The organism is Paraburkholderia sp. (assembly GCF_004298475.1).
Lineage (GTDB): Bacteria > Pseudomonadota > Gammaproteobacteria > Burkholderiales > Burkholderiaceae > Paraburkholderia > Paraburkholderia denitrificans.
The window spans coordinates 1-115,343 of record NZ_SCRP01000012.1 but is presented as its reverse complement, the minus strand read 5'-3'; the positions used below and the strand labels follow the sequence as shown (position 1 = coordinate 115,343).

Annotated in this window: 101 protein-coding genes, 2 pseudogenes and 1 riboswitch (1 of these 104 running past the window's edge); of the genes and pseudogenes, 54 read left to right on the top strand and 49 right to left on the bottom strand. The window is 63.1% G+C overall.

Features of this window, described 5'->3' with window-relative positions; all coding sequences use genetic code 11:
- Positions 1–1,283, bottom strand: partial view of a hypothetical protein gene (locus EPN59_RS07540; RefSeq protein WP_293034502.1) — the 5' portion only. The gene continues 904 nt to the left of window position 1, outside the view; 1,283 of the gene's 2,187 nt are visible here — the first part of the coding sequence; the start codon lies at positions 1,281–1,283; its stop codon lies off the left edge, out of view.
- A 415-nt stretch (positions 1,284–1,698) separates the two neighbouring features.
- Between EPN59_RS07540 and EPN59_RS07535 the strand changes: the two genes are divergently transcribed.
- Together EPN59_RS07535 and gmd are read left to right on the top strand one after the other, a co-directional pair.
- Complete coding sequence (locus EPN59_RS07535; protein ID WP_293034503.1) at positions 1,699–2,781, top strand: acyltransferase; 1,083 nt, start codon at positions 1,699–1,701, stop codon at positions 2,779–2,781.
- Positions 2,782–2,851: 70 nt separating this feature from the next.
- Positions 2,852–3,895, top strand: a complete 1,044-nt coding sequence (gene gmd / locus EPN59_RS07530; protein WP_293034504.1) for a GDP-mannose 4,6-dehydratase — start codon at positions 2,852–2,854, stop codon at positions 3,893–3,895.
- Positions 3,896–3,963: 68 nt separating this feature from the next.
- On the opposite strand, the gene EPN59_RS07525 is transcribed toward gmd, so the two are convergent.
- The 10 genes from EPN59_RS07525 to EPN59_RS07480 all read right to left on the bottom strand — a co-directional run bounded on the left by EPN59_RS07525 (position 3,964) and on the right by EPN59_RS07480 (position 16,946).
- Positions 3,964–5,136: a glycosyltransferase family 4 protein gene (locus EPN59_RS07525; RefSeq protein WP_293045805.1), complete on the bottom strand. Its 1,173-nt coding sequence runs from the start codon at positions 5,134–5,136 to the stop codon at positions 3,964–3,966.
- A gap of 46 nt (positions 5,137–5,182) precedes the next feature.
- Positions 5,183–6,403 (bottom strand): glycosyltransferase family 4 protein, encoded by a 1,221-nt coding sequence (locus EPN59_RS07520; protein ID WP_293034223.1) that lies wholly within the window; start codon positions 6,401–6,403, stop codon positions 5,183–5,185.
- A complete protein-coding gene (locus tag EPN59_RS07515; protein WP_293034225.1) occupies positions 6,400–7,806 on the bottom strand; it encodes a glucose-6-phosphate isomerase in 1,407 nt (468 codons plus the stop codon). The genes EPN59_RS07520 and EPN59_RS07515 overlap by 4 nt, the downstream gene beginning before the upstream one ends.
- Before the next feature lie 146 nt (positions 7,807–7,952).
- Entirely contained in the window at positions 7,953–9,098 is a 1,146-nt protein-coding gene (locus tag EPN59_RS07510) for a glycosyltransferase (protein WP_293034222.1), read from the bottom strand.
- A 32-nt stretch (positions 9,099–9,130) separates the two neighbouring features.
- Positions 9,131–10,090, bottom strand: coding sequence for a glycosyltransferase family 2 protein (locus EPN59_RS07505; protein ID WP_293045802.1), 960 nt, complete (start codon positions 10,088–10,090; stop codon positions 9,131–9,133).
- 3 nt (positions 10,091–10,093) lie between these two features.
- Positions 10,094–12,316 (bottom strand): polysaccharide biosynthesis tyrosine autokinase, encoded by a 2,223-nt coding sequence (locus tag EPN59_RS07500; RefSeq protein ID WP_293036590.1) that lies wholly within the window; start codon positions 12,314–12,316, stop codon positions 10,094–10,096.
- A gap of 73 nt (positions 12,317–12,389) precedes the next feature.
- Positions 12,390–13,559: a polysaccharide biosynthesis/export family protein gene (locus tag EPN59_RS07495; protein WP_293036588.1), complete on the bottom strand. Its 1,170-nt coding sequence runs from the start codon at positions 13,557–13,559 to the stop codon at positions 12,390–12,392.
- A complete protein-coding gene (locus EPN59_RS07490; protein WP_293036587.1) occupies positions 13,553–13,999 on the bottom strand; it encodes a low molecular weight phosphotyrosine protein phosphatase in 447 nt (148 codons plus the stop codon). Before EPN59_RS07490 ends, EPN59_RS07495 begins: the two co-directional genes overlap by 7 nt.
- A gap of 61 nt (positions 14,000–14,060) precedes the next feature.
- Complete coding sequence (locus EPN59_RS07485; RefSeq protein WP_293045800.1) at positions 14,061–15,476, bottom strand: UDP-glucose/GDP-mannose dehydrogenase family protein; 1,416 nt, start codon at positions 15,474–15,476, stop codon at positions 14,061–14,063.
- 90 nt (positions 15,477–15,566) lie between these two features.
- Positions 15,567–16,946, bottom strand: a complete 1,380-nt coding sequence (locus EPN59_RS07480) for an undecaprenyl-phosphate glucose phosphotransferase (RefSeq protein WP_293038085.1) — start codon at positions 16,944–16,946, stop codon at positions 15,567–15,569.
- A gap of 495 nt (positions 16,947–17,441) precedes the next feature.
- Between EPN59_RS07480 and EPN59_RS07475 the strand changes: the two genes are divergently transcribed.
- The gene (locus EPN59_RS07475) at positions 17,442–18,959 is read left to right on the top strand and encodes a mannose-1-phosphate guanylyltransferase/mannose-6-phosphate isomerase (RefSeq protein ID WP_293045797.1); all 1,518 of its coding nucleotides are present in this window, start codon (positions 17,442–17,444) and stop codon (positions 18,957–18,959) included.
- 64 nt (positions 18,960–19,023) lie between these two features.
- Here EPN59_RS07475 and EPN59_RS07470 read toward each other — a convergent pair whose 3' ends face one another.
- Entirely contained in the window at positions 19,024–20,283 is a 1,260-nt protein-coding gene (locus EPN59_RS07470; protein WP_293045795.1) for a transposase, read from the bottom strand.
- A gap of 600 nt (positions 20,284–20,883) precedes the next feature.
- On the opposite strand from EPN59_RS07470, the gene EPN59_RS07465 reads away from it, so the two are divergent.
- Both EPN59_RS07465 and EPN59_RS07460 read left to right on the top strand, forming a co-directional pair.
- Positions 20,884–21,345, top strand: a complete 462-nt coding sequence (locus EPN59_RS07465; RefSeq protein ID WP_293045793.1) for a DUF2501 domain-containing protein — start codon at positions 20,884–20,886, stop codon at positions 21,343–21,345.
- A gap of 161 nt (positions 21,346–21,506) precedes the next feature.
- Complete coding sequence (locus EPN59_RS07460; RefSeq protein ID WP_293035568.1) at positions 21,507–21,950, top strand: hypothetical protein; 444 nt, start codon at positions 21,507–21,509, stop codon at positions 21,948–21,950.
- Positions 21,951–21,976: 26 nt separating this feature from the next.
- Here the strand turns inward: EPN59_RS07460 and EPN59_RS07455 are convergent, their stop codons facing one another.
- The 6 genes from EPN59_RS07455 to EPN59_RS07430 all read right to left on the bottom strand — a co-directional run bounded on the left by EPN59_RS07455 (position 21,977) and on the right by EPN59_RS07430 (position 27,822).
- Entirely contained in the window at positions 21,977–22,570 is a 594-nt protein-coding gene (locus EPN59_RS07455) for a DUF4337 domain-containing protein (RefSeq protein WP_293035569.1), read from the bottom strand.
- Between the two features lie 348 nt (positions 22,571–22,918).
- Entirely contained in the window at positions 22,919–23,620 is a 702-nt protein-coding gene (locus EPN59_RS07450; RefSeq protein WP_293035570.1) for an ABC transporter ATP-binding protein, read from the bottom strand.
- Positions 23,620–24,390: a high-affinity branched-chain amino acid ABC transporter ATP-binding protein LivG gene (livG, locus tag EPN59_RS07445; protein WP_293035571.1), complete on the bottom strand. Its 771-nt coding sequence runs from the start codon at positions 24,388–24,390 to the stop codon at positions 23,620–23,622. The genes EPN59_RS07450 and livG overlap by 1 nt, the downstream gene beginning before the upstream one ends.
- Positions 24,387–25,667 carry a high-affinity branched-chain amino acid ABC transporter permease LivM gene (locus tag EPN59_RS07440; protein ID WP_293035572.1) on the bottom strand — a complete coding sequence of 427 codons (1,281 nt, stop codon included), beginning with the start codon at positions 25,665–25,667 and terminating at the stop codon, positions 24,387–24,389. Before EPN59_RS07440 ends, livG begins: the two co-directional genes overlap by 4 nt.
- 7 nt (positions 25,668–25,674) lie before the next feature.
- Entirely contained in the window at positions 25,675–26,601 is a 927-nt protein-coding gene (gene livH, locus EPN59_RS07435) for a high-affinity branched-chain amino acid ABC transporter permease LivH (protein WP_293045791.1), read from the bottom strand.
- A gap of 105 nt (positions 26,602–26,706) precedes the next feature.
- Complete coding sequence (locus EPN59_RS07430) at positions 26,707–27,822, bottom strand: branched-chain amino acid ABC transporter substrate-binding protein (protein WP_293036062.1); 1,116 nt, start codon at positions 27,820–27,822, stop codon at positions 26,707–26,709.
- A gap of 430 nt (positions 27,823–28,252) precedes the next feature.
- Here EPN59_RS07430 and EPN59_RS07425 point away from each other — a divergent pair, with 430 nt between their 5' ends.
- The 7 genes from EPN59_RS07425 (at position 28,253) to EPN59_RS07395 (ending at position 34,736) form a co-directional block, all read left to right on the top strand.
- Complete coding sequence (locus EPN59_RS07425; RefSeq protein WP_293036065.1) at positions 28,253–28,549, top strand: hypothetical protein; 297 nt, start codon at positions 28,253–28,255, stop codon at positions 28,547–28,549.
- A gap of 18 nt (positions 28,550–28,567) precedes the next feature.
- Positions 28,568–29,263, top strand: a complete 696-nt coding sequence (locus EPN59_RS07420; protein WP_293045789.1) for an HAD family phosphatase — start codon at positions 28,568–28,570, stop codon at positions 29,261–29,263.
- Between the two features lie 142 nt (positions 29,264–29,405).
- Positions 29,406–29,852: a MarR family transcriptional regulator gene (locus EPN59_RS07415; RefSeq protein ID WP_293042991.1), complete on the top strand. Its 447-nt coding sequence runs from the start codon at positions 29,406–29,408 to the stop codon at positions 29,850–29,852.
- Positions 29,853–29,860: 8 nt separating this feature from the next.
- On the top strand, positions 29,861–32,008 hold the full coding sequence (locus tag EPN59_RS07410) for an FUSC family protein (RefSeq protein ID WP_293042994.1): 2,148 nt from the start codon (positions 29,861–29,863) through the stop codon (positions 32,006–32,008).
- Positions 32,009–32,045: 37 nt separating this feature from the next.
- Positions 32,046–32,258 carry a DUF1656 domain-containing protein gene (locus EPN59_RS07405; RefSeq protein WP_293042997.1) on the top strand — a complete coding sequence of 71 codons (213 nt, stop codon included), beginning with the start codon at positions 32,046–32,048 and terminating at the stop codon, positions 32,256–32,258.
- A 1-nt stretch (position 32,259) separates the two neighbouring features.
- A complete protein-coding gene (locus tag EPN59_RS07400) occupies positions 32,260–33,300 on the top strand; it encodes an HlyD family secretion protein (protein ID WP_293043000.1) in 1,041 nt (346 codons plus the stop codon).
- Positions 33,297–34,736, top strand: coding sequence for an efflux transporter outer membrane subunit (locus EPN59_RS07395; RefSeq protein ID WP_293043003.1), 1,440 nt, complete (start codon positions 33,297–33,299; stop codon positions 34,734–34,736). The genes EPN59_RS07400 and EPN59_RS07395 overlap by 4 nt, the downstream gene beginning before the upstream one ends.
- A gap of 20 nt (positions 34,737–34,756) precedes the next feature.
- Here EPN59_RS07395 and EPN59_RS07390 read toward each other — a convergent pair whose 3' ends face one another.
- Both EPN59_RS07390 and EPN59_RS07385 read right to left on the bottom strand, forming a co-directional pair.
- Complete coding sequence (locus EPN59_RS07390; RefSeq protein ID WP_293043006.1) at positions 34,757–36,589, bottom strand: sensor histidine kinase; 1,833 nt, start codon at positions 36,587–36,589, stop codon at positions 34,757–34,759.
- Between the two features lie 17 nt (positions 36,590–36,606).
- Positions 36,607–37,308 (bottom strand): response regulator transcription factor, encoded by a 702-nt coding sequence (locus EPN59_RS07385; RefSeq protein ID WP_293043068.1) that lies wholly within the window; start codon positions 37,306–37,308, stop codon positions 36,607–36,609.
- Positions 37,309–37,675: 367 nt separating this feature from the next.
- Here EPN59_RS07385 and EPN59_RS07380 point away from each other — a divergent pair, with 367 nt between their 5' ends.
- Positions 37,676–37,960: a hypothetical protein gene (locus EPN59_RS07380; protein ID WP_293043009.1), complete on the top strand. Its 285-nt coding sequence runs from the start codon at positions 37,676–37,678 to the stop codon at positions 37,958–37,960.
- Positions 37,961–38,031: 71 nt separating this feature from the next.
- Here EPN59_RS07380 and EPN59_RS07375 read toward each other — a convergent pair whose 3' ends face one another.
- Complete coding sequence (locus tag EPN59_RS07375) at positions 38,032–38,361, bottom strand: DUF4148 domain-containing protein (protein WP_293043012.1); 330 nt, start codon at positions 38,359–38,361, stop codon at positions 38,032–38,034.
- 302 nt (positions 38,362–38,663) lie between these two features.
- Here EPN59_RS07375 and EPN59_RS07370 point away from each other — a divergent pair, with 302 nt between their 5' ends.
- Both EPN59_RS07370 and EPN59_RS07365 read left to right on the top strand, forming a co-directional pair.
- Positions 38,664–39,575 (top strand): 2-dehydropantoate 2-reductase, encoded by a 912-nt coding sequence (locus tag EPN59_RS07370; protein WP_293043015.1) that lies wholly within the window; start codon positions 38,664–38,666, stop codon positions 39,573–39,575.
- Between the two features lie 97 nt (positions 39,576–39,672).
- Positions 39,673–39,981 (top strand): EthD family reductase, encoded by a 309-nt coding sequence (locus EPN59_RS07365; protein ID WP_293043018.1) that lies wholly within the window; start codon positions 39,673–39,675, stop codon positions 39,979–39,981.
- A gap of 13 nt (positions 39,982–39,994) precedes the next feature.
- On the opposite strand, the gene EPN59_RS07360 is transcribed toward EPN59_RS07365, so the two are convergent.
- Positions 39,995–40,444, bottom strand: coding sequence for a PaaI family thioesterase (locus EPN59_RS07360; protein WP_293043021.1), 450 nt, complete (start codon positions 40,442–40,444; stop codon positions 39,995–39,997).
- A 351-nt stretch (positions 40,445–40,795) separates the two neighbouring features.
- Between EPN59_RS07360 and EPN59_RS07355 the strand changes: the two genes are divergently transcribed.
- The 3 genes from EPN59_RS07355 (at position 40,796) to EPN59_RS07345 (ending at position 44,166) form a co-directional block, all read left to right on the top strand.
- Positions 40,796–41,635, top strand: a complete 840-nt coding sequence (locus tag EPN59_RS07355; RefSeq protein WP_293043024.1) for an alpha/beta fold hydrolase — start codon at positions 40,796–40,798, stop codon at positions 41,633–41,635.
- Positions 41,636–41,788: 153 nt separating this feature from the next.
- The gene (locus EPN59_RS07350; RefSeq protein WP_293043027.1) at positions 41,789–43,156 is read left to right on the top strand and encodes a HAMP domain-containing sensor histidine kinase; all 1,368 of its coding nucleotides are present in this window, start codon (positions 41,789–41,791) and stop codon (positions 43,154–43,156) included.
- Positions 43,153–44,166 (top strand): response regulator, encoded by a 1,014-nt coding sequence (locus EPN59_RS07345; protein WP_293043030.1) that lies wholly within the window; start codon positions 43,153–43,155, stop codon positions 44,164–44,166. The genes EPN59_RS07350 and EPN59_RS07345 overlap by 4 nt, the downstream gene beginning before the upstream one ends.
- A 34-nt stretch (positions 44,167–44,200) precedes the next feature.
- On the opposite strand, the gene cqsA is transcribed toward EPN59_RS07345, so the two are convergent.
- The 5 genes from cqsA to EPN59_RS07320 all read right to left on the bottom strand — a co-directional run bounded on the left by cqsA (position 44,201) and on the right by EPN59_RS07320 (position 48,682).
- Positions 44,201–45,493: an alpha-hydroxyketone-type quorum-sensing autoinducer synthase gene (cqsA, locus tag EPN59_RS07340; protein ID WP_293043032.1), complete on the bottom strand. Its 1,293-nt coding sequence runs from the start codon at positions 45,491–45,493 to the stop codon at positions 44,201–44,203.
- Positions 45,494–46,254: 761 nt separating this feature from the next.
- Positions 46,255–46,728 carry a DoxX family protein gene (locus EPN59_RS07335; protein ID WP_293043035.1) on the bottom strand — a complete coding sequence of 158 codons (474 nt, stop codon included), beginning with the start codon at positions 46,726–46,728 and terminating at the stop codon, positions 46,255–46,257.
- 1 nt (position 46,729) lies between these two features.
- A complete protein-coding gene (locus EPN59_RS07330) occupies positions 46,730–47,548 on the bottom strand; it encodes a DNA-binding domain-containing protein (RefSeq protein WP_293043037.1) in 819 nt (272 codons plus the stop codon).
- Entirely contained in the window at positions 47,545–48,387 is an 843-nt protein-coding gene (locus EPN59_RS07325) for a DUF692 domain-containing protein (RefSeq protein ID WP_293043040.1), read from the bottom strand. Before EPN59_RS07325 ends, EPN59_RS07330 begins: the two co-directional genes overlap by 4 nt.
- A gap of 22 nt (positions 48,388–48,409) precedes the next feature.
- Positions 48,410–48,682, bottom strand: coding sequence for a DUF2282 domain-containing protein (locus tag EPN59_RS07320; protein ID WP_293043042.1), 273 nt, complete (start codon positions 48,680–48,682; stop codon positions 48,410–48,412).
- Positions 48,683–49,006: 324 nt separating this feature from the next.
- Here EPN59_RS07320 and EPN59_RS07315 point away from each other — a divergent pair, with 324 nt between their 5' ends.
- The 4 genes from EPN59_RS07315 (at position 49,007) to EPN59_RS07300 (ending at position 51,148) form a co-directional block, all read left to right on the top strand.
- Entirely contained in the window at positions 49,007–49,309 is a 303-nt protein-coding gene (locus EPN59_RS07315; RefSeq protein WP_293043044.1) for an antibiotic biosynthesis monooxygenase, read from the top strand.
- A gap of 62 nt (positions 49,310–49,371) precedes the next feature.
- Complete coding sequence (locus tag EPN59_RS07310) at positions 49,372–49,944, top strand: sigma-70 family RNA polymerase sigma factor (RefSeq protein ID WP_293043047.1); 573 nt, start codon at positions 49,372–49,374, stop codon at positions 49,942–49,944.
- A complete protein-coding gene (locus EPN59_RS07305; protein WP_293043049.1) occupies positions 49,941–50,582 on the top strand; it encodes a DUF1109 domain-containing protein in 642 nt (213 codons plus the stop codon). The genes EPN59_RS07310 and EPN59_RS07305 overlap by 4 nt, the downstream gene beginning before the upstream one ends.
- A gap of 215 nt (positions 50,583–50,797) precedes the next feature.
- Positions 50,798–51,148, top strand: coding sequence for a response regulator (locus tag EPN59_RS07300; RefSeq protein WP_293043052.1), 351 nt, complete (start codon positions 50,798–50,800; stop codon positions 51,146–51,148).
- Between the two features lie 87 nt (positions 51,149–51,235).
- Here the strand turns inward: EPN59_RS07300 and EPN59_RS07295 are convergent, their stop codons facing one another.
- Positions 51,236–52,087: an alpha/beta hydrolase family protein gene (locus tag EPN59_RS07295; protein WP_293045786.1), complete on the bottom strand. Its 852-nt coding sequence runs from the start codon at positions 52,085–52,087 to the stop codon at positions 51,236–51,238.
- A 587-nt stretch (positions 52,088–52,674) separates the two neighbouring features.
- On the opposite strand from EPN59_RS07295, the gene EPN59_RS07290 reads away from it, so the two are divergent.
- Entirely contained in the window at positions 52,675–53,724 is a 1,050-nt protein-coding gene (locus tag EPN59_RS07290) for an NAD(P)/FAD-dependent oxidoreductase (protein WP_293043057.1), read from the top strand.
- A 65-nt stretch (positions 53,725–53,789) separates the two neighbouring features.
- Here the strand turns inward: EPN59_RS07290 and EPN59_RS07285 are convergent, their stop codons facing one another.
- Positions 53,790–53,987, bottom strand: coding sequence for a hypothetical protein (locus EPN59_RS07285; RefSeq protein WP_293043060.1), 198 nt, complete (start codon positions 53,985–53,987; stop codon positions 53,790–53,792).
- Between the two features lie 399 nt (positions 53,988–54,386).
- On the opposite strand from EPN59_RS07285, the gene EPN59_RS07280 reads away from it, so the two are divergent.
- Complete coding sequence (locus tag EPN59_RS07280) at positions 54,387–55,544, top strand: DUF2827 domain-containing protein (protein WP_293043063.1); 1,158 nt, start codon at positions 54,387–54,389, stop codon at positions 55,542–55,544.
- Between the two features lie 101 nt (positions 55,545–55,645).
- Here EPN59_RS07280 and EPN59_RS07275 read toward each other — a convergent pair whose 3' ends face one another.
- Complete coding sequence (locus tag EPN59_RS07275) at positions 55,646–56,446, bottom strand: hypothetical protein (protein ID WP_293043065.1); 801 nt, start codon at positions 56,444–56,446, stop codon at positions 55,646–55,648.
- Positions 56,447–56,864: 418 nt separating this feature from the next.
- A riboswitch (cobalamin riboswitch) is annotated at positions 56,865–57,063 on the top strand.
- A gap of 388 nt (positions 57,064–57,451) precedes the next feature.
- Here EPN59_RS07275 and EPN59_RS07270 point away from each other — a divergent pair.
- Complete coding sequence (locus tag EPN59_RS07270; protein WP_293033934.1) at positions 57,452–59,392, top strand: TonB-dependent receptor; 1,941 nt, start codon at positions 57,452–57,454, stop codon at positions 59,390–59,392.
- A 148-nt stretch (positions 59,393–59,540) separates the two neighbouring features.
- On the opposite strand, the gene EPN59_RS07265 is transcribed toward EPN59_RS07270, so the two are convergent.
- Positions 59,541–59,831: a cupin domain-containing protein gene (locus EPN59_RS07265; protein WP_293033935.1), complete on the bottom strand. Its 291-nt coding sequence runs from the start codon at positions 59,829–59,831 to the stop codon at positions 59,541–59,543.
- A 416-nt stretch (positions 59,832–60,247) separates the two neighbouring features.
- Here EPN59_RS07265 and EPN59_RS07260 point away from each other — a divergent pair, with 416 nt between their 5' ends.
- The 7 genes from EPN59_RS07260 (at position 60,248) to EPN59_RS07230 (ending at position 67,782) form a co-directional block, all read left to right on the top strand.
- Positions 60,248–60,622, top strand: a complete 375-nt coding sequence (locus tag EPN59_RS07260; protein ID WP_293033936.1) for a hypothetical protein — start codon at positions 60,248–60,250, stop codon at positions 60,620–60,622.
- Positions 60,623–60,626: 4 nt separating this feature from the next.
- Complete coding sequence (locus tag EPN59_RS07255) at positions 60,627–60,956, top strand: hypothetical protein (protein WP_293033937.1); 330 nt, start codon at positions 60,627–60,629, stop codon at positions 60,954–60,956.
- Between the two features lie 23 nt (positions 60,957–60,979).
- A complete protein-coding gene (locus EPN59_RS07250; RefSeq protein WP_293033938.1) occupies positions 60,980–61,480 on the top strand; it encodes a lytic transglycosylase domain-containing protein in 501 nt (166 codons plus the stop codon).
- Between the two features lie 363 nt (positions 61,481–61,843).
- Entirely contained in the window at positions 61,844–63,235 is a 1,392-nt protein-coding gene (locus EPN59_RS07245; RefSeq protein ID WP_293033939.1) for a TolC family protein, read from the top strand.
- An 8-nt stretch (positions 63,236–63,243) separates the two neighbouring features.
- Positions 63,244–64,365: an efflux RND transporter periplasmic adaptor subunit gene (locus tag EPN59_RS07240; RefSeq protein ID WP_293033940.1), complete on the top strand. Its 1,122-nt coding sequence runs from the start codon at positions 63,244–63,246 to the stop codon at positions 64,363–64,365.
- Entirely contained in the window at positions 64,362–67,439 is a 3,078-nt protein-coding gene (locus EPN59_RS07235; RefSeq protein ID WP_293033941.1) for an efflux RND transporter permease subunit, read from the top strand. Before EPN59_RS07240 ends, EPN59_RS07235 begins: the two co-directional genes overlap by 4 nt.
- A 127-nt stretch (positions 67,440–67,566) precedes the next feature.
- Entirely contained in the window at positions 67,567–67,782 is a 216-nt protein-coding gene (locus EPN59_RS07230) for a DUF3820 family protein (protein ID WP_293033954.1), read from the top strand.
- Positions 67,783–67,881: 99 nt separating this feature from the next.
- On the opposite strand, the gene EPN59_RS07225 is transcribed toward EPN59_RS07230, so the two are convergent.
- Together EPN59_RS07225 and EPN59_RS07220 are read right to left on the bottom strand one after the other, a co-directional pair.
- Positions 67,882–69,030, bottom strand: a complete 1,149-nt coding sequence (locus EPN59_RS07225; protein WP_293033942.1) for a porin — start codon at positions 69,028–69,030, stop codon at positions 67,882–67,884.
- A 266-nt stretch (positions 69,031–69,296) separates the two neighbouring features.
- Complete coding sequence (locus tag EPN59_RS07220) at positions 69,297–69,557, bottom strand: hypothetical protein (RefSeq protein WP_293033943.1); 261 nt, start codon at positions 69,555–69,557, stop codon at positions 69,297–69,299.
- A 244-nt stretch (positions 69,558–69,801) separates the two neighbouring features.
- Between EPN59_RS07220 and EPN59_RS07215 the strand changes: the two genes are divergently transcribed.
- From EPN59_RS07215 to EPN59_RS07205, 3 genes are all read left to right on the top strand, one after another.
- A complete protein-coding gene (locus tag EPN59_RS07215; RefSeq protein ID WP_293033944.1) occupies positions 69,802–70,152 on the top strand; it encodes a hypothetical protein in 351 nt (116 codons plus the stop codon).
- A gap of 80 nt (positions 70,153–70,232) precedes the next feature.
- Positions 70,233–70,670, top strand: coding sequence for a DUF411 domain-containing protein (locus EPN59_RS07210; protein ID WP_293033945.1), 438 nt, complete (start codon positions 70,233–70,235; stop codon positions 70,668–70,670).
- Between the two features lie 9 nt (positions 70,671–70,679).
- Positions 70,680–71,279 (top strand): hypothetical protein, encoded by a 600-nt coding sequence (locus EPN59_RS07205; protein WP_293045783.1) that lies wholly within the window; start codon positions 70,680–70,682, stop codon positions 71,277–71,279.
- 95 nt (positions 71,280–71,374) lie between these two features.
- Here the strand turns inward: EPN59_RS07205 and EPN59_RS07200 are convergent, their stop codons facing one another.
- Both EPN59_RS07200 and EPN59_RS07195 read right to left on the bottom strand, forming a co-directional pair.
- On the bottom strand, positions 71,375–73,165 hold the full coding sequence (locus EPN59_RS07200) for an acyl-CoA dehydrogenase (RefSeq protein ID WP_293033947.1): 1,791 nt from the start codon (positions 73,163–73,165) through the stop codon (positions 71,375–71,377).
- A gap of 190 nt (positions 73,166–73,355) precedes the next feature.
- Positions 73,356–74,360 (bottom strand): AraC family transcriptional regulator, encoded by a 1,005-nt coding sequence (locus tag EPN59_RS07195; protein WP_293033948.1) that lies wholly within the window; start codon positions 74,358–74,360, stop codon positions 73,356–73,358.
- A 217-nt stretch (positions 74,361–74,577) separates the two neighbouring features.
- Between EPN59_RS07195 and yedE the strand changes: the two genes are divergently transcribed.
- Together yedE and yedF are read left to right on the top strand one after the other, a co-directional pair.
- On the top strand, positions 74,578–75,798 hold the full coding sequence (gene yedE / locus EPN59_RS07190; RefSeq protein WP_293033949.1) for a selenium metabolism membrane protein YedE/FdhT: 1,221 nt from the start codon (positions 74,578–74,580) through the stop codon (positions 75,796–75,798).
- Entirely contained in the window at positions 75,798–76,037 is a 240-nt protein-coding gene (gene yedF / locus EPN59_RS07185; protein ID WP_293033950.1) for a sulfurtransferase-like selenium metabolism protein YedF, read from the top strand. Before yedE ends, yedF begins: the two co-directional genes overlap by 1 nt.
- Positions 76,038–76,118: 81 nt before the next feature.
- On the opposite strand, the gene EPN59_RS07180 is transcribed toward yedF, so the two are convergent.
- The 4 genes from EPN59_RS07180 to EPN59_RS07165 form a co-directional block, all read right to left on the bottom strand.
- Positions 76,119–79,172 carry an efflux RND transporter permease subunit gene (locus EPN59_RS07180; protein WP_293033951.1) on the bottom strand — a complete coding sequence of 1,018 codons (3,054 nt, stop codon included), beginning with the start codon at positions 79,170–79,172 and terminating at the stop codon, positions 76,119–76,121.
- 11 nt (positions 79,173–79,183) lie between these two features.
- On the bottom strand, positions 79,184–80,335 hold the full coding sequence (locus EPN59_RS07175) for an efflux RND transporter periplasmic adaptor subunit (protein ID WP_293033952.1): 1,152 nt from the start codon (positions 80,333–80,335) through the stop codon (positions 79,184–79,186).
- A 43-nt stretch (positions 80,336–80,378) separates the two neighbouring features.
- Entirely contained in the window at positions 80,379–81,956 is a 1,578-nt protein-coding gene (locus EPN59_RS07170; RefSeq protein WP_293045778.1) for an efflux transporter outer membrane subunit, read from the bottom strand.
- Between the two features lie 949 nt (positions 81,957–82,905).
- Positions 82,906–83,358, bottom strand: coding sequence for a universal stress protein (locus tag EPN59_RS07165; RefSeq protein ID WP_293042902.1), 453 nt, complete (start codon positions 83,356–83,358; stop codon positions 82,906–82,908).
- A gap of 169 nt (positions 83,359–83,527) precedes the next feature.
- Here EPN59_RS07165 and EPN59_RS07160 point away from each other — a divergent pair.
- Positions 83,528–83,630: pseudogene (locus EPN59_RS07160) on the top strand (SET domain-containing protein-lysine N-methyltransferase); the annotation flags it as partial.
- A gap of 57 nt (positions 83,631–83,687) precedes the next feature.
- Here the strand turns inward: EPN59_RS07160 and EPN59_RS07155 are convergent.
- The 3 genes from EPN59_RS07155 to pdhA are packed head-to-tail and all read right to left on the bottom strand — an operon-like array spanning position 83,688 to position 86,899.
- Positions 83,688–84,806: a dihydrolipoamide acetyltransferase family protein gene (locus EPN59_RS07155; RefSeq protein ID WP_293042904.1), complete on the bottom strand. Its 1,119-nt coding sequence runs from the start codon at positions 84,804–84,806 to the stop codon at positions 83,688–83,690.
- Positions 84,807–84,810: 4 nt separating this feature from the next.
- Positions 84,811–85,791, bottom strand: a complete 981-nt coding sequence (locus EPN59_RS07150) for an alpha-ketoacid dehydrogenase subunit beta (RefSeq protein ID WP_293042905.1) — start codon at positions 85,789–85,791, stop codon at positions 84,811–84,813.
- On the bottom strand, positions 85,784–86,899 hold the full coding sequence (gene pdhA / locus EPN59_RS07145; protein WP_293045775.1) for a pyruvate dehydrogenase (acetyl-transferring) E1 component subunit alpha: 1,116 nt from the start codon (positions 86,897–86,899) through the stop codon (positions 85,784–85,786). The genes EPN59_RS07150 and pdhA overlap by 8 nt, the downstream gene beginning before the upstream one ends.
- A 425-nt stretch (positions 86,900–87,324) precedes the next feature.
- Here pdhA and EPN59_RS07140 point away from each other — a divergent pair, with 425 nt between their 5' ends.
- Positions 87,325–88,512 (top strand): GGDEF domain-containing protein, encoded by a 1,188-nt coding sequence (locus EPN59_RS07140; protein WP_293042927.1) that lies wholly within the window; start codon positions 87,325–87,327, stop codon positions 88,510–88,512.
- A gap of 166 nt (positions 88,513–88,678) precedes the next feature.
- Here the strand turns inward: EPN59_RS07140 and EPN59_RS07135 are convergent, their stop codons facing one another.
- A complete protein-coding gene (locus tag EPN59_RS07135) occupies positions 88,679–89,710 on the bottom strand; it encodes an AraC family transcriptional regulator (RefSeq protein ID WP_293042909.1) in 1,032 nt (343 codons plus the stop codon).
- Between the two features lie 140 nt (positions 89,711–89,850).
- Here EPN59_RS07135 and fabF point away from each other — a divergent pair, with 140 nt between their 5' ends.
- The 4 genes from fabF (at position 89,851) to EPN59_RS07115 (ending at position 94,392) form a co-directional block, all read left to right on the top strand.
- Positions 89,851–91,158: a beta-ketoacyl-ACP synthase II gene (fabF, locus tag EPN59_RS07130; RefSeq protein ID WP_293042910.1), complete on the top strand. Its 1,308-nt coding sequence runs from the start codon at positions 89,851–89,853 to the stop codon at positions 91,156–91,158.
- A 172-nt stretch (positions 91,159–91,330) separates the two neighbouring features.
- Complete coding sequence (locus EPN59_RS07125; protein WP_293042913.1) at positions 91,331–93,073, top strand: tetratricopeptide repeat protein; 1,743 nt, start codon at positions 91,331–91,333, stop codon at positions 93,071–93,073.
- Between the two features lie 119 nt (positions 93,074–93,192).
- The gene (locus EPN59_RS07120) at positions 93,193–93,825 is read left to right on the top strand and encodes a 2OG-Fe(II) oxygenase family protein (RefSeq protein WP_293042915.1); all 633 of its coding nucleotides are present in this window, start codon (positions 93,193–93,195) and stop codon (positions 93,823–93,825) included.
- A gap of 177 nt (positions 93,826–94,002) precedes the next feature.
- Entirely contained in the window at positions 94,003–94,392 is a 390-nt protein-coding gene (locus EPN59_RS07115; RefSeq protein WP_293042918.1) for a VOC family protein, read from the top strand.
- Positions 94,393–94,550: 158 nt separating this feature from the next.
- Here EPN59_RS07115 and EPN59_RS07110 read toward each other — a convergent pair whose 3' ends face one another.
- Positions 94,551–96,836, bottom strand: coding sequence for an NADP-dependent malic enzyme (locus tag EPN59_RS07110; RefSeq protein WP_293042921.1), 2,286 nt, complete (start codon positions 96,834–96,836; stop codon positions 94,551–94,553).
- Positions 96,837–97,066: 230 nt separating this feature from the next.
- Here EPN59_RS07110 and EPN59_RS07105 point away from each other — a divergent pair, with 230 nt between their 5' ends.
- Entirely contained in the window at positions 97,067–97,984 is a 918-nt protein-coding gene (locus tag EPN59_RS07105) for a LysR family transcriptional regulator (RefSeq protein ID WP_293042930.1), read from the top strand.
- 224 nt (positions 97,985–98,208) lie between these two features.
- Positions 98,209–99,987, top strand: coding sequence for a cytochrome c biogenesis protein DipZ (locus tag EPN59_RS07100; RefSeq protein ID WP_293045772.1), 1,779 nt, complete (start codon positions 98,209–98,211; stop codon positions 99,985–99,987).
- A gap of 33 nt (positions 99,988–100,020) precedes the next feature.
- On the opposite strand, the gene EPN59_RS07095 is transcribed toward EPN59_RS07100, so the two are convergent.
- The 3 genes from EPN59_RS07095 to EPN59_RS07085 form a co-directional block, all read right to left on the bottom strand.
- Entirely contained in the window at positions 100,021–100,512 is a 492-nt protein-coding gene (locus EPN59_RS07095) for an NAD(P)H-dependent oxidoreductase (RefSeq protein WP_293041778.1), read from the bottom strand.
- Between the two features lie 39 nt (positions 100,513–100,551).
- The gene (locus EPN59_RS07090) at positions 100,552–101,244 is read right to left on the bottom strand and encodes an NnrU family protein (protein WP_293041781.1); all 693 of its coding nucleotides are present in this window, start codon (positions 101,242–101,244) and stop codon (positions 100,552–100,554) included.
- Positions 101,245–101,621: 377 nt separating this feature from the next.
- Positions 101,622–103,607 carry a sigma-54-dependent Fis family transcriptional regulator gene (locus EPN59_RS07085; protein ID WP_293045769.1) on the bottom strand — a complete coding sequence of 662 codons (1,986 nt, stop codon included), beginning with the start codon at positions 103,605–103,607 and terminating at the stop codon, positions 101,622–101,624.
- A gap of 261 nt (positions 103,608–103,868) precedes the next feature.
- On the opposite strand from EPN59_RS07085, the gene EPN59_RS07080 reads away from it, so the two are divergent.
- From EPN59_RS07080 to EPN59_RS07060, 5 genes are all read left to right on the top strand, one after another.
- Positions 103,869–104,243 carry a hypothetical protein gene (locus EPN59_RS07080; protein ID WP_293040311.1) on the top strand — a complete coding sequence of 125 codons (375 nt, stop codon included), beginning with the start codon at positions 103,869–103,871 and terminating at the stop codon, positions 104,241–104,243.
- Positions 104,244–104,390: 147 nt separating this feature from the next.
- Positions 104,391–105,824 carry an MBL fold metallo-hydrolase gene (locus tag EPN59_RS07075; protein WP_293040308.1) on the top strand — a complete coding sequence of 478 codons (1,434 nt, stop codon included), beginning with the start codon at positions 104,391–104,393 and terminating at the stop codon, positions 105,822–105,824.
- Between the two features lie 82 nt (positions 105,825–105,906).
- The gene (locus EPN59_RS07070) at positions 105,907–106,743 is read left to right on the top strand and encodes a universal stress protein (RefSeq protein WP_293040305.1); all 837 of its coding nucleotides are present in this window, start codon (positions 105,907–105,909) and stop codon (positions 106,741–106,743) included.
- 226 nt (positions 106,744–106,969) lie between these two features.
- The gene (locus tag EPN59_RS07065; protein ID WP_293040317.1) at positions 106,970–107,233 is read left to right on the top strand and encodes a c-type cytochrome; all 264 of its coding nucleotides are present in this window, start codon (positions 106,970–106,972) and stop codon (positions 107,231–107,233) included.
- Positions 107,234–107,263: 30 nt separating this feature from the next.
- Positions 107,264–107,662, top strand: coding sequence for a DUF3564 family protein (locus tag EPN59_RS07060; protein ID WP_293040302.1), 399 nt, complete (start codon positions 107,264–107,266; stop codon positions 107,660–107,662).
- A gap of 85 nt (positions 107,663–107,747) precedes the next feature.
- Here the strand turns inward: EPN59_RS07060 and EPN59_RS07055 are convergent, their stop codons facing one another.
- The gene (locus tag EPN59_RS07055; RefSeq protein ID WP_293040299.1) at positions 107,748–107,987 is read right to left on the bottom strand and encodes a hypothetical protein; all 240 of its coding nucleotides are present in this window, start codon (positions 107,985–107,987) and stop codon (positions 107,748–107,750) included.
- Between the two features lie 245 nt (positions 107,988–108,232).
- Here EPN59_RS07055 and EPN59_RS07050 point away from each other — a divergent pair, with 245 nt between their 5' ends.
- The 4 genes from EPN59_RS07050 (at position 108,233) to katG (ending at position 114,745) form a co-directional block, all read left to right on the top strand.
- On the top strand, positions 108,233–108,688 hold the full coding sequence (locus EPN59_RS07050) for a hypothetical protein (protein ID WP_293040296.1): 456 nt from the start codon (positions 108,233–108,235) through the stop codon (positions 108,686–108,688).
- A 223-nt stretch (positions 108,689–108,911) separates the two neighbouring features.
- A complete protein-coding gene (locus EPN59_RS07045; protein WP_293040293.1) occupies positions 108,912–109,115 on the top strand; it encodes a DUF2892 domain-containing protein in 204 nt (67 codons plus the stop codon).
- A gap of 355 nt (positions 109,116–109,470) precedes the next feature.
- On the top strand, positions 109,471–112,026 hold the full coding sequence (locus tag EPN59_RS07040; protein WP_293040290.1) for an EAL domain-containing protein: 2,556 nt from the start codon (positions 109,471–109,473) through the stop codon (positions 112,024–112,026).
- A 553-nt stretch (positions 112,027–112,579) separates the two neighbouring features.
- Positions 112,580–114,745: a catalase/peroxidase HPI gene (gene katG, locus EPN59_RS07035; protein ID WP_293040287.1), complete on the top strand. Its 2,166-nt coding sequence runs from the start codon at positions 112,580–112,582 to the stop codon at positions 114,743–114,745.
- Between the two features lie 284 nt (positions 114,746–115,029).
- Here the strand turns inward: katG and EPN59_RS07030 are convergent.
- Positions 115,030–115,343: pseudogene (locus EPN59_RS07030) on the bottom strand (hypothetical protein); the annotation flags it as partial.

Below are 115,343 nucleotides of genomic sequence, written 5' to 3'. Positions count from 1 at the left end.
GGGTCGTCGGGATAGCGGAATCGATTGGACAGGAATCCAGCGTATTGCCATTCCTGCCCTGCCGGTTTCGACAGATCGAGTTCGAAGCGCTTGTTGCCGGTATAAACACTATTCGGCCGTGACGGGTCCATCCAGGCACCGTCGACGAAGAGCAGCCCCTCCGCGATCCAGTTGCGCTTGCCCGCGGGTGTATAGCTCTCGAGCGTTGCGCCGAGACCCGCGCCGATGCTTTCGTGGCGCGGCCCGATGCCGTTGGTCGAAACGTAGATATTGCCGCGCGCATCGGTAGCGACGCCGGTCAAGCCGTTGAAACGGCCAGGGCCGGGACGCCCTGCAACGCCGGAGAAAATACCGCCACGTTCGCCGAGCGTGCCGCTTTGCGTATAGCCGCTGCCGTTGCGCGCGTAGATGAGAATCTGCTGACGCGGCCCGTTGTCCGCAATCAGAATGCGCTGCGCAGGATCCACAGCGATATCGACGGGGATCGAATCGGTCGGCAGCACAAGCGCGTCTTCAGCGAGCAATTTGCCTTGCGCGGAATAGTGCGCGACGCGCGGCGCGTGATCGCTGAGCGTGCCTGTGAGCACCCACAACGATCCGTCGCCCGCGAGCGCAATGCGCCCCGGCTCGCGAACATCCCACTGCGATTGGCGCTGCATCGTGTTGGCGTCAACCACCTCGATGCGATTCATCGCCGTGTTGCTCACGTAGAGCGTCGAATCCGATGCGGCAAGGCCGCCGATATCCGCGTGACCGCCCGTCGTGACGTCGTTGATCCTGAGAAACGCGCCTGCGAGTTGCGCGTGCGGGTTAAGCGGATCGGGTGAAGACTGGAATGCCGCAGCGTGCTTCGGATCGTCGAGCGGCCGCCGCGTAATGCCGACCCACTGATGCCCCTTCGGCGGCCAGATGCCGATACCGACAAGGTGGCCCTTTTCGTTGCCGACGCCGACAGCCGCATACAGATAGCGTTTATTGACAGCAATCGCATTGCCGCCGCTGCCGCCCCAACCGTGCGTGCCGCCCGCGAAGCCGAGCACCTTGCCGTCCTGATACGCGCTGATTTCTGCACCGCTCTCGTCCCACGGCGCATTCGTCAATACTTTGCCTTCAGGCGTAGCGGCAATTGCGGTGATATTGATCTGCGTCCACGCGCCATCGCCATATCCATACGTATTGCCAATCCACGACGAAGTCACATTCAATTGCGGCGCAGCCACTGTCTGAACCGACGACGTGCAGATACTCGCGCACAGTACGGCTAGCGCCAGCGGCCTGCGCATGCGGTGACCGGGACTCAATAACGGCAAGGCGATTCCTCCGTGGCTTCTCGGCAATCTATCCGGATCATGCCGCACAACCAGCGAGAAAAATCGCCCGTCGAAAACCGAAAATAATTCAAAAAAATTCAATGCTTCAACGTTTTCGCCCTATTCCTGCCCAATCTCTCTTAATGGGGAGAATGCGGTCAAACATGCCGCGTCGTTTGCCGAGCGGGGTGCTTTTTTCCGATCCTGACTCGCACCGGACGCGCACTGAAAATCGTTCCACCCTGTTCCGTTCGATAAGGGCCCGCCATTCGAGCTTCGGATCGCTTTCATTCTGGATTTACAAAGCGAATATATTTCGCGGTTTTTGGCCAATTAATTCTTCCTAGAATGATCCGGACTATCTGCGCATGGACCCACCGGACACCTGATGACCGTCAAGAGCCTCGCCATTGAGAACCCGCCTTCACACCGAATCGTCCAGCTCGACGGACTGCGCGCACTCGCCGTCATGGCCGTGTTCGCCCAGCATGCGTTGCGCGCGCCGCTGTGGATGGGTGTCGATCTGTTTTTCGTGCTCAGCGGTTTTCTGATTACCGGCATCCTGCTCGAACGCAAGGCGCGCGGTCAGTCGTATTTCAGCTATTTCTACGCGCGCCGCATCCGCCGCATCCTGCCGCCTTATCTGTTGCTGATGGTGGTCTCGTCGCTGCTGTTCGGCCTCGGATGGCTACGTTACTGGCCCTGGTATGCGTTCTTCGCAACGAATATCGGCGACGCGCTCGGGCAGAGCGGCCACGACAGCCTCAACATCCTCTGGTCGCTCGCCGTCGAGGAGCAGTTCTACATCTTCTGGCCCTTCGTGGTGCTGCTGTTGCCGCGACGACTGCTGGCCGTCGTGGCCATGGCGCTAATCGTGATCGTGCCTGTGTTGCGCGCCATCGCCACGCCGTGGTTCGACTCGTTCTGGCCGATCTACTATCTCACGCCGTTCCGCATGGATCTGCTCGCTGCGGGCGCACTGCTTGCGATCTTCGTGCAGCACGATCGCGACGCGCTCGAACGCTTCAAAGTGCCCGCCGCGATTTTCTTTTTCGCCGCACTCGCCGTGCTCGCGTGGCTGCATCTGCATTACCCGCGCTTTCGCGCTGCCAATACGCCGCTTTCGAACGCGATGCTCTATAGCGTTTCGCTTGTGCTCTGTACGTCGTTCGTCGTCGTTGCGCTGCAATCGAAAGGCATCGTGCGGCGTGCGCTGTCGAATCCCGTGCTCGTTTATCTCGGCACGATCAGCTACACGATCTACCTCATTCACCTCACGCTCCTGTACGCCGTGTGGCGGCTCGGGCATGGACGCATGGAGAGCGCCGTTATCGCGCTCGCGCTAACGCTCGTCTATGCGAGCGCCAGCTGGTTCCTTTTCGAAAAGCGCCTGACGCGCGGTCCGCGCGCAGCGCACACCGCGCAGCCGCACGCCACGGCCATGGCGCGCGCTTCGGGCACACGGTCCTGATCCATCACCGATCTGAGTCACAACAGGATTCACCATCGGACTCACTATCACCTCACGCAAGGGACATCCCATGAATGCACCACGCAAAGCCGTTATCACCGGCGTATCCGGCCAGGACGGCGCCTACCTGACCCGCCTGCTGCTCGACAAGGGCTATCGCGTCACCGGCACGTATCGCCGCACGAGTTCCACCAATTTCTGGCGCATGGGCGAACTCGGCGTGCTCGACCATCCCGCACTCGAACTCGTCGAGCACGATCTCACCGATTCGGGCTCCACGCTGCGGCTCATCGAGCATTCGTGTGCAGACGAGGTCTACAACCTCGCGGCGCAAAGCTTCGTCGGCGTGTCGTTCGACCAGCCTGTCACGACCGCCGAAGCCACCGGCATCGGCGCGCTGAATCTGCTGGAAGCGATCCGCATGATCGATCCCGACATTCGTTTCTATCAGGCCTCCACGTCCGAGATGTTCGGCAAGGTGCGTGCCGTGCCGCAGAACGAAGAAACGCCGTTCTACCCGCGCAGCCCGTACGGCACCGCCAAGCTGTTCGCGCACTGGTCGACGGTCAACTATCGCGAGTCGTACGACATCTTTGCGACGAGCGGCATTCTCTTCAATCACGAATCGCCGCTGCGCGGCCACGAATTCGTGACGCGCAAGATCACGAACGCTGTCGCCAGAATCAAGCTCGGCAAACAGGCCACGCTCGAACTGGGCAACCTCAGCGCCAAACGCGACTGGGGCTTCGCGGCGGAGTATGTCGAGGGTATGTGGCGCATGGTCCAGGCCGAGCGCCCCGACACCTACGTGCTCGCCACGGGCCGCACGGAAACCGTCCGCGACTTCGTGACGATGGCGTTCGCCGCCGCCGGCATTCAACTCGAATGGTCGGGCCGCGACGAACGCGAAACGGCCGTCGACATTTCCACGGGACGCCAGCTCGTGCGCGTGAATCCGCGCTTCTATCGCCCCGCCGAGGTCGATCTGCTGATCGGCAACGCGAGCAAGGCGCGCGAGGAACTCGGCTGGGAAGCCCGCACCTCGCTCGAACAGTTGTGCCAGATGATGGTGGCGGCCGACCTCGCGCGCAATGAGCGCCCTGAAACGTTTTGATGCAGGCGCAACGATAGACACACGCGCGCCGAAGAATGTCGAAAGGGGCACAGCGTGCCCCTTTTCCCTTACTGCACGCCGCTATTCGCTGCGGCTATCGCCTCCGCATAGACTTCTGCCACCCGCTTCGCGACGACCGCGTTATCGAAATGATTGCGCGCGTACTCGCGGCAAGCCTGCGCATCGGGCAGTTTCAGCCTGCCTGAGAGCGCAGCGTCGATGCCGTCCGCAATGGCGTCCGCACCCGTCGCGGGCAAAACGAGATCCTGCGAGAGACCCGCCACTGCTTCCGGCAGCCCGCCCACCGGCGTCACGAGCACGGGCGTACCCGCCGCGAGCGATTCGACCGTGATCAGGCCGAATCCTTCGAGCGCGACCGTGGGCACGACGCTCAACGTTGCGGCGCGATAGAGCGAGGGCAAATGCGCATCGGGCACAAAACCGAGCAGCTTCACGTTGTCGGCAAGACCCGCATCGTTGATGCGCTGCTGCAGTTCCGCTTCGAGCCGTCCGCGCCCGGCGATCAGCAGCAGCACGTCGGGATGACGCGGCTTGAGCTGCCTGACCGCATCGATCAGGTCTTCGAGACCCATGCGGCGCACGAGCCGGCGCACTGCGAGCACGATCGGCCGCCCCTGCGGCAGTTGCAGCCTGAGCCGCGCTTCGGCGGGCGTGCAAGGCGGATCGAACTGCGCGGTGTCCACGCAGCCCGGCACCACGCGCACGCGCTCCGGCGAGATCGCATAGCGCTTCGTGAGGATGTCACCGAACGCGCGCGACAGCACGATGAGCCGCGACGAGCGCTCATACACGGACTGCTCCAGATGGTGTTTGATGCGCTGGCTCAAGGTCGCTGCGCCCTCAACGAAGCTCTCGTCGGCCCAGGGTCCCTGGAAGTGCGAGACCTGCGGAATGCCGCGCGTCACGTCGAGGCCCGGAAACGTGTAGAGCGCGAAGTGCGACGAAATCACATCGGGCCGATGCCGCCGGATTTCGCGCCGCAGCGCCTGGCGCGCGGACATGAGGCGCAGCGGCAGCGCACGCGAGGCAGAGCCGAAACCGTGAATCGCCCCGCCGCTATCCTGCTCGACTTTCGGCGAACCGGCCACGACGCCGCGAACGTGGACGCCAGCCCCGGGCAGTGCGCCCACGAGCGAGTAATACATGCGGTCGAGTCCGCCGGCACGCTCGGGAAACCAGTGCATGCCGATCTGCAGCGAATGGATGGATTGAGTCGTCATTACGTGTTTCCTTTCCTTGTTCTGCCCGATTGCTTGAATGCGGTATTCAGGGCGTTTCTTCGAACTGCAGCGAATGCGCGCCCGGCATTGCGGCATGGGTGAGGTCGTGCGCATCGCGGTGCGCGACATCGCTCGCGTCGCCCGCAATCTGCCGGTACAGCGCGATGTATTGCGCGGCCATGCGCGCCCAGCCGAACGACATCGCAAGCCGCGCCGCGGCTTCGCCCATCGCATGCCGTCGCGGCGTGTCGTCGGCGAGTTGCCCCACCGCACGCGCGAGCGCGGCAACATCGTCGGGATCGTCGAGTACGATGCCGCAATCCGGCGTGATGATTTCCGCGCCGCCCGCCGTGCGCGCCGTCACGACAGGCAGACCGGCCGCCATCGCCTCCAGCAGCGAGAGGCTCATCGCTTCGTAGCGCGACGGGAAAACATAGGCATCGACGGAACGCATCAGCGTCGGCATTTCGCGCACGAGGCCGAGAAAATGCACGCGTGACGCGATGCCCAGTTCACGCGCCATTGCGGGATATGGGCTGCCCGGCAGATAACCGGCCACCGTGAGATGCACGTGCTCCGGCAAGGCCTTCAACGCATGCAGCACCGTGCCGAGATTTTTGCGCGGCGTGCGCAGGTCGCCGACGAAGAGCAACAGGAAAGCGTCGGCGGGCAGATCGAACTTCAAGCGGTCGGCGCTGGCCGTGGCGAAAGTTTGCGTGTCGACGCCGTTATAAATCACATCGAGCCGCTCGACGGGATTGCCGCCCGACACACGAATCTCGTCGGCCACCTTGCGCGATACGGCCGCAATCACGCGCGAACGGCGATACGCCCAGCGCTCGAGCACCGCATTCGCACGCGTGTAGACGAACTGGTAGGCGGACCACACGCCACGCGTGAGGCCGAACGGGTAGTACTCGCTGCGCGCCCAGCCGCCGTGCACGAAGTGGGCCGTATTGACATCGGCGCGCGCCCACGTAATGAAACCATTCACATGCAGGACATCGTATTCGGCGCGATGCTGGCGCAGCCACAGCGCGCTCTTCAGCGCGAATACCTGTTGACGCAACAGATTGGTCGGCCATGCGCGCGACGGTTGCACGCGCACCCACGTCACCAACGGATGCGCGAGCAGTTCGGGCGCGACGTGCGATGCGATGAGCGTGACGGCGAACCCCTCCTCCAGCGCCGCGCGCGCGATCTCGTGATTGACGCGCCCCTGGCCGTCGTTATGACGCACGACGTGCGTGACGATTGCGACTCTCAATCGATGACCTCCGTAAAGAGGGTCTCGCGCCGGGTCAGCTTGTGCCAGTGCCCCGCGCTGAGTATGGAAAACACGCTGGAAAACAGCAGCAGGCCACCTGTGCCGACCAGCGAATTGGTGAACACGAGCATCGCGAAGATCGACAATGCGAGACTCAGGCACGCGCACACGTAACGGTCTTCAGGCATGCGCAGCGCGACGCGCACCGCGCGCGCCAGCAGCCACAACACACCCGACATGTACAGCAGCGTGCCAGGCCAGCCAAGCACGAACGGAATGTTCATCACGCCGCTGTCGAAGCTGCCGTACTTGCCGAGCTGGCCGTTGTTGCTCGATAGCTTCGTCGAGGCCCCCGTTGCACCGAGGCCTTCGCCGGTGACATCGGTAAACGCGGTCTTCGCGAAGTCTGCGTAGAACTGGTTGCGCGCTTCGTAGCTCTGGTCGTTGCTGAGGTTCGCGAGCGTATTGAGGCGCTGCTGCATACGGTCCGCCACGGGGCCCACGGTCAGCAGCGGCACGCACACGCCCGCAAGAACGACTGCGCTAATGATGATTCGCACGCGCACGCGGTTGCTCGATTTCATCAACTGAATCAGCATCGCAATCGCCCAGCCGCCCCACGTCGAACGCACGAGCGACAGCGCGAACGCAAAGAAACCCGCCGCCGCTGCGACCCAGCGCACGCGGTGCTTCGCCGCCATCACGAATACTATCGCGCCCATCATCGCGAACGCAAACGGCCCGGACGAGTTCATCGTGCTGAACACGCGCACGCCATAGGGAACGGGGTCGCCTTGCGAATTCATGTCCGAACCGATCATCCACATCGCGTCCCACGGCGGCATCACGAAGAACTGCACGAGGCCATAAATGCCCATGACGAGCATGCCGTAGATAAACGTATTGATAATCGTGTCGCGCGACTCGGGATACTGGCGCGTGAGCACCATGATGTGAAAGCCGATCAGGAGCGGATAAAGCCAGTTCGCAAGATCGTAGACAGCGGCGGCCGGGCCGCTCGCCACCACGCCCACCACAAACGCATAGCCGATGCCGGCCAGCGCGAGCAGGAGCGGCAGGCCGCGCCGTTGCGCGAGCAACGGGTAGTAGCGCAGCAGCGAAATGCCGCTGATCATCGTGACGGCGAGCGGCGCAACCTGGATCAGGCTGGTCGGCGTGAACGCGCCCTTGCCGTAGTCGGCAAGACGCCGCACTTCCGGACTCAGAAACCACAGCCACCACATGAAGCCGATATAGCGCACCGGATTCACGAAGTAGAGCCACAGGCCCGTCATCACTGCGAGCACCGGAAACGCCACCGTGAGCACCGTGCCCTGGTGCGCGGCCACGAGCAGCGCCGTAAAGAGCCACAGCGCAAGCGGCGCCAACGTATCGCGACTCATCGCGCGACGCAGGCCGGACGGCTTGCGCGCCAGCGCGCGCGGCGGCATCGACGCCGCCATGACGGCGGGCGCAGGACCGGGAACGGGGCCGGGAATGGGACCTGGAACGGGAACAGGACGAGGCATGGCGGGCGGCAGTCGCATCGTCACATTCCTCGCGGCAGCCCGCGCGCGGCAGACGACGTTCCCGCCGCCGTGCGCGCGTACTGCGCGTCGCGTGCGAGCAGCATTTCGCGCGTGAGTTGCACGTGCTGCCCGGCAAAATGCTGGGTCGTCAGATCGCGCGTGCGCAATTGCTCGCAGGCGGCGCGAGCCTGATCGAGCGCGCGCGCCGGATTCGTTGCCAACGCATTCACCGCATCGCGCAATTGCTGCGGACTGGACGGCTCGATCCAGGAAACAGCCCGCTCGTCGAAATAATCGTCGAGTGCGCCGACTTTCGTCGCGATCATCGGCTTGCCGAGCGCGGCGGCCTCCAGCATGACGGTGATGCCGGAGGCGTGCGTGTTCTGGCGCAACGGCACGACGATCAGGTCGGCCCACGCGTAAAGCGCGTGCTGTTGCGTCAGGCCCGACACGCGCACGATCTCCACATTCGATGCGCGCGCAGAGGACGGCATGCGACGGCGCGTGGCAATGCGCACTTCATAGCGCGGGTCGTTGCCCAGCGCGCCAACGAGCGTCGTCCAGTCGCGGTCGCGATCGTTGCCGATGGCCGCGATGCGCACCGGCTCATGCGGCTGCCAGCGCGTGGGCGGGCACAGCGGAAAATCGTTGGTATTCAGGCCGTAAAGCACGCGGCGCGCTTCGCGGCCGAAATAGCGCCCGCAGAGCGCCGCGTTTTCGCTTGCCAGCGTGGTGAGCAGATCGGCGCGCGCGAGCAGCTTGCGATAAAACGCGCGGCGCAACGCACTGTAGTTCGTCCAGCGATCGAGCAGCCACACGCTCTGTGCGAGCAATAGCGGGCGCTCACCGCCCTTGCGCGCATGCATCAGCAAGAGCAGCGCCACGGCCAGATGCTCCTGCTCCGTGTGCGTCCAGATCACGTCCGATTGCAGAATCGCGCGGCGATTGCGCCATGTATGGATGAAATCGAAGCCGCACACCGTCTTCAGTGCGCGCCGCAAAAAACGCACGGGCACGCGTTCGTCGGTATCGCGCGAATAATCGAGTGCGAATTCAGGGGATTGGGCGTGATGGTAGCCGTACAGGCTGCCGATGTTCTCGCCCTTGCGATAGCGGCGCGGATCGGCGCCGTAAAACAGATGAACGTGGACTTGCGTACTACTCATTCAGGGTCCTCCGTGTAATCGTGGGCCACGCGCTATGCAAGCGCGCGGCGCGCCTCGCGTGCGCCGTTGCGCACCGCGCGCCAGCGCGCGAAGGCGTCGCCCGGCGATCCGGCGCGCAGCGCGCCGAGTCCGGCGTGCAGCAGCCCCGGATAAACATGCGTGCCGACGAGCGCATACCACCACCATGCGGTCTCGCGATGCAGCGGCGAAAGATGGCCGCGAAGAATCAGATGCAGATTGAACGCGGCGTTGCGCATGGACGCGAGCGTCTGCGCGTTGCGCGGGTCTTCGCCGGGACGCGTCGCAGGATAGTGATCGACAGCGACGAGCGGGTCGTAGACGAGCTTCCAGCCCGCGCGCTTCACGCCCATGCTGAAGGCCATGTCGTTGTGCGTCTGTGCGCCGCTGCCGCGCAAACGCGCGTCAAAACGCAGGCTGCCGATTGCCGCGCGCCGGTAGCTCATATTGGCGCCCTTGAGCAGATCGACTTCGCGCGCTTTGCCCACGCCGAGATGATGATTGCCGACAATGCGGCCCGAAGGCCGCAGCTTGCCGACCAGTTCGCGCTCGCCGTCGAGCACGCGCCCCGCTTCGTGGACCCAGTCGCGCCCGCCGAGCGCGCCCAGCTTCGGATCGGCCTCGAATGCCGCCGCAATGCGCGCGACCCAGTCGCTGCGCGGCGCGGCATCGTCGTCGGTGATCGCAATTACGTCGCCCGTCGCGGCTTCGAGCCCGCGATTGAGCGCGGCCACCTGCCCCGGCGCGTCGACTATCGCCACCTCCACGTTCAACACGCGCGGCGTTACGTGTTCGGCAAGACACGCGTGCGTCGCTTCATCGTCGGCACGTGCGACCACAACAATCTGCTCCGGCGAGCGCGCCTGACACAGCAGTGCGGACAGGCAGCGCGCCAGATCCTCGGGACGGCGATACGTCGGCACGAGTACGGTCACGCGAACGGCGCGCTCGATGCTTGAATGATGTCGATCCATGAATCAGGCGCTCAAATATTCCTGCGCGGCCGCGTAACCGTACGCATAGCTGCCGCGCGCACGCTGCGGCACCGCATTGAAGATGCCGCCTTGCACGCGCACGCCCGCATTGCGAAGACGCTTGAGCGTATCGGCAATCTCGCCTTCCGAATGCATGCCCGAGCGCAGCACGAGGAACGTCGAGCCCGCATGTCCGCCGATGATGGCGGCGTCGGTCACGGCAAGCACCGGCGGCGTGTCGATCAGCAGCACGTCATAGCGCTGCGACAGCCCTTCGAGGTATTGGCCAAGGCGCGGCGACATCAGCAGTTCGGACGGATTGGGCGGACGGCGCCCGCAAGAGATGAAATGCAGGTTGTCCACTTCGGTCGCGCGAATGGATTCATCGAGCGAGATCTGGCCCGAGAGCAGTTCGGAAAAACCGTTCTCCTGCGAGCCGCCGAGGTAGCGTTCCAGCGTGCCGCGCCGCATGTCGCCGTCGATCATCAGCACGCGCTTGCCCGAGTGCGCAAGCAGCACGGCCAGATTCGCGGTGATAAAGCTCTTGCCGACGCCGGGCACTGAACCGGTCAGCATCACCACGCGATTGCGCGCATCCATCACGCTGAATTGCAGCGAGGTGCGCAGGCTGCGCAGGCTTTCGACCGTGAGGTCCTTCGGGTGCACGTTCGCGAGCACTTCGCGCATGCGCGTGCCGCCGCGAATCGGTGCGCGCTTTTCGAGCGCCGTCTGCTCCGTGGACATCGGCACGAGGCCAAAAACCGGCAACTGGAATGCGCGCTCGATCTGGTCGGCATCGACGATGCCCTTGAACATATTGCGGCGCATCAGCACGAAACCGGTGCCGACAATCAGGCCGAGCAGCGACGCGGCCGAAATGATCAGCAGTTTCTTCGGCTTCGCAGGTTTACCCGGACGCATCGCCGCATCGACGATATGCACGTTGCCGCCCGTGCCCACGCGCTGAACCGCCAGCTCCTGAATACGGTTCAGCAGCAGCACGTAAATGTCTTCGGCCACCTTGGCGTCGCGTTGCAATTGCACGGCTTTAACTTCCGTCGCGGGCAGATCGCGAAAACGCGTGTCGTATTTGGCGCGTTCGCCTTCCAGCTCGGTAAGCTGCTTGTGCGCGGCGATCAGCACCGGATGCGCGTCGCCAAAGCGTTGTTGCAGCGAAGCGATCTGCAATTGAAGGGCGGAAATCTGCTGCTCGTACTGCACGCTGCCTTCCAGATAGATCTTCGCCTCGTCGCTCGCATTGATCGAACCGGACTTGCTCTGGTAGGCCGTGAGCGCGGCTTCGGCATTTTCGAGGTCGGCCTTCAGGCGCGGCTGCTCGCTGCGCAGGAAGTCGAGCATCTTGCTTGCGTCGGCCTGCTTGCTCGCAACGTGCACGCGCAGATACGACTGCGCAAGCGCATTGGCGATTTCGGCCGCGCGCACGGCATCGGTATCTTCGAGCGCGATGTCGATCACGCCCGTTTGCTTGCCCTCTTCCTGCACCGTGATTGCGTTCTGGAATGCCGTGATCGCATCGAGGTTGTTCATGCGGACCACGGTAAAACGCGTGCCTGGGCGCGCAACAAGCCGGTTCACCAGCAACGTCACGCCATTGCCCTGTGCAGTCTCGCCCGCCACGCCTTCGAGCAGGCGCTCGCCGTCCGGACTGTGCAGGACGAAGCGTCCGTTCGACAATGCCGTCAACGTGAGCTTCTTGCCTTCGAGCGCAGGCGTCACGTCGATCGAATCGATGTCGGCGATTTCGCCGCCCCACGCGAACTTGTCGAGCCCGAGCCATGGTTTCGCGGGCGTACCCGGCGTTGCAAGCCGGTTCGCCAGATTGCCGAGCACCGGAAGCGAGACGGGTGCGACGGAGAAGTTCAGCTTGAACTTGTCGACCACCGGCTCGACCACGCTGCGGCTCTTGATCATCGCGATTTCGGCGTCGGTCGGCAGCGACGCGGACGATCCGCTATTGATCGCCGCGCCGGTCTGCGTTTGCGTAAGCGCCTGTGACGTGTAGTCGGCCGGCTCGACGCGGACCTGCGTATCGGCCGTATAGACCGGCTTCGCCACGTAGCAATAAAACACGGCGATGCCGATCACAGCCGCCGCAATGGCGAGGAGCCAGACGATGTCGTCGAGAATGACGCGCAGTAGCTGGCCGAGGACCACGTCCTCTTCTTCGGTGCGAGCCGCCGGGGCCGCCTGCGGGATGATTTGCATGCTCACGTTTCGATCCCCATGAGTAAGTGTTGCTCCTGACTGTGTTCGTCTTCGTACTGAGGCAGCACACGCATCACTTCGCGATCTGCTTGAGATAGAAAACGGTCTGGATGGTCGGCAGCACCTGCTGCAACACGCGGTTGAAGGTAGTCGAGGCGGCCGTGCCGACGTACACGACATCCAGCGGCTTGAGCTGGAATTGCGACGAAAGCATGATCGCGTCCGGTTGCGTCATGTCGAGCCGGTAGATATCCGGCTGAGTGGGGTTGTCTTTCATCCCGCGCATCACAAAGACCTGGCGCGGGTTCGCATCGGTGTCGAGAATGCCGCCCGCCTGCGTAAGCGCGTCGGCAATCGTGAGCTTTCCGCGGATCAGGCTCGTCTGCGTCGGCGTTTTCACCTCGCCCATCACGAAAATCCGGCTATCCGTGCGATCCGGAATGTTGATGACGTCGCCGTCCTGAAGCATCACGTTCTGGCTCGCATCGCCGCCATCGAGCATGCGGTCCGCGTCGAGCACGTAGAGCTTGCCGCCGCGCGTGAGACGCACGCGGTTGATGTCGGCGTTATCGGTCGTGCCGCCCGAGCGCGTAATCGCATCGATGAGCGTCAGCGGCACGTCGCTCATGGCGAGCGGACCTGGCGTCTTCACGTCGCCCGTCACCTGCACTTTCTGGCTGCGGTAAGCGAGCACGCGCACGTCCACCTGCGGGTTCTTCACGTATGGCCCGAGTCCCGACGCGAGCTGGTCGCGCAACTGGCCCGGCGTCTTGCCCGCCGCGCGCACGCGCCCGACGAACGGGAAGTAGATCGTTCCGTCCGCAGCGACCGTCTGCCCGTATGGATCGGCCTGCCCCGGCAGCGCGCTCGTATAGGGCTGCGCGAGCGCCTGACCCACGGTCTGCGTGGTATTGCCGCCCGCCGAGAACGTCGAGCCCTGCGGCGTCGTGAGTTCCGGGTGATCGAAGACGGTCACGCCGAGGATGTCCTGCGGCGCGATGTGATAGATGTAATTCGCCGCGTCGTGATAGCGCGATGGCGGCATCACCTGCGGCGTCGCCGCAACCTGGGCCTGCTGCATGACGAGTTGCGAGTCGATCAGATGCACCGTCAACTGCTGTTTCGGCTGATTCGACGGTTCCTCGTGCAGTCGCGACGTATCGAGGTAGTTGCCGGGCGCCGTGGAGCATGCCGAAACGAACGCGCTCAGCGCCAGCACTACAGTGAGTTTTTTCCTTAGCATATTCGGCTCATCCATCCCTTCACCAGACGATCCATCAGTTCGAGACTGTCGCAATACACGCCCTCATCGAGGCCGTGCGGATCTGCGACATCCGAGTTTTCCCACTTGCCGAGCGCGAACACCTTGCCGCGCGCGGTGGGTTCGATGCGCTCGATCACGGACACCTGCTTGCGCTCCGTGACGAGCACGAGGTCGGCGGCGCGCACGAGACGCCGCGTGAGACGGCGCGCGCGATGCTCGCCCACGGCCACGCCCCGTTCTTCGAGCAGGCGCTGCATCACCGGATCCATGTCCGCGCCTTCCTTCGCGTGAATGCCCGCCGAATGGAACGCGTGCTTGCGCTCGCCAGCGCGTTCGCGCGAGACCGCACGAAACAGTTGCTCCGCCGCTGGCGAGCGGCAGACGTTCGCGTGACAGACAATCAACACGTCCTGAAACATGGCAGCCCCTTTGTTGCCCTTTATTGCGCTTTATTGCCCGTTGTTGCGGTGAGCGCTGCGATTACGCGGCCTGGGTCCGCACAGCGGACTCGGCGCGTGCGCGTGCCGAATGCGTCGCACTCGCGCGGCCCACGGCGTGATATTCGATGCCGAGTTCCTGAAGCGCGGGCGGATCGTAAAGATTGCGGCCGTCGAATACGATCGGCGACTTCAGCCGCGCTTTCAGCACGTCGAAATCGGGCGCCTTGAATGCCTTCCATTCAGTTGCGATGACAACCGCATCGGCGCCGTCCACGGCATCCATCGCATCGCTCGCGTAGGTGAGCCGCGCGGCCTGATCGGGCACGTTCGCCAGATCGAGTGCGAGCACGCGCCGTGCCTCGCCGCCCGCAACCGGGTCGTAGGCGCGCACGCTCGCGCCGCGCGCGAGCAGTTCGGCGATCAGCGTGCGGCTCGGCGCTTCGCGCATGTCGTCGGTATTCGGCTTGAACGCGAGCCCCCAGACCGCGAAGGTCCTTCCGCACAGATCCGAGCCGAAGCGCGTGACGATCTTTTGCGCGAGGACGAGCTTTTGCGCGTTGTTGACCGATTCGACCGCACGGAGAATCTGCAGCGGGTCGCCGAAATCTTCCGCCGTGCGCATCAGCGCTTTTACATCCTTCGGAAAACACGAGCCGCCGTAGCCGCAGCCCGCGTACAGAAAGTCATAGCCGATGCGCGGGTCCGAACCGACGCCGCGGCGCACCGATTCGATATCGGCCCCCACGCGGTCGGCCAGATTCGCGAGTTCGTTCATGAACGAGATGCGCGTGGCGAGCATCGCATTCGCCGCATACTTCGTGAATTCGGCCGACGCGACGTCCATATACAGCGTGCGTTCGTGATTGCGGTTGAACGGCGCGTAAAGGCGCTTCATCATTTCCTTCGCGCGCTCGCCCGGCACGTCGTCATTGCCGCCGAGCACGATGCGATCGGGCCGCGCGAAATCTTCCACCGCTGCGCCCTCTTTCAGAAACTCGGGATTCGACATCACCGAAAACATGTGCGATTGACCGCGCTTGCGCAATTCGCTTGCAATGGCGTCGTGCACAAGCGCGGCGGTGCCCACCGGCACGGTCGATTTGTCGACGATCACCTTGAATCCGTTCATGTGCCGCCCGATATTGCGCGCAGCGGCCAGCACGTATTGCAGGTCGGCCGAACCGTCCTCGTCGGGCGGCGTGCCGACCGCGATGAACTGGACGTCGCCGTGCGCGACGGCGGCGGCGACATCCGTGGAGAACGTCAGGCGCCGCGCGCGGCGGTTGCGTTCGATGATCTCCTGCAGACCCGGCTCGTGAATCGGCACGATACCCTGATTGAGCATTTCGATCTTGCGTGCGTCGACATCGAGGCAGAACACGTCGTTGCCGATGTCGGCCAGACACGCGCCCGTTACGAGACCCACATAACCGCTGCCAATGATCGTCAGATTCATGCCCACCTCAAATAAAGTGATTTCCGATTGCCTACCGTATGACCGGCGGCGGGACCGGCGGCTCTATCGCGCGCCGCGTGCCCGCCCGGCTCAATAGGCGTTTTGTCCTGCGAAGCCTTTCCACATCGTCATCGCGACGATCTTCAGATCGAACATGAAGCTCCAGTGCTGCATGTAATGCAGATCGAAACGGACGCGGTCGCGCATTTTTTCCACGCGATCCGTTTCGCCGCGAAAGCCGTTGACCTGGGCCCAGCCCGTAATGCCGGGCTTGATGCGATAGCGCTGCATGTAGCCGCGCACGAGATTCTTGTAGATGTCGTCGTGTTCGAGCGCGTGCGGGCGCGGCCCGACCACCGACATCTCGCCCTTGAGCACGTTGATGAACTGCGGCAGTTCGTCGAGGCTCGTGCGACGCAGGAATGCACCCACACGCGTGATGCGCGGATCGTTGCGGCGCGCCTGCGTGACCTGCCCCGCACTTTCCGCATGCATCTTCATCGAGCGGAACTTGTAGATTTCGAATTCGTTGCCGTCGAGCCCTTTGCGACGCTGGCGAAACAGCACCGGCCCCGGCGACGAGCACTTCACTGCCACGGCGATCACCGCGAGAAGCGGCGCGAGTGCCGCAAGGACGCACGCGGCGAAGAGCCAGTCGAACGCACGCTTGGGCAGCACGCGCAGATCCGTGATCGGCGACGCGGCCAGATTGATTGCGGGCACACCCAGCAGGTCCACGACGGGCTGGCTGAATAGCGCCAGCGCGCGCACATCCGGAATGAAGCGGATATTCACGAAGTCATCGCGCAGTTCCGTCACGATGCGATGGATCGTGCGCTCCTTCGAGATCGGCAGCGCCAGCCAAAGCTCGCGAATGCCGTGTTCGCGCACGCGATCGAGCATCGCCGGAAGATTGCGCTCCACCGGCACGCCGTCCACCGTGGCTTCGACATCGGCATCGCAATCCTCATCGAACAGCAGCACGGGGCGAAAACCCGCTTCCGGGTGCTGGCGCATTTGCTCGACGAGAAAGCGTCCATAGCGGTCGCCGCCCGCGACTGCCACGTCGCGCTGGTTGTAGCCTTCGCGGCGCAGTCCCTTGAGCACCATGTAGCCGAGCGCCTTCGCCAGGATCAGGAGCACCACCGAAGCCACGGCCCACCATCCGAGCCACAGCCGCGACAGCGAATCCGCGCGGTGCACGCTGAAGCTGAGCAGGATGCCGGTCGCTTCGGCGGCGATCCAGGCGATGCACACGCGGGCGAAGAGGTCGTAGAGCGACTTGCCGCGCCACGACTGATAGATGCCGAACGCGGGGAACATCCAGATCGCCAGCACGCAGTTGAACGCAAGCACGATACTTTCGGCGTCGCTGAGCGGCACGATCCTTCCGTGATGCAGCGCGGCCGCGACCAGCGCGCCCGCGGCAATGGCGGCAACGTCGATGATTCTGGCTAGAACGCTAAACATATCCGGCACCTCGGATCAAAAAAAGAATCACAGCCACGGGCCTGTGTCGTGGCCATCGCGTCATCAAGTTAGGGATTGCGGCGCTCACCGCGCGCCAGCACCGTTAAATCGCATCCGAATTAACCCTAATATGGCGCGATAAAAATTGATTCCGCAAGGCGCAAAAGTATCTCCAAATGTATCGTTATGCGGATGGCCTTTTATAAGCGAATATTTTCGGCAAGATTTGCGGATTCTCGCTGCCTGATGGCCTGAAACACTGGCGGCTTATGGCGCATTCTTACCGATTTCCAGCCACCGCCATCGCCCTCGTGCAGAATATCTTTCTGCCCGCCCGCCATTTTTTATTTTATTTTTTACTCGCTAATCTGCTTAATAGAAAATCCGGAGCAGGCTGAAATCGTTATTTTTTCATTTTCTTAATTACCCTCTTTTAATTCATGAATTTCAGCATGCTACAAATGGTCTGACCGAAACCCTCTTCAGGAGAGCGAGATGATGGAAACGGGTTCCGCAACAGCTACGGTGCGCAAGGCCGAACGCGGCGATTCGCGCAGCACACTGCAGGTCTGCCCCGTGGTGCTGGCAGGCGGCGCGGGTTCGAGGCTGTGGCCCCTGTCACGCGAGCAGTACCCCAAGCAAATGATCAACCTCGTCGGCGAACGGTCGCTGCTCGCCGAGACGGCGGGACGCCTCGATGCACTGGCCGAACAGGTCACGCTTGCGGATCAGTTGCTGATCGTGTGCAACGAAGAGCATCGTTTCACGACCGCCGAGCAGGTGCGGCACGAAGGCAAGCGTGCGCGTCTCATCCTCGAGCCAGTGGGCCGCGACACCGCGCCCGCGCTGACGATCGCCGCGCTTTCGGTCGTTGCCGAACAGCAGGACGGCATTCTCGTCGTGATGCCCGCCGATCACGCGCTCGCCGATCTCGGCGCATTCCAGGCCGCCGTAGCCGAGGGCGTGCGTCATGCGGCGGCGGGACAGATCGTCACGATGGGTATCGTGCCGACCCGCCCCGAAGTGGGCTATGGCTACATTCACGTCGGCGAGCCGCTGGCCGCAGCCGCTCCCGATGGCGCGCGGCGCCTGAACGGTTTTGTCGAAAAGCCCTATTTCGAACTGGCGAAGCAGTACGTCGCGTCGAAGAGCTACTGGTGGAACAGCGGCATCTTCATTGTGCGCGCAACCACGTGGCTGAAGGCGATCCGCCATTTCCAGCCCGCGATATACGAGGCCTGTGTCGCCGCGACCGAAAGCGGCAGCAGCGACGGCGATTTCTTTCGCGTCGGACGCGAGGCGTTCGAACACGCGCCGTCGAACTCGATCGACTACGCGGTCATGGAGCCGCTCGCGACCGATCCGTCTGTGGCAACCGCCGTGGTCGTACCGCTCACGGCGGGCTGGACCGATCTCGGTTCGTGGGACACGGTGTGGCAAGTGTCGCCGAAGGACAACGAGGGCAACGTGGCGCACGGGCGCGTGATGTTCGAAGGCGCCAGCGATACGTTCGCGCATTCGGATGGACGGCTGGTTGCATGCCTCGGCACCCAGGATCTCATCGTCGTCGAGACGGCGGATGCCGTGCTCGTCGCCGACCGTTCGCGCTCGCAGGACGTGAAGAAGGTCGTGCAACGCATTCGTGCGCAGCACGGCAGCGAGGCCGTCACGCATCGGCTCGTGCAGCGCCCGTGGGGACATTACGACTGCGTCGACGGCGGCGAACGCTTCCAGGTCAAGCGCATCGTCGTCGATCCGGGCGCACGCCTGTCGCTACAGATGCATCATCATCGCGCCGAGCACTGGGTTGTCGTACGCGGCACGGCGCTCGTCACGCGCGGTGAAGAGCGCTTTATCGTGTCCGAGAACGAATCGGCCTACATTCCGCTCGGCGTCGCGCATCGGCTCGAAAACCCCGGCAAAATGCCGCTCGAAATCATTGAAGTGCAGTCGGGTTCGTACCTTGGCGAGGACGATATCGTGCGTCTTGACGATCAATATGGCCGGCAATAAGCGGCCAGGCATGAGCGAACGCGGCGCAAATGCGCCGCGAGCCGCGATGTATCGGGCCCGCGTATCAGCCTGCGTGGGCCCGCGTGCGAGGTCTGTATTGCGGATCGGCGGTGCGACGCTCGGAGGAACGGCTCGCCTCAGCGCCGCTATCGCGCCTGTCGTTGGCCGACACCAGCGTGCCGGATGCGGTAAAGCGTTGCAGCGGCACGAGACGTGCATTGGCGGGCGCACCCGTGGTGGCCATCGCGCTTGCCACTGCGTCTGCCACCGTGCTGGGTACTACGTTTGGCGCCACGTTTTGCACCGCATTCGCCACCGCGCTTGTCGCCACGTTTGTCGCCACGTTTGTCGCCACGTTTGTCGCCACGTTTGCCACCGCATTTGTCGCAACATGCACGGAGCGCGTAACGACCGCATTGGCGGGCGCGTGTGCGACCGCCGCACCGGCCGTATTTTGGCCGGGCGCTGCGGCCTGCACAGCAGGTTCGCCGCCGCACTCGCGTTCGATCCAGTCACGCCCCCAGTCCAATGCGAAGTGTTTCGCCGCGTCGCGGTCCTGGAACGGCGGACCGATTAACCCGGAACGCTCGACGCGCTGGTTGTCCTTGAGGATCTCCACGGCCGCACGATACATGCGGTTGCGCACCGGCTGCACCGTCAGTTTCATCACATAACCGCGCCATTCGGCAACCTGCGCCAGGTGCGGCGTACGGTTCGTCCACGTCGTACTACGCGCCGCCACGGGACTTTCGTCGCGCGGTACAGGAACGGATGCGGATGCAACGGGTACAGGCGCGCGCTTGCGCGCGTGCCCCGGCGCAGCGTGCAGCGCGTCGTGCGCGAGAACGGGCGGCTCCGCGGCCACGAGCTGGCGCGTCATGCTTTCGATCGGATCGGCAAGCGGCGCATCGGCCATGCTTGCGGGTGCCTGCCATGCTTCCGGACTCTTCCAGTACACAGCAGGCAATCCATCGTCGGGATCCGTTTCATCGGCAATCGCGGCGACAGTCTCTGCGACAGGCTGTGGGGGTTCGGGGACGTAGACGAAACTACGCCCGCTCTGTGTGAGCCGTTGAACGATTTCGACGAGCGTGCCGCTCGCGTGCCATTCGTCGAAACGGCGGCGGCAGGTGGGCCCGGAAGGATAGCGCGCGGGCAGGCGCGACCACGATTCACCCGTGGTCAAAATCCACAACACCGCATTGGCCACGACCCGCGGCTCCGCACGAGGTCGGCCGCGGCGATTGATTCGAATGGGCGGTTCATCGGATACGAGCGACGACACCATCATCCACTCGTCATCGCTCAGTTCTTCGAAATTCATGCTGTTCTCCACGCAGCCGGACCATGGCTGCAGTGACAAAGCATCCGCGCGCGAACCATGGCTGATTCGCGCGGGAATACTCGGTTGCACCATTTGCTTGTATGCATGGCTCATTTGCGTCAGACGCTGCACTCAGGAAGTGCGCGTATTCACGGTAGTGACGCAAAGAACGTGGTCTCACTCGTGCACGGGAGAAATTGTGCGGGAAGCATACCACCTGAAACCGGCCACTGAGGAGGGCCGAAATAAGTGTTACGGTTAGAAACAAACTGAGGGCATAAAAAGCGTGAATTTTGCCGAAATGCACCTGTAAGTACGGCATTTCTTCCTGCTTTGCGATTCGCTACGCCGCATGGGCGGTATGCGAGTGGCCTCCGTCGCAGCAGGTAAAGCGTGCGTTTTACCTCGACCGATTATCTCGTGCTGTTGCGATCACAACCAACGACAGAACGATGACATTGAATGACAACATGGGTGGCTGCGCGGGTTGCACCTCGCCCGCCGCCGCCGACGCTGTCCAACGCTGCGGCAACCCAGGCGCAGCGTAAAAACGAATCCGTTTATAGTGATAAATCATCGGCTCACCTCGGAGGTTCGTGTATGCAAACGTTTGTACCGCGCCTCGCCGCAGCGCTCGCCATCGGCCTTGTCCTGCCCTTGCCGGCCGCACATGCCCAGCTCGGCAACCTGCTGAACCAGGGCACAACGGGCGGCTCGGCCGGGAATGCACTCGGCAATCTCGGCAATGCCGGCAATCTCGGCAGTGCACTCTCCGGCGCTTCCGTCACGTCGAACAGCGTCGGCAATGTGACCGGCCTGCTCCAGTACTGCATCAAGAACAATTATCTGAACGCCGATGCTGCGGGCAGCGTCAAGGACTCGCTGCTCAGCAAGCTGCCCGGTGGCGCAAACACGACGGACACCGGCTACCAGCAAGGCAGCAGCGGCATTCTGACCGCCGGCAACGGCTCGAAGCTCGATCTCTCGGGCAGCGGACTCAAGCAAGCCGCCACGCGCCAGGTCTGCGACAAGATCCTGGCCCAGGCAAAATCGATGCTGTAGAGCCCGTTCACATTGATAACATGCTTGCGCTAGCACCCCCCTGTCGTGCCACAATCAGTGGCACGGCAAGGCACGCGCGCAAATTTTGTGCCGCGCGCCGTTGAACATGAATGCAGCCGGAATGTCGAAAGAGTTTCCGGGGTGTTTCAGTCGTCACGGCTATGAGCAAGCACAGAACTCCCGTTGTCACACTCTTCGCGGGCCTCGCTGCGATGCTGGTTCCGGCATTCGCGCACGCCGAGCATCGCGACGAGCACTTCGATTGCACGTCGAATCCGCATACGTTCATCTCATCGCTGATCCACGAGAAATCGATCGATGCGAAGCCCAGCCGGGTCGAGGAGAATTCGGTCAACGCATTCCGGCCCGTTCATGGTCGCCAGCTCCGTGCGTTCGGCTTTCCGATTTACATGGTGCTCGGCTACGCGCACGACGACGCACTCTTTCACCACGGCTCGGGCAAAGAAATCGATTCACCGCTTTATGGTGTGGTGGTGTCCGCATCCGAAGATTCGGTACGGCTACGGCTGAGCCAGGCCAACAGCGATGCAACGGTGCAAACCGTCGTGCCGATGCTGCTCACGGCTATAGTCTGCGGCGGCTGACGCGCGCCGCATAACGTCAAGCATGATCAAGCCGAAGAGAACGCCAGTGCGCCAAGCACCACGCCCCCGGCGGCCATCCCCATCGAGGTGTAAAGCAGCCAGCGGCGGCGCGTGAGCAGCGTAATCGCCGTGAGCGCAATCGAGATCTGAATGGCCGTCGTGGCCTGCGCCCAGCGATGATGGCCGTGCATGAGCGTTTCGCTGCGCGCATCGTCGAGCGCCACTTCTCGTTCGATGGCTTCGGCCTTCGCGCGTATCGGCTCCTTCTGCTGGCGATAACGATCGACATCGGCGGCGAAGCGGCGCTGCGCTTCGCTGGCATTGGCCGAGAGCGCCGCACCCAGTGCCGCAAGATTTTCTTTCTCGCCTTTCGCCTGGTAGTACGCCCACTGGTTTGCGGCCTCGGTCTTGCGGATCGCCGCCTCGTTCTTGTAATAGAGCGCCAGATTTTCGCTCGTCCCGCTCTGGTACGCGAAGATCGCGCCGATCGACGCGAGAATCGCCGTCATCACCGCCATACGGCCCGCGAACGAATCGGTTTCACCATGCGCGCCGTGACCGCTCGCAGCATGTTCGACCGCGTGATCGTGCGGCCCATGCACTTCGTATTCTTCAGGCATCCAGTGACTCTCCGGTAAAACGCGCGCGCAGGCGCACCGTTGCGTGTGCGCGCAGCCTCTTCGGCCACTCGTTAAGTGGCGCGCAATCAGGGACGCTCAATTATGGTGAGCGCAGCCCGCTTGTCCAGTCATGAGCATGCATCTTTTCAAAGCGAAAATCCAACCGCATCCAATTGAAAGCAATTTGAAGGAAACTGATCGACGCGATCTACGATGGTGAATTGCGCAAGACGGCGTATGCGAAAACGCCCGCGCGTGCCGCCGTTCATGGAACGGTGGCACGCGCGGGCGTGGCGTACGGCTTGCAGAGACCGAAGGCTTACTGATCGGTCGCTGCCGTGGGCGAAACTAGCCGCCCAGATAGGCGCGCTTGATGTTGTCGTTCGCGAGCAGGTTGTCCGCGGAGTCGGCGAGCACGACATGCCCGTTCTCCAGCACATAGCCGCGATCGGCCACGTGAAGCGCCTTGTTCGCGTTCTGCTCGACGAGGAACACCGTTACGCCTTCATCGCGGATCGTGCGAATGATGTCGAAGATCTGAGCGATCACGAGCGGCGCGAGGCCGAGCGTGGGTTCGTCGAGCAGCAAGAGACGCGGACGGCTCATGAGCGCGCGGCCGATTGCAAGCATCTGCTGCTCGCCGCCCGACATCGTGCCGGCCCGCTGCTTCGCGCGCTGGTTCAGCCGCGGAAACAGCGTGAAGACGTGCTCGATGCCGGCCTCGATTTTGTCGTGCGACGAGAAAAAGCCGCCCATCTGCAGATTTTCGAGCACCGTGAGGCTCGGGAACACGCGGCGGCCTTCCGGCGAAATCGCCATGCCAAGCCGCATGATCTCGTGCGTCGGCATGCGCGTGATGTCCTCGCCTTCGAACGACACGCGCCCCGACGAGGCGCGCGGCGTGCCGCACACCGTCATCATGAGCGTGGTCTTGCCCGCGCCGTTGCTGCCAATCAGCGTGACGATCTCACCCCTGTTCACTTCGATCGACACGCCCGCGAGCGCTTCCACCGCGCCGTAGTGGGTATGGACCTTTTCCAGCTTCAGCATCAGTCCTCTCCGAGATACGCCTTGATCACGCGCGGGTCGTTGCGCACTTCGTCGGGTTTGCCGATCATGATCGGCTTGCCGTGCTCCATCACGAGAATGCGGTCCGACACGCCCATCACGAGACTCATGTCATGTTCGATCAGGAGCACCGAAATACCGAATTCGTTGCGCAATCCATCCACCATCTCCTGCAGTTCGATCTTCTCCTGCGGGTTCAGGCCCGCGGCAGGTTCGTCGAGCATCAGCAGGCGCGGCCGGGTAATCATGCAGCGCGCAATTTCGAGCCGACGCTGGTGACCGTACGAGAGCGTGCCCGCCTCGCGGTTCGCCACGCTCGTCAGGCCCACGCGATCGAGCCACTGCGCTGCGTGTTCGAGCGCCGCACGCTCGGCGCGGCGATACGCGGGCGTCGTGAACAGGCCGCTCAGGATGTTGCGGTTGACCTTGAGATGCTGGGCAACCATCAGGTTCTCCAGCACCGTGAGTTGCCGGAACAGACGAATATTCTGGAACGTGCGCACGAGACCGCGCCGCGCCACCTGATGGCTCGGCAAGCCGGTGATCGCCTGGCCCTGCAGGCGGATGTCGCCCGCAGTGGGTTTATAAAAACCGCCGACACAGTTGAACACCGTCGTTTTGCCCGCGCCGTTCGGGCCGATGATCGCGAACACTTCGTTTGCGCGCACATCGAATTCAATTCCGTCGACGGCGAGCAGGCCGCCAAAGCGCATTTGCAGGCCCGATACTTTCAACAACTGTTCAGCGCTCATCGCGGCAACTCCACATGCGGACGGCTTGCCGGCAGAAGGCCCTGCGGACGCCACATCATCATCAGCACCATCACCAGGCCGAATATCAGCATCCGGTATTCGGCGAAGCCGCGCGCCACTTCCGGCAGCACGGTCAGCAGGACCGCCGCGAGCACCACGCCCAGTTGCGAACCCATGCCGCCGAGCACGACGACCGCGAGAATCAGCGCCGATTCGATGAACGTAAACGACTCGGGCGTGACGAGCCCCTGGCGCGCTGCAAAGAACGCACCGGCGAGACCCGCAAACGAAGCACCGAGCGTGAATGCGGAGAGCTTCACGCGCGTCGGGTTCAGCCCGAGCGAGCGGCATGCAATCTCGTCCTCGCGCAGCGCTTCCCATGCGCGGCCCATCGGCATGCGCAACAGGCGGCTCGTGACGAAGAGTGTGAACGCAACCAGCACGAGCGCGAGCAGATAAAGGAAGATCACCATGTGCTCGCCGTTGTATTCCCAACCCAGCAGCTCATGGAATGTCTTCGCGCCTTCCACGCTCGCGTGGCGCGCCATTTCGATACCGAACACGGTCGGCTTCGGAATGCCCGAAATACCGTCGGGCCCGCCGGTGATGGTCGTGAGGTTGTTCAGCAAGAGGCGAATGATTTCGCCGAAGCCGAGCGTGACGATCGCAAGATAGTCGCCGCGCAGACGCAGCACCGGAAAGCCGAGCAGAAAGCCGAACGTGGCCGATGCGAGGGCTGCGAGCGGCAGACACTCCCAGAACGTGAGACCGAAATACTGGTTGAGTAGCGCATACGTGTAGCCGCCGACCGCGTAAAAGCCGACGTAGCCGAGATCGAGCAGACCCGCGAAGCCCACCACGATGTTCAGGCCGAGGCCGAGAATCACGTAGATCAGCGCGAGCGTCGCGACGTCCACGGCGCCGCGCGAGCCGATGAAGGCGAACACGAAGCCGAACGCGAGCAGCGCCCAGATCGCCACGCGCTGCTGTTTCGCGCCGGGCGCGGGCAGCGCGGGCAGGCGCACGCCGAGCATCGCGCGCTTGAAGAGCGGCTTGACGAGCTGGAACACGAACACGATTGCAGCGGCGATCCAGACGGGCCGCCAATGCTGATGCAGCGCGACCTGATAGCCGTCGAGCGTGAGTTGCAGGCCGAGGACCGGCGCGGTGAGGATGATCGTCGCCAGTGCGGCGGCGAACGCACCCTTGACGGTCTGCGAAGACGAGGCGCCGTGCGCGTGTTGTGCGCCCACGGAAATCGGAAGGGGTTGACTCATGACGTCCTCACACCTTTTCGACGTCCGGCTTGCCGAGCAGGCCGGTGGGACGGAACAGCAGCACGAGCACGAGCAGGCCGAACGCGACCACGTCCTTGTACTCCGCCGGCATGTAGCCCGAAGCGAAGGTTTCGACCAGACCGAGCAGCACGCCGCCGAGCATCGCGCCCGGAATGCTGCCGATGCCGCCGAGCACTGCCGCCGTGAAAGCCTTGATGCCCGCGATAAAGCCGATATACGGATTGAGCTTGCCGATCGTGAGGCCGATCAGCACGCCGCCCACGGCGGCCAGCATCGCGCCGAGCACGAACGTGAGCGAGATCACGCGGTTCGTGTCGATGCCGAGCAGATTGGCCATCTTCATGTCTTCGGCGCAGGCGCGACAGGCGCGGCCCAAGCGCGAACGGGTGATGAAGAGCGTCAGTGCGATCATCAGCACGAGCGTCACGCCGACGATCAACATGCGCGCATACGGAATCGTCACGTCGAAGTTGCCGCCCATGTTGAAGTCGAGCGCGCCGGAGATCAGTTCCGGCACCGACACGTCGCGCGCGCCCTGCCCGATCTGCACGTAGTTCTGCAGGAAGATGGACATGCCGATCGCGGAGATGAGCGGCACGAGGCGCGGCCCGCCGCGCAACGGCCGATACGCCACGCGTTCGACCGCGAAACCGTAGAGCCCGGTGACGAGCACCGAAACGATGAGCGCCGCACCCAGCACGAGCGGCAGCGGATAGCCCGCCGACGTGCCGATGGCCGTGAGCGTGACGAGGCCCACATAGGCGCCGATCATGTAGATCTCGCCGTGAGCGAAGTTGATCATGCCGATGATGCCGTAGACCATCGTGTAGCCAATGGCGATCAGCGCATAGATCGCACCCAGCGTAAGCCCGTTGATGAGCTGCTGGGTGAACTGCGGAAGAAAATCATTCATGCGAAAGCCTCGCGGCGACAAGACCGGTAAAACCGGTCAAGCCCGGATTCGAAAACGCCCCGCCCGTCACGACGAGGAGCAGGGCGTCCCGGTGACACGCCGCGATTAGTTGGCGGCGGTCTTCGTGGCGTCCTTGTGCCACGTGTAGACGACGAAGCGGAATGCCTTCAGGTCGCCCTGCGCATCGAATTCCACCTTGCCGATCGGCGTGTTGAACGCGTTCTTGTGCAGGTATGCCGCGACCTTGGTCGGGTCGGTGCTCTTCGCGCCCGCGATGCCGTTGGCGATCACCTGAACCGCCGCGTACGACGGCATCTGGAACGGACCGTTGGCGTCGCGCTTCGCGTCGGTGAATGCCTTCACGAGCTTTGCGTTGGCCGGATCGGCGGAGAAGTCGGCGGGCAGCGTGACGAGCATGCCTTCAGACGCGGGACCGGCAATAGCCGTCACGTCCTTGTTGCCCACGCCCTCAGGCCCCATGAACGTTGCCTTCACACCTTGCTCGCGCGACTGGCGCAGCAGCAGGCCCATTTCCGGGTGGTAGCCGCCGAAGTAGACGAAGTCCACGCCTTGCGACTTGAGCTTCGTGACGATTGCCGAGTAATCCGAATCGCCAGCGTTGATGCCTTCGAATACGACGACGGGGATGTGCGCCTTGTCGAGCGCGCCCTTCACCGACGTTGCGATGCCCTGGCCGTACGACTGCTTGTCGTGCAGGATCGCGACCTTCTTCGGCTTGATCTTGTTGATGATGTACGCGGCAGCAGCGGGACCTTGCTGGTCGTCGCGGCCGATGGTGCGGAAGATGAACTGGCGCTTCTTGCCCTGGGTGAGCTGCGGCGCGGTGGCCGACGGCGTAACCATGACGACGCCTTCGTTCTCGTAGATATCCGAAGCGGGGATCGTCGAGCCCGAGCACACGTGGCCAATGACGTACTGGATATGCTGCGAAACGATCTTGTTCGCGACGGCGACAGCCTGCTTCGGCTCGCATGCGTCGTCCATGAGGACGGCTTCGAACTTGTTGCCGTTCGCGCCGCCTGCAGCGTTGATCTGCTCGATGGCGGTCAGCGCGCCCGCCTTGACCATATCGCCGTACTGGGCGACCGGGCCGCTGAACGGACCCGCGATGGCGATTTTCACGGTGTCGGCTTGTGCATACGCACCAAAGGCGAGCAGCGCGGCAGCCACGGAAAGAGAGGTAAGGCGGGACAACGTCATCAGGTGCTCCTCGATTGTTCTGGGTCATCCGGTCAAACGGATTGACCTGCGCAAACGAACAGCACCCCAATCGAACTGCATTGGGGAACAACCTTGACGAGCCTGAGAAAAAAAGACGTGACGGGGCCCGGCAAGTATCGGCCGCGGTGTAGCGGCCGAGTTCGGCGAGACTGCAAGGGATGCAGCCTGTTTTGCGCAAGCGATCCGCCTGCCCCGTTCGCTGCATTTCGTACCGGAAAGGTGTTCCGGCCTGAATCAGCGATTCGGCGGATACTACCAATAAACCCTTGCAAGCGCAACCGTCGATTTTTCCTATACCGCAGGCGTGTTTTTGAAGGGTATCTGCGGTATTTGCGGTACATCGGAGCCCAGTTTGGAGCCAGTCGTCCGGGCAATCCGAAATATCAGCATTGCGCAATGAACGCGCCTTATGAACAACCGGACAACCCTGAATACGGCACGCGACAAAACTCACATACGCCGCGCACGCACGCAGATAAACGCGGGCGACAATTCAAGTTCGTCATACAGTGCGGGCGCAACCGTCTTCATTTCCGGCGCGGGCCGCGGCCCGATCAGCCTGTCGAGTAACCCAAATCTTTCACTCACCTTCCAACAAACGCACTATTTGCAGACGAACGCGACGCTCTGCCCCAAGTCCGGTTATCATCGCGCCCTTGCGCGTCGCGGGCAGCGTGCGCGCAATCCCGGCCCCTGCGCCACCTGACGCGAACCCAGACTCACGATGTCCCACATCCCCTTCGATGCCGTGCTCTTCGACTGCGACGGCGTGCTGGTCGACTCCGAACGCATCACGCACGTCGTGCTCGTGCAGATGCTCGGCGAACTCGGCTGGACGCTCGACATCGAGGACGCGATGCGCATTTTCGTGGGCAAGATGGTCAAGGACGAGGCCGCGCGCATCGAGGCCCATACGGGTTTCGCCATCGACGACGCCTGGCTCGAACAATTTCGCGCGCGCCGCAACGAAGCGCTCGAACGCGATCTGGTGGAAATTCCGGGCGCCCCTGCCGCCGTACGCGCCGTGCACGCGGCATTCGACGGGCGCATCGCGGTCGCTTCGGGCGCGGACCGCCGCAAGCTGGAACTGCAGTTGCGCAAGGTGGGCCTGTTCGAATGCTTCGAAGCGCACATCTACAGCGGCCATGAAATGCCGCGCAGCAAGCCGCATCCGGATGTCTATCTCGCGGCAGCCGCCGGCCTGCGCGTCGCGCCCACGCGCTGCGCGGTGATCGAAGACACGGTAACGGGCGCGCGTGCGGGTCTCGCCGCGGGCGCGACCGTCTTCGGCTACAGCCCGGGCGCGCCGGGTCACAGCAGCGCCGATGCGCTGCGCGAAGCGGGCGTCGCACACGTCTTCGCCGACATGGCGGAGCTACCTGCGCTGCTTGCGCGCAGGAGTGCCGAAGGCTCCCCGTAAGCTCGCACAAGACACGCCGCAAAAGACACGCTTCGCTCACCCAGGAAGCACAGGTTGGCTGACTCGCATACCATCCGATAATGGCGTGATCAGCCGAAATAGATAGTTTGCTACCGAATTGCCCTGGCCTTTTATCCCGCCGATGTCGAATCTTCATACCTTAAGACTTGCCGTCAGCAGCACGCTCGTTCTCGCCTCGCGCAAGTGGCGGCGCACCATTCACGGCGCGCTCGCCGCGTATAACGTGTCGGAAGCGTGCGCAGCGCCGCTGCTCACTGCGGGGCGGCTCGGCGAAGCCGTGCGCCAGGTCACGCTCGCCGAATACATCGGCATTGAAGGGCCGTCGCTCGTGCGCCTGCTCGACCAGCTCTGCGCTGCGGGCCTCGTGCGCCGCGACGAAGATCCCGACGACCGCCGCGCCAAGACGATCTCGCTGACCGACGAAGGCCGCGCCGTCACCGCGAAGATGGAGCGCGACCTGCGTGCGCTGCGCGAGCGCGTGCTAAAGGGCGTGACGCGCGCCGACCTCGAAGCGACGCTGCGCGTGCTCGATGCATTCAATGCGGCCGACGCCGCGCATCACGACTGAACGGCGTCATGAACTACCCGACCTACCGCGACTGGCTGTTTTCGGTGAAGACGTTCGCCGCGTCGATGCTCGCGCTCTATCTCGCGCTCTATTTCCAGTTGCCGCGTCCGTACTGGGCAATGGCGAGCGTCTACATCGTGTCGAATCCGTTCGTCGGCGCGACGCGCTCGAAGGCGCTCTATCGTGCGCTCGGCACGGCGCTCGGCGCGGCTGCCGCCGTGCTGCTCGTGCCGCCCTTCGTCGAAATGCCGTACCTCTTCAGCGTGATCGTCGCGCTGTGGACCGGCACGCTGCTCTATATGGCCATCTCGGACCGCACCGCGCGCAGCTACGTGTTCATGCTCGCGGGCTATACGATGCCGCTCATCGCGCTGCCCACGGTGACCGATCCGGGCACGATATTCGACGTGGCCCTCGCGCGAACCGAAGAAATCACGCTCGGCATCGTCTGCGCGAGCGTGGTGGGAAGCACGGTGCTGCCGAGCCGGCTTGCACCCACGCTGATCGAGCGCGCCGACGCATGGTTTCGCGACGCCGCGTTCTATGGCCGCGAAGCGCTCCTCGGCCACCTCGCGGGGACGGACATTTCGCAGTGCCGGCAGCGGCTTGCGAGCACGATCAACGGCCTCGAATTCCTGTTGAGCCAGTTGAGCTACGACCACACGCACCCGGAAATCCTCGCGCGCGCTGAAGCGATGCGCGGGCGCATGCTGCTCTTCCTGCCGATGATCTCCGCGCTCGCCGATCCGCTGGCCGCGCTGCGCAACCTGCACGTGCGCCCTGCCGGCCTTGACGCCTTGCTGGCCGACGCCGCGCAATGGATCACCGCGCCGCTCGCCCTGCGCGCGCGCAACATGCACGACGATGCAGGCGATCCGGTGGCCGACAGCCTGCACACACGCATCGCCGCGTTGCAACCCGCACGTGAATCGCTCACGGGCTGGGACGGCGCGCTGCTTTCGAATGCACTCTGGCGGCTCGGCCAGGTGATCGACGTGTGGCAGGACTGCCGGTCGCTGCGCGCGCTCATCGCACACGAATCGGCCGCGTGGCAGCCGCGCTACCGCCACTGGCGGCTCGGCGGCACCGAACGTTTCTTCGACCGCGGCATGATGCTGATTTCGAGCCTCGTGCCGGTGACCGCGATCATCGCCGCATGCTCGCTATGGATCAGTTCGGGCTGGCACGACGGCGCGGCCGCCGTCTCGCTCGCGGCGGTGGCGTGCTGCTTTTTCGCGGCGCTCGACGAACCCGCGCCGATGGTGTTTCGCTTTTTCCTCTCGACCTGCGCGAGCGTCGTGTTCGCCGGGCTCTATCTGTTCGTGGTGCTGCCGCACGTCCACGATTTCGCGATGCTGATCGTGATCTTCGCGGTGCCGTTCATCCTGATCGGCACGCTGATTCCGCGCCCGCAGTTCAGCATGGTGACGATGCTCGTCGTCGTGAACACGGCCACCTTCATCAGCCTTCAGGGCGCCTACGACGCCGACTTTCTCGTGTTTCTGAACAGCAACCTCGCGGGCGTCGCGGGGCTGCTCTTCGCGTTCGTCTGGACGCGCGTGGCGCGCCCGTTCGGCGCCGAACTCGCTGCGAAGCGCCTGCTGCGTTCGAGCTGGCACGACGTCGCGCTCTCCGCCTCCTCCGCGCCGCTCGGCAACCAGCGCAATCTCGCCTCGCGCATGCTCGACCGCCTGATGCAGCTGATCCCGCGTCTGGCCGCCTCGGACGAGCATCGCCATCCGTCGATCGAGAGCTTCCGCGATCTGCGCATCGCACTGAATGCGCTCGATCTGCGCCGCTCGCGCCGCAAGCTCGGCGGCGACCTTCCCGATGCCATCGACCGCGTGCTGCTGGGCATCAGTGCTCATTACGCGAAGTGCGCCGAAGCGAGCGCGCGCCAGGACGCGCCGCAGACGCTGCTTCACACCATCGACGACGCGCTCGGGCGCATCGCAGCGCATGGCGCCGCTGCAGTTGCGCCGGAGGCGCCCGATGCGCCGGATACGCCCGCTGCCCCTTCGGGCACGAGCCGCCGCGCGAGCGCCTCGCAGCGCTGGATGAGCGACGCGCGGCATGCGCTCGTGGGCATGCGGCTGTCGCTGTTTCCGCAGCAGGGCACGAATCCGCCGCACGCCGCCGCAGAGGTCCACGCATGAGCCCCCGTTCCACTCTTCTACTTTCGAGCCTCGCACCATGATCGGAGAAATCGATATCTTCGGCGTATTCGTGCCGGCCGTGCTCGTGCTCATGCTGATCGCGTACCTCATCAACATCGTGATCGGCAAGGTGCTCACGCGCATCGGCTTTTACCGGCTCGTCTGGCACCGCTCCATTTTCGATCTCGGCATCTATGTCTTCGTACTGGCTGCCGTCATCGTCGTTTCGCATCGTTTCATGCCCAACTAACGTGAAAAAGACCCTGTTCTCCGCAGGTAGGATCCTGCTGACGCTCGTCGTCGTCGCGATTGCCGCTGTCGTGCTGTGGCGCATCGTCAACTACTACATGTTCTCGCCGTGGACGCGCGACGGCCACGTCCGCGCCGACGTGATCCAGGTCGCGCCCGACGTGGGCGGCCTCATCACCGCAGTCGAAGTCGCCGACAACCAGCCGGTCAAGCAAGGCCAGGTGCTGTTCGTGATCGACCGGGCACGCTACGCGCTCGCGCTGCGGCTCGCGCAGGCCACGCTCGATCAGCGCCGCGCGACCCTCGCCCAGGCGAAGCGCGAATACGCGCGCAACCTGACACTCGGCAATCTCGTTGCGAGCGAATCGAGCGAAGAGAGCCGCACGCGCGTCGAGCAGGGCGAAGCGGCCGTTGCGGACGCACAGGTCCAGGTCGACACCGCGCGCCTGAACCTGCAGCGCACGACGATCGTGAGCCCCGTCGACGGCTATCTGAACGACCGCGCGCCGCGCGTCGGCGAATATGTGTCGTCGGGCCGTCCGGTGCTCGCGGTCGTGGATCTGCACTCGTTCCGCGTGGACGGCTACTTCGAGGAAACGAAGCTGGGCAGCATCCATATCGGCGAGCCGGTCGACATTTCGGTAATGGGCGAGCGGCGCGTGCTGCGCGGACACGTGCAGAGCATCGTCGCCGGGATCGAGGACCGCGACCGCGCGCAGGGCCCGAATCTGCTGCCGAACGTGAATCCCGCATTCAGCTGGGTGCGGCTCGCGCAGCGCATTCCGGTGCGCGTCGCGCTCGACGAAGTGCCCGAAGATTTCCGCATGATCGCAGGCCGCACGGCAACCGTCGCGGTGCGCACGTCCGCAAGCGAGAACCGAAGCGCCGCCGCAGCCGGTAGCGCGAGCGGTGCAACGGGTGCAACGGGTGCAAGCGGCACAAGCGGCGGCGGTGCGGCAGCAGCCACGAACGCTTCGGGTGCTGCGGGCGCTTCGGGCGGGATGAATGCGAGCGCAACCAGTGCAGCCGGAGCGTCGCAATGACACGTCGTCCGCTCTGGCGCACGCTTGCGCTCGCGCCGCTTGCACTCGCGCTTGGCGCCTGCATGAATGTCGGGCCCGATTACCGGCTGCCGAAAGACGCGCTCGTTAACGCCCCACTGGCGCAAGGACCGATCGACGGCGTGCAGCATGCACCCGTCGCCTCAGGCGAAGCGCCCGCCGACTGGTGGCGTCTCTACGAGGACCCCGCGCTCGACGAACTCGTGCAAGCGGCGCTGCAGTCGAACACGAGCCTGCGCGTCGCCGCCGCGAACCTCGCGCGCTCGCGCGCGGCCGTGCAGGTCGCGGACGAACAGGGCGGTTTCTCGGGCGGCGCGAGCGCCGCATTCGTGCGCGCGCAGGAATCGGCGGAACAGTACCTGCTCACCAGCAAGCTCCCGGTCGCGTACGAAGGCGATCTCGCGTTGAACGTCTCGTATGAGATCGATCTGTTCGGCAAGCTGCGGCGCGGCGTGGAATCGGCCCGCGCCGACGACGAGGCCGTGCAGGCCGCCGCCGATCTCGCGCGCATCACCGTGGTCGCGGACGTCGTGCAGGCGTATGTCGAATCGTGCTCGGCCGCCGAGGAACTCGCCATCGCGCAGGAGTCGCTGAAGCTCGCGCGCGAACGCGTCGCGCTCACCAAGCGGCTGCGCGACGCGGGCCGCGGCAACCAGCCCGACGTGACGCGCGGCCTGACGCAGGCGCAGACGCTTGCCGCCGACATTCCCCGCTTCGAGGCGCGCCGCCGCATCGCGCAATATCAGCTTGCGATGCTGCTCGCGCGCGCGCCCGCCGACCTGCCGCCCGGCGCGCTCGCCTGCACGCACCTGCCGCAGCTCAAGCAGCCGATTCCCGTGGGCGACGGCGCAGCGCTGCTGAAGCGCCGGCCCGATGTGCGCGAGGCCGAGCGCAAACTTGCGGCATCGACGGCGCGCATCGGCGTGGCGACGGCGGCGCTCTATCCGTCGATCAGCATCGGCGCGGGTGCGGGAACGCTCGGCATTGCGGGCGATCTGTTCACGCCGGCCACCAACCGCTGGTCGATCGGACCGCTGATCAGCTGGTCGTTCCCGATCAACGGGCAACGTGCGCGCGTGCGCGAAGCCGAAGCCGAGACGAGCGGCGCGCTCGCGCACTTCGACGGCGTCGTGCTCAACGCGCTGCGCGAAACGCAGTCGAGCCTCGCGGCCTACGCCGCGGACGACCAGCGCGCCGACGCGCTGCGCACGGCCTACGCGACGGCACAGGAGTCCGCCGACGAAACGCACCGGCTCTACGCGGCCGGACGCGACTCTTTCCTGTCCGACCTCGACGCAACGCGCACGCTGACTTCCGTGCACGCGCAGGTCGCGGCGGCAGAAAGCCAGGTGGCGCGCGACCAGGTGAAGCTGTTCCTGTCGCTTGGCGGCGGCTGGGAGAAAACGCAGGCGCAGTGATGTCGATACTGCGGACGACGTCAGCGCGCGAATGCGACCGTCACGTCGAGCGGCATGACGAGCACGATGCGCGTGCCGTCCGGCGCCGATTCGATGGTCAGCGTGCCGCGCAGCCGCGCCGCGCGCGCACGCATGCTGCGCATGCCCGCACCGCCCGGTGCGATCTCGCGCGTGTCGAAGCCGATGCCGTTATCGGTGATCGTCAGATGCAACGTATTGCCTTCGCGCCGCAGCGCCACCTCTGCCTGCGAGGCCTGGCTGTGTTTGAGCACGTTGGTCAGCGCTTCCTGAATGATGCGCATGAGATCGAGCCCGCGCGCGCCTGGCAGACGGCAGCTGTCGAGCCCCTCCAGCGTCCAGCGGCACGCTACGCCCTGCTGCTCGAACAGTCGCATGAGCCGGTGCCGCAGCGAGCAGATCTGGCCGGCCAGCGCGAATTCGCCGCGCTCCTCGCTCGAAGCCGCATCGACGATGATGCGCAGGTCGTCGCGCAGCTCCTTGAGAATCGAAAGCGAACGGCCCGGCGGCGGCGGCTCCGGCGCGTGTTCGAGTTCCGCGATGGCGCCGACGATCGTGCCGCCCAGGCCATCGTGCAGTTCGTGAGCGAGCCGCACGCGCTCTGAAAGCCGTGCATTGGCAACTTCGAGTTCGTACTGGCGCGTGAGCGTCTGCCAGAGTTCCGCGCGTGCCGCCGCGATGCCGCGGTTCAGGTCGTCATTAAAACGCTCGACGCGGCGCTGCGAATCGACAAACCGCCACGCCAGCATCAGCGCCATCGACACCATCTGCAACTGCGCGGCCACGGCGGCAAAGTAGATGTTGCCGTTCAGGACGCCGATGAAAGTGAGCAGATCATGTGCGCCCCCGGCGAAGAAAGCCACGGTGCTCAACGCCACGATGCGCTGGTCCATGCGCCCGCGACGCCAGACAAACCACAGAAACGCGCTGCACGTCAGCAAAAAAATACCCGCCGCAGCGAGCGCGAGCACGATGCGCGTCGTTGCAATGCTCGTGTGCGGCACGGCGAGCATTGCCAACGCGCCGATCGACACCACGGCCCAGAGCGCGCGTTCGAGGCGCGGCAAGCGGCGCTCGCTATAGCGCACGATGAACATCGCGAACGCACCGCTGTAGACGATCAAAGCGATGGAATTCGCGCGCTCCCAGGCGTTGTTGCTCGCGAACGGCCAGGGCGTGGTCGTCACTTCGTTGAACGCCACCCACCACCACGCGAGCGACATCACGCTGAACCAGCCATACGCTGCTTCGCCGCGCCGCATCAGCCATAGCGTAAAGAAGAAGCAGCCGAGCGTCGCCGTCACAGCAAGGCTGTATAGCTGCAGATCGCGCCGCAGGAAGAGTGCGCGCGCATAGACTGCGGCCAACGTGTGCGGATCGCCCACTGTCACCCTGCCGAGTCCCGGCGAAAACGCTGCGAGTCCCGATACGCGCGCGATCAGCGTGTTTTCGCCCTCATGCACGAGCGGCGCGGGCAATAGCCGGTAGCGCGGCGTGTACCAGGCGCGCGTGAGCGGCTCGACGAGCGAGACGTCGCGATCGAGCAGCGTGCCATTCAGAAAGAGCGCACCCGCCATGTTCAGATAGTCGAGAGTGACCGCAAGCGGCGGCGAGTTCGGCGGAGCCTGCCAGGTGAGCCGATACCACACGACGCCATCGAAGCCGGGCCAGCGCCTCGCCCAGCCGTCGGGCAGCGTCACGTCGACCCAGCCCGTTGCGGGCGGCTGCACGGCGTGCCAGTCGCTGCGTGCGGCTTCGATGCGCGTGAACGCGAGTGTGCCTGTGGAGAGATCGTCGGGTGAGGAAGACGCAGCCGCCGCTGCGCCGAGATGCAAAAGACAGAGCGCCCCGATCAGGGCAACAAACCATAGGTGCGCGCCTCGAAAACCGCTTGCGTGCGCGAATTGACCGCCAGCTTCTTGTAGATATTCTTGATGTGGCATTCGACCGTCAACCTGGACAAGGTCAGCACTTCCGATATCTCACGGTTGGTCAGCCCCTTTCCGACCAGCGCGAGAATCTCGATCTCCCGTGGACTCAGCGACTTCGCGAGCGGCGCTGTCTGCGCCCCGCTCTTCATTCTGGTGGCCGGCCCCGCTCCGGCCATGTCGAGAATCCGCCTGGCGACAAACGGATCGATTGGCGCACCGCCGCGCAATGCGCTGCGGATCGACAACGCAATCTCGATGTCGTCGCGTTCCTTGAGCAGATACCCCGTTGCCCCGGCTTCCAGCGCCGTGACGATGATCTGCTCGGTACTCCACGCCGAGATTACCAGAATCGGCAATGCCGGATCACGCGTATAAAGGTCGCGGACAAGGTCGATCCCGTTGCCGTCGGGCAGCCCGATATCGGCCAGTACCATCGCGAACGGCTGCTCGGCGAGCAGCGCCTGTGCGGCGCGTATGCCGCCCGCATACATCATGGCGTCGGCCGGATAGCCGAGGCTCGCGAGGATGGTGCCGAGGCGCCGCTGCATCAAGGGGTCGTCTTCGACGATCAGGAGCGGACCGGGCAGTACCGATTCATGCGTTTCGGGAAGCGGTAGATTCATGGGCGAAGGCAAAAAACCGCGGGAAAAGACCACAAACCACGCCACAAACCAGGCCACAAAAAAGGCCGTAAAACACGGTGTGGAACGCCAGCCGCGGAATCTGCTTGCGCGGACAACCGTAGCTTCGCACAATTGCACGTGCCGGAGTGTTGCCCGCGCCCCGACACGAACGCCGACCCTACCTGATTCCAGGTATTGCGGCACGCATGCACAGCGGATCAAATACGCGGGCATGCAGGAAGACGAGAATAAAGCGCGTTGCGGACGCCGCGCCGCACGCAGACCAAACGCTTTACTGGCCACGGGGACGGCAAACGGATGCGCCTGGCATGAGACCCGCATCCGTTCGCCCGCCAGGCCCAACATCATGGACCACGCAAAAAAAAACCGGCGCTCGATGAGTCCGGCCGGATGCGACGATCAATACGGACTGGAACTGGCGCGCGGAAGCTCATACATCGCGAGCACACTCACACTGCAAAGCCGCGCGACCGCAATCGCCGAAGTAATCGACGGGTTCGTGGCCCAGTACGGCGACGTCGATCTTGCGATCTTTCTTGAAGTACTCGCCGACCGCCTCGACAGGCGCGGCGCCCACGAAGCCGCCGAAGCCGTAACGCACGCGGCCGAGCGCGCCGCGCGGCGGCGCTAGCGCCGCTGCCGGCTACACATCGAACAGCGACACATCGAACAGCGATACATCGAACGGCGATACATCGAACTTTAGTGGCCGCCGAAATTGTCCCGCGGCGAGAAGCCGATGACCGCGCCACCATGCGGAGCGCCGTCCTGTGACGTGCCGCCCGTCGCCGCGCCGTAGCCGCTCGCCTGTACGCTGTTTTCCGCATTGACGCGCGCTTCTGCCGCCTGGATGTCCCTCGGATAGTACTCATCCTTTGCGCTCGGACGGTAACCGGCCTTTTCCAGCTGGACCAGTTCGTTGCGAACCTGAGCGCGCGTAACAGGCCCATTGGTGGATTGCGCCTGCGCAAAAGAAACAGCCGGTATTGCAAGCACGGTAGCGAGCGCAACAGTCTTGATGAGCGAGCTCATGACGATACCTCCAGAAATTCCAGATACCGGTGCAGTGCTTTTCTGCATCCGTTGAAGAAAGTTTAGGGAGGTAACGCGCCCGGATAAATGGGCGCTCCGCGAAGACACTGTTAGATCGGACCGGAGAATCGTGCGCCATGGCAATCCGGCAGCCACGCGGGCGCGCGCTAAAACGCGGGTGCGGCATCATGTACCATACGTCGCCTGGCGAAGGCGCGGGCACGCATGAGTGCACAGCCGCCACTGCGAGCGCGCCAGCGTAGATCAATGCAATAGAGAGACCCCGGATTGGAGAAACAAGTATGAAAGTTGCAGTCATGGGCGCGGGCGCGGTGGGCTGTTATTACGGCGGCATGCTGGCGCGCGCGGGACACGACGTCGTGCTGATCGGCCGTTCGCAGCACGTGGACGTCATCGCACACGAAGGTCTGCGCCTCGAGACCCAGCAGTTCGACGAACGCATTGGCCCCCCGCACCTAACGGCCAGCACGGACCCCGCCGCCGTTGCCGGCGCGCAACTCGTGCTGTTCTGCGTGAAGTCGACCGACACCGAAAGCGCAGGCGCTTCCATCAAACCCCACCTCGCCGCCGATGCGCTCGTGCTCACGCTGCAAAACGGCGTCGACAACGCCGAGCGCCTGCGCGGCGTGGTCGCTCAGGACGTGGCGGCGGCGGTCGTCTACGTCGCCACCGAAATGGCCGGCCCCGGCCACGTGCGCCATCACGGACGCGGCGAACTCGTGATCGAACCTTCGCCACACAGCGAGGCCGTCGCGCAAACGCTGGCCGCCGCACAGATTCCCGTCGAGATTTCCGATAACGTGCGCGGTGCATTGTGGGCCAAGTTGATCCTCAACTGCGCGTACAACGCGCTTTCGGCAATTTCGCAGTTGCCTTATGGGCGGCTCGTCGAGGGCGAAGGCGTGCGCGATTCGATGCGCGACGTGGTGGCCGAATGCGTCGCGCTCGCGCAAGCCGATGACGTCGAACTGCCGCCCGATATCGACGTCGCCGTACGTCGCATTGCAGAAACCATGCCGGGGCAATACTCATCCACCGCGCAGGATCTTGCGCGCGGCAAGCGCAGCGAAATCGACCACCTCAACGGATTCGTCGTACGGCGCGGCACGGCGCTTGGCGTGCCCACGCCTGCAAACCGGCTGCTCCACACACTCGTGCGCCTCATCGAGGACAAGGCGCGCGACGCCGTTTAATTCCAGCGGCGCGGAAAGCGCGGCGAATTGCAGTGAAGCGCGGTGAATTGCGTTTCCGCGCGTGCAGTCCTCGTCCATCGACTCAGGAGATATCGCCATGGCCAAACTCGTCGTGCTCTACAAAACGCCTGCAGATCCCGTCGCATTCGACGCCTACTACATGGCGAAGCATGTACCGCTCGCAAAGCAGATCCCCGGGCTCGCGCGCTACGAGATCAGCACGGGCCCGGTGACGACGCCGCAGGGCCCCTCGTCGTACCACCTCGCAGCCGTGCTGGAGTTCGACAGCTTCGAAGCCCTGGGTGCCGGTCTTGGCTCGCCCGAAGGCCAGGCGGCAGCACGCGACGTCGGCAACTTTGCAGACGCGGGCGCCGACCTCCTGCTGTTCGATACGAAAGAGGTCTAGCAACGTCGGCGCATTAGCGCTCGAAGACGAGCAGCGTGGACGTGGCCGTTGCGTAGACCTTGCCGGCCTTGTCGGTGATCGTGGCTTCGGTGAAGGCTGCGCGACGGCCAATCGTAATCACGCGGCCTTCCGCGCGCACCGGCCCGGTATCGACCGTCATCGCACGGTGATACGACACTTTCAGTTCGAGCGTCGTGTAGCCCTGTGCCGCACCGAGCCGCGAATGTCCCGCGCAACCGCATGCGGAGTCGAGCAGCGTGGCGGCGTAGCCGCCATGCACCGTACCGATGGGGTTATAGGCGTGCAGCCCCGGCGTGCCTTCGAATACGACGCGCCCAGCTTCGACTTCGACGAGGTGGAAGTCGAGCGTGTCGCCAATCGGCGCGCGCCCGCCATGCTGGATCATGTGCTGCAACTGTTCGAGCCCGGTCAGGCCGGGCGGTAATTCTGCTACGAGATTCATTGAATCGTGTCTCCATCGGGTAGGCGCAATTTCACAGATATTCCATGCGATATGACGGCGGTCACCTCCGCCATTCGCACATCCTACCGCTTCGCGAACGATCGTGCGCAAATACATTTCAGCCCGCCGCAGGCAAGAACCCTGGACGATTTCCAGTCAATCTATTCAGGTCGTTAATCCGCTATCCGAATGACCTGAACAAGTTCGATGCGTGCGCATCTAGTCAGCTATTTAACTCGCCCGCCGCGCCGTTCGGTTGCCCTCCAATCACCGTCAGCCAGCCGAAGACCGCAAAAGGTAAAATCCAGCGATTCCGTCTGCGCGAGCCGTAAAAGCCGCACCGTTGAAGCCATGAATCCGAGCGAATTTGCCGAACTTCCCGCCACTGCGACGCGTAGCGCCCTTTCCATCGAATACCGCTGGATCGGCGTCGAACGCGCGGACGCGCCGCTCGCCGTCTTCCTGCACGAAGGGCTCGGCTCGATCGCGATGTGGAAAGACTGGCCACAGGCGCTTTGCGAGCGTCTCGGCATGCGCGGGCTCGTCTGGTCGCGCCCCGGATATGGGCGCTCGACGCCGCGTCCGCACGATGTGAAGTGGCCTGTCGATTATCTGTCGCATCAGGCCCGCGACGTCCTGCCTGCGCTGCTCGACGCGCTCGGCGTGAGCGCTGCGCAGCGCGAACGCATGTGGCTCATCGGCCATAGCGACGGCGGGACGATCGCGCTGCTTTACGCCGCGTTTTTCCCGCATGCGCTCGGCGCAGCCGTGGTGATCGCGCCGCACGTTTTCGTGGAAGACATCTCGATCGAGGGTATCGCCGAAACGAAACTTGCGTACGCAACGACCAGCCTTCGCGACAAGCTTGCGCGCTATCACGACGATGTCGATTCGGCGTTCTACGGCTGGAGCGATATCTGGCTGAGTCCGGCTTTCCGATCGTGGAATATCGTCGATCAGCTCGGCACGATCCGCGCGCCGCTACTCGTGGTGCAAGCCATCGACGACCACTACGGCACGTTGGCGCAGATCGATGCCATTGGTGACGCAGTGCCGCATGCACGTGTACAGGCGCTCGCACAAGGCGGCCACTCGCCGCATCGCGATGCTCCGGAACCGCTTGACGACGCCATTGCGCAATTCGTGCTCGAACAGCGGCAACGCGCGATTTCCGCCATTCATGCACCGTGAATCGAACGCGAAATATCAGGGCTAATCTCAGGGCGGCTAAATGCCGTAAACACTGGGTGAGCACTACGCATTGGTGATATTGTCTGCACTGGCTGGCGCCCGCGTGTGACGCAGCGCCCATCATCTGGCGGCGCACGCGCGCCGGTTTCAACCATGAGCGATTTGACCCAGATGGATGCACCGAGAACTTCGCCGCGCACGTGGATGCGGCGCACAGCGGCGTCGATACGCCCGCGCATCCGGCAAGCCTTCGCGCCCGCGGTGCGCAACCTGCAGTATGCAAAACGGAGATTGCAGCCGTTCGCGCTGGTGGCGGTGATCGGCTTCCCGCTTTACTACTACGTCTGGAAAGTCCTCTTCCCGCAGCCGTACGAGAATCTCCCGCTGCGCCTGCTCGGCTCCGCGCTGTTCCTGCCCGTGATCGCGTTTGACCGGTGGCCCGCCGCCGCGAAGAAACTGCTGCCGTGGTACTGGTACAGCGTCACCCTCTTTGCGCTGCCGTTCTTTTTCACGTTCATGCTGCTCAAGAACAACGGCAATCAGGTGTGGGTGGAAAGCGCGCTGATCGCGGCATTCGTGATGGTGCTGATTCACGACTGGCTCATGCTCGTGCTGCAGTTCGTGGTCGGCATCGGCCTCGCCATGCTCGCCTATAGCCTGACCAGCCATCCCGTCGACTTTGGCGCGAATTACCTCACCCACCTCACGATCTTTTCGTTCGCCGTGGCAATCGGCGCAGCGGCGAACTACGATCAGGAGCGCATCCAGGTCGAACAGGAGCGTGCCATGCTCGCCACCGCAGGCAGCGTGGCGCACGAACTGCGCACGCCGCTTGTGGCGATCCGCGTGGGCGCCGCAGGCCTCATGCGCTTCCTGCCCGGCCTCCTCGAAACGTACCAGCTTGCGCAACGCCATCTCTTGCCCGTGCCGCGCATCCGCACGGCGCATCTGCGCTCGCTCCAGGGCGTGGTGGGCCGCATCGAACAGGAAGCGCTTTATTCGAACGCGATCATCGACATGCTGCTTGCCACCGCGCGCTTCACAGGCGGAAACATGCAAAACGCAACAATGTGTTCAATCGCGCATTGCGTGGAAACGGCGCTCTCGCGCTATCCGTTCAGAGAGGGCGACCGGCGCCGCGTGCAGTGCAATCTACGTCCCGATTTCTCGTTTCGCGGCTCGGAAATGCTGACCGTCCACGTTCTTTTTAATTTGTTGAAAAACGCGTTCCGCCATATGGGCGGTATTGACGATGCATATATTTCCATTCGCCTCGAAACGGGGCCACGTGCAAATCGGTTGATTTTCAGCGATACCGGCTCAGGGATTGCGCCAGATATCTTGCCGCATATCTTCACCCGCTTTTATACTTCGGCAACTGCCACCGACGATGTCTCGCTCGGAGCAGGAATTGGACTCGCCTTTTGCTACGACGTCATGCAAGCCATCGGAGGAGCCATTACCTGTTCTTCGGTGCGAGGCGAGTACACCGAGTTCGTTTTGACTTTCCCAGCGCCATGATGAAAGCCATCAAGCCGTTCGCGTACCCGACCACCGTCGCCTTTGTCGACGATAGCGCGTCATTTTTGTCGAACCTGAGCCTGCAGCTTGATCCGCGGCTGGCATTCCGGATGTTCAATTCATCCACTCAGGCACTGAAGTTCCTGAATGAGCGCCCCGCGCACGAACAGGGCACGGAACTCATTTTCAGCCCGTATCACGACCGCACCGAAGAAAACGACGCTCAGCAGGTCGTCGCCATGCGCGTGGATGCGATCCGCAGTCTCGTGCACGAACCCGCCCGCTTCGATTCGGTTTCGGTCGTGGTGGTCGATTACGACATGCCCGAACCGAACGGACTGGATTTCTGCCGGAGCATCGCCAACCCCGCCGTGAAGAAAATCATGCTCACCGGCAAAGCCGACGAACACGTGGCGGTACGCAGTTTCAACGAAGGCATCATCGACCGCTTTATCCGCAAGCATGAGGTCGACGCCGTCGAAACACTGAACCACGCGATCCGCGATATGCAGGACGCGTACCTCGACTGGGCGGGCGCATCCGTGCGCGACGCGCTCTCGGTCTCCGAGTATGGATTCCTGAAGGACGGCGCACTCGCAGCGCACGTCAGCGGCCTCTTTGAAAGCCTCGGCATCGTTGAACACTATCTTTCGTATCAGCCCCACGGGCTCTTGATGTTCGACGAAGCGGGCACGGCGTACCTGCTGGTGATCCACACGGACGAGACGCTGCGCGGCGTGCGTGAAATCGCCGTCGAGCAAGGCGCGCCGTCGAGCTTTTTCGAGGAGCTCGACAGCCACCGCAAGCTGCCCTATTTCTGGCAAACCGAGGGCCACTACCCGGCGCAATGCGACGAGTGGCAGCCCTACATGCACCCGGCTTCGGTTTTCCAGGGCGAGCGCCGCTATATCTACACGGTCATCAAGCAGCCGGCCGGGCTGGCGCTCGATGCAATCCTCCCCTACGAAACGTATCTGCGCGAGCTGGACGGCGAAGTCCCGGCGGCGTGAGACACGCATCGCGCGGCCTCACGCCGCGCCTTCGTCAAGCCGTCGCCCGCTCTGCCACGGGTTGCACCTGACGCACCCGGGCGCTGGCCGCGCCGCGCCCAGCCGCGCGTCGCGTGGACGGCCAGTTCCGCATGTCCACCTCGTCGCGCATTTCGTCGCACGCATCGACGAAGCGTTCCAGTTCCTGATCGGTCAGCGCGGCATTCACCGAAATCCGCACAAGCGAGCGGTTCTGCGCCGTCGCGGGTGCGCAAAACACCGAGCCGAAGATACCTCGTGCTTCGAGCGCGTCGCGCAGCACGATGGTCTGCTGCTCAGGGCCCGCTTCCAGCGCGATGATCTGTGTCTCGCTGCCGTTGAGGTTGTAGCCGAGTTCAGTGAGCCGCGCGCGCAGGTAGCGTGCGTTCGCGGCAAGCCGCATGCGGCGCCAGTCTTCCCGTTCGATCACGTCGAGCGTGGCCGCGAGTCCCGCCACTTCGTGCGGCAACAGCGTCGAACTGAAAATCGCGGGCAGCGCCTCGAATTTGAAGTACTCCTGAAAGCGACGCGAACAACTAATGAACCCTGCGCGGCCTGCAAACGCTTTGGCGAGGCTCGCCGTACGGAAATGGACGCGATCGGTCAGGCCCAGCTCGACAACGAGTCCAGCGCCGTGCGGCCCGTGCGTGCCGAGCGAATGAGATTCGTCTACCACGAGCACGCAATCGTGTTCCGCGCAAACATCGGCAATGGCGGCGAGCGGCGCCACGCTGCCATTCGTGCTGTACACCGAATCGACAATCACGACGCCCGGGCCATTGCGCTCGATGCGTTGTTCGAGGTGATCGACATCGTTATGCAGAAAACTGATTGCGCGCGCACCGGCACTGCGAATGCCCTCCCAAAGCGACATGTGCGCCATCATGTCGACGTAGACCGGCGTCTGTGCGTCGGCAATCGACTGGATCAGCCCCGTATTGGCCGCGAATCCCGACTGGCACAGCACGCCGGCTTCCGCGCCCATATAGGCGGCGAACCGGTCTTCCAGTTGAAGCTGCGGACACGCGTCGCCGTGCAGGAAAATGCCGGACATCAGCAGACCATTGCCCTCTGCGCGGATATTCGCACACACCGCGTCGAGAATCGCGGGATGGCGCGCGATCGAAAGATAGTCGTTGCTCGACAGATGTAATGCATCGTTTCCCGGCTCGCGCCCCATCATGATGTGCCCGCCCGCCCAGTGCTCCTGCACGCGCTCCCGGTAATAGCGGTCGACGCGCGCTGCGAGAATGGCCGGCAATGCGGCGTCATTGTTTTGGGCGCTGCGCCAGTTGCTGCGAAGTTTCATTTGATGCTCCTCGTGGTTAAAGGCCGCCCTCCGGGTAATTCGCTCCGTTAGCGATACCTGGGAATGGCCGGCCGGAAAAATGCCCGTGCAACTGCGTCATGCACGATCGGCATGATGCTGACGTCATAATCACGGGCAGATAAAAACGGTTGGAGCGATGACCGGCGAACACGGTCATCAGAATGCACAGCGGACGGGGGCAATGTGTGCGGCAGCAATGCGCAGGTGTGCGCAAGACCGCACAGCCGCTTCATAAGGCCTTCCCGGCCACGCGAAAACGGCGCTGATCTGGTTTGCGGCCGTTGGCCACCATCAATGGACGCCCCGACACCCGCACGACTTCCGCCTCGCGTGATCGCCAATATTGATGAAGGAAGGGGCGCCCGGTCGATACGACGGGCGCGCTGAAATGGCTGCGCCGGTTATCCGCGAGGTGAGACGTTCCGCGTAGAACGCTGTCCGACGCGCGAGACGCAAGTGCGACGATTATCGGCCAAAAAATCGCGCCAGGACGGGCCTGGCGGCGTTAACTATGCTTACTGAATCTGGAAATAACGTGATGCGGCGCACACACCATGAATTCGGGCACCGAACGATACATTGCGCATAATATGCGGTGCCGGGCGATCAGGTTTGAAGCGACGTGCGTGAAACGCATCCTTCCTGAACCAGACAAAATGAATGTTTGCTTTCCAATAGATAAATTAGCATTGCATGTCGATATGTGTTCAAGCCACGGCTCCCTTCAATTCAACACCTCCCTATTTGATACCCAGCACCCGATCCAACGACAGCCTGCCGCCACCACGCGCGATCATATAGAGCAGCAAACCGGCCCACGAGAGATGCGTTGGCCATGCATCCGGATAGACGAACACTTCGATTACGGTTGTCATGCCGAGCAACGCGAGCGCCGCACCGCGTGTGAAAAGTCCGAGCACGAGCAACAGCGGAAAGAAGTGCTCCGAATAAGCTGCGATATGTGCGGCCAGTTCCGGCGCGATGAGCGGAATCCTGTATTCGTTCCGAAAGAGTTCGTAGGTGCCCTGCGTGATCGTCAGCAAGCCGCTCACTTTCGTGCGGCCCGACATGAAAAAGATCGCTGCGATCGAAAAGCGGCAAATCAACGCCAGTAGCGAGTGACCGATGATGCGGCTGGCCAGATCGGCGGCGGCATTCCAGCCTGCACGCAGATGCGAGAGCGGCGAAGCCGCGGCGCTGCGGGTCGTGTCCATTTCAGTCTCCGTGTATTTCGTGAAATCCGATGTCCGGACCGGCGACGGCTGCACTGATCGCGCCGTCGGCAAACAACGTGGCCGTGATGCTCACAAGATCGAGATCCGGTTCGACCTCAAGTGCGCGTTCCATTGCATTCCCGAACGTCACGCCAGCAGCGCAGGCGTCGAGCAGCGCACAGGTTCCCTCGCTCACCTGGCGCCACGTCACGCGTCCGCCTGCGCGCAGCAGCAATGCACCCTCGCCGCGCCAGTCGAGTGCATCGGGCAGCGCCACTTCTTCCCGATTCGCGCGCCAGATCGTGTAGACCGGTTGCGCGTCGAACCATGCCCAGCGTGCAGTCGCGTTCGGAAGCAGGACGCTCCGCAAGAACGCGCCGGGTGAAAGACGCGCGACTTCTGCGGCGCGCCGTGTCGTGTTTTCGGACCCAACTTCGGACACGAAATCGGGCGCAACATGCGACTCGATCCACAAGCGGTCGAGACGCGCCACGCCGGGCAGATAAGTCAGTGTGCTCGCGGGTTCGAACGCTTCGAGAAACGCCGGAAAGGTCGCGCCGTATAGCAAGAGACGCGCGTCGTCGGGCGGCGTGGCGCGCGCATAAGCAAGGGCCACTGCACGAAACCAGTCCACGCCGACGAGCCGCTGCACGGACGGAAAATTCGCCTGCAAGGCATCCACGCAGCCCTTGAACACGGTATTGCGATACACGGCAAAGCCCGGTTGAGCGGCCACCGCCGCCACACGCGGATCGCTTTCCGACGCGCCATACAGCGCACGAATAAAACTATCCTGGAACGCAGCAAGCGAGGTGTTCATACCGTCACCTCCGCAACATCCAGAATCGCCTGGGCGCGCCCGCGCTCGGCGAGTAACTCCGAGAATGCGGGGATGCGATCGTCGCGCTCGATCAGCGTGGGCCGCGCACCGAAACGCGCGATCACATGCCGGTAGAGCGCCCATACGGCGTCATCGACGGGTGCGTCATGCGAGTCGATCAGGAGTGGCGGCTGCGTCTGCGTATCGACGCTATGTCCCGCAAGGTGGATTTCGATTACAAATTCGCCCGGGAATGCATCGAGCCATGCCTTCGCATCGAAACTCATGTTGCATGCGCTCACATACACGTTGTTCACGTCGAGCAGCAACGCGCAGCCTGTGCGCCGCACCAGTTCGGCGAGAAAGGCCTGCTCGCTCCACTCATGACCTTCGACGCGCAGATAGTGCGACGGATTTTCAATGGCAATGCGCTGCCCCAGCGTGTCCTGCAGGCACGCGATGTTCGCCGCGATGCGCGAGAGCGCCGCACCGTTACGCGGGAACGGCAGCAGATCCGGATGATAGTGCCCGCCCCACGCCGACCACGCCAGATGCTCGGACACCCACGCGGGCTGCACACGCCTCGCAAGCTCACGCAAGCGATGCAGATTCGCCGCGTCCGGCGCGCGGTCGGCGGCAAGCGACATCGACACGCCGTGCAGCGACAATGCGTGCCGCTCGCGTATCGCGTCGAGCCACGCGAGACGGGGGCCGCCCGCAACCATGTAGTTTTCCGGATGGACTTCGAACCACAAGCCACGCGCATCGCAGTTGAGCGCATCGTCGTAATGCTGCGGCTTGAGGCCGAGTCCGGCGCCGCATTCGGATGGCGTATTCATGATGGTCGGGCGGCCGTGCGCATCAGGATTCCAGCGGCGTAAGCGAACCGTGGCCCTTCGGCGTCTGGATCGACGTGCAGGTTCCCGTCGGCACGTTCTTCCAGTGAATGCCGTCGTAGTCCATCTTTTGCGAGCCGGCGCAGGTCGTTCCCGCCCCCGCCTTGCAGTCGTTGTGGCCGGCCATCGCAACGCCGTAACACTTTTCCACGCTGCTACCCTGAGCCTGGGCAGCGCTCGCGCCGCTTGCAAGCGTGGCAAGAATTATTGCTGCTGCGGACAATTTAAGAGTGCTCATGATATAGCCTCGATTGGTTTAAAAAGAACAGTATTCAGATCGTTATCGCCTTCTTTATCGATGCGCGAGCGATCTGCCTGTAAATACGAGGCTGCCCACCCAGCGGTTACAGCGCGATGCGCTTTTTCGACGCAATATTTTTTTGCCGTTGGCTGTAACCGAAACCCCCTGCCGGACGAATAGACGTACGGACGCGCAGCACGTCACACACCGCGTAATGACCGAAAGCCATCGGAAAGCAAACCGCGCAGCCCGTGCTTGACGAACGACGCCCAGGGCCGCGACTATAAACAGGGATCTCTTCCCGGCCACCGGAGCATCGTCATGACCCGCTACGCGTTATACGTCGAGCTGAAAGCCCGTCCCGGCAAAGAGGACGCGCTGGCCGCCTTCCTCGCCGGCGCAAAGCCGCTGGTCGATGCGGAACCCGCCACGCGCGCATGGTTCGGCGCGCGCTTCGACGCCCGGACGTTCGCAATCTTCGACGCCTTCGACGACGAATCGGGCCGCGACGCCCATCTGAGCGGCAAGGTCGCCGCCGCCCTGATGGCGCACGCGGCAGAACTGCTCGCCGAAGCGCCGCAAATCCGCCGCGCCGATGTTCTCGCAGACAAGCTGGCGGGCTGATGCGCGCAGCGTTGCGCACGCACGCGCATAGTGTTTCGTCTGCGCTGTAACCGGAGTTCGCGATGAATCGAACTACGGGTAGCGAGCTTGCGCGCGGCACGGAGGAACGGCTGAGGGCGCTGTTCGTGCGCGGCCTCGACGGCGATACAGCCGCTTATCAGGCATTTCTCGCCGACCTGAGCGCGCATCTGCGCGGCTTCCTGCGCAAGCGTCTTTTCGCGCTGCAGGACGATGTGGAGGATCTGGTGCAAGAAATCCTGCTGGCCGTACACAACGGAAGAGCCACGTATCGGCGCGACCAGCCGCTTACAGCGTGGGTCCACGCCATTGCGCGCTACAAGCTGACCGACTTTTTCCGCGCGCGCGCACGGCGTGAGGCGCTGCAAATACCGCTCGACGAGGAGCTGGAGATTTTTGCAACATCCGATACTGAAGCCGCCGATGCCAGCCGCGATCTGAGCAAGTTGCTCGAACAATTACCGGACCGGCAGCGTCTGCCGATCCTGCACGTAAAACTTCAGGGGCTTTCGGTGACGGAAACGGCGAAATTGACCGGCCTTTCCGAGTCGGCCGTGAAAATAGGCGTACACCGCGGCCTCAAAGCGCTCGCGATAATGTTTCAAAACGCGTCATGAAAACAGAAGATCTCATTTCGTTACTCGCCACAGGTGCTGCGCCGGTCGACCGCCACGTGGTCGCCCGCCGCTTCTGCCGAGCGCTGATCGCGGGCGGCGCGGGCTCGACGCTGCTGCTGTCGCTTGTCTTTGGCGTGCGCCCCGATCTCGCGACCGTGGCCGCCACGCCGGTCTTCTGGATCAAGCTCGCGCTGCCGTTCTTCATCGCGCTCGGCGCGCTTTTCGCCACCACGCGGCTCGCGCGGCCCGCCGGTACGCCTGGCATGGCCTGGGCTGCCGTGGCGTGGCCCGTGGTCGCGGTGTGGATCGGCGCGGGTGCGCTCCTCTGGTTCGCCGCACCCGACGCGCGCCTGCCGCTCGTCATGGGGCAGACGTGGCGCGGGTGTCCGCTCAATATCACGCTGCTTTCGGTCCCCTCTTTCATCGCCGTTTTCTGGGCGCTGCGCGGCCTCGCGCCCACGCGCCTGCGCACCGCCGGTTTCGCGGGCGGACTGCTCGCGAGCGCCACGGCGACGCTCGCCTACTGCCTGCATTGCCCCGAAATGAGTGCGCCATTCTGGGCGGTCTGGTACCTGCTTGGGATGGCGATTCCAGCGGCGCTCGGCGCGTGGCTCGGCCCGAAGCTGCTGCGCTGGTAACCGCGCGGTTACTCCCTCTGCCCCCCGCAGAACAGTATCTGCGCCGCATCTTCGATCGAACCCCGAGCGCATCGCATTCCGGCCCGGGCCGGGAACGGCGCTTGCGTATGATCTGATGAACGCCGGGTCCCGCCCGCATTAATGCGCGCAAGCGCCGGCAGCAGAAATGCGAAAACACGGACGCTGTCTGGTCCGCGTCACCCGGGTAAAGGATTATGGCTACCGTATTGCTCGTCGACGACGACGTCAACGCGCTCGATGCGCTAAAGGAATTGATCGGTCAGGAGGGTTACCGGGTCATGACGGCCGCGGACGGCACGCACGCGCTGCGCAGCGCGCTCGCCGAGCCGCCCGACATCGTGATATCGGACTGCATGATGCCCGATATGGACGGCCTGACCCTGATGCGGGAATTGCGCCGCAATCGCGAATTGGCCAACGTGCCGCTCGTGCTGATGTCGGCGGTGGTCACGCCGCCGCCGGGCGCCGATGTGGTCGGTTTTCTGCGCAAGCCGTTTGCCGGTTCGCAATTGATCGCCATGCTGCGTCGCGTGCAGTTGCCGTGAGATGCCGTAAGCGATCAGCACAATTTGCGATTTAATTCGCAATCGCAGTTGATGCGTGATGTTGCGGCTGCAAGTAAAGCGCAACCGTCAAACCTGCGCGGACGGCCGATGCCAGCCGTTGTGCCTGAACGAGGTGGCGAAGAACATCACCTGATAGCGAATGGCATTGGACCAGTACGACCACGTGTGTCCGCCAGGACGCTCGGCGTAGTCGTGCGGAACGCCCAGTTCGACGAGCCGCTGGTGCAGCGTGCGATTCGATGTGACGAAGCCGTCGCTCACGCCGCAATCGATGGTCAGATCGATATGGTCGCGCTCGAACTCGCGTGCGCTCGCAACGATCGCATTGCTGTTCCAGAACGCGGCGTGCTGTGCGGGATCGCCGAATACGCGGTCTATGCCGGGCTCGTCTTCGCACTTGCGCGGATCGACAGCACCGCTGATGCTGCCTGCCGCACCGAATGTTCCCGGCCGGTCGAGCGCGATACGCAGCGCACCGAAGCCGCCCATGCTCAGGCCCGTGATCGCGCGGCCCTGCCTGGCCGCGATGGTGCGAAAGCGTGCATCGATCCAGTTCACCACTTCGGTGCCGACATAAGTCTCGTATTGGCTGCGCGGGTCGAAGGGACTGTCGATATACCAGCTTTCATGGCCGCCGTCGGGCATCACGAGAATCACGTGATACCGGTCCGCGAGCCGGCCAATCGGCGCGTTCGAAGTCCAGTCGGTATAGTCGCCGCCCGAGCCGTGCAATACGTAGATCACCGGATAACGTTGTGTGTGGTCGCCGCGCGCGTAGTCGTCGGGCAACACGATCGTCGCGTCGAACGCACGCCGCATGGCGACGCTCGGGATGGACACGACCCCCGTCTGGAATGCCCAGACGGGCGTGGTAAACAACAGCGTCAAAAGAAGCCAGAATGCGCGAGCCTGATTCATGAGTGTTCGCTCTTGTCCTATCTGCCCTTGCACCCGAGCGCATTCGAGCGCCGGGCGTCCATACGCCTTGGACGACTCTAACAACGGGTACTTTCAGCCAAATTTCAGGCAAGCCTACGGTTTGTCAGGAAGGCAGGAGACGCGTCATGTCCATTCTGGCAGGCATCGCATACTGGGTCGATGCGCAATGCGCGCACGCTCATGACAATGTTGGAGAATCCGCTTGTCGCGCGAGGTGAATAGCGCAATGCGTCGTGCAATCCGATTTGGAAATCCGCACTGGGAATCCGCTTTAGCAATTGACTTGCACTCGCCTGAATTAAAGCCTTCCTTCTTCTCCTTGCACGGATAGTAATGTTGTTCCCGGCTTCCAGTGAGAAGTCATGCCGTCCGTATGGTTAATTCCTCAACCGCGTTTTTCGCTTTTCCCATCGAGAAACCATGTTCGCGGCCCGGTATTCCTTGTCATATTCGCGCGTTGTTGCCCCCACCCCCAGTGTTGACTTCATTGCCAGCGCGTATGCGCAACTGTATCGTAGAACTGTGCATCGCCAACCGACGCATACTGTTTTGCACCAGGAGCACCTATGACTTCTCCGACAAACACCGCACCGATCATCACCGATGTATTGATCATCGGCGCTGGACCTGTCGGCCTGTTCGCAGCATTCGAAGCCGGCGTAATCGGCCTCTCATGTCAAATCGTGGATGGCATCGAGCGGGCGGGCGGCCAATGCATCGAGCTGTATCCCGACAAACCGATTTACGATATTCCGGCGATTCCGGTGTGCACCGCACGCGAACTCGTCGACCGTCTTGTTGAGCAATGCAAACCATTCTCCCCTCCCATGCATCTCGGCCATCGCATCGAAACGGTCGAGCGCCGCGAAGACGGAAAATGGCGCGCCCGCACGGATAAAGGTCTCACGTTCGAAGCAGCGGCGATCCTGATCTCCGCCGGCAATGGTTCGTTTGTCCCGCAACGGTTACAGGTGCCGGGAGCCGCGCTGCTCGAAGGGCACGCGCTGCACTATAGCGTCCCGAGGCTCGCCGATTTCGCCGGGAAGAAAGTCGTGGTAGCGGGCGGAGGCGACTCCGCACTCGACTGGGCACTGGAACTTCGCTCAGTCGCGCAGCACGTCACGCTCGTCCATCGTCGCAACGGTTTTAGCGCAGCGGATTCGAGCGTCGAAAAAGTGCGCCGCGCGATCGAGGCGCGTGAAATGGATTTTGTCCTCGGGATGATTGCGGGACTGAACGCACAGGGCAGCGCACTCGAATCGATCGAGATTCGTCAGATCGACGGTTCGGTGAATCTCGCCGCCGATCAACTGCTCGTGCTGTACGGGCTCGTTTCCGATCTCGGTCCGATCGCAGGCTGGGGAATCGACATGCTGGGCGGACGAATCGCAGTCGACACGTCGAACTATGAAAGCTCGGTGCCCGGCATCTTTGCGGCAGGCGATATTGCCACCTATCCGAACAAACAGAAGCTGATTCTTTCCGGTTTCCACGAAGCATCGCTTGCCCTGCGCAAGGCGTACCACTACGCCTACCCGGACAAGAAACGCGTGCACATCCATTCGAGTTACGACGCCAAGCTGGCTGAGCGCGTAGTCGCCAGCCATGAAGCGTGAAAACCGGGGATTGCATCACTCCATGACAGCGCCGCGCCGTTTTCCCGCGCGCGGCGCCGATATCTTCACGCCGAACGGCCAAGCCACTTCTTGAAGGCGCAATAAGCCAGGATGAACTCGCGGCGATATTGATGACCGTTCGCGTAGTGCCCCTTTGTCAGCACCGCCTGGCGATAGATGATCATCGTTCGCCGCACCCATTCCGTTGCAGCGTTCACGCCGTCTCGTGCCACGAGAAAGGCGATGCGATTGTCCTCGTTCATGCGTATTCCCTGGGTTTAGATAGCGCAGCCCGCAAGCATGCGAACCGGGTAGATGTTTTTTAGTGCACGACGGGGTTTTTGGCAAGGCTCTTCAGGCCGTGTGGTTGATCGGCGGCTCCATGGTGCCGACACACGTTGCCAAACGCCTGGCATTCGGTTCATTCGTTCCGCTCGGGCGGATTTTGTGCACTGCAAGCCAGCACGCAAAATCGCGACATTGCCGAAGACGACATCGCGATGTTCGAGCGCCGCCATGCGGCGTACGCCGTAATGGCCGCATATGGAGATGTGACGTGTCGCGTACGTGGCAGAATGCGCAACATTATCTGCATGACGAACTATCCGGCGCCGCCTTCGCACTCTATCGCGACGCGTCCGGACATACCTGGTTTGACGCTCATGTCCATTCCCACGATGAACCGCCCTCCCCAACTGAACGGCCTTCGAATCGGCATCACAATCGGCCTGCGCGCACCCGGCGAAAGCCTGTGGATCAACGGCATCAAGCAGAACGCGCTCTTTCTCGCGAAGCTGCTGATGGCATCGCCGCACGGCCATCGCGTCACGCTCGTCAACACCACCGACGTCCCGTTGACCGATGCGTTGCCGTGGGATCGCACGGCTTACGACACCCGTACGTTTGGCGAGGTGAAAGATGCGCTCGACGTGCTCATCGAACTCGGCGGACAGATCAACGCCGAACAGACCGCCTACCTGAAGGCGCGCGGCGCGAAGCTCGTCAGCTATTGCTGCGGCGTCGAGTACATCAACGTGATGGAATCCATGCTGTTTGGCCGGCGTCTATGGAACGCGCTCTTCATCAATCGCGATTTCGACGAGGTCTGGGCCATTCCACAGATCGCGACCTCTTCACTACCGTACCTGCAGTCGCTGCGGCGCTGCCCGGGGCGCGTCGTGCCGTTCGTCTGGGATCCGATGTTCCTCACGGAACGCGCGCGACGTTTGCGCCATCACGGCGCATACCGGCCGAGCGGCGCGCACGCGAAGCGTGTGACGGTGATGGAGCCGAATCACGACGTGGTGAAGTTTTGCGTCTATCCGATGCTGATCATCGACGAGGTTTTCCGTCGCGCGCCCGATGCCATCTCGTTCGCACATGCGACCAACGCCGAACATCTGGCGAAATCAAGCCCGGAATTCGTGATGTTGATGAACTATCTCGAGATCGTGCGCGCGGGCAAGGCAAGCTTCGTCGGGCGCTTCGACACACCGGACTTCCTCGCCGAGCTGACCGATGTCGTCGTTTCCCATCAGTGGGAAAACCCGCTCAATTACTTCTATCTGGAAGTGTGCTGGCAGGGCTATCCGCTCATTCATAACGCGAGCCTGGCACCAGATCTCGGTTATTACTACCCGGATAACGACGTGCAACAAGGGGCCGATTTGCTGCTGCGCGCGTTGCGCGAGCATGATGCCGACTGGCAGGAGTACACGCGGCGTCAGCGCGCCATACTGAAGCGTTATACGCCCGAAAATCCCGCGCTCGTGGCCGGGTACGACAGCTTGCTCGCGCACTTGATCGGCGCAGCAGGTTGAAAACGGGCCAAGTACGGACTCGCTACGGGTAAAGCGCGTACCAGGTTCGGCGCCGGGTGTGCAATACGCACCCGGTGCGAACCATCCTTTACACCCTCCGCTCAGCGTTCTCGCACGGCCACGGGCACACGACGCGCGGCGCGCTGCGGGATCAACAGGATGCAACCCAGGATGACGGCAAGCAGGATACCGGACGCATAGAACCGGCTGAACTGCATGCCGCCTTGCGTGAGCGGCTTGTCGAGCAGATCGCCGAGCGTCGCGCCCAGCGGACGCGTGAGCACGAACGCCGCCCAGTACAGCGCTGTACGCGACACGCGCGGCCACAACCAGAGCAGCCCAACGATCACGAGTCCGGCACCGAAGATCGCCGCGCTGACTTCGTAGCCGAGACCGAGGCCGCCGCGGTCGCCTCCGGCAACCCAATCGCCGAGTGCGGTGCCGAGCGTCTGCGAAAACAGAATCGTGGCCCAGTAAAACCACTCCACGCGCGCAGTCACGACACTTTCAACCGAAACGGTGCCCTCCACGCGGTACCAGATCGCGAGGCTTGCGACCAGCAATGCAAGGATGATCGAGACGCCGCCGGGATAACCCAAACCGAGCGAGCGATCACAGAAATCGGCCAGCGTCGTGCCGAGTGTCGTCGTGGCGACGATAGTCGCCCAATAGAGAAACGGATAAAACTTGCGCGCACGGATCTGTGCTGAAATCAGCACGACGAATGCGACGAAGAAAATAAGCGTGCCGATCAGATAGCCAAGATTGAGCGACATCGTCACCCAATCGCCACCCGTTTCACCGAGCGTGGTGCATGCGATCTTGATGATCCAAAAGCCGAGCGTCACCTCGGGCACCTTGCTGACGACGTGTTCGACCAGATTTCGGGGGCTGGATTGCATTGCAAGACTCCTTGTGTCGCGCACACACGAAACGAAAGAGTCTGTGATTATAGATACGCATAATTAACAACAGCTTAACGACCTCCTGCTGCCCTTTCCGCTGCCTGATCCGGCGAAACGCATCAGGCCGGTGCACCGTATTCACGGCGCAATCCGAGATTGATCTGCACCACCTTAACTATTGTTTAACGGAAATAACCCAGGCCGGCCTCCAGGATTGAAGCGGTCCAGATGAATCACGCAGGTCATTAAGCACGGCGCTTACTTTTAAGCCTGGGCAAGTACACGGGACCACGCGGATTGCATGACCCGCCCGCCGCTTCCTGCCCGACGGGCGCTGACGCTGTGCAGCCAAAGTGTCGCGGGCAAACTTACAACAACTGTTAGCCAAAAACTTGACGGCGGCGAGCGGGAATCTGTACCCTCTCGCGTCGATGGTTCCCGCCATAGGGATCAAATGGGAACGCAGTAGAAGCACGCACGCTTCGAATCTGCGGCTGCCCCCGCAACTGTAAGCGGCGAGTCCGTGCCAGGCGCGACCACTGGGATACCCGGGAAGGTCGGCACCGGACAACGACCCGCAAGCCAGGAGACCTGCCATCAACCGAGGTCCAAGCAGCCGCACCGGGCGGGGTGTCCCGATGCGCCAGCACCGCCCTGTGCGGTCGCTCGTTGCAAGGACAGCCCGGCCTCAGGAACTGTCACATGTCCGTTAATTCTCGACCCGCCTCCTTGCGGGATATGCCGCATCGCCACGCCGCCAGCCGGCGCCCTCGAAACACACGAGCCGCTCGCTCATCCATTCCGTCTGTCTCGTCCGCTTGCGCCCCTGACCAGGCGTATTAGCACTGCTTTAAGCCCCGCTTTTAGTCCCGCTTCTAGCCGCACTCGCACTCTCGCATCATTCCGGTCGCCGATCGGAGCGAACGTGCCGAAGCGCGCGCCGCAAGGCCCGCGCCAGCCGCTGCATCCGATTCAGACCCAAACGTATTTGAAGAGCCACTCATGAAGTTTCGACATCTCATCGTCACGTCCGCCATCACCGCCTGCGCCTTGCAAAACGCCCAGGCTGCGGACGACACAACGCTTGCGCAAACGCAGCAGCCGGGCGCGGAAAGCGCCGTGCCGGACATTCTCGTCGTGGGCGACGCCCAGCATTTGCCGCAATCGTTCGACCAGCGCTACGCGACCACGCAGGTCCTCACGCGTACGGATCTCGATCGTCTTTCTCCCGCCGATCCGGGCATCGCACAAGCGCTCGCCACGCTGCCGGGCATCACCGTCTCGCAGAGCGGCGGGCCGGGTTCGGTCACTGCGGTCAGCATCCGCGGCTCGGCGGGCAATCAGGTTGCCGTATTCATCGACGGTATACGCGTCGGCTCCGTGACCACCGGCGTGGCCGAATGGGCGGATCTGCCGACCTCCGCGTTCGATCGCGTCGAGGTCATCTCCGGCCCGGCAGCGGCCTCGTTCGGCGCGGACGCAGTTGGCGGCGTCGTGCAGCTCTTCACGCGCCACGCATCGAACCAGCCGAATCAGACGATCGCGTCGTTCGGCGGCGGCTCGAACAAGACGTTCGACACGCAGTTGCGCACCTCGGGCACGATCCCGTCAACGGGGCCGATGTCCGCGCTCGGCGGGCTCACCTACTCGCTCGGACTGCACGACTACAACACGGCGGGCATCGACGCGACCCGGCCTTTTGCATACGGTCACGAGGACGGACGCAACCCGTATCACGCGCAGAACATCGACGCGCGCCTGGGCTATGCGCGCGATAACTGGTCGATTTCGACCTTCGCGCTCTATCACCGCTCCGAGCTTTCGTTCGACAACTCGGGCGGGAACGACCTGCAACGCGATAATCAACTGACGACCGGCGCTGCGTTCCATCTGGACATCACGCCGTACACGCAGTTCGACCAGTCAGTCGGTTTCGCGAACGACCGCCAGTTCCTCTTCGCGCGAAACCCGTCGATTTCCAACGACGAAATCGATTCGACGCGATTCTCCACATCGACGTCGATCACCCATCAGGAGACGGGTCACAGGCTGTTCGGCCAGCCGCTGACCGGCGAAACGAAGCTCGCCTACGACTTCACGCGCGAACAGGCATTCCTGCCGTTCGATATCCCGGGCGGTCTTCCCGCGCGCAACGATTCGGCCGTGTCGCTTCACCAGTCGACCACGCTCGGCCCGTGGACGCTGTTCCTCGCAGGCCGGCACGAGATCGTGCAGGGTCAGTCGGTCAACACGGGCAACGTCTCGCTCGCCTGGGCAATCACGCCGGTCTACACCGCACGCGTTTCCTACGGCAACGCCTTCCGTCTGCCCACGTTCAACGATCTGTTCTACCCGGGCTTCTCGAATCCGAACCTTAAGCCTGAGCGCAGCAACTCGGTCGAGGCCGCGCTCGATGCGACGACGTCGTTCGGCACGTTCACGGCGGCCGTCTACGAGACCCGCGTTCACGACCTCATCGCACTCGTCACATCCGATTTCGTGAACTACACACCCATCAATATTGGGCGGGCGCGTATTCAGGGCATCGACCTCTCGTACAAGGGCTCGCTCGGCAAGTCGACGCCTGTGAGTCTCTCCTTCAGCATTCTGAATCCGCAGGACGTTACGGGCCAGAGCTGGCTCCCCCGTCGTCCGCGGCAGACGGGTAGTCTGAGCATCGATCACATGTGGGACGAACTGCACCTGCACGCGCTCAGCACCGGCGTTTCCGTGCTGTATGGCGGATCGACGTTCGACGACCAGGCCAACACGATTTATCTGCCGTCGTATACGACCGTCGACCTGCGCGCCTCGTACCAGATCAACCCGCATCTCGCGCTGTCCGCCTCGCTTTCGAATCTGTTCAACCGGCAATACGTGACCGCCTTCGGTTACAACACGCTCGGACGCACGGCATTCGGCAAGATCACGTATACGTTCTGACGTGAGGGTTCAACGCTGCCCGCGCTCGCGGGCAGCGAGCGAGGTATCGGCCACACGACCGGTTGCGTGCTCAACCGCCGCTCTTCCCCGAAGTCGATACTCCGCTCGGCCAATCTGATGAGCAACGCCCGTGGCGGGCGGTTTTAATTCAGGCGGTCGCGGCTTGTTCCTTCACCCAGAACACCAGCACTGAAGTTTCCTCTTCGAAGCGCTCTGCATGCTCGGCGCCAGCCGGGATGACGCACCATTCACCGCTGCTCACCGGCCGTTCGGTGCCGTCCAGCGTCAGGTGGAGCGTGCCGGCACTGACCAGCACGTAATTGGTAGTGGGATGCGTGTGCAGCGGACTGCTGTGATTTCTCCGCGTAGCAACAGTGACGTCACAGCGCTCGCCGTTGATTCTGCCAAGGCCGAGCAGAGCGTCGGGAATATGTGCCATTGAAAACTTCCTCGAGATTGGATTGAAGCATCGCGAGTTTAATGGCGCCGATAAGGATTGTGCCGATAGTTGACACCCCACAAGGGACGGTCGCGACGCCTGGAAGCGAACGCAGGTACCACGCCTCCTTATTTACTGCAGTTAAATAATTCATCGGACGAATTCGCGGCGCAAACGAGGCGAAATGAGAATCAAGCTCGCCACTTGCAGCCTTACGAATCTTCATGACGGTGGCTTTACCGGACAGGGCAAGCAGTTCTTTGCGTGAAGGCAGCGGTGCGCTGCAGCGACGTTCCGGGAAGCGACGCCGCAAGAGCGAACTCCTACTTTTTGGCAAACGTTTGCTGTCAAGGTCTCAAGTCTCACCGTCCCACGCCGAAAACGCGTACATCGCCACGAAACTTTGGAGGCCCGACGTGACGCGCGTTGTGCTCTTACTAGCCGTAATGTTCATGACAGGCTGCGCACAACTGCAGCGGCCCAACATGGCTCAAACCGAGAAACCTGCGGTGTCGAACGTGATCATGAAGTTCGACATTCCCGCCGATGCACTCGGCGCACGCGATCCGCAACTGACTGCGGTGCTCGCCAAGGCGGGCGCGCTCGCCGCCTCACAGAAGCAGCCCACCGTGATCCGCGTGACGGCGCTGGCCCAGGACTTCAAGTACATCAACCTGGCGATCTGGCGGGGAGTGCCGCAGCACGGGCTCAAACCCACGCTCGAAAACCTTACGGCCGGCGCGAACCAGACGTACAGCGTCTCGATCGAGCCGCAACATGCGGGGAGCTGAGACGATGCGCCTGATTGCTTTCGCCGCGCTATCGCTGTGCTTGAGTTCAGCCGCATGGGCCAGCCAGCCTGCCGTCGGCGCGCCTGCAACCGCTGCCGCCACAGCCTCTGCGGACAAGGTCTACCCGCCGCTGCCCTCGCTCGCCATGCTGCCGCCCGCCACCGGCGACGACGACGAACTTCCCGCGCCGCACTCGACGTCGCACGGCAAGAAAAAGATGCGCCAGCACGAATGCCGCTGCGCGATGCCGATGCCGCGCCTCGTCGTCTCCGATGCGTCGCGCACCTATCTCCATGACATCGAGCAAAGGCTCGATTCCGCACTGGCGCAGTAAAGCAGAACCTGGAGCACCGACCCGTGGATCAGAAAAAAACCAACACCTTCCGCCCTTTGCGGTTGTGGGCCGTATGCGCCTGGGCGGCGCTACTGGCACTACTGGCACTCGGCAGTTCGGCCGCACAAGCCGCCGCGCCCGCCGACGATTGCTTCGACAAAGCCGGCGCTTACCAGGGCGTCAATCCGCTCGTGCTGCGTGCCGTGGCGTGGCGCGAATCGAAAGGCGATGCCACCGCCATCAACCGTAACGCCAACGGTTCGATCGACGTGGGGCAATTGCAGATCAATTCGATCCACTTTCCGGAACTCGAAAGCCGGGGCATTCCGCACCGCGCGCTCACGGACCCGTGCGTGAATATCTTCGTGGCCGCCTGGCTGCTCAAGCAGAAGATGGTGCGGTACGGCAACACGTGGCGCGCCATCGGCGCCTATCACTCGGAATCGCCGCACGAGCGCGACGCCTACGCACGCAGCATCCAGGCGATTCTCGTGAGCTGGGGGCTGTTGCAGCCGCAACGGTGAGGTTCTACTGCAGGCCCCGCGAGGTCGTTGTTTCCTGGAGGAGGCCGGACACGCCGATCATTTTTGCACCGGAACCCATAGCCGATGCGCACGCTGAAAGCCATATGCTGGATCGGTGACGCGCAGCGCTTAAGGATCGCATAAGCATCTGCCCCATAGAATTCCCCGCGAGTCTGCCGCGTAGCCCTAAAAGCTTGCGACAATCCGATTTCGCGGGCGGCACGTTGCCTCCCCGCAACCCAGGTTTGCTTCCGGGAGCGCACGTTGCCTTGCCTTTTACCTCGCGCGCCGCGCAATCGCGTCGGCAGCGCCACTGCTTCCTCTATCCGTGTCGCGCTAGCCGCAACGGCGTCTGCCACCGCGTTGCTTTCCGGCTGCGCCGTCTATCATGCAAAGCCCCTGCCGTCGAGCGACTCGCTGCTCACCCAGGCCGCACTTGCGCGCGTACAGATCGATCCGGCGAAGATGCCGCTGCCCGAACTCGCCGCGCATCGCTTCGATCCATCCGATGGCTTCGACATGGAAGACGTCGCGATACTGGCCGTCGCGAACAATCCCGATCTCAGGCTCGCGCGCGACGATCTCGGCATCGCGCAGGCGCAGGCATTTTCGGCGGGACTGCTGCCCGATCCCCAGGTCAGCATATCGAGCGACTATCCTGGCGCGGCCGGATTTTCGCGTGCATTCAGCTACGGCCTGAGCATGGACGTCATGGCCATCGTCACGCGCAGCGCGAACAAAAAGTCCGCGGATGCTACGGTGAGCAAGACCGACCTCGGCCTGCTCTGGCAGGAATGGCAGGTGGTGGCGCAGGCGCGACAGCTCTTCGTGAAGGCGCGCTTCCAGGACGACGTGCTGCCGTTGCTCGCGCAACAGGCCGAACTCGCGCAGACGCGCTACGTGCGCACGGCGCACGCGGCGAGCGAGCACAACGTGACCGCCGACACCACGACCGCCGCCCTCACGGCCTGGCAGGACGCGCGCAAGCAATACGCCGACATGCAGCAAGCACGCGAGCAGACGCACCACGACCTGAACGCTTTGCTGGGCCTCGCGCCGGAAGTCGATCTGCCGCTCGTCGGCGCGGCCACGGTCGAGCCCCTCGACGCGTCGACGCTGGACGCCGCCGTCGCAGCGCTACCGCAGCGCCGGCCGGATCTGATCGCGTTGCAGGCCGGTTACGAAGCACAAGAGCAGAAGTACCGCGCGGCGATCCTCAATCAGTTTCCGAGCCTTTCGGTCGGCTTTACCCGTCAGCGCGACACATCGGAAATCTACACGAGCGGCTTCGCCATCAATCTCACGCTTCCGGTGTTCAACCGCAATCGCGGCAATATCGCCATCGAGCAGGCCACGCGCCAGCGTCTCGCCGACGAATACCAGGACCGCCTGAACACCGCTTACGCCGATATCGCGCATCTGCGCGCCGCTAACGCACGCGCCGGGCAACAGCTCGCACAGGACGATGCAGCCCTGCCCGCGCTGAACGAAGCGGCTGCCCGCGCGCATGACGCCTACGCGGCGCACAACATCGCGCTCGGCCAATACGTCGACGCGCAAAGCGCCGCGCTCGCACGTCAGGTGGATGCCGCCACGGCTCGCGAGGCACTCGCCGAGCAGCGCATTTCGCTGCAAGCGCTGCTCGGCAGCGCGATCCCCGATCCGTACGCCGATGCACCCGCCGCGCACGACAACACCAACGGCCCGACGCATGCCTCCGCGGACGCCGCCACGAATGCTCCTGCCAATCGCTGATGATGCCCATGCCAGAACGCTACTTTTCCCTGCGTGCCGCCGTGTACGCCCTGTGCGCCGCCGCCTCGCTCGCTGCCGGCGCTGCGCTCCTGTACGCGCGCAGCGCGCACGCCGATGATGCCGCTGACGCCAAACCTGCGGCCTCTGTTGCCGTGCAGATCGTGCCGGTCATGCGCAAGCCCGTCTCTCAGAGGGTCGTCGCTTATGGCGTGGTCGGCAGCACCGCCGGTAATTCGGTCACCGTTAGCCTGCCCTACGTGGCGCGTGTGACGCGCGTTCTGGTACAGCCGGGCCAGACGGTCGCACGCGGCACACCGCTTGTCGTGGTGCAGGCCGATTCCGCCGCAGTGGTCGCCTTCACCCAGGCGAAGAGCGCTGCCACGCTCGCGCGCGGCGAGCTCTCGCGCACCGAGGCCCTCTTTCGCGACGGCCTCGCCACGCAATCGCAGCTCGACACCGCGCAAAAAGCGCTCGACGACGCTCAGCAGGCGCTCGCCGCACAGAAGGTATCGGGCATCGCAGCGGGCGAAACAACCGTTACCGCGCCAGCCGCCGGCGTGGTCTCGCAGATGAGTGCCGCACCCGGCGACCAGGTGCAGGCCGGTACGTTGCTCGCGCAACTGGTCGGCATGAACGCTTCCGGCGTGCACGCGGCCAACGTCTCGCTCGGCGTGGAAGCCGCCGACGCCGCAACGATCCACGCAGGCGATCGCGTCGTGCTGCATCCGCTAACCGCCGCGCAGACGTCCGCGCAGGCGCAAGGTCAGGTCGCGTTGGTGGGGGCGGCCGTCGATGCGCAGACCCAGCTCGTCAATGTCGGCGCCAGCGTGCCGCTCGCGGGCACGGCGTTCCTGCCGGGCATGCGCGTGCGCGCCGAGATCGACACGCAGACGGGCACCTGGTGGGAGGTGCCGCGCGCCGCAGTGCTGCAGGATGCCAGGGGCCAGTACGTGTATCAGTTGATGCCGGGTAACAAGGCGCACCGCGTGAACGTGACCGTGAAAGTCGAGCACGGCGGTACGTACGGCGTGGACGGCGCGCTCGACGCCACACGCGGTCTGGTTGTGAGCGGCAACTATGAACTCGAAGACGGTATGGCCGTGCGCGTCGCGCGAGGCGGCGCGCAATGACTTTCAGCGAATGGATGCAGCGCCACCGGCGCTCCCTGTTGTTCGTGATCGCACTTGGCGCCATCGCAGGCGCGCTCACCGGCCTGCGTCTGCCGATCTCGCTCTTTCCGAACGTCTCGTTTCCGCGCGCGGTCGTCTCGCTCGATGCGGGCGACCGCCCCGCCGAACAGATGGCCACGCTCGTCACCGTGCCCGTCGAAGAAGCGCTGCGGCGCGTGCCGGGCGTTCGCGACGTGAAATCGACAACCAGCCGGGGCTCGGCGCAAATTTCGCTGAACTTCGACTGGGGCACCGACATGTCGCAGGCCACGTTGCAGGCGCAGTCGGCGATTGCCGAGATCCTCGCGACGCTGCCGCCGGGCACGACCATGCAGGTGCGCCGCATGGACCCGACCGTCTTTCCCGTGCTCGCATACAGCCTCACGTCGTCGCGACTCTCGCTCTCGCAACTCCACGATCTCGCGCAATTCCAGTTGCGTCCGCTGTTGTCGTCGGTCGACGGTGTGGCGCGCGTCGATGTCATGGGCGGCGCGCGCGACGAGCTCGAAGTCGCCGTCGATCCGGCCCGCCTCGCGGCGTACAAGCTTTCGGTTGCCGATGTCTCGCGCGCGATCGGTGCGGGCAACGTGCTGATGGCCACCGGGCGCATCGAGGACCACGACAAGCTCTGCCTCGTGGTCGCGAACACCGCCCTGGACGGCCTCGACGCGCTGAAGAACGTGGTGGTCGCCACGCCTGATGCGAACCGGGCGAATCAGGTGCGTCTCGGCGATATTGCAACGGTCGCGCAGGGCGTCGTGCCCCAGTGGATGCGCGTGACGGCAGACGGCAAGGATGCCGTGCTGATCAATGTCTTCCAGCAGCCGGGCGCGAACAGCGTGGCGATGGCGCAGGCCATCCGCGCGCGCCTCGCCAGCTTCGACAAACAGATGCCGGCGGGCGTGCATCTCGCGAACTGGTACGACCAGAGCGAGCTTGTGATCGCTTCGGCCACGAGCGTGCGCGACGCCATCATGATCGGCCTCGTGCTCGCCGCGCTCACGCTCTTCGTGTTCCTGCGCAACGTGAAGGTCATGCTGATCGCCGTCGCGCTCGTGCCTGTTGTCATGGCCGCGACGATTCTCATGCTCGACCTCTTCGGCATGGGCTTCAACATCATGACGCTCGGCGGCATGGCCGCTGCCGTGGGCCTCGTGATCGACGACGCCATCGTCATGATCGAGCACATCGCGCGGCGCGTGCGCGAGGCCGGCGCTCACGCATTCCATGGCCGCGTGATGAGCGCGGCGCTCGAATTCACGCGCCCGCTGGCGGGTTCCTCGGCAGCCACGCTCATCATCTTCGTGCCGCTGGCGTTTCTCTCGGGCGTGACGGGAGCGTTCTTCAAGGCGCTCTCCATCACCATGGCGAGCGCGCTCTTCATTTCGTTTCTCGTGACATGGCTGGCCATCCCCATTCTGTGCGACCACTGGCTCACCGCGAAAGACGCCGAAGAGCACAGCGAAACACGCTTCGCTGCGTGGCTCAACGACCGGTATCGCCGCATTGTCGCGGCCGTCAGCGCGCGGCCCGTGTGGGTGCTTGCGTTCATCGTGCCGCTGGCGCTCGTTGCGGCGCTAGCGTTCACGCGCGTAGGCAGCGGCTTCATGCCGTCGATGGACGAAGGCGGCTTCGTGCTCGACTACCACACGAAGCCCGGCACTTCGATCACCGAGACCGATCGCCTGATGCAGCAGATCGAGGCGATCATCCGCGCCAATCCAAACGTGGCGACCTACTCGCGGCGCACGGGTGCGGGTCTGGGCGGCGACCTCAACGAACCCAACATGGGCGACTTCTTCGTGCGGCTGAAGTCGGGCAACCGCGAACCCATCGACACCGTGATGGAGGAAATCCGTTCGCAGGTCGAAACACAGGTTCCGGGTGTGAGCATCGAGCTTGCGCAGTTGATGGAGGATCTCATCGGCGACCTCACGGATGTGCCGCAGCCCGTGCAGATCAAGATCTATTCCGACGACCAGAACGTTCTCGATGACACCGCGGAGCGCATCGCCGCGCGCATCGGCAAGATTTCCGGCATTGTCGACGTCGATAACGGCATCAACCCTGCTGGCGACGCCGTCAATCTGCACATCCGCGCCGATGCTGCGGCCGCCGAGGGCATGGACCCGCAGGCCATCGCGCAGCAGGTGAACGATCTGCTCGACGGCAACGTGGCCACGCAGTATCAGGACGGCCCGAAGAGTATCGGCGTGCGCGTGCGCGCACGGGGCGCGATGCACATGACCGATACCGCGCTCAGCCAGTTGCCGATACGCGCGCCGGACGGGCATATGTTCGCGCTGTCGCGCGTGGCCGACCGCGTGACGGTGAGCGGCCAGCCCGAGATCAGCCGCGACAATCTCAAGCGCATGGTGGCGGTGACGGCGCGCATCGACGGGCGCGATCTCGGCTCGACCATCGCCGACGTGCAGCACGCGCTCGCCGATCAGAACCTGCTGCCCGCAGGCGTCTATTACGAGCTTGGCGGCCTCTATCAGCAACAGCAGATCGCCTTCAAAGGCCTGATTGCCGTGTTCGGTGCGGCGCTCGCGCTGGTGTTCGGGCTGCTGCTGTTCCTCTACGAGCGCTTTCGCGTGGCGCTAGCCGTATTGGCGATGCCGCTGCTCGCGGCCGGCGCGGTCTTCATCGGCCTGTGGATCACCGGCATCGAACTCAATATCTCGGCGATGATGGGGATGACGATGATCATCGGCATCGTGACGGAAGTCGCAATCTTCTACGTGTCGGAATTTCAGGGCCTCGTGCGCGACGAAGGGATTGACGTTCACGAGGCGCTGCAGGCGGCGGGCCGCAACCGTCTGCGCCCCATCGCGATGACGACAATCGCCGCAATCCTCGCGCTCCTGCCGCTCGCATTCGCACTGGGCCAGGGCAGCGCGATGCAGCAGCCGCTCGCGGTGGCCATCATCTCAGGCCTGATCGTGCAAATGCCGCTGGTGCTGGTGGTGCTGCCGGTGCTGCTGCGTCTGCTGCTGGGCGCAGGCAAGGGCGGCAAGCCGGGCGCTGCGTAACGACTGCGCGGGCTTGCGCAAAGCCCGCGCAGCGTTTTACGACCTTCAGTCGTGCCAGATCGGCCAGCACGCGGTAGAAACTCCGTGGCCGGACGTGCGCAAATGAAAAGCCGTGCACAATACCCCCATGCGAGCCCCAGACCTTGAACGCCTTGTCACCGTCACCATGCCCTTCGGTAAATATAAAGGCCGGCTCATCGCCGACCTGCCCGGGCATTACCTTAATTGGTTTGCACGCGAAGGATTCCCACGGGGCGAACTCGGCCAGCTGCTCGCACTGATGCAAGAGCTGGACCATAACGGCCTGAGGGACTTGCTCGAGCCGCTGCGCAAACGAGGATAGCGCGCCAATCAGGCGCTATTGATACTGCGAACACGGCAGACACGGCAGGCGCAGTGACCGGATCTGCCGCCGCAAGATGTCATTTGCGGCGGCAGAAGTTCAGAACATCTTGCGCAACCCAATCGCGGCGCCCACATTGTTGCTTCGTCCGAGCGAATCAACAGCGCCCGTGATTTTGTCGGTCGTACCCGGATAATCGGCGGCAAACGCGCCATTGCCGCGCGAAAAATCCACGGTGCCATAAATTTCCGTGTGTTTCGACAGGGAATATTCGGCGAGCACGGTAGCGGAATAGTTAATGCCCGAACCCAGCGTGCCGTCGATCAGTTCGGCGTTACGCGTGTGCCCGTAATAGCCGGCCACGGTAATCAGCAGCGGGCGGGTCGCCTGCCAGTTCGCGCCAATGTAGAGCGTGTCGTCAATTCGATTCGGACTGACGCCAGCCAGTTTCGGCGCGCCGGACTGTTGCATGTTGCCGTCGGTCGTGCCGGTACGATCCTGCGCATGAAGCCACCCGGCCAAAAGGCGAACGGCGGGCGTGATCTGGTATGCGCCGCTGACGTGAAGCAGATTGATCTTTGCGCCGTTGATCGCGCTACCCTGAGCCTGAGTCACCGAAGTCTGCTGAAAGCCAGCGCCCAGTAACGCCGGTCCGCGCTCATAGGTCAATTCGACGGCATAGGTGCTGCCCAGACCCACCGCGCCCGCTTGATTTCCGAATCCATAGATTGCATCAATGCTGAATCCATTGGTGCTCAACTTGTATTTGATACTGTTGCTGATCGTGAGATACGGGCCGATGCCGTTCCACATCCAGCTATCCTGCCAATAGTTGCCCACGGTGAACGGATCGAATATATCGCCCATGGTGTCGTAGAGCGGGGCATATTGATTGCCCAGCGTCACCGCGCCGTAACGGTCGCTCGACAGGCCGACATAGGCTTGACGGCTGAACAGCGTGTTTGGTTGGTGAAGCGCTCCACTATTCGCCTGAAAGCCATTTTCCAGCCGAAAGATCGCGGATAGACCGCCGCCGAGATCTTCGGTTCCGCGCAAGCCCCAGCGGCTGTTCGTCTCGGGACCGACAACCATGCTAATCAAGTCTTTGCCATCGGCAGCGGCATTCGTCTGATAGCGCAATGCGGTATCCACGATACCGTACAACGTCACAGAACTCTGGGCATGGGCAGAAGTGGTGGCAGCCGCGGTAAGTACGCCAAGTGCCCCCGAAATAATAATTTTTTTCATTTATATGTACCGTGGAGAATCTGGGGGGGCGATATCCCGATAGCGGTATCGAGTTGCCCTCCGGAAGAAACAGCGGAGCTTAGTTCTTTACGATCTTTTGAAAAATTGCAGAATCTGGATTAGTCAATTCCAGAAATCGGAAGAATACACGATTGCAGCGCCGCCACCGGCAGCAACAGGTTGTCCGCCGCCCCTCACTTCGAATACCCGTGGGATCTGATCTGACTGTAGGTGATTTCGTCACCCGAGAGCCCCCGTACACCAGACTACCGATAGTTGACGAAGTTAATGATGTCGTTTAAAAACCACGGCAGAATCAGCTGCGTATCGGGGTAGCTGGTGCCGACGCTGAGCCTCGGCGGATGTGCCGCAGCGTCGCCGGGCGTCACCCTTTCGGGCGCGTGTAAAATGTACGCATTTGTGCCGGTCATACGTGGCCGCACGGTCTGGTTATTCGCGGGCGACGATGCCGAGGTACAGCCGGTAGTGAACACGATGAGGGCCGCTGCAAAGCAAATGGGCTTCATGATGGCGTGAACTCCAGCAACGTTACGTCGACACAGTATGGCCGATGATGGATTCGTCCGGTTCGTGAGCGAACGCTGCCGCGCGCAGTAAGCGCGGTAACAAGCGCGGTAACAAGCGCGGCAATAAGCGCAGTTCTAGTCGACGTGATCCATCCTTCAAGCCCCACCGCTCGCAATTGACGCCTATCATGCGTGAATCGTCCGGCCATCTTTTCGCCGTTCACGCACGCAACACCCCAAAGCCATGAAAGGTCTGCGCCGCTTCATTCTTCTGATCGTGTTTCTGCTGCCCGCCCTGAACGGTTGGGCAACGGCGGCGATCATGCCGGCCGCCGCCACCCACGGCATGGCGATCAGTGCGTGCGACCACGTCGCCGTTTCCGCCGCAACGGCGCAGCCCGTTAAATCCTGCGTGCAACACAAGAATGCCTGCAGCGTACCGTCCTGCTGTCCGGTTTGCGGCCCGCTGGTTCCTGCCATGGTCGCCGCGCGCTTTGCGGCTGCACCGCGTTCCAGTACCTGGGTTTCGACACATCCCGCGCTCCTGACCGGTATCACCTTCCCCCCGCCCCATCGTCCCCCGGTGCCGGTTTGAGTCCACTGCACCCGCTGTCCCGGCGTGTTCGCGCACGCCAGGATCGATGACGACACATCCATCACGCTGGAGGGGCCATCATGCCCAAATTCCGCCATTCTCTCGTTGCCGCCCTGCTGGCGGTGCTCAGCATGTCCACCCTGGCCGCCATTCCGGCGATCGTTTATAAAAGCCCGACCTGTGGTTGCTGCGAAGACTACGTCAGCTACCTCAAGCAAAACGGTTTCGCCGTCACGGCGATCAACACTGACGACATGTCGCGCGTTGAAAAGCAGTTTCACGTTACGCCCGAAATGGCCAGTTGCCATACCGTCAAGATCGGCAACTACGTCATCGAGGGTCATGTACCCGTGGCGGCCATCAAGCGCCTGCTAGCCGAAAAACCCCCTATCCTCGGACTGTCCATTCCGGGCATGCCGCAGCACGCGCCCGGTATGGGCACGTACCAACCGGGCACGCTCGACGTCTATGAGTTGACTGCGGACGGGCGCACAGGCGTGCTGTATGGCCGCTTCTGATCGGCGCCGATGAACGGCATGAGCGGGCGCCCAAACCCGAGCGGTGGCGCGCCCTCGCCTGGCCGCAGCGCAGGTTGCGGCACGTTTGCAAGGAATACAGCAATGAAGATGAAATCCCTTTCCATGGTCATGCTGGCCGCAGCGCTTTTCCAGGCCAGCACGACATTTGCCCAGATGCCGGCGATGCATATGGAACATGCGCATCATGCGTTTGCGTTTGGCCGTCCGGCCCAGGAAGCCGACGTGACGAAGACGATCCACGTCGAGGCCAATGATCAAATGCGGCTCAATTTCGATTCCATGGAAATCCGGCGCGGCGACGTGGTGAAGTTCGTCGTCAAGAACGTGGGCCAGGTGCCGCATGAATTCGCGATCGGCGATGACGCATTCCGGCGCGAACATATCAACGAAATGAAGCAGATGGCGGCGATGCCCGGCATGGCCGGCATGGGGCACTCAGATCCGAACGTCGTCAGCCTTCAGCCTGGCGAAACCAAAACGTTGGTCTGGCGCTTCGATCCGCTCCATACGCGTAACGTCCTGTTCGCGTGTTATGTGCCGGGCCATTACGAAGCCGGTATGTATCAACGGATCGTTATCGGCAATTAACTACAAACTCACTCCAAGGTAACTGCGAGCTAACTGCAAGCCGCGTAAACAGCACACGCCTCGCAAACGCGAGGCGTGCTTTACACCGCTTCAGTTCAGAACTGATCTTCGCTCATTGCGAGCACGCTCTGGCTGCCGCGCCCGCTGAGAATCGACACCGCGGTGCTGCTCGCCATCGGGAGAATGTGCTCTGCGTAGAACTGCGCCACAGCGATCTTCGCACCATGGAACGACGGATCGTCTGCGTGGCAGCGCGTCGATGCAAGCAGCGCGCGCGCCATCTGCCAGCCGCACAGCACGATGCCCGCCAGCTTCAGATAAGGCACGCTGCCCATGAACACCGCATTCGGATCGCGCTTCGTATTCGCAACGACGAACTCAACCACATCGCCAAGCGCCTGTGCGCCCTGCTTCAACTGCGCGCCCATCGACGCCGCAGCCGTGCCATCCGCCTGAGCGAGCGCTTCGATCGTCTCCGCAATTTCGGCGAGCACCGCACGCGCAACTGCGCCGCCGTCACGCACGGTCTTGCGTCCGACCAGGTCATTGGCCTGAATAGCCGTGGTCCCCTCGTAAATCGCGAGAATCCGCGCATCGCGATAGAACTGCGCGGCGCCCGTCTCTTCGATAAAGCCCATGCCGCCGTGCACCTGCACGCCGAGGCTCGCCACGTCGTTGACCATCTCCGTGCTCCAGCCTTTCACGATCGGCACGAGATACTCGTAAATCGCCTGATGACGCTCGCGCTCTGCTGCGTCGGGATGCCGGTGCGCGTGGTCGCTGTGCGCGGCGGCCACATACGCCAGCGCGCGCGCACCTTCGGTCAGCGCGCGCATCGTCGCGAGCATGCGACGCACGTCGGGATGGTGAATGATCGACACGGCCTGCGCCGCCGATCCGTCGACGGGGCGGCTCTGCACGCGTTCCTTTGCATACGCAACAGCCTTCTGGCAGGCACTCTCCGCGACGCCGATGCCCTGCATGCCCACGCCGAAGCGCGCCGCGTTCATCATGATGAACATGTATTCGAGGCCGCGGTTCGCCTCACCGATCAGATAGCCCACTGCGCCGCCGTCGTCGCCGTACTGCAAAACCGCCGTGGGACTCGCCTTGATGCCGAGCTTGTGTTCGATCGAAACGCAGCGCACGTCGTTGCGTGCGCCGAGGCTGCCGTCTTCATTCACGAGGAATTTCGGCACGATGAAGAGCGAAATGCCTTTCACGCCAGCCGGTGCGTCGGGCGTACGGGCCAGCACGAGATGCACGATGTTCTCCGCCATGTCGTGCTCGCCCCACGTGATGAAGATCTTCGTGCCGAAGATCCGGTACGAACCGTCCGCCTGCGGTTCGGCGCGCGAGCGCACGAGCGCGAGATCGGAGCCTGCCTGCGGCTCCGTGAGATTCATCGTGCCGGTCCATTCACCCGAAATCAGCTTCGGCACATAGCGCGCTTTTTGATCGTCTGTGCCCGCCGTGAGCAGCGCTTCGATTGCGCCATCGGTCAGGAGCGGACACAGCGCGAACGAAAGGTTTGCCGCATTCAGCATTTCGATGCACGGCGTGGCGATCAACTTGGGCAGCGCCTGGCCGCCGTATTCGGACGGATGCTGCAAACCTTGCCAGCCGCCCTCGACGAACTGGCGGAACGCCTCCCTGAAACCCGCCGTCGAGGTCACTTCGCCGTCGTGCCAGCTGCTCGGGGCGCGGTCGCCCGTCACGTTCAGCGGCGCGAGGACTTCGCCGCAGAGCTTCGCGGCTTCGTCTAGCACGGCCTGCGCGGTGTCGAGGTTCGCATCCTCGAAACCGGGCAAAGCGGCGACGGTGTCCATGCCGGCCAGTTCCTTCAGCACGAACAGCATGTCCTTGACGGGGGCGGTATAGCTCATGATGGTCCTTCCAGTGACGCGGTAAATGAGGAAACACGCGGCGCCCGCAGGCCGGCAAAGCGGCGGGGCACACTCGGGTTTCGGCAGATCGTAGCGCCAAAGGCACGCGCACGGACTGTCCAAACCGGACCACCTGGTGACAAATCTGGCCACATCGTGCCGTGCGCGTCCCTATGCAGGGGCGTTGCCGTCAACCGCGCACGCGGTACGTGCCAGGCGTGCTGCCGGTCCAGTGGCGGAATGCGCGATGAAAGGCGCTGGGATCGTCAAAGCCGATGTCGCCCGCGATGGCCGCAATCGTGTCCTGCGTTTCGGTGAGACGCAGGATGGCAATATCGCGGCGCAGATCGTCCTTGAGTGACTGAAAGGATGTGTCTTCGGCAGCGAGGCGCCGGCAAAGCGTGCGGACCGAACAATGCAGGTTTTGCGCCGCTTGCTCGATGGTCGGCAAATCGGGCAGCGTTCCTGCAAGATACTGGCGGACGCGGTGCCCGACACGCTGTTCGCTGAACGATTCGAAAATCCAGTCGCCGGGCGAGCGTGCGAGAAAGTTGCGCAGGTTGCGCTTGCTCTGGCGGATCGGCATGTCGAGATACGCCGCACCGAAACGCATGAGCGTGGATTCACAACCAAAGCGCACGGGCCCTGAAAAGAAGTAACGGTGATCGAGCGCGTGCGGCGGCTGCGGGCACGCGAATTCGACCTGCAACAGCGGAATCTTCTGCCCGATCAGCCACGACGAGACACCGTGCGCGAGCTTGAGCATCAATTCCTGCCCGAGCGGGCCGATTGGCCCGTAAGCGGGATGCGGACACAGTTCGACCTGCGCCACCGGGCCGCTGCGGCGCGATTCGAGCCGGAAATCGTCGAGCACGATATGGAAAAACTGGCCAAAACGGTGCAGCGCCGTTTCGAGGTTGCGCGCATCGAGCAGGCTCAAACAAAGAAACTTCAGCGTGCCGCTGCGAAACGGCCGGCTGAAAACGCCGGGCATCTCATCGTCGAGTTCGATGGCCAGCGCCTGATAGAGCGCGGAAAACTGCTCTTCGGTGACGCGTGCGCCGGGTTCGTGCAGCAGCTCGGGCGCCACACCGGCCTGCATCAGATAGCGGTGACTCACCTCGGCCTTCGCCCCCGCAGACGCGAGAAAGCCATTGACGAGAGAGATGGGAACAGTTGCGCTCGGCGCTTGCATGCGGGGTTTTCAGGTAATGGCGTGGGCCGTCGGTGCACGAATGCGACATTCTAGAACGGCCGCCGCCCCTCGACACGCATAACGCAATGCCAGGCGATTATTCGCGTTTTCGCTACACAGAAGTGCAAGGTAAAGGCAGTCTCGATATTTTCAAAAAAAATAGCTGGCAACATGACCACCGTTTGCGAAGTCGCTTACCTTTTCTGGAGTCCACATCATGACATGGCGCCGCATTCAGCAAGATTATTTGATCCGGTTTTGGGCGCCACTCCCCTCGATCATTGCAGCCGGCGTGCTCTCTGCGTTCTACTTCGGCATTACGGGCACCTTCTGGGCTGTAACCGGCGAATTTACGCGCTGGGGCGGTCATGTACTTCAGGCATTCGGCCTGCATCCCGAGCATTGGAGCTACTTCAAGATCATCGGGCTGCACGGTGCGCCGTGGACGCGCATCGACGGCGTCATGGTGCTCGGCATGTTCGCAGGCAGCCTGTCCGCCGCGCTGTGGGCCAACAATGTCAAGCTCCGTTTTCCGCGCAGGCAACACCGCATCGTCCAGGCGCTCGTTGGCGGCGCGATAGCCGGATTCGGCGCGCGGCTCGCGATGGGATGCAATCTCGCGGCCTTTTTCACGGGCATTCCGCAATTCTCGCTGCATGCATGGTTGTTTGCGCTGTCCACTATCGTCGGCTCGTATTTCGGCACACGCGTAGCGCTGCTGCGAGTTCTGAAGGCCGAACCCCGTCTTGAACGCGTGGCGGCTGGCCAGAAATCGGCCCTTCCCGCCAGACAACCGCGTTGGCAATTCCGCATCGGCGTCGCCGTATTCGCCGCCGCGCTTGCCGCCTCGCTCGCCCTTGCCTTCGGCGCAGAGAAACTCGGTCTTGCCGCCGCGTTTGGCATCGCATTCGGCGTGCTGATCGAGCGCGCACAAATCTGCTTCACGTCGGCGTTTCGCGACATGTGGATCACAGGACGCACAACCACGGCGCGCACCATCGTGCTCGGCATGGCCGCCAGTGCCATCGGGGTCTTCAGTTATGTCCAACTCGGCGTCGTGCCGAATATCTTCTGGGCCGGTCCGAATGCCATCATCGGCGGCGTGATGTTCGGCTTCGGCATCGTGGTTGCAGGCGGTTGCGAAACGGGCTGGATGTATCGCGCGATGGAAGGCCAGGTGCATTACTGGTGGGTCGGCGTCGGCAATATTTTGGGCGGAACGCTGATTGCGGCGCTTTGGGATCGCGTCGCTCCGGTGCTGGTGCTCGACTATCCTCCGGTCAACCTGTTGAATGCACTGGGGCCGATGGGCGGTCTGATCGCGACTTATGCGGGCCTCGTCATCGCGTTCGCCCTGTTGCTGTGGTGGGAAAAAACCTTCCTCGAACGTGCGCAAACGCGCACCCTTCGCCAAACCGAACCCGGGAGCGCAATCTGATGGCCGACGAAACCTTGACCCCCGACTTCCGCCTCGACCTCAGTGGCGAGCCGTGCCCTTATCCTGTGGTCGCAACACTCGAAACCATGCCGAATCTGCAGCCCGGCGAGATTCTCGAAGTGCTAAGCGACTGTCCCCAGTCGATAAATAGCATTCCCGCCGATGTGAAGCGCTACGGATACCGCGTGCTGAAGATCGAACAGCATGGTTCGACGATTCTTTACTGGATTCAACGATGAGCGACCTCGCAACGGATTAGCCGGGGTCGACGGCTGCCGTTGCCCCTGGCGCGCTCGCGCATGGCGTCGTAATTCAATCGTTCAGGCTGTCTCCGGCTGCGCCCGGTCCCGATGATGGTCCGCGGCGAGGAACATATACATCGCGGGCACGACGAACAGCGTGAATAGCGTGCCGATCGACATCCCCGTAAAGATCACGAGGCCCATCGCGTTACGGCCCGCCGCGCCCGCACCCGACGCGATCACGAGCGGCACCACGCCCAGCACCATCGCGGCCGTCGTCATCAGGATCGGCCGCAAGCGCACGCCAGCCGCTTCTTCGAGTGCTTCGCGCTTGCCGCGCCCCGCGCGTTGCAGCTCATTCGCGAACTGCACGATCAGAATGCCGTGCTTGCTGATGAGGCCCATCAGCGTGACGAGACCCACTTGCGTATAGATATTGAGCGTCGTGAGTCCCAGGTTGATGAAGATCAGCGCACCGAACAACGCCATCGGCACCGACACGAGAATCACGACCGGATCGCGGAAGCTCTCGAACTGAGCCGCAAGCGCGAGAAACACGATGATCGTTGCAAACAGCAACGTGATCACGAAGCCGCCAGATTCCTGCACGAACTGCCGCGACAAACCCGAATAGTCGGCCGTGTAGCCCGTCGGCGCGACTTCTGCGGTGACTTTGCGCAGGAAGTCGAGCACTTCGCCTTGCGAGATGCCCGGCGCGAGCACGCCGGAAATCGTTGCCGAATTAAGCTGCTGGAAGTGATTGATCGATTCGGGCACAACATTCTGCTGCAGATGCGTGACCGTCGATGCCGGAATCACGCTGCCACTGGGCGTGCGCAAGTAATAGTCGAGCACTTGCGACGGATTCAACCGGTCCGTTTGCAGCACCTGCGGAATCACCTTGTACGAGCGGCCTGCAATCGAAAAGTAGTTGACGAAATTGCCGCCGAGCGCAGCGCCCAGCGTTTGCCCGACATCGCTCTGCGTCAGGCCGAGCGAAGCGACTTTGTCGCGGTCCACGAGCAATACGCTTTCTGGCTTGTCGATCTTCAGATCGCTGTCGACGAAGAAGAACATGCCGCTTTCCCGTGCCTTTTGCAGCACGGCTTGCGACACTTCATTCAGGTTTTCGAACGGCTCCGTCGTGCTGATGACGAATTGCACAGGCAAACCTCGTGCACCCGGCAGCGGCGGAAACTGAAATGCGGCGACACGTGCGCCCGCAATACCGTTCCACTTCTGCTGCAATTCCTCCTGCAATTGCGTCGCGCCCTTCTTGCGCTTGTCCCACGTCTTGAAGAGCACGCCGCCGATGCCCTGGTTCAACGTCGGCTCGCCCGTGAGCTGGAACATCTGCGCGTATTCGGGCAACTGCTTCGAGATATCGAAGACCTGGTCCGCGTAGGTCTGCATCTGCTGGATCGTCGCATTGGGCGGCCCCTGGATCTGGGACAGCACGATGCCCTGATCCTCCTGCGGTGCAAGCTCCGATTTCGACGTCATGAAGAGATACACGGTGCCGACCAGGAGCAGCGCGCCCATGACGATAAATACCGGCCACGTATCGAGCATCGCATGCAACAGATTCCGATAGCCGTGATGGACGCGTTCGAACTGCCGATCGACGAAGCTCGCAAAGCGGCCCGACTCCTGGTCTCTGCGGAAAAAGCGCGAGCACAACATCGGCGAAAGCGTCAGCGCAATCACGCCCGACACGGCGACAGCGCCCGCCAGCGTGAACGCGAACTCGGTAAACAGCGCGCCCGTCAGCCCGCCTTGAAAGCCGATCGGCACGTACACGGCGATCAATACGACCGTCATGGCGAGAATCGGTCCGCCGAGTTCGCGCGCGGCGATCAGTGCGGCTTCGAGGGGCTGCCGGCCCTCTTTCTTCATATGCCGGTCGACGTTCTCGACCACGATAATTGCGTCGTCAACGACGAGACCGATTGCAAGCACGAGCGCAAGCAGTGTCAGCAGATTGATGGAATAGCCGAGCACCTGCATCACGAAGAACGTGCCGACCAACGAGAGCGGCATCGCAATCACAGGCACGATCACCGCGCGGAAACTGCCGAGGAAAAGGAAGATCACGACCGTCACGATCAGCAGCGCTTCGACGAGGGTCTTCACCACTTCTGCGATGGCCGTGTTGATGAAGTCGGTGGCGTCGTAGACGATGTCGCCCGTCATGCCCGTCGGGAACTGCTTCTGCAGGTCCGGGAAAACCGTTCTCACGCGCTTCGCGACGTCGAGCACGTTCGCATCCGGCGCGACCTTGATGCCGATGAACACCGATCGCTTGCCGCTGAACGCGACATTGAAGTCGTAATTGTCCGCGCCGAGCACGACGTTCGCGACGTCTTCGAGGCGCACGATCGCGCCGTTCTTCTGCGCGACGACGAGTTTCCTGAAGTCATCGACGGAATGCAGATCGGTGCCCGCATTCAGATCGACGCTGATCATCTGGCCTTTGGTCGTGCCGAGCGTCGCCAGATAATTGTTGTTGCCAAGCGCCGTGAAGACGTCGCCAGCGGTCACGTTGTGTGCGGCCAATTTGCTCGAATCGAGCCATGCGCGCAGCGCGAATTGACGGCCGCCGAGAATTTCCGCCGTCTGCACGCCCTGGATCGAATCGAGCTTCGGCTTCACGACGCGCAGCAGATAATCCGTGACGTTGTTGCTCGGCAGCACGTCACTGTAAAAACCCATGTACATCGTGTCGGTGGTTTGTCCCACTTGCACGGTCAGCACCGGCTGTTGCGCCTGCGGCGGCAACTGGTTGCGCACCGATGCGATCTGCGTGTTGATCTCGGTCAGCGCACGATTGGAGTCGTAGTTCAGGCGCAGCGTCGCGACGATCGTCGAGACGCCCGTGCTGCTCGTCGACGACATGTAGTCGATGCCCTGTGCCTGAGCAATCGCGGCTTCGAGCGGCTGCGTGATGAAGCCGGCCATCGTGTCGGCGCTCGCGCCATAGTACGCGGTGGTGATTGTCACCACACCGTTTTCGGTTTGCGGATATTCGTTAACTTTTAGCGCCGCGAGCGAGCGCAAGCCGAGCACGAGTATCAGCAGACTCACCACCGATGCGAGCACCGGGCGTTCGATGAAGATGTCGGTAAATTTCATCGCACGGCCCTCTATTGTTCCTGAGGCGTCGGATTCGGGTTATTCGCAGGCTGCACGCGATTATCGATCACCAGCGGCGTGCCGTTTTTCAGCTTCAACTGACCGCTCGTTACGACCTGCGTACCTTCGCTGATGCCCTTGAGAATCGCGACCTGGTCGCCACGCGTCGGGCCTGGCGTGACGAACACCTGTTGCGCGACGGGCATGATCTTACCTTGTGCATTCTTTCGCTCACCGGGCTTCACGATGAACACGGTCGCGCCATACGGGTTATAGGTGATCGCCGTTTGCGGCAAGGTCAGATAGCGCTGCACGCTGCCCGCATCGACCTTCACGTTCGCATACATGCCGGGCAATAGCTTGCGCTCGCGATTGTCGACGGTCGCCTCGATTTGAACATTGCGCGTCGCGCTGTCCACGCGCGGATTGATCGACCGGATCTTGCCGTCGAAGGCGCGGTTGCCGAACGCATCCGTATCGACAGCAATGGTCTGGCCGACGTGCAATTGCCCGAGTTGCCTTTGCGGCAGAAAGAAGTCTGCGTAGATCGGGTCGATGGCTTGCAGCGTCACGATGGCATCGCCCGGGTTGATGTACTGGCCGGGATTAACTGTCGTGATGCCGACGCGTCCCGCGAACGGCGCGCGAATCGTTTTCTTTTCGACGAGCGCGGCCTGTTGATCGACCTGGGCTCTTTTGCTTTTAAGGTCGGCCGCGTCGGCATCGAGCTGCGCCCTGGCAATCGCCTGAATGCCGAACTGCGCCTTGTCGCGCGTGTAGACCGTTTTCGCAAGTTCAGCCGCAGCTTGCAGCGATGCGAGTTGCGCGCGGTCCGAATCGTCATTCAGGCGCACGAGCACCTGGCCCGCCTTCACGTCCTGGCCCGAGATGAACACGATCTCGCGCACGAGCCCGGCCACTTCCGTCGTCACGTCGACGCCGCGCACCGCGCGCAGGCTGCCCACGGCGGCAAGCTGCGGCTGCCATGTCTGATAGCCGGCGACAGCGGCCGTGACGGTGGCGGGCGGCGCAGTGTTGCTCGCCATGAACTTCCTGATCATGTGCGCCCGGAACAGATTGAAGCCGAACAGCGCGGCCAGCAGCAAGCCCACGCAGAACAGCATGATGATCATCCGCTTCGCCATCGGTTTTTTCGTCGTCATCGTCATGTCCTTGCAGGGCAAACCGCTCTGCATGGGGCAGGATTCACTTCGGCATGGCCGATGTGGGCTGTGCTGCCGCGCTCGTCGCCGTATCGTTCCACCAGCCGCCACCGAGCGCCTGGAACAGCGCCGCCGTATCCGCGTAGCGCGCGGCTTGCGCCTGCGTGAGATTCACGACGGTCTGCTGGTATTGACGCTGTGCATCGAGCAGCGCCAGATAACTGACGCCGCCGACGCGAAACTGGCCGTGCGTCAGTTCGAGCGCACCGCCGGCCGCGCGCCATGCTTGCGTTTGCGCGTTCAGACCGGTTGCATCGTGTTGTAGCGCGCGCAACGTATCGGCGACATTCTGAAACGCCAGCAGCACGGTTTGCCGGTATTGCGCATTGGCCTGATCGAATGCCGCTTCTGCTGCGCGCTTTTGCGCACTTAACTGGCCACCGTGAAAAATCGGCTGCGTGAGGCCTGCGCCGATGCTCCAGATCATGTCGGCAGACCTGAAAAGGCCCGCGGGCGTCAACGCCTCCGGGCCATAATTCGCTGAGAGCGTGAGCTGCGGATACATGTTTGCGGTCGCGACGCCGACCTGGGCGCTCGCCTGATGCAGCGTGGCGTCGGCGGCGAGAATATCGGGTCGCTGCCGCACGAGCGACGACGGCACGCTGACCGGCAACGTCTGCGGCAGTGTGAACATCGACATCCTGAACTCGGGCACGTCCGTATCGCTCGGCGGCTTGCCCGCCAGGACCGCGAGCTGGTGACGCGTCTGGTCGAGCGACTGACGCAACGGCGGCAACGTCGCGCGGGTCTGGGCCACGAGCGTTTCCTGCGAAAGCACGGCGACGCGGCTCACGCCGCCTAGCGCGAGCTGCTGGCGCAATATGCCGAGCTGCGCGTCTTCGTCGTCGGCGATGTGCCCGGTCGCTTCGATCTGCTCGCGCAGCGAGGCTTCCTTGATGGCCGCTGTCACGATGTTTGCGGACAACGCGAGATAGGCAGCCTGCAACTGAAAGCCCTGGAAATCGACCTGCGAGCGCAACGATTCGAGCTCGCGCCTTCCTCCGCCGAACACATCGAGGTTGTACGACACGTTCACCGATGCGTTGTAGAGGTTCAAAAGCTCCGTGAGTTGCGGCTGACCGAAAGTGACGCCGCTGAACTTCTCGCGCGTCGCATTCGCCTTTGCATCGACGGACGGATACAGCGTGGTGCCCATTTGCGCGCGAAGATTCTCGCCGGCCTGCCTGAGCGCCGCTTGCGCCGCGGCGACGTTGGCGCTGTTGGCGAGCGCTTCGCGGATCAGCGTGTCGAGCGGCGCGCAATGAAAAAGCGTCCACCACTGGGCGGGAATGTCGAGACCGGCGACGAACTGTTGCGGCACGCCCGATGCGCCCGGCGACGAGGCCGTCTGATCGGGCAGCGGCGTGGGTGTGTAGGTGTTGGTGGCGGGCGGCGCGGGCGTATGGTAATTCGGACCCACCGTGCAGCCGGAGAAGGCGATCAGGACAGTGACCCCTGCAACACGCGCGACCGTCGCACAGGCTGCATGGCGGCGAGACGCACTGTGCGAATGCCAGCGCAAGCGGCTGCGACTGAAACCACGGTTGGCGTCATCAATCATCTGTCCACCTTGTTTCGCTGCGCGATATACGAACCGGACGAAATAGCAGATACAGAGTTTGGAATCATGCCACAACATGTTCGCCTGAACGGCGAACGGCATGGCCACGGTGTTTACGACTCGCCGCAGGTTTCGGGCGATTGCAGTGGCGATTGCAGTACCGGCTCCATTTTGCCTACGCGCCATCCGGCCGGGATTTGGCGGCCCGCCAGCAAGCGAAGCGAATCATCGGACTGTGTCAAGGCCCGGTCCAGACATTGGGCACACTAACTAGTCTGATAGCAGCATGCCCGATTCCTGAAACCTGCCGATGTTTGAAAGGATTTAGAAAGCTGACTGATCGCTCGCCGATTGGCCAGTTAAAACAGCGTCATCCAGTCATGCTTGTGTTCGATGGATTTGAACCGGGAGTATCCGTATAGACTTCGCGTCGTAACCAGGCGTCGTGCGGCGCCACTGCGCGATTCCGCCACAGACGCCACGGTACATAAATTGAGAATCCTCAAGATCATTTCGGTTCGGCATCGATACACTTATCTACAGGTCGCCGCGGTCTTGAATAAAAACAGCAGCGATCCAGAAGGCCCCACAACCTTCCTCGACAGCGTGGGGCCTTCGCCTTTCCATTTGTGCGTCGATACGGGCTGCAACCGTCGCAGATCCCGCAGGCGCCCCGACCGCACACGCCGATTCAGCCGCGACAGTCTGCACACTCACACGCGCCTCATTCACGACAAGGTCTGCACCTAAGTGCGCTGGCCTGAATCGCGGTCCTGCTGCTCAGGCGGCATCGGAACCGCAATCAACATTCGCCGATTGCGGGGATCAACTTCGAAAGAGATGCCGCGAGCGCGGCGAGAATAATCACGAGCGTCGGCAAGATGTGAGGCCGTCATCAGATCCAGATAATGACGGCGGATTCAACCAGCCGATCTTATGCCGATGGTGCTCAGTTCTCGTGCCGCGATTTTTTCATCATCGCCGGATCGCGCACGATGGTGACCGCGCACGGCGCGTAGGCGAGAACCTGGCGGGCGACCGAGCCGATCAGCCAGCGATCGAACGGCGTATGTCCGCGATGCCCCACCACGAGATGGTCGATAGCATGCCGCTCCGCGTACAGCACGATTTCCTTCGCTGGCGGGCCGACCACGAGATCGAACGTCACGGCCTCGATCGAAGCGGCGAGCTTTGCCTTGATTTCGTCGAGGATCTCGTTGGCATGGCGCACTTCGAACTCGATCAGACTTTTTCGCTCGACTTCGATTGCCCCCCAGTCCGGCGTGCGTGCGACGACGAGCACATGCAAGCGCGCGTCGAAACGCCTTGCGAGATCGACCGCGAAAGCAACGGCGTATTGCGCGGACGCCGAACCGTCATAACCGACCAGCACGTTCTGCATGATCTGCTCCTGCGCTAATGAATACAGCTTCTATCATGATAGTCCGCCTGGCCGATTTGAGTGATACGCGCTGTCACGACCGCCGGCTATTCGTGGCCACGCTAACCACTGAACAGCGCCGCGTTTTGCGGACTGTCGGCCATCCCCGTATCGATGTTCAATGACCCCCGTTGACGGCAGCGGCGGCGGCAACAGCGCGCTTCCCGAACCATGCATGCACATCCAACTGCGAGGCAGTCGAAGCCGGCGATCGGGTTTTCAGTCACGCAGTCTTGCGGGCGGCCAAACGCTCGCTGCCAGCGCCTATGCATTGATGAGGTGAGCGGCTGTCACGCGCGCTGCAGATCCGCGATCGTCGCCGCCAGGAAACGCGCGGCTTCGCCGCCCGTCACGACGCGGTGATCGAACGTCAGGCTGAGCGGCAAGATCCGGTGAATAGCAGGCGCGCCGTGTTCCGCGACCACCTGTTCATGGATGCGCCCCGCACCGAGGATCGCGACGGTCGGCGGCACGACGATGGGCGCCGCGTACTTCCCCGAAATCATCCCGAAGTTCGACAGCGTGATCGTGTTGCCGCGCATCTCTTCCGGCGGAATCTTGCGTGCGCGGATATCGGCGCGCATCCGGTCGAGACCGCCGCGCAGATCCGCCGCGTCACGATGCGCGACATCGCGCAGCACGGGTACGAAAAGCCCATCGGGCAGATCGACGGCAATGCCGAGATCGATCTTCTCAAGTACGTGACGCCGCCCCGTATGTCCATCGAACCATGCGTTCAGTCCCGGCTCCGCACGGCAGCCCGCGACCAGCGCACGGATCAGCCGGATCGTCACGTCGGTGTGCGGCGGCCACGCGTGAATGTCGGCATCGTCGATCACGGTAGCGGCGGCCACTTCGCTTTGCGCGCGCGCCATGTTGCGCGCCATCGCACGCCGCACGCCACGCAGCACTTCGGGCGGACCGACTTCGCCAAGCATCTTCGCGAGGCGCTGCACGTCAGCCGTCGTGATGACGCCTTCCGGGCCGGACGGCGTCACCATCGACAGATCGACATCCAGCTTGCGCGCAAGCGCGCGCGCCGCCGGAATCGCCCTGATCACGGCGCCGCCCGCGCCTCCCCCCTCGCCCGCGCCAGCCAACGCAGACGCTTCGTGCATGACATGCCGGCCGACTTCCATATGGCCGACGACAGTGCCCGCGTCTGCATCATCGCCCTCGCCTTCGAACGCGACGAGCGGCGCGCCCAGATGCACGATATCGCCCACCTGTCCGAACCGCTTCGCGACGCGACCGGATTGCGGCGACGGAATATCGACGATCGCCTTCGCCGTTTCGACCGACAGCAGCGGTTGATCCGCGCCGACTTCATCGCCATCGCTTACATGCCACTCGACGATCTCCGCTTCCTGCAAGCCTTCGCCCAGATCGGGCAGTTTGAAGATTTTCATGGCTTTACGATGCCTCCAGAGCTTGCTTCACCGCAGCGACGATGCGCGAGGCACCTGGCATGTATTGATTCTCGAGCCGGTAAAGGGGCACGACGACGTCGTAGCCGGTCACGCGCTGCACAGGCGCGAGCAGCGAATAAAGTCCGCGCTCGGCGATACCGGCGGCGATCTCCGCGCCAATGCCGCCCGTGCGCGAGCCCTCGTGCACGATCACGCAGCGGCCCGTCTTCGCCACCGACGTGAGAATCGTGTTCATGTCGATCGGCTTGAGCGTCGCGACGTCGATCACTTCGACCATCACGCCGTCCTGCGCGAGCAGATCGGCGGCGCCCAATGCATCCTGCACGGCGCCACCCCAGCTCACCAGCGTCGCATCCGGGCCGTCACGAAGTGTGAAGCAGGTGTCGAGCGGCAGCGCTTCGCCGTCGTCATCCACTGTCTGCCGGAACAGGCGATAGAGGCGCGTCGGTTCGAAGAAGATCACCGGATCGGGATCGCGAATCGCGGCCAGCAACAACCCGTATGCGCGCGCCGGCGAAGAAGGCGTGACAACGCGTAAGCCTGGAATATGCGCGAACAGCGCTTCGGGGCTTTCGGAGTGATGCTCGGGTGCGTGGATGCCTGCCCCGCACGGCGCGCGGATCACAAGCGGACAGCTGAGGCGTCCGCGCGTCCGATTCCTCAGACGCGACGCATGATTGAGCACGTGATCGATCACCGGGTACAGAAACCCGCTGAACTGGATCTCGACGACGGGCTTCAGTCCCATCGCCGCCATGCCGATTGCCGTGCCCGCAAGCGCTGTTTCAGCGAGCGGCGTATCGAGCACGCGTTGCGCGCCGAAGCGTGCCTGCAGGCCGACCGTCGCGCGAAACACGCCGCCATTCACGCCGATGTCCTCGCCGAGCAGCACGACGTCGGGATCGTGTTCGAGTTCGTATGCGAGCGCCAGATTGAGCGCGTCGATCATGTTCAGATCAGCCATGGCCGTTGCTCCCATTCCGGCCGTTCCGGCCGTGGCCCGCTATCGGCGCGAATCGCTGCGCGCTTTCAAGTTGCTCACGCATTGCATGCGGCAGGGTCTCGTACAAGTGATCGAACATCGCGGATGTATCGGGCGGCGGGACCGCGAGATACGCTTCGACGGCTGCTTCGACCTGTGCGTGACACGCCTTGCCGAGCTGCTCGTCCTGCGCCTTGTTCCAGACGTTCATCCGCATCAGATACTTGCGCAAACGCAGCAGCGGCTCGTATTCCCATTGCTTCTGAATTTCATCGGAGTCGCGATAGCGTGTTGCATCGTCGGCCGTCGTATGATCGCCGAGTCGATAACTGAGCGCTTCGATCAGCGTCGGGCCGTCGCCTCGCCGCGCTTTCGCGAGCGCCGCATGCATCGCCTGATGCACGGCGATGACATCGTTGCCGTCGACCTGCAAGCCGTCGATGCCGGCCGCGACCGCCTTCTGCGCAAGCGTCTGCGCCGCGCTCTGCGTGCTGCGCGGCACCGAGATCGCCCACTGGTTGTTGTTGATGACGAGCACGACCGGCGCCTGCCAGACGCCCGCCATGTTCATCGCTTCGTAGAAGTCGCCTTTCGACGTGCCGCCATCGCCGAAGATCGCAACGGCGACGCGCGGCTCGCCGCGCAGCTTGAACGCGTAGGCCGCACCGGCGGCATGGCACACCTGCGTACCGATGGGGACGCAATTCGGAAAGTCGAGTCGCGGCACGCTGAAGTCGCTGCCGCGTTCGTCGCCGCCCCAATAGAGCAGGCTTTCCGTCATCGTGACGCCGCGCAGCAATTGCGCCGCATGATCGCGGTACGAAGGGAACAGCACGTCGTCGGCCTGCATCGCGCTCGCGACGCCCACGCCGATCGCCTCCTGCCCCACCGACGACGCAAACGTACCGAGCTTGCCGGTGCGTTGCAGCGCAACGGCTTTGGTATCGAACGCGCGGGTCAGCACCATCGCGCGATAGAGGGAAATCAGCGCCTCGGGTTCTTGCGCAAAGGCCGGCAAGGGCTGCACGGGCTCGCCTTCGGGACCGAGATATCGCGTATACCCGATGTGAAAACTGGCAGTCGTGGTCATGACCGCCCTCCTTGTTCTTCAGATATCGAATCCGTGCAGGAGATCACGCGCACAACCCATGCCGGTAGGCGCAGACGTGCGGGGCGCCCTGAACGGCAGTTCGGGCGGCCTTATTATTTGACCGGAAAAGCGGGTATAAGGTGCGAAATCTTTCTCGCTGTATAGCGGGCTGTGTAACGGGCTGCATAACGGGCTGCACGCACAGGAGCGGTGTCGAGGCGCTGGCTGTATTCCGCCAGTCCTGATGAGAATCCCCTGAATGAACGATTCACCGCATCGCCTTCCAGCCGCCGGTTGAAACGTTTGCCCCTATTATTCCGCGCCTGATTTAATCCTTCCGACTATCTGACGCCCCAGATAATCCCGCTGGCTATTCCATCATTCTTTCGCTAGGATGCGCCGTGCAATACCGTTCTTCGTCAGCGATGAAAATCGATCTAGCCACCCTTTACCTGCTTGTAATCGGAACCTTGTTTGCCAGTTCCGCCATGACATATTGGGAGCACGTGTCTCATCCCAAGCGAGGCAAGGAATTGCGCATGCTGGCGGCCGGATATGCCCTGCTCGGCATCGGCTGCGGGGTGGCCCGGTTCCGGGGCGAACTGCCCGGCGTCGCCGGCGCGGCGCTGTCCAATCTCGTGATTCTCGGCGGCTATCTCCTGGTGCTGCGCGGTATCGCGATGTTCAACGGCCGGCGGTATCTCGCGGCCTCGATCGGTCTGCTGGTTCTGATGGGCGTCGCGTGGGCCGCGGGTGGCGCGCGTCGGCAGGTCGTCATGTGGCTCTATGCGAGCGCCGCTCCCATCGCGCTGGTTTCGGCCATGACGGCCCGCGAGCTGATGCGAAGCGATGGCGTTCCGGCGGTCCAGGCCCGGCGTGTCGCCGTGGCGGTGGTGGTCATTCACGCGTCGTTTTACGCCGCAAGAGCTTTCATCCTGCCCTGGCTGGTCCCGCGGTTCGGCTCGAATCTGCTGGCGATTGCCAGCAACGTCACGATGTACGAGGGCGTTCTCTACTCGGTCATTTTGCCGATGACACTACTTCGGCTCACCCGAGAGGAAGTTCATGGCGAACTGATGCAGGAATCGCGTACCGATTATCTGACTCGCCTCGGTAATCGAAAGCTGTTTTTCGAAGAGGGGGAGCGGATTTTCTGCGACTGCGCGCAGGATCGGCGACCGCTCGCGCTCCTTGCATTCGATCTCGATCGCTTCAAGAGCATTAACGACCGCCATGGACACAAAAGCGGCGATGAGGTTTTAAGGTCATTTGCCGATACCCTCCGGTTTGTCACGGGTGCCGACGCGATTCTCGCCCGCACTGGCGGCGAGGAGTTTGCTGCCCTGTTGCCGGACTGCGACAGTGTCCGCGCAAAAAAGACCGGCGAGACGGTCGCCCACCGGTTCGCAGCGATGTCCCACGACGCCGACGGCGACTGCGTTCGCGCCACCGTCAGCGTGGGTCTCGCCGAATCGAATCACGCAACTGCGTGCCTCGCCGACCTGCTCTCGGTCGCCGATCGCGCGTTGTATCGTGCGAAGTCACTCGGCGGCAACCGGCTCGAACAGGCGCCAACGGTAGCGGAGCCAGTGGTCGTCTGGCCATCGAACTGAAGGCATGCTGACCAACTCGCCAGGCATTCGCCGGGAAGGGGGCGACATGAACAGGCACACCGGTATCAGGGCTCTCGTGTTCGACGTGTGCGGCACGATCGTCGACTGGAGAAGCGGTGCGTCTAGACAAAACCGTTGAAATTTACCTGGTCAAGCCTCTTTCTCTTCACCCACCCTCACGCGTGCCCTTCCGATAATCAGACGGACTACTGCCGGTCCAATGCTTAAATGCGCGACAGAAACCGGTGGCATCCGAAAAACCGAGATCGAACGCGAGCACTGCCACGCTCGTATTCGAGTTTGTCAGCCGATGCACCGCGATATCCCTTCGCAGCCCGTCTTTCACCATCTGAAAACTCGTTCCTTCGTCTGCAAATCTACGGTTGAGCGTGCGTACGGAGGTGTGCAACGCCTGCGCAAGATCCCGTATCGTTACCGGCTGCGCAATGTTCTGTTCAAGATACTCGCGCGCTTTAGCCACAATGGAACCGTGATGAAATGCGGTGAACGTCCAGTCACCAGGAGCGCGTTTCAGGAAGGCCCATAGCTCGTGCTTCTCGCGTTTAAACAGTTCCGCGCAATCCTGGTACAGGAAATAAATGCTCGTCACCCCTGAATCAAAGTGCACCGGGCCGGGGTACAAGAATGCATAGTCCTCTACATGCCTCGGCCTCGCGAAGCTGAACTCGACCCGGTGCAGGATGATTTCCCTGCCGAGCAGCCACGATGCGATGCCGTGAGCCAGCTTCATCATTAACTCATGCCCGAGTGGCGTGACCTGCGTGCCAGGCGTCCTTTCCACTAATGCCAGTCGCACCAGATCATGCTTCGTTGAAATCTGCAGTCGGTAGTCATCCAGCAGCAAATTCCAGAAGCGAACAAAACGATTGAACGCTACCAACACGGTGGGCGCGTCCAGCAAGCTGAGCATCAGGTACTTTAACGTGCCGCCCCGGATCGGCCTGGACCACAGTCCCAGCATTTCATCATCGAGTGTCGCCGCGACTGTCCTGTACAACGCGACGTATTGCTCGCGTGTCATTCGCGCATCAGGCTGATTTAAAAGGGACTGCGGGATGGCGGCGCTTGCAAGCGCCTGTGCTGCCCCGTCTTCCCCGTGACGGGTGCGAATGAAGCGCAGCATCCCGTGCAAGAAGTGAGAAGAAACCGTGAGAGGGCGTTGCCAGGACAGGTTCATGGTTCGCTCATTATGACGCAGTTTGCATATCGATTGGCGCGATGCGTCAATTTCTTGCTCCTCTCGCGCCTATACTGGCGGGTAATTTCTGCGGTGTCTGGCATTTGTAATCGTTGCCGCATGGCGCGTTGCGCCAATCATTGGTCGCATATCTTCACCAATTAAAAGTGGGGCATGGTTTGAATACAAGACGCATTGTCGTGACTGGCATGGGTATGGTGTCGCCGTTGGGATGTGACGTTGAATCCGTCTGGAGCCGTCTCCTGAATGGCGATTCAGGCCTGGTTGGCTTGCCTGACGACGTCACGGAAGGGATTGCATCAAAAGTCGGTGGCGTCGTGCGGATGTTGACGTCAGATTGTCCGTGGGGATTCGATCCTGACCTCGCAGTCGAACCCAAGGACCAGAAGAAAATGGATCGGTTCACTGTGTTTGCGCTGGCCGCAGCGCAACAGGCTTTGAATCAGTCCGGCTGGCAGCCTGAAACGGAAAGCGCTCGCGAAAGGACAGCAACAATTGTGGCGTCTGGCGTTGGTGGTTTCGGTGCGATTGTGGATGCCGTGAGAACGACTGATAACCGCGGGCCACGGCGGCTTTCTCCTTTCACCGTCCCCAGTTTTCTGGCCAATATGGCCGCAGGCCATATCTCCATCCGCCACGGCTTTCGTGGTCCCCTCAGCGCACCGGTTACTGCCTGTGCTGCCAGCGCACAGGCCATTGGCGATGCAGCGCGCCTGATTCGCGCTGGCGAAGCCGATATTGCCGTGTGTGGCGGAGCCGAGGCCTGCATCGATCGCGTCAGCCTGGGGGCATTCGCCGCCGCAAGAACCATGTCCACGGGCTTTAATGACCATCCCACCCAGGCATCCCGCCCGTTCGATATTGGACGAGATGGTTTTGTCATGGGAAAAGGCGCCGGCATGCTCGTCATAGAAGAACTGGAGCACGCATTGCGACGAGGCGCAACGCCGATTGCGGAAGTGCTCGGTTATGGCACGAGCGCCGACGCATACCATATGACGTCTCCGCCCAATGACGGTGCCGGCGGACGACGCGCGATGGAACTGGCAATCCGGCAGGCAAACATTGAACCCAGGCAGATCGGGCATTTAAACGCCCATGCGACATCCACGCCGGTCGGTGACATCAGCGAGCTGGCCGCCATCAAGGCTGTATTCGGAGCCGATCGAGGTCCCGCCGTATCAGCCACCAAGTCCTCGACGGGACATTTGCTTGGCGCGGCCGGCGGCGTGGAAGCCATTTTCACGGTGCTTGCGCTGCGCGACCAGCTTGCGCCGCCCACGCTCAACTTGATGCAGCCTGATTCGGCAGCGGAAGGCATCGACATTGTCAGCGGATCGGCTCGCAAGCTATCGACGGACTATGCGATCTCCAATGGCTTTGGTTTTGGGGGCGTCAATGCCAGCCTGCTATTCCGTCGACTTTGATCCTGGCTTTGATCCTGGTTGCGAGCCGAGGAAAAAAACTCGCAACCCGCCTCGCACCGAACTTGCTTACCTGTATTCGATAGAATGAATACGCGCGATGTCGCAGCGCAGCGAGAGGCGAGGCGATGCGCCGCTTAACGCTGCACCGGTAACGCTTCAGACCTGACTGGAAATGAATGCGTGCAAGATTCTGTCCGGCATCGCAATGGCCGCGCTGTCCATCACATGCGCCGCTGCCGACGTAGCCGGTGCGTGTTCGCCGTCGTTCTCCGAGGTCGACGTCACGCATGGACTCGAAATGCGGACCCGCTGCGCCGTGTCGGCACCCGCAATCGCGCGCGTCACTGAGCGCCTGAACCGCGCAGTGAAAAGCGACGGTCTTTCCGCAGCGCAACGCGTTGCGCTGGCGACAGCCGCCAACGTGATGCTGCATGCTGTCTTCTCGCAGACAGACCACAGCAAACCCACAAGCGACGCGACGTTCGTCAACTTCGAAACAATCCTCGAAAACCTCGCATCGCAGATCAGGACGCGCCCCGATATCGACCCCACAGCCGAAGCGTCGAAATGGAGCGCACGTTATGAAGATCTGCTGCGCAGGTTGTCGATCACACGCAGCGCGGATCCCACCGAACTGCAATTCGACGCAGCTGCGCGGCGCCTCGATCTGGATAACGCATCCGCGCTTCTTATCCGGCTCATCGCTGAAGTGCCCACTACCGCCCAGCTATCTGCAGCGCGCAACTACGACGCGGCGAGCATCGAACTGCTTCGCTTCATGCCATGGAACGCGTTACCGTACCTGACGAAGGCGCACGCACTGCAACCCGACGATATGGACATCGCCACCGCATACGCCGACACGCTGCTCGAACAGCACGAACCCGAGCGCGCGGAACCGGTGTATCAGGCGCTGCTGAACCAGTATCGGATGCTTGCGCAACAAAAGCCCCTCACCGTGCAGCCGTCCATCGCGCGGACGCTCGGCAAGCTTGGCAGCCTGTATCTCATGCGGCAGCAGCAGAAGGAAGCCGAAGCCGCATGGCTGCACGCGCTCGAAATCTACTGGGCGCTCGCGCGTGTGAATCCTTCGGCCTACAGTCCCGCAGTGGCCAGGACCATTGACAGCCTCGCAACGTTGTACCGCGACACGCAACGTCTTCAGGATGCGGCAGATGCGTGGCGCGAAGTCCTCGCCCTCGACCGCGCACTGGCGCGACAGGACCCGGTCACGTACCGGCCCGCAGTCGCGACGACACTCAATGACCTCGGCATCCTCTACAGTGCGACACAGCGCACGCATGACGCGGAACTCGCCTATCTCGAGGCCATCGGGATCCAGCGCGCGCTCGCACACGATAATCCTGCGGCCTGGCGTCCGGCGCTTGCACGTACGTTGAATAACCTCGGGAACTTTTACAGCGCAAACGAGCATCTGCCGCAAGCAGAGCACGCCTACCGGGAAGCGCTGAAGATCCGCCGGCAGCTCGCCCGCGAAAGCCCCGCAATTTACGGGCCCGACCTGGCGCGTACGCTGGGCAATCTGGGCGTGCTGTACCGACTCGAACGGCAGCCGGCAAAGGCATTGCAGGCGTATCAGCAGGCCCTGCATATCGTTCACGCCCTCTCTCGCGATACGCCGGCCGATTACCAGCCTGACGAGGCGCGGATACTGAACAATCTGGGTGTGCTCTACAGCCGCACGGGCAGGCCGCGCGAAGCGGAAGACGCGTGGCGTCGTGCGCTGGATCTTTACCGCAAACTCGCACAAGACGATCCATCGACCTGGCGGCAGGATGAAGCACGCACCTTGCGGAATCTGGGCACGCTGCTAAGCCACATGCGACGTTCGGCTGAAGCCGAAGAATTGAAACGTGAGGCCGACGATCTGACCGATTCGACGCGGGCCCGGTAAATCGCGCGGCAAGCGGCCGCAACACGCCACGGCTGCATGAGCAGAAGGCGTACGTGCTTGCCGCCGGGAGAACTATATTGATGGATGAGCGTCCCGACTAGCGCGTTGCGCAACCAGCAATGGAAGCCCCCGCCGCGGATATCATCCGACTTTTCCCGACTTTCGTATGGTGCCGTCGCCTCGAGCAGGCGTGTTACGAGCCGCTTGATCGCGAGCTAATGGCGTATGTCGACACTTTGATCCGCAGCGGCGTCGGTACCCGTACCGGCGACACATGGCAGTCCGGTCACCAGCAACATAAAAGGCCGGAATTTGCCTTGCTGATCGCGCATATCGAACAGGCTGCTCGCGACGTCCTCACGTTTCTTAAAGTCGCTGCTGCCCCGTTTCACATTACCGGATGCTGGATCAACGTACTGAATCCAGGCGGGGCGCACGCGATGCACAGTCATCCCAACAATTTCCTGAGCGGCGTGTATTACGTGCGCGCGCAAGCGGGTGCCGATACGATCAATTTCCATGATCCGCGCCCACAGACGAGCGTTATTCGTCCGCCCGTTACAGAGTTGACGGCTTACAACACGGATCAGGTGGTCTTGCCGGTCAGCGAAGGCACCTTGCTGTTGTTTCCAGCCTGGCTATCGCATTCGGTGTCGGCGAACACGAGCGCACAAGCACGCGTGAGCGTCAGCTTCAACGTCATGTTCGCCGACTATGACGCCACCATGAGCCCACCGCTCTGGGGCATCTGAAACGCGGTGCAGCGAACCGCAAGGCGTCGCCCGGAAGGTCAGCGCCGTGCAACTTCTTGCGATTGATAGCAAACTTCGGGCGTGCGACCTGTCGCGGCTGCGCGTGCAAGAGGCTTGCGGGAGGGGTAAAAAGGCCGGTAGAGTCCGTCTGAGATCGTCAGTGGGCCATTTTTTATCATGCTTCTGCGCATTCATCACACCGCTATCATTTGCTCGAATTACGAGGTATCTCGCCGGTTCTACACGGAGGTGCTGGGCTTGCAGATCGTAGCCGAGCATTACCGGGAGCATCGGCGGTCATACAAACTCGACCTCATGCTTCCCGATGGATCGCAGATCGAGCTGTTTTCGTTTCCCGATGCTCCACCGCGGCCGTCCTGGCCGGAAGCCTGTGGATTGCGGCACCTTGCATTTGGCGTCGACAACGTCGATGCCTGCAAAGCGCTTCTTGAATCGAAAGGCATCTCAGTCGAGGCCGTGCGTATCGACGAGTACACAAACAGGCGTTTCGTTTTCTTCGCCGATCCCGATGGCCTTCCGCTCGAGCTATACGAAGTGTCGGCGTGACAGGTCGCTCATGCGAGGTGCAGCTCGATACGCTGCAGGTCGGCGCCATCCGCATGCGCGTCGCCACACCACCCAAATAAAAACGGCGGCCGCTTTCGCGCACCGCCGTTCCTCAAACACCATCAACAACAATCAACCACGCATCAAGCCACCAACACTCAATCGCGATTCGCCTGCAACACGGTCAGCGCCGCCATGTTCACGATCCGTCGCACCGTCGAGCTGGACGTAAGAATATTCACCGGCGCATTCACGCCCAGCAGAAACGGTCCCACCGCCACATTGCTGCCCGCGCTCGTCTTCAGCAGGTTATAGGCGATATTGCCCGAGTCGACGTTCGGGCACACGAGCAGGTTCGCCGAACCCTTCAGGCGCGAATGCGGCAGGATGCGCTCGCGCAGCGATTCGTCGAGCGCGCAGTCGCCGTGCATTTCGCCGTCGATCTCCAGATCGGGCGCCGCCGCCTGCACGAGCTTGAGCACTTCGCGCATCTTCGCACCCGATGCCGAGCTGCCCGAGCCGAAGTTCGAGCGCGAAAGCAGCGCAACCTTCGGGCAGAAATTCAGCCACGTCATTTGCTTTGCCGCCTCGATCGTGAATTCGGCGATCTGTTGCGCGTTCGGGTTGTCGTTCACATGCGTGTCCACGAGCGCCACCGTGCGCTTGTCGAGCAGCAGGATGTTCATCGCCGCATAGGTGTTCGCGCCGGGCGCTTTCCCGATCACTTCATCGATAAAGCGCAAATGATCGTGATACGCGCCCACCGAGCCGCACACCATGCCGTCGGCATCGCCGAGGTGCACCATCATCGCGCCGATCAGCGTGAGGCGTCGACGCAATTCCACGCGCGCCATTTCCTTCGAAATGCCGTCGCGGCAGCGCAATTCCCAGTAAGTCGTCCAGTACTGATGGAAGCGCTCGTCGTACTCGGGATTCGTCACTTCGATGTCTTCGCCCAGCCGCAGGCGCAGGCCGAACTTCTCGATACGCGCGAGCAGCACTTCCGGGCGGCCGATCAGGATCGGACGCGCGAGCTTTTCATCGACGATCACCTGCGCCGCGCGCAGCACGCGCTCATCTTCGCCCTCGGCGAACACGATGCGCGACTTGCCGCCCTCGCGCACGAACTGTCTGGCCAAGGCGTACACCGGCTTCATGAACGAGCCCGAGTGGTAGACGAACTGCTGGAGTTCGTTCCGGTAGGCCTCGAAATCGTCGATGGTGCGCGTCGCCACGCCGTCTTCCATGGCGGCCTTCGCCACTGCCGGCGCAATGCGCAGAATCAGACGCGAATCGAAGGGCTTCGGGATCAGATAGGTCGGGCCGAAGCGCAGATCGGATGCGCCATACGCCGCCGCCACCGAGTCGTTCAGCTCTTCTTCGGCGAGTTGTGCAATCGCGCGCACCGCCGCGATTTCCATGTTGCGCGTAATGGTCGTTGCGCCCACATCCAGTGCCCCGCGGAAGATGTACGGGAAGCACAGTACGTTGTTCACCTGGTTCGGGAAGTCCGAACGGCCCGTCGCCATGACCACGTCGTCGCGCGCTGCGAGCGCCACTTCCGGGAAAATCTCGGGCGTCGGATTCGCCAGCGCGAGGATCAGCGGCTTCGCCGCCATCTTCTTCACCATTTCCGGCTTGAGCACGCCGCCCGCCGAGAGGCCGAGGAACACGTCGGCGCTCTCGATCACGTCGGAGAGCGTGCGCGCCGAGGTTTCCTGCGCGAAGCGCGCCTTGTCCGGGTCCATCAGCGACGTGCGGCCCTGGTAGACCACGCCTTCGATGTCGGTGACCCAGACGTTCTTGACCGGCAAGCCGAGATCGACCATCAGGTCGAGGCACGCGAGCGCCGCCGCGCCCGCGCCCGAGGTCACGACCTTGACCTCGCGGATATCCTTGCCCACGACCTTCAGGCCGTTGAGGAACGCCGCCGACACCGTGATCGCCGTGCCGTGCTGGTCGTCGTGGAAGACCGGGATCTTCATGCGCTCGCGCAGCTTGCGCTCGACCGTGAAGCAGTCCGGCGCCTTGATGTCTTCGAGGTTGATGCCGCCGAAGGTCGCTTCGAGGCTCGCAATGATCTCGACGAGCTTGTCCGGGTCCGATTCGGTGACTTCGATGTCGAACACGTCGATGCCCGCAAACTTCTTGAACAGGACCGCCTTGCCCTCCATCACCGGCTTTGCCGCGAGCGGGCCGATGTTGCCGAGGCCCAGCACGGCCGTGCCGTTCGTGATGACGCCCACGAGGTTGCCGCGGCTCGTGTACTTGAACGCGTCTTGCGGGTTGGCGGCGATCTCCTCGCAGGCCACCGCGACGCCCGGCGTATAGGCGAGCGCGAGGTCGCGCTGCGTGACGAGCGGCTTGCTCGCCGTGACCGAAATCTTTCCGGGGGTCGGATACTGGTGGTACTCGAGAGCGGCCTGGCGATCGGTCTGGTTCATGGTTCTCACTCGTTTTTGGGTGCCGGGAACGCCCGGCAAGGGTCGAATGACGCGATTTTAGGCAGTCGCCATAAGTTTCAAATTTTGATTTACTATAGCCCCATCACTTTTTTATGATACTTAGCGGCTATCGTGCCCCGGTATCCTGTTTTTTGCCTCGCTTTTGATTCGACCCCGTGACAACTTTCAGTCCCGACGAACTCACCCGGCGCCTGAACACGCGCCTCAAAATGCGCCACCTGGGGCTGCTGCTGCAGATCCGCCAGTACGGCTCGCTGACGCGCGTGGCCGAGCAGGTCGCCACCAGCCAGCCGGCCGTCACCAACGCGCTCGCTGAAATGGAGAGCATGTTCGGCGGCGCGCTCTTCGAGCGTTCGTCGCGCGGCATGACGCCCACCGCGCTCGGCAACGTCGTGCTCGCGCGCGCCGAAGCCATGCTGAACGACCTCGACCATCTCGCCCGCGACATCGAAGCCGTCGTGGCGGGCCATGCCACGCGGCTGCAGATCGGCGTGATTCCGTTCGTCTCCGGGCGCACGCTCGCCTCGGCGATCCAGCGCACGCAGGCGCGCCTGCCGCAGCGGCTCACGATGACGATCCACGAAGGCACGAGCGATGCGCTCATGCTGCTGCTACGCGATCACACGCTCGACATCGTGATTGGACGCGCCTCCTCGTCAGTCGATCTCACGCAACTGCGTTTCGAAGTGCTGTATCAGCAGAATCCGCGGCTCATTGCGAGCCGGCGGCTTGCTGCGCGGCTCGCGCGCACGCGCCTTGGCCTCGACAAGCTGCTCGAACTCGACTGGATACTCGGCGCGCCGCACACGCCCATGCGCGAGCAGATCGCAGACATCTTTCTGCAAGCGGGCGTCGCGCCGCCGGTGCCGATTGTCGAGAGCTACACGTCGCGGCTGATCGGCGAGATGATCGTCGCGAACGAAAACGCGGTGTCGATCGTGCCCGCCGATATCGCCGAGGAACTCGTGCATTTGACGGGCGTGGCGATCGTGCCGTATTCGCTCAGCTGGACGCTGCCGCCCGTCGCGATGTTTGTGCGCGAGGGGATGACGCGCGAAGTGGGCGCGGCGTTCGGGCAGTCGCTGCGCGAGTTGTATCTGCAAGCGGAAACCGCGTGGACGGCATAAGCCATTGCGTTCTGTTCGTCCTGCTGTAACCGCGGCGCGTCTCCAGTCGAACTACCACGTACGAGCGTAGACGCCTGCGAACAGTTGCCTCCTCCCCTGCGCGGCATGCGGGAACCAGGCAGAAACTGAGCGGGAATATTCGGCAGCGCAAGGTGTTCATCCCTTCGAACGCTTGCGGATCGCGACGCCCCCGCACGGCGCTCCCTGCAATGGAGACTCGCACCATGGCTCTTTTCCTGATCGCCTGGCTCGGCGGCGTGCTGACCATCGTCAGCCCGTGCATCCTGCCGGTGTTGCCTTTCGTGTTCGCCCGCACGGGCAAGCCGTTCCTGCAAAGCGGTCTGCCGTTGCTCGCGGGCATGGCGCTGTCGTTCAGCGCAGTCGGCGCGCTCGCTGCGGTTGGCGGCGGCTGGGCTGTCGCGGCGAACCAGTACGCGCGTTTCGCCGCGCTCGCGCTCCTCGCGCTATTCGGCCTCACGCTGCTCGTACCGTCGCTCGCCGGGAGGCTCGCGCGTCCGCTCGTCGCCTTCGGCGCGCGGCTCTCCGAATCTGCCGGACAAGCGCAGCAAACGGGCTCGGGCATCGGTTCGTCGCTGCTGCTGGGCGTGGCAACCGGCCTGCTGTGGGCGCCGTGCGCCGGGCCGATTCTCGGCCTCATCCTGACCGGTGCCGCGCTGCAAGGCGCGAGCGCACGCACCTCGCTGCTGCTGTTCGCCTATGCCGCGGGCGCGGCCACGTCGCTTGCGCTCGCGCTTGCGGTCGGCGGCAAGGTGTTCGCGGCGATGAAGCGCTCGCTCGGCGTGAGCGAATGGGTACGGCGCGCGCTCGGCATTGCGGTGCTCGCGGGCGTGGCCGCGATTGCGCTGCAAGTCGATACCGGTGTTCTCTCGCGCATCTCGCTCGCCAGCACGACGCAAATCGAGCAAGGGCTGCTCGACCGCTTTCACCCCGCACATGCGGGCCCGCAAGAAGGCGCTGCGGCACTCGCAGCGCGCAGTGCGTCCCCGCTCGCGGTAAAAGAATCGGACAACGCGGCACTGCCCGTGGAAGGCACGCTGCCGCCGCTCGACGGCGCGGTGCAATGGCTCAATTCACCGCCGCTCACAGCCGCGGATCTGCGCGGCAAGGTCGTGCTCGTCGATTTCTGGACCTACTCGTGCATCAACTGCCTGCGCACGCTGCCGTATGTGAAGGCGTGGGCCGACAAATACCGCGCGTCGGGACTCGTCGTAATCGGTGTGCACGCACCGGAGTTCGCGTTCGAAAAGGACATCGGCAACGTGCGCCGCGCCGTCGCCGATCTGAAGATCGACTATCCGGTCGCCATCGACAACAACTACGCGATCTGGCGTGCGTTCAACAACGATTACTGGCCCGCGCACTACTTCATCGACGCGCAAGGCCAGATTCGCCATCATCATTTCGGCGAGGGGAATTACGCGGAATCCGAACAGGTTATCCGCGCGCTGCTGACCGAAGCGGGCGCGAAGAATCTGCCGGGCGGATTCGTCGCCAATACGGGCACGGGCGTTGAAGCGCCGCCCGCGATGAGCGAAATACAGTCGCCTGAAACTTATCTCGGCTACGAGCGTGCGCGTGGTTTCGCTTCGCCCGGCAATCCTGTCGCCGATCTGCCGCACCGTTACGCCGCCGGGCAACTCGACCTGAACCAGTGGGCGCTCGTGGGAACGTGGACGCTCGGCGCCGAACACACCGACCTCGATCGCGCGGGCGGCGGCATCGTGTTCCGGTTTCGCGCGCGCGATCTGCATCTGGTGCTCGGCCCGTCGGCCAGCGGCGAGCCGGTGCGTTTTCGCGTGAGCATCGACGGCGCGCCGCCCGGTGCGAACCACGGCGCCGACGTCGATGCCGGCGGCAATGGCGTCGTCAAGGAACAGCGGCTGTATCAGTTGATCCGGCAGCGCGGCACAGTCGTCGACCGTACCTTCGAGATCCGGTTTCTCGACCCCGGCGTGCGCGCGTATTCGTTCACGTTCGGCTAAAGCGCGCGTTCGTCCGAGCGTCGGGAGAATGCGTCAAAACACGCCGAGCGCGAGACCCGCCGCAAGGCCCGCGCCGAGTTCGGCGCACTGCGCGAGATCGTCGGCGACGAGAATCTTGGGCGCGAGAATGCGCTCCGGCGTTTGAGCATGCGTGCACACGATCAGCCCTTGCGCCACGCTCCTGAGCCGCCAGCCGGTCGCGATGCGATCGATCTGGCGCAAGGCGTTCTGGCCGTCGCTGCCCGCGCAGATCATGGCCGCATACGGGCGGCCATTCACGCGGTCGAGCACCGCGTAATAGGTGCGATCGAAGAAGTCCTTCATGATCCCCGACATCACCGCGAGATTCTCCGGCGTCGCGAACAGATAGCCGTCCGCGGCGAGCACGTCGTCGGCGCGCGTCGCGTCCGCGCGTTGCAGCCTGACCTCGACGCCCGGCTGCTCGCGCGCTGCCCGGGCGGCAGCCTCGGCCATCTGCTGCGTTCCCCCGGTCATCGTGTGGTAGACGATTAATAGCGTTTTCATGCGTGTTTTTCTACGGTCCCGGTGATGCCGGGGTGATCACTACAGCCAGCGCCAGATGCCTGCGGCCCAGCCGGTAAGCGGGATATGCGCCCAGGTCGCAACAAGCCAGACAACGAGGCCGCCAGCGAGCGAATGCATGCCGAACCCGCCCAGCCGCGCGCGACCGGCGAGGATCGCCGCGAACGGCCAATAGCTCGTTTTCGATTCCCATACAGGCCAGAGTTCGGGCTGAAGCTGTTCCTTCTTGCGGTCCTGCAACGCCGAGCCAACGAGCGCGAGGATCACGATAGCCGATCCGAGCACGACGCTCTTAGCCACCGGATACACGGCGATATGGCAAAGCCCCCAGAGTGCCAACGCCCACATCATGGGATGACGCGTCACCGCGAATACGCCGCGCGCCGCTTCGGGGAACGGAGCGGGCCGCCCGCCAGTGGGCAGCGCCGGATTGCGGATCAGCGAGCCCATCAGGAGAATCGACGCGATCAACATGACAACGCTCGCAATCGCCCACAGAACGTCCCCGACCGGCCATAGCAGCGCGGTAACCGGAGCCCGCCTGAAGGCGTACACGAGCCAGCCGAACGTCAGGAACGCCACCAGCGAATAGATGCCCTGGAAACCCCGTTCGCCGATCGCGCCCGCCAACGGCTTGCGCAACGGGTGGGACAAGATGAAATGGGTACCCACGAACGCGACTGCCGCCGCCGTCACTGAAGTCATGCTTCCCATTGGCCTGCCTCCTTGCGTCGTTGCGTAGTTGTGTCTGTCGTGCGCCCGCCCGTGTGCGTGAAGATGCATGAAGCTACGTGAGCGCAGCGGGTGAACGCGTCGGCATAGAGGATACGCCGGAATGAGAACGTCTTCTTTGCAACGTCCCGCAGCAGGACGCGTGCGGTGCATGCGCGCACGCAAACAACGCGCGACGGCGCGTCAGGCGGATCGACACTGCGGAAGGAGGATACGGATGTTGCGGGATGCAACATCCGTGTGATGGCCGGCGGGATTGGGAGCGGCGAAGCCGCTACGCCGGAAAACGGAGAAACGCGCGGAGAAACGCGCAGACAAACACACGAAAAAGCGCGCAAAAAAGCGTACGAAAAAGCGCGTCAGGCGTCGTCCGGCGTCTGGTTTTGCGTCACGGTGGACATCTTGCGATAGATCGTGTTGCGCGATACCCCGAGCGAGCGCGCTACAGCTGACACATTGCCGCCGTGGCGCGCAAGTGCAGCGGCGATCACCGACGCGGCGACATCCTGCAGGCGTTCACCCTGCGCAATCAGCGTATCGGCGGCACGCGGCGCTGGTGCAGCGGGTTCCTGCGCACCGTTGCTGGACAGGTCCTCGAAGAAGTCTTCGGGCAGATGCTCGCGGCGGATCTCCCCATCGTCGTCGACCATGGCCGCCGCCGTGCGCAGCAGGTTGCCGAGCTGCCGGAAGTTGCCCGGCCACGTGCAGCGCGCGAACAGCGCCATCACATCGGGCGCGACGCTGAGCGGCTGTGCGCCCGCGCACGTCGCCGATTCGCGCTGGAGCATCTTCTGGATCACGATCGAGAGATCCGTGCGCTCGCGCAGCGGCGGCAAACGAACCACGAGGCCGTTGAGCCGGTAATAAAGATCGTCGCGGAAACGGTGCTGCGCAATCAGTTCGCGCAGATCGCGGTGCGTCGCACAGATGATCGCGATATCGACGGCGATGGTCCGCGTCGAACCAAGCGGATTGACGAGCCGCTCCTGCAACACGCGCAAAAGGCGCACCTGCAACGGGTACGGCATATCGCCGATCTCGTCGAGAAACAGCGTGCCGCCGTTGGCCTGCAATACTTTGCCGACTGCCCCCTTGCGCCGCGCGCCCGTGAACGCGCCCTCTTCGTAGCCGAACAGTTCGGATTCGATCAGCGACTCCGGAATCGACGCGCAGTTGACCGCGACGAACGGCCCATCGCGGCGCGGCGAATCGTTGTGGATCGCGTTGGCCAGCAGTTCCTTGCCGGTGCCGGTTTCGCCGGTGATCAGAATCGGGATGTCCTTGCCGCTCACCTTGCGGACCTTCGCGATGACCGAGGCCACCTGCGCGTCGCCGGTGTCGAGGTACGCGAGCCGCGACAGACCCGCAGCCGACTGCGCGACGACGGCGCGCGCGACGGGCTCCGCGCTGACGTGGGTGTCGGCGAGGCGCTGCGCCCCCCCGAGCGGCGCGCGTCTGAACTGCACGCGTGCGCGCACGACGGCGCCGTTGCTCAGGTTCAGCGTGATGTGCGGCTCGTGGCTCCCGCGCGCACGGTCGATCAATTGCGTGCTCGTAAGCTGGAACAGCGACGACAACGTATGAGCCCGCAACGCCGCCAGCGGCATGCCGAGCTGGAATTGTGCGCTGCGGTTCGCGGACAGGAAGCGGCCATCGTTCGTGAACGCAACGATGCCTTCCATCAACGTCCCGAGGAACTCGGCGCGGCCATGAAACGACACCTGCAACGTCTCCTGAAAGGTCGTCGTAAACAGATGATTCTCGATCATCTGCACGGACATCTTCGCGAGCGCCATGGTGTGCGGGTGATAGCTGCGGTGGTCGCCTGTCACGTCGAGCACGCCGACCACGTTGCCATAGGGATCGAAGATCGGCACGCTCGAACAGGTCAGGAAACGGTTCGCGGCGAGATAGTGCTCCTTGCCGTGGACCACCATCGCGCAGCCTTCGGCGAGCGCCGTGCCGATCGCATTCGTACCCTGCCGATCCTCGGCCCAGTTCGCGCCTGCACGCAGCGCGACTTTCTCCGCGCGCTCCAGAAAATCGTCGTCGCCGATCGAATGGAGAATCAGGCCCTCGGCGTTCGTCAGCACGATCATGCTCTGCGTGTTGATGATCTGCTCGTGCAGCGTCTCCATCACGGGCATCGCATGCGCGCACAACACGCGGTTCTGCTCGCGCTTGAGCGCCAGTCCCGTATTCGAGAGAACGTCGTAGTCGGGGCGCGCCGATGCGCACAACCCGAATGCCTCCGAACGTTCGTGCGCCTTCTGGATCGATAGCGCGGGCCAGCCAGCAGGCCGCACAGCCGCGTGCCCGTCGACTGGTTGAATGGCTTCGAGCATGATTTCCTCCAGATGGCCCAGCACCTTGCCGGATTCTTGCCGGATTCTTTCCGGACTTTTGCCGGATTTTTACCGGATAATTGGCGTCGACAAACGCAAGCGCCAGATCCGTGAATCGGCATGGAACGCGCGCGGGGCAAGACATTAGCCAGCAGCACACGCGGTACATAAACGTGTATACGCCTTGTGTCTTTTACAGGAATCGGCGTCGATCAGCTATTCGGACTCACCCCGAGTCTTCGGTCGTTCCGCGTCCGCACGATGATCGAAACGCGCACGAATTCCGCGGCGCAAGGCTTGCATAGCCGGTTCCATACAAGCACATTACGCACGACACGCTGCATTGCACAAAAAGCACGACCATTAAAAATCGACTTGTCTGGATCGCCGCAGAAACGCATTCACCGCAATACTCCCTCCGATGCCCACGCGCTGTTGCACATGGACGCTATTTTCGCCCTGTTCTGCGCGCGCTGCATCGATAACCCCATCTGCGAAAAGGAGCATGTGAAAGCGCTTGAAAAAGCGCTTGAAAATAGCAACGATTTGATTATGGATTTTCTGCGTTGCGCCATTGCATTTGATTCGGACTCCCGTTTTTTAAACGGCAAACAGAGCAGGCGCACCTCGCAATAAAAGCGCGACGCGCATACGCAATGCGCGGCAACGGGCGCGGCCCGATGTAGCACCTCGCTCAAGACATGATCCGCGTCAAAGAGCCGGCGCCCATACATGCTCCAATCGAATCATGGCGCTGCTGCGGCGCGTGACTGGGAGTCGACGATGAAACTCACGTTTCTGGGCGCGGCGGAAACCGTAACGGGTTCACGCTATCTGCTGGACGCCGCCGGCAAGCGCGTGCTGATCGACTGCGGCCTGTTCCAGGGCACGAAGAACCTGCGTCAGCGCAACTGGGCGCCCCTGCCCGTGCCCGCCAGCTCGATCGATGCCATCATCCTGACCCACGCGCACATCGACCACTGCGGCTACCTGCCCGTGCTCGCGCGCGATGGTTTTCGCGGCCCGGTCTACTGCACGCCCGGCACGGCGGATCTCTGCGAGGTCATGTTGCACGACAGCGCACGGCTGCAGGAGGAAGAAGCCGCGTTCGCCAACCGTCACGGCTACTCGAAACACCATCCGGCCCTGCCGCTTTACACGGTCGAAGACGCCGAGCGCGCACTTCGCCTCATCCGCCCGCACGAGTTCGATACGCCCGCCGCGCTCAACGCCAGGCTCGGCTTCAGGCTGCTGCCCGCAGGCCATATTCTCGGCGCCGCCAGCATCGTGCTGTCCAGCAACCACACGCTGCTGGCGTTCTCCGGCGATCTCGGCCGCCCCAACGATCCGCTGATGCGCGCGCCCCTGCCGCCCGCGCATGCCGACTATCTCGTGGTCGAATCGACCTACGGCGACCGGCTGCACGCCGCGAGCGATCCCGAGGACGAACTCGCGCAGATGTTCGCGCGCACCTTCGCGCGCGGCGGCATCGTCGTGATGCCTTGCTTCGCCGTGGGTCGCGCCCAGGAAATCCTGTATTACATCGCGCGCCTCAAGGAAACCGGACGCATGGCGAGCGTGCCGGTCTATCTCGACAGCCCAATGGCGATCAGCGTAACCGGCCTGTACCGCCGCCACATGCGCGAGCACCGTCTCACGCTGTCGCAGTTGCACGCCATCGACCATGCGATGTTCACCGCGCGCACCGTCGAGGAATCGAAGGCGATTGCCGGGCGGCGCGGGCCGATGGTGATCATCGCGGGCAGCGGCATGGCGACCGGCGGCCGCGTGCTCCACCACCTCGCGCTCTACGCACCCGATCCGCGCAACACGATCGCGCTCGTCGGCTATCAGGCCGCCGGCACGCGCGGCGCGGCGCTCGCAGCGCACGCGCCCGCCATCAAGCTGCACGGCGAATACGTGCGCGTGCGCGCCGAAGTCGCCGCGATCTCGTCGCTGTCCGCCCACTCGGATTACGGCGAAACGCTGGACTGGCTCGGCGGCCTGACCTGCCCGCCGCTGCGCACCTTCGTCACGCACGGCGAACCCGCGGCGGCGGACGCGCTGCGGCGGCGCATCACCGAAACACTGGGCTGGCGCTGCGAGGTGCCGGGCTACCTGGAATCGGTAGACTTGCCTGAACCCGCGCCGCGCGAGCAACCCTGCGCCGCCCGCGAAGCCGCACTGCCCGCACAACCCGGATCTGCATCGGCATGAAGCGCGCACCTTTGCAGACCCGCATCACCGTAACCGCTTGCCCCCTTCGTGCACTTCGTGCGCGACCAAAGGAGTTGCCGCGATGACCTACAAAACCCTGCTGGTTCACCTCGATACGAGCAATCGCGTTCAGGCGCGGCTCGATATCGCCCTGCGCCTCGCACGCCGGTTCGATGCGCACCTCACCGGACTGTTCGCGACCTTCATGCCGGACCCGCGGGGGTTCCGTGCCATGGCCGGGTCGGCCGGCTGGTACGAAACGCAGCGCAAGCTCCACGAAGAGCAGCGCGGCGCGACCGAGCGGATCTTTCGCGCGGAGTTGCAGCGCGCCGGGGTGAAAGGCGAATGGATCGCGGTGTCGCAGTCCGCCGAGCCATCGGTCGTCGCGCACTGTCGTTACGCCGATCTCGTCATCCTCGGGCAGGACGACCCGGACGACCCGCAAACCTACATCGCCGACCGTTTTTTCGAGTCCGTCGTGACGGCGTCGGGCCGGCCGGTGCTCATGCTGCCGTATGCGGGGCACCACGAAACGGTGGGCTCGCGCGTGCTCGTGGCATGGAACGGCAGCCGCGAGTCGGCACGCGCGCTTTTCGATGCCATGCCGCTTCTTGCAGGCGCGCAACGGGTCACCGTCGTGCGCATCAACACGCCGGGCTCGGGCGCCCCGGTGCGCGCACCGGGCACGGATGTCACCGCGACGCTCGCACGGCACGGCGTGAACGCCAGCTACGCCGAACTTCGCAACGACATCGACGAGACCAGCGGCGACACGCTCCTCTCCTTCGCCGCCGGGGAAGGCTACGATCTCATCGTGATGGGCGCGTATGGCCATGCGCGCTGGAAAGAGCGGGTGCTCGGCGGCGTGACCCGCACGATAGTCGAATCAGCGACGGTGCCGGTGCTGATGTCGCATTGAACGCCTGGACACGCGCTGCGGCTCGGCTGCTGCGTGTGCAACGTCGATTTCCGGACCATAAACGGAAGACCCACGGAACACCCACGGAGAACCCACGATGCGCCGCCCGTTTCCCGATCTCGACCGGCCCGTTGCCCGCGCAGAGACGCGGCACGCACGTCGCAGGTGGCCGCTCGCCGCCACAGCATTCGCCGCCGCCCTTGGCTGCACGCACGTTTTCGCGCAATTGCCCGAACCGACGCAGCTCGTCAACGCGCAACACTGCATGTTCTGCCATACCATGGATGCAGCTTTTCTCGCGCCGTCGTTCCGTCAAATTGCCGAACGCTACCGCAAGACACCCGACGCAAGCGCGATGCTCGAACAGAAGCTGCTGATCGGCGGTCGTGCGCACTGGGGCGACACGCCGATGCCGCCGCCCGAACAGCGAGGCGGCCCGATTTCCCGCGACGATGCCCGCACGCTCGTACAGTGGGTATTGAGCCAATAAACCGACGATTTCCATTTTCGGAGTGCCATCATGCGCATCACCGCTCATCTGGACCGCTACGATCGCCACAACCCCGACGCCTGCGCCATCGTCTGGCTCGACACGCAATCGGGCAAGTGGTCCCGCGAAGGTCATGTCGGCGCCGGCGTGCCACCCTGGGGACATGCCGGGCACGCATCGGACGGCACCTGCCTGCTGGCGGGCAGCGACGAAGCGCCGCTATGTGTGCTGGAAGGACTCGATCTTGCTGCTCCGGGCGGTCCGTTCGAAGGCGAAACCGGCGCAATTCGCTGGCTTAAGCACGACCGGCACGACCGGCACGACCGTGCCGACCGTGCTGAGCGGGAGGAAGGCAGATGGCATGTGCAGTGTGTGGACCCGACGGAGTGCGTGGCCGCAGACAGCCTGTTCGCCGACGAAGGTATGTGAATCGGCACAAGCGAACGTCACACGCGAGCGTCACGTGCAGGCGGGCTGCGCAGGGCATCGCTCGCACATGGGCTCGCACATGCGGTCACACATGAAACGCGTGACGGGATTTCAGTTCGATCCACAGCATGCCTTCGCGCAACCCGTCCAGCACGGCATCGGTTTCGTTTTCAAACGTGCTGTGATGGGTGAACGTGTGAGTGAACTGTGCCTGGGGCCCTGTGTGCTCGACGTGAATCAGGCAACCGTACCCGCCCTCCGGCGATGGCACGCTTTCCGCAGTCACGCTCCACGTACCCGCGTCGATGTTTCCGTTGAGAGTCATGACTCACGCTCCATAGCAGGCAGTTCGCCCTGATCGTGCGGTGAACCCGCGGCCGTTCGCGAGCACGCTGTCGATTTGAGCATAGACCCGGCTGGTCGTGCGCGGTTGATGTGCATCAATCGGGCTTTCCCGGTTCGCTCCGAACCGGCTGCCGGGCCGATTCGGGCAGGCAGCGCGCAACGCGTGGAGTGACGGCTAGCGTGCGGCAGCGAGTCGGTGTCTTCTCGACTCAAGGAGCCAACGTCATGGCCATGCGTATCGATCTGAGCGGCGTGAAGCAGCGCTACCGCCTCTGCTTCGTGCGCGACACATGGGCGTTCTTCACCCGGCTCGACCTCGATCGGCAGTGGGGCGACGGCTGGGAGCGCGCACCCTACGAGCAATACGCCGGGGAACCGTACGCGGGGGAACCTGATCAGATCCTGAAACTCGCATTCGACGGTCCGCTGCTGCGTCCCGAAAGCGGCGCGCACGGCGCAGCGTACAGCGTGGAAACGATCAACGACGGCCACGTTCCGTGGCTGCGCACAGAAAACTACCTGGTGCCGAAGCCGCTCTTCATCATGGGCGGATCGACGATCGAGAAGTTCGTCGAATGCGTCGAACTGGTGGGCGGCACGGTCTACGCGCCGCTCGGCTGGGGCGATCGCGTTCGTCCCCAGGCCCCGCCAACTCCGGCAGTGCCGGACCACACGCCTTAACGCCGCCCGCTGAACGGCTCACGTTGGAAAACTGCGACGCTCAGCGCCTCGTAAGACGCACGCCAGTGACGTCAATTCACATTACCTTACGCTGCATCAGCATCCGGTCTCGCGCGCCAGGCGAGACTAGACGGGTAACGCCCGCTTCGAAGGCCGAATGCACGCGCTCGCCGGTCCATCCCGCCTTCGGTATGAAACCCGTCCTTCTGGCAAGGAGACTGTTGTGCAAGCAAATATCGGAACCGTCGACCGGATTCTCCGGATCGTGATTGGGCTGGCCCTGATTGGCCTCGCCGCAACAGGACGCATCGGCGTCTGGGGATGGATTGGCATCGTGCCGCTCGTCACAGGTCTCGTGCGCGTGTGCCCGGCCTACCGCCTCCTTGGACTGAGAACGTGTCCGCTGTCCAAATCCGATTCGAAGTGAGACCGCTTTAAAGCGCACCCCGCTTTAAAGCCCGCCGCTTTAAATCCTGCCTGGCCAGCCCCACTCGCCGCGACGTGCGCAGGCCGTCTGCGCACGTCGAAACAACCTGATGCGCGGCCATTGCCGCGTGGCGGCACGGCGCAATCATCGGGTCGAGCCACGCTGCCCTTCCTTTGTCATCCGACGCATAGCCGGATCGACCCGCAACATCTCCAGATCGCCTGCGACAACTTGACACTCAAGTTTCGGGACGCACCCGCCGTTGAGGCGCGATGGGTCTAATCAGCGACGGGCGATGTTGGATAAGGCTCGCCGGTATCAATCGCCTGGTCAATCGCCTGGGGTCCGCAAGAAAATGTATACGAGCAGCTACCACGTTCCCATTTCGAGCCTGATCGCACGTCCGTTACTCACCTGCCCACCCGACACATCGGTGCGTGAAGCCGTGCGCCGCATCCTGGCCGAAGGCTGCAGCTCGATCGTGGTGATGGAAGGCGCCAGCGCTCTCGGCATCTGGACCGAACAGGACGCACTATCGGCGGGCGAGGATGCGAACACGGCCGATCTCCCGATCGGCACGGTCATGAGCGCCCCGCTGCTCACGCTCGATGCCGACACGCCGCTCGGCGAAGCGGCGGTCCGCTTCAAGCAGTCGGGCATCCGCCACTTCGGCGTCGTGAAAGACGGCGCGTGCATCGGCGTGATCACGCAAACCGACGTCATCGTCAATCAGGGGGCGGAGTTTTTCCTGCGCCTGAAGTCGCTCGAATCGATTCAGTTGCGCGCGCCCGTTGTCGTGACGGAGCAGTATCCCCTGCACGACGCCGTAGCAACGATGCGCAGGAACAGGCTCGATGCGGTCGTCGTGGCCTATGCAGACGGCGAGCACGGCATCCTGACCGAGCGCGACGTCGTGCGGCTGATCGCCAACGAAACGCTCACGGGTGTGGTCGGCGATCATGCGAGCCGCCCGCTGCGGGCGCTGGCGGCCACGCAGAGCCTCTATGCCGCGCAGCGCTTCATGTTGCAGCAGCATATCCGCCATCTCGGCGTGCGCGACCCCGAAGGCCGTCTCACAGCCGTGCTGAGCTTTGCGGACATCATGCAGAACATCGAAGAGGAGTATCTGAGCGAGCTGCAAAGCGCGCTGATCGAGCGCGACGAAGCGCTCGAACGTGCGCGCTTCAGTCTGCGCATGGCCGATCTCGTGTTCGACTCCGCGCTCGAAGGCATCATGGTCACCGATCGCCACGGCAAGATCGAGCGCGTGAATCAGGCCTTTACGCGTCTGACCGGCTACTCGGACGAAGAGGTTTTCGGGCGCAGCCCGCGCCTTTTGAACTCGGGCCACCAGGACGCGTCGTTCTACAAGAACATGTGGCACTCGCTCGTCACCAACGGACACTGGCAAGGCGAAATCTGGAACCGCCGCAAGAGCGGCGAACTGTACCTCGAATACCTCACGATCACGAGCATTCACGATACCGACGGCAACATCTCGCACTACGCGGGCATATTCTCGGACATCACGCAGCGGCGCCAGAACGAAGAGCGGCTGCGCTACCTCGCCACCCACGACGTACTGACTGGTCTGCCGAATCGCGCGCTGTTCGAGGAGCGGCTCGAACGCGCGATCATCCATGCGAGCCACAGCAAACGCCAGGTCGCGGTAATGTATCTCGATCTGGACCGGTTCAAGCTCGTGAACGATACGCTCGGCCATCATGCCGGCGACGAAGTGTTGAAGACGGTGGCCGCGCGGCTCGCTGAGGGCGTGCGCGACAGCGATACCGTTGCGCGGCTAGGCGGCGACGAATTCGCATTCGTGCTGGAAGAATTCAACGACGTGCGGGACGTGGGCCGTATTGCGAAGTCGCTGCTCAATTCGGTCGGGCAGGCCATCGATCTCAACGGGCACGATATCTTCACGACGCCGAGCATCGGCATCAGCATCTATCCCGACGACGGCACCGAAGCCGAGCAACTGATGATGCTCGCCGATCAGGCGATGTACGGCGCGAAGAACCAGGGCTGCAATGCGTTCCAGTTCTTCGAGAGCAAGATGACGTCGTCGGCAATCGCGCAGCTCGATATGGTCGGCGAACTGCACCGCGCACTCGAACAAAACGAATATTGCCTCTTCTACCAGCCGCAATACGATCTTTCGAGCGGACGCGTTGTCGGCGTCGAAGCCCTGCTGCGCTGGCGTCACCCGCATCGCGGGCTGCTTTTGCCCGACAAGTTCATCTCGATCGTCGAGCAGTCCGCACTGATCGTGCCGCTCGGCCGCTGGGTCCTTCAGGAAGCCTGCAGACAGGCGCGCAACTGGCTCGACGCGGGCCTCGAATTCGGCCGCATCGCGGTCAACCTGTCGGCCCGGCAGTGCCACACCGATAGCTTCCTGACCGACCTCACGCGCATACTCAGCGAAACCGCATTGCCGCCCGAACGCCTGCAACTCGAACTGCTCGAAAGCACGACGATGAACACGCGCGAGGAGATCGGCGTCTTGCTGCGCGAACTGGAGACCCGCAACGTGAGCATCGCCATCGACGACTTCGGCACGGGCTACTCGTCGCTCGCGTATCTCAAGGATCTGCCGGTCGATACGCTGAAGATCGACCGCTCGTTCCTGAGCGGCTGCGACGCGCACAGTGCGGATCGCGCCATCATTCGCGCGATTGTGGCGATGGGACGCGCGCTCGACCTGGACGTCGTGATGGAGGGCGTGGAAACGCAGGAACAACTCGCGTTCCTGCAGGATGCAGGGTGCCATCAGGGGCAAGGCTTTTTGTTGGCGCGGCCCGCGCCCGCGGAACGCGTCAACGAGCTTTTGTCCTGGCAGCGCAGTGCTTTTCCCATGCCGCCGGGCTGCCATCACGCGAGTAAAACGGTGCTTGCGGGGATTTGAGGGTGGCCGAAACGCTAGTCCGGCCCTCACACGTCCTTCAGTACGAGTTCGACCTGAGCTAACCTGCTCAGGTCCGCACTCACGCGCAGCGAACTGGTTACGACGATTCGTTGATCGTCACATTCGCTGCTCCCCGGCGCCTTCGCCGCGGATATTCCTTTAAACAATTTCACGACCGCGTTCAGCATCGAACCATCGACGCGTCGCGTTGAATCGTTTTCACATTCACTCCCTTCGCATACATCGACAGGCTCAGGATATAAGCCTGCACAGGTGGCGTCCTCAATACTCAGAATTCCTATACGATTCACTCGCGGGCATCGGGCAGATTCACAGGCGACAGATCATCCGTTCCAGGCCATGAACGACACGCCGATGCCGACACGCTGTCAACGGTCCGACACATCACCAACCTGTTCACGATGCTTTTCAAATCGCCTTCATAAAGAAATTCAATTGTTCGTGCCAGATGCGTTCCGGCATGATCGGCTATCCCCCCGCAGGCTGCGTAAGCTGTGGATTTCACGATGTCTATCAACCAAGCGAGAGCGACATGTCATCCGAAGCCAAGTGCCCATTTACCAGCCATGCCGCCGCCCAGGCCATCGGCGGCGGCGCAACCAGCAAAGACTGGTGGCCGAACCAACTCCGCGTCGATCTTCTCAATCAGCATTCTGAAAAATCAGATCCGCTCGGCAAAAAATTCAACTATCGCGAGGAATTCAAAAAGCTCGATTACGAAGCTCTCAAGGCCGACCTGCGCAAGCTCATGACCGACTCGCAGGACTGGTGGCCGGCCGACTTCGGCCACTACGGCCCGCAGTTCATTCGCATGGCATGGCACGGCGCCGGCACCTATCGCAGCGGTGACGGTCGTGGCGGCGCCGGACGCGGCCAGCAGCGCTTCGCACCTGTGAACTCGTGGCCCGACAACGTCAACATCGACAAGTCGCGCCGGCTGCTGTGGCCGATCAAACAGAAATACGGCCAGAAGATCTCGTGGGCCGATCTGTTCATTCTGACCGGCAATGTGGCGCTCGAAACCATGGGCTTTCGCACCTTTGGTTTTGCGGGCGGCCGCGAAGATACCTGGGAACCGGATAACGACGTCTACTGGGGCGCAGAGAAGGAGTGGCTTGCCACCAGCGATAAGCCGGACAGCCGCTACTCGGGTGAACGCAATCTCGACAATCCGCTCGCCGCCGTGCAGATGGGCCTGATTTACGTGAACCCGGAAGGCCCGGACGGCAACCCCGATCCCGTTGCGGCCGCACACGACATTCGCGAGACCTTCGCCCGCATGGCGATGAACGACGAGGAAACGGTCGCGCTAATCGCAGGCGGCCATACGTTCGGCAAAACCCACGGCGCGGGCCCGGCGAGCAGTCTAGGGCCCGATGTCGAAGCCTCGCCGCTCGAACAGCAGGGTCTCGGCTGGGCAAGCAGCTACAAGTCCGGTAAAGGTGCGGACGCAATCACCTCGGGTCTCGAAGTAACGTGGACGCAAACGCCGGCCCAATGGAGCAACTTCTTCTTCGAAAACCTCTTCAACTACGAATGGGTTCAGGAAAAGAGCCCGGCTGGTGCGATCCAGTGGGTTGCAAAGGATGCGGAAGATGTGATTCCGGGCCCGGCAGCCGGTTCGCCAAAGCGCAAGCCGACCATGCTCACGATCGACCTCTCAATGCGCTTCGATCCGGCCTACGAGAAAATCTCGCGCCGCTTCCTCGACAATCCGCAAGCCTTCGCCGATGCATTCGCACTCGCGTGGTACAAGCTCACGCATCGCGACATGGGCCCGAAGGCGCGCTACCTCGGCCCGGAAGTGCCGAAGCAGGACCTGCTCTGGCAAGATCCGATTCCGGCTGCAACATTCAAGCCGAGCGAGGCCGACATCGAAGCACTCAAGACCACGATCGCCGCATCGGGCCTGTCGGCTTCGGAACTCGTTGCGCTCGCATGGGCTTCGGCCTCGACGTTCCGCGGTTCGGACAAGCGTGGCGGCGCCAACGGCGCACGCATTCGCCTCGCACCGCAGAAGGACTGGGAAATCAACAAGCCGGTTGCGGGCACGCTGGCCACGCTGGAGAAAATCCAGAAGGCTTCCGGCAAGGCATCGCTCGCCGACGTGATCGTGCTGGCCGGCAACGTCGGTATCGAAATGGCCGCGAAAGCCGCAGGCGTCAACGTCAAGGTGCCGTTCGCACCGGGCCGCGTCGATGCCTCGGCTGAGCAGACCGATCCCACGACTTTCGCGGTGCTCGAGCCGCTTGCCGACGGTTTCCGCAACTTCGTGAAGAGCAAGCCTGCTGTTCGCGACGAGGCGCTTCTGATCGACAAGGCCAAGCTGCTGATGCTGACCGCGCCCGAAATGACCGCGCTGATTGGCGGCCTGCGTGCGATCAACATCAACGCCGACGGCAGCCAGCACGGCGTATTCACGGCCACGCCTGGCGCACTGACCAATGACTACTTCGTCAACCTGCTCGACATGGGCACCGAATGGAAGCTGGCAGGCGACATCTACGAGGGTCGCGACCGGAAGACGGGCAAGGTCAAGTGGACCGGCACGCGGGTCGACATCGTGTTCGGCTCGAACACGATCCTGCGCGCACTCGCCGAAGTCTATGGCAGCGCCGACGGCCGCGAGCGCCTCGTGAACGACTTTGTCGCCGCCTGGGTGAAGGTCATGAACCTCGACCGCTTCGATCTCGCCTGATCGCCTGAACGCAAAGAGCCATCTGCTGGAAGCAGTAGCCAGTAGCTGGCCTCTGCAAGAACGAAAAGCCGCGCGGCTTCGTGCCGTGCGGCTTTTTTTATCGTCTTGTCTGCCCGATAAGCGTGCTGCAAACGCTGATCGAGATTATGCGAGCCTGAATCGATCGATATTCGACCGAAGGTCGTCGGCCTGCGATTTCCGCGACATCGCAGCAGCGGCAGCCTGTTCGACGAGCGACGCGGCTTGTTCTTCCGTCCGTTGCGACGACACGAGCCGCTAAATCACTAGCCCATCAGCACATTCACGGCGTCTTCAAGCGCCTGGGCCTGCTGATTGAGCGCGGCGGACGCGGCCGTGGATTCGTCGACGAGCGCCGCGTTCATCTGCGTGATCTGGGCAAGCTGCTCCACCGCAATCTGCGACTCGCCGATCTCCACGCTTTGACCGCTGCTTGCGTGGGCAATATCTGAAATGGTCCGCGTGAGGCCTGCAATGGATTGCTCGACCTTGCCCATGTCGCCACCGGCGCTGGCCGCCGCCTGGGCACTTGCCGTCATCAGTTCGAGCGAGTTGTCGATCAGCGATTTGATTTCGCGCG

Excerpts from the sequence above, each read along its gene's own strand:
- EPN59_RS07180 (WP_293033951.1), bottom strand. The coding sequence starts at position 79,172 with ATGAAATTTACCGACATCTTCATCGAACGCCCGGTGCTCGCATCGGTG.
- EPN59_RS07370 (WP_293043015.1), top strand. The coding sequence starts at position 38,664 with ATGAAAGTTGCAGTCATGGGCGCGGGCGCGGTGGGCTGTTATTACGGC.
- livH (WP_293045791.1), bottom strand. The coding sequence starts at position 26,601 with ATGAATGATTTTCTTCCGCAGTTCACCCAGCAGCTCATCAACGGGCTT.
- EPN59_RS07490 (WP_293036587.1), bottom strand. The coding sequence starts at position 13,999 with ATGTTTCAGGACGTGTTGATTGTCTGTCACGCGAACGTCTGCCGCTCG.
- EPN59_RS07360 (WP_293043021.1), bottom strand. The coding sequence starts at position 40,444 with ATGAATCTCGTAGCAGAATTACCGCCCGGCCTGACCGGGCTCGAACAG.
- EPN59_RS07285 (WP_293043060.1), bottom strand. The coding sequence starts at position 53,987 with ATGAACGAGGACAATCGCATCGCCTTTCTCGTGGCACGAGACGGCGTG.
- EPN59_RS07425 (WP_293036065.1), top strand. The coding sequence starts at position 28,253 with ATGAACAACCGGACAACCCTGAATACGGCACGCGACAAAACTCACATA.
- EPN59_RS07265 (WP_293033935.1), bottom strand. The coding sequence starts at position 59,831 with ATGGCACATATTCCCGACGCTCTGCTCGGCCTTGGCAGAATCAACGGC.
- EPN59_RS07240 (WP_293033940.1), top strand. The coding sequence starts at position 63,244 with ATGCCAGAACGCTACTTTTCCCTGCGTGCCGCCGTGTACGCCCTGTGC.
- EPN59_RS07170 (WP_293045778.1), bottom strand. The coding sequence starts at position 81,956 with ATGATTGATGACGCCAACCGTGGTTTCAGTCGCAGCCGCTTGCGCTGG.
- EPN59_RS07115 (WP_293042918.1), top strand. The coding sequence starts at position 94,003 with ATGCTTCTGCGCATTCATCACACCGCTATCATTTGCTCGAATTACGAG.
- EPN59_RS07320 (WP_293043042.1), bottom strand. The coding sequence starts at position 48,682 with ATGAGCACTCTTAAATTGTCCGCAGCAGCAATAATTCTTGCCACGCTT.
- EPN59_RS07375 (WP_293043012.1), bottom strand. The coding sequence starts at position 38,361 with ATGAGCTCGCTCATCAAGACTGTTGCGCTCGCTACCGTGCTTGCAATA.
- EPN59_RS07140 (WP_293042927.1), top strand. The coding sequence starts at position 87,325 with ATGAAAATCGATCTAGCCACCCTTTACCTGCTTGTAATCGGAACCTTG.
- EPN59_RS07175 (WP_293033952.1), bottom strand. The coding sequence starts at position 80,335 with ATGACGACGAAAAAACCGATGGCGAAGCGGATGATCATCATGCTGTTC.
- katG (WP_293040287.1), top strand. The coding sequence starts at position 112,580 with ATGTCATCCGAAGCCAAGTGCCCATTTACCAGCCATGCCGCCGCCCAG.
- EPN59_RS07395 (WP_293043003.1), top strand. The coding sequence starts at position 33,297 with ATGACACGTCGTCCGCTCTGGCGCACGCTTGCGCTCGCGCCGCTTGCA.
- EPN59_RS07325 (WP_293043040.1), bottom strand. The coding sequence starts at position 48,387 with ATGAATACGCCATCCGAATGCGGCGCCGGACTCGGCCTCAAGCCGCAG.
- yedE (WP_293033949.1), top strand. The coding sequence starts at position 74,578 with ATGACATGGCGCCGCATTCAGCAAGATTATTTGATCCGGTTTTGGGCG.
- EPN59_RS07205 (WP_293045783.1), top strand. The coding sequence starts at position 70,680 with ATGAACGGCATGAGCGGGCGCCCAAACCCGAGCGGTGGCGCGCCCTCG.
- EPN59_RS07080 (WP_293040311.1), top strand. The coding sequence starts at position 103,869 with ATGATCGAAACGCGCACGAATTCCGCGGCGCAAGGCTTGCATAGCCGG.
- EPN59_RS07275 (WP_293043065.1), bottom strand. The coding sequence starts at position 56,446 with ATGCAATCCAGCCCCCGAAATCTGGTCGAACACGTCGTCAGCAAGGTG.
- EPN59_RS07075 (WP_293040308.1), top strand. The coding sequence starts at position 104,391 with ATGAAACTCACGTTTCTGGGCGCGGCGGAAACCGTAACGGGTTCACGC.
- EPN59_RS07135 (WP_293042909.1), bottom strand. The coding sequence starts at position 89,710 with ATGAACCTGTCCTGGCAACGCCCTCTCACGGTTTCTTCTCACTTCTTG.
- EPN59_RS07085 (WP_293045769.1), bottom strand. The coding sequence starts at position 103,607 with ATGCTCGAAGCCATTCAACCAGTCGACGGGCACGCGGCTGTGCGGCCT.
- EPN59_RS07290 (WP_293043057.1), top strand. The coding sequence starts at position 52,675 with ATGACTTCTCCGACAAACACCGCACCGATCATCACCGATGTATTGATC.
- EPN59_RS07475 (WP_293045797.1), top strand. The coding sequence starts at position 17,442 with ATGATGGAAACGGGTTCCGCAACAGCTACGGTGCGCAAGGCCGAACGC.
- EPN59_RS07060 (WP_293040302.1), top strand. The coding sequence starts at position 107,264 with ATGCGCATCACCGCTCATCTGGACCGCTACGATCGCCACAACCCCGAC.
- EPN59_RS07070 (WP_293040305.1), top strand. The coding sequence starts at position 105,907 with ATGACCTACAAAACCCTGCTGGTTCACCTCGATACGAGCAATCGCGTT.
- EPN59_RS07440 (WP_293035572.1), bottom strand. The coding sequence starts at position 25,667 with ATGAGTCAACCCCTTCCGATTTCCGTGGGCGCACAACACGCGCACGGC.
- EPN59_RS07095 (WP_293041778.1), bottom strand. The coding sequence starts at position 100,512 with ATGAAAACGCTATTAATCGTCTACCACACGATGACCGGGGGAACGCAG.
- EPN59_RS07210 (WP_293033945.1), top strand. The coding sequence starts at position 70,233 with ATGCCCAAATTCCGCCATTCTCTCGTTGCCGCCCTGCTGGCGGTGCTC.
- EPN59_RS07415 (WP_293042991.1), top strand. The coding sequence starts at position 29,406 with ATGTCGAATCTTCATACCTTAAGACTTGCCGTCAGCAGCACGCTCGTT.
- EPN59_RS07430 (WP_293036062.1), bottom strand. The coding sequence starts at position 27,822 with ATGACGTTGTCCCGCCTTACCTCTCTTTCCGTGGCTGCCGCGCTGCTC.
- EPN59_RS07040 (WP_293040290.1), top strand. The coding sequence starts at position 109,471 with ATGTATACGAGCAGCTACCACGTTCCCATTTCGAGCCTGATCGCACGT.
- EPN59_RS07310 (WP_293043047.1), top strand. The coding sequence starts at position 49,372 with ATGAATCGAACTACGGGTAGCGAGCTTGCGCGCGGCACGGAGGAACGG.
- cqsA (WP_293043032.1), bottom strand. The coding sequence starts at position 45,493 with ATGAAACTTCGCAGCAACTGGCGCAGCGCCCAAAACAATGACGCCGCA.
- EPN59_RS07230 (WP_293033954.1), top strand. The coding sequence starts at position 67,567 with ATGCGAGCCCCAGACCTTGAACGCCTTGTCACCGTCACCATGCCCTTC.
- EPN59_RS07365 (WP_293043018.1), top strand. The coding sequence starts at position 39,673 with ATGGCCAAACTCGTCGTGCTCTACAAAACGCCTGCAGATCCCGTCGCA.
- EPN59_RS07460 (WP_293035568.1), top strand. The coding sequence starts at position 21,507 with ATGAGCAAGCACAGAACTCCCGTTGTCACACTCTTCGCGGGCCTCGCT.
- EPN59_RS07125 (WP_293042913.1), top strand. The coding sequence starts at position 91,331 with ATGAATGCGTGCAAGATTCTGTCCGGCATCGCAATGGCCGCGCTGTCC.
- EPN59_RS07355 (WP_293043024.1), top strand. The coding sequence starts at position 40,796 with ATGAATCCGAGCGAATTTGCCGAACTTCCCGCCACTGCGACGCGTAGC.
- gmd (WP_293034504.1), top strand. The coding sequence starts at position 2,852 with ATGAATGCACCACGCAAAGCCGTTATCACCGGCGTATCCGGCCAGGAC.
- EPN59_RS07535 (WP_293034503.1), top strand. The coding sequence starts at position 1,699 with ATGACCGTCAAGAGCCTCGCCATTGAGAACCCGCCTTCACACCGAATC.
- EPN59_RS07120 (WP_293042915.1), top strand. The coding sequence starts at position 93,193 with ATGGAAGCCCCCGCCGCGGATATCATCCGACTTTTCCCGACTTTCGTA.
- EPN59_RS07450 (WP_293035570.1), bottom strand. The coding sequence starts at position 23,620 with ATGCTGAAGCTGGAAAAGGTCCATACCCACTACGGCGCGGTGGAAGCG.
- EPN59_RS07485 (WP_293045800.1), bottom strand. The coding sequence starts at position 15,476 with ATGAATCTGACGATCATTGGCAGCGGTTATGTGGGTCTCGTAACGGGC.
- EPN59_RS07050 (WP_293040296.1), top strand. The coding sequence starts at position 108,233 with ATGGCCATGCGTATCGATCTGAGCGGCGTGAAGCAGCGCTACCGCCTC.
- EPN59_RS07510 (WP_293034222.1), bottom strand. The coding sequence starts at position 9,098 with ATGAGTAGTACGCAAGTCCACGTTCATCTGTTTTACGGCGCCGATCCG.
- livG (WP_293035571.1), bottom strand. The coding sequence starts at position 24,390 with ATGAGCGCTGAACAGTTGTTGAAAGTATCGGGCCTGCAAATGCGCTTT.
- EPN59_RS07305 (WP_293043049.1), top strand. The coding sequence starts at position 49,941 with ATGAAAACAGAAGATCTCATTTCGTTACTCGCCACAGGTGCTGCGCCG.
- EPN59_RS07055 (WP_293040299.1), bottom strand. The coding sequence starts at position 107,987 with ATGACTCTCAACGGAAACATCGACGCGGGTACGTGGAGCGTGACTGCG.
- EPN59_RS07270 (WP_293033934.1), top strand. The coding sequence starts at position 57,452 with ATGAAGTTTCGACATCTCATCGTCACGTCCGCCATCACCGCCTGCGCC.
- EPN59_RS07090 (WP_293041781.1), bottom strand. The coding sequence starts at position 101,244 with ATGGGAAGCATGACTTCAGTGACGGCGGCGGCAGTCGCGTTCGTGGGT.
- EPN59_RS07200 (WP_293033947.1), bottom strand. The coding sequence starts at position 73,165 with ATGAGCTATACCGCCCCCGTCAAGGACATGCTGTTCGTGCTGAAGGAA.
- pdhA (WP_293045775.1), bottom strand. The coding sequence starts at position 86,899 with ATGACCACGACTGCCAGTTTTCACATCGGGTATACGCGATATCTCGGT.
- EPN59_RS07385 (WP_293043068.1), bottom strand. The coding sequence starts at position 37,308 with ATGAATCTACCGCTTCCCGAAACGCATGAATCGGTACTGCCCGGTCCG.
- EPN59_RS07295 (WP_293045786.1), bottom strand. The coding sequence starts at position 52,087 with ATGAATCAGGCTCGCGCATTCTGGCTTCTTTTGACGCTGTTGTTTACC.
- EPN59_RS07500 (WP_293036590.1), bottom strand. The coding sequence starts at position 12,316 with ATGCAAATCATCCCGCAGGCGGCCCCGGCGGCTCGCACCGAAGAAGAG.
- EPN59_RS07380 (WP_293043009.1), top strand. The coding sequence starts at position 37,676 with ATGGACCACGCAAAAAAAAACCGGCGCTCGATGAGTCCGGCCGGATGC.
- EPN59_RS07165 (WP_293042902.1), bottom strand. The coding sequence starts at position 83,358 with ATGCAGAACGTGCTGGTCGGTTATGACGGTTCGGCGTCCGCGCAATAC.
- EPN59_RS07455 (WP_293035569.1), bottom strand. The coding sequence starts at position 22,570 with ATGCCTGAAGAATACGAAGTGCATGGGCCGCACGATCACGCGGTCGAA.
- EPN59_RS07410 (WP_293042994.1), top strand. The coding sequence starts at position 29,861 with ATGAACTACCCGACCTACCGCGACTGGCTGTTTTCGGTGAAGACGTTC.
- EPN59_RS07105 (WP_293042930.1), top strand. The coding sequence starts at position 97,067 with ATGCGCCACCTGGGGCTGCTGCTGCAGATCCGCCAGTACGGCTCGCTG.
- EPN59_RS07100 (WP_293045772.1), top strand. The coding sequence starts at position 98,209 with ATGGCTCTTTTCCTGATCGCCTGGCTCGGCGGCGTGCTGACCATCGTC.
- EPN59_RS07515 (WP_293034225.1), bottom strand. The coding sequence starts at position 7,806 with ATGAGTCGCGATACGTTGGCGCCGCTTGCGCTGTGGCTCTTTACGGCG.
- EPN59_RS07225 (WP_293033942.1), bottom strand. The coding sequence starts at position 69,030 with ATGAAAAAAATTATTATTTCGGGGGCACTTGGCGTACTTACCGCGGCT.
- EPN59_RS07255 (WP_293033937.1), top strand. The coding sequence starts at position 60,627 with ATGCGCCTGATTGCTTTCGCCGCGCTATCGCTGTGCTTGAGTTCAGCC.
- EPN59_RS07350 (WP_293043027.1), top strand. The coding sequence starts at position 41,789 with ATGAGCGATTTGACCCAGATGGATGCACCGAGAACTTCGCCGCGCACG.
- EPN59_RS07405 (WP_293042997.1), top strand. The coding sequence starts at position 32,046 with ATGATCGGAGAAATCGATATCTTCGGCGTATTCGTGCCGGCCGTGCTC.
- EPN59_RS07505 (WP_293045802.1), bottom strand. The coding sequence starts at position 10,090 with ATGGATCGACATCATTCAAGCATCGAGCGCGCCGTTCGCGTGACCGTA.
- EPN59_RS07420 (WP_293045789.1), top strand. The coding sequence starts at position 28,568 with ATGTCCCACATCCCCTTCGATGCCGTGCTCTTCGACTGCGACGGCGTG.
- yedF (WP_293033950.1), top strand. The coding sequence starts at position 75,798 with ATGGCCGACGAAACCTTGACCCCCGACTTCCGCCTCGACCTCAGTGGC.
- EPN59_RS07525 (WP_293045805.1), bottom strand. The coding sequence starts at position 5,136 with ATGACGACTCAATCCATCCATTCGCTGCAGATCGGCATGCACTGGTTT.
- EPN59_RS07300 (WP_293043052.1), top strand. The coding sequence starts at position 50,798 with ATGGCTACCGTATTGCTCGTCGACGACGACGTCAACGCGCTCGATGCG.
- EPN59_RS07220 (WP_293033943.1), bottom strand. The coding sequence starts at position 69,557 with ATGAAGCCCATTTGCTTTGCAGCGGCCCTCATCGTGTTCACTACCGGC.
- EPN59_RS07335 (WP_293043035.1), bottom strand. The coding sequence starts at position 46,728 with ATGGACACGACCCGCAGCGCCGCGGCTTCGCCGCTCTCGCATCTGCGT.
- EPN59_RS07215 (WP_293033944.1), top strand. The coding sequence starts at position 69,802 with ATGAAAGGTCTGCGCCGCTTCATTCTTCTGATCGTGTTTCTGCTGCCC.
- EPN59_RS07280 (WP_293043063.1), top strand. The coding sequence starts at position 54,387 with ATGTCCATTCCCACGATGAACCGCCCTCCCCAACTGAACGGCCTTCGA.
- EPN59_RS07495 (WP_293036588.1), bottom strand. The coding sequence starts at position 13,559 with ATGCTAAGGAAAAAACTCACTGTAGTGCTGGCGCTGAGCGCGTTCGTT.
- EPN59_RS07150 (WP_293042905.1), bottom strand. The coding sequence starts at position 85,791 with ATGGCTGATCTGAACATGATCGACGCGCTCAATCTGGCGCTCGCATAC.
- EPN59_RS07470 (WP_293045795.1), bottom strand. The coding sequence starts at position 20,283 with ATGAATTTCGAAGAACTGAGCGATGACGAGTGGATGATGGTGTCGTCG.
- EPN59_RS07235 (WP_293033941.1), top strand. The coding sequence starts at position 64,362 with ATGACTTTCAGCGAATGGATGCAGCGCCACCGGCGCTCCCTGTTGTTC.
- EPN59_RS07110 (WP_293042921.1), bottom strand. The coding sequence starts at position 96,836 with ATGAACCAGACCGATCGCCAGGCCGCTCTCGAGTACCACCAGTATCCG.
- EPN59_RS07155 (WP_293042904.1), bottom strand. The coding sequence starts at position 84,806 with ATGAAAATCTTCAAACTGCCCGATCTGGGCGAAGGCTTGCAGGAAGCG.
- EPN59_RS07465 (WP_293045793.1), top strand. The coding sequence starts at position 20,884 with ATGCAAACGTTTGTACCGCGCCTCGCCGCAGCGCTCGCCATCGGCCTT.
- EPN59_RS07330 (WP_293043037.1), bottom strand. The coding sequence starts at position 47,548 with ATGAACACCTCGCTTGCTGCGTTCCAGGATAGTTTTATTCGTGCGCTG.
- EPN59_RS07345 (WP_293043030.1), top strand. The coding sequence starts at position 43,153 with ATGATGAAAGCCATCAAGCCGTTCGCGTACCCGACCACCGTCGCCTTT.
- EPN59_RS07480 (WP_293038085.1), bottom strand. The coding sequence starts at position 16,946 with ATGTTTAGCGTTCTAGCCAGAATCATCGACGTTGCCGCCATTGCCGCG.
- EPN59_RS07195 (WP_293033948.1), bottom strand. The coding sequence starts at position 74,360 with ATGCAAGCGCCGAGCGCAACTGTTCCCATCTCTCTCGTCAATGGCTTT.
- EPN59_RS07315 (WP_293043044.1), top strand. The coding sequence starts at position 49,007 with ATGACCCGCTACGCGTTATACGTCGAGCTGAAAGCCCGTCCCGGCAAA.